The sequence below is a fragment of the Streptomyces sp. NPDC047061 genome, assembly GCF_040643955.1.
In the GTDB taxonomy this organism is placed as follows: domain Bacteria; phylum Actinomycetota; class Actinomycetes; order Streptomycetales; family Streptomycetaceae; genus Streptomyces.
In genome coordinates, this window is the sequence record NZ_JBEYVI010000016.1 from 113,685 (window position 1) to 209,323 (window position 95,639).

Below are 95,639 nucleotides of genomic sequence, written 5' to 3' on the forward strand. Positions count from 1 at the left end.
GGCCCGCACCGGGCCGCGCTGTACCGGACGGCCGACGCGCTGGCACCCGGGCCGTGGCACACGGGCGGCGCCCGGTGAGGACCCGGCCAAAGGGCCGGGGAGTCGTAGCTCAGTCGTAGGTGAGGACCATCCGGAAGCGCGCGGCCCCGGTGAGCATCTTCTGGTAGGCCTCGTCCGCCTGCTCCAGGGGTACGGTCTCGATCGTCGGGCGGATCCCGTGCAGGGCGCTGAACTCCATGGTGTCCTGCACGTCCTGCGCGGTGCCGGACGGGTGGCCGCGGACCACGCGCGCGGTCCCGACCAGCTGGAACGGGCTGATCCCGAGCGGCTCGGGGTCGATGCCGATCACCACCAGCTCGCCGCGGGGGCCCAGCCCGTCCATGGCGGCCGAGATCGCCTGGGAGTTGCCCGCGGTGGCGAGCACGGCCTTGGCCCCGCCGAGCGACTGGAGGGCCTCCGCGACCGGGGTCGCGGACGTGGAGTCGACGTAGTGGTGGGCGCCGAGCTGCTTGGCGAAGTCGGCCTTCTCGGCGCCGCGGGCGACGGCCACCGTCTCGAAGCCCATGGCCACCGCGTACTTCACCCCGAGGTGGCCGAGACCGCCGAGACCGACGACGGCGACCAGGTCGCCGGGCTCGGCCGGGCTGCGCCGCAGGCCGTTGAAGGTGGTCACGCCCGCGCAGCCCATCGGGGCCGCGTCGGCCGAGGTCAGCCCGTCGGGGATGCGGGCCAGGGCGTCGACCGGTGCGATCACCTGCTCGCCGAAGCCGCCGTCGTAGCGCCAGCCGGGCGTCTTCATGTTCTCGCAGACGATGAAGTCGCCCTGGCGGCAGGGCTTGCAGTGGCCGCAGCTGCCGCCGAACCAGCCGACCGCCACCCGGTCGCCGATCTGCCAGCCCCAGTCCTCGATGCCCTCGCCGAGCTCCTCGATCCGTCCGGCGATCTCGTGGCCGGGTACCACCGGGAACGTGATGCCCGGCAGGGCGGCGGTGACGAAGAACGTGTCGCTGTGGCAGATGCCGCAGGCCTCCACGGCGATCCGCACCTGGCGCGGGCCGGGCCTCGGCACCTCCCGCTCGACGATCTCGAACGGCCCGCCCAGGGCGGACACCTGCGCGACTCGGTAGCTACTCATGCGTCTCTCCCGTAACGGGTACGACGGGTACGGTCCGAAGCCCCCACGTCCAGCACACCAGCTCCGGGCCGATCGCGCGCGTCGAGCCCCCGGCGGCACCGGGTCGCTGCGGTCATGTGGTGTGCCCCGCTGTCAGGCGCCCGGGACGCGGTCCAGGTCGATGTCGGTGGCGGTGACCCAGTCGGGTTCCGCCACCAGCAGGGCCAGTTCCTCCTGCCCGAGGTCGACGTCCACGGTGTACCGGTAACCGGCCGACCCGGCGGCCGTGATCCCGCCCCGGTCGGCGACGGGTACCGCGAGGACGACCCGACGGCAGTGCGGATCGGCGTCCCGGACCGCCGCCGTGAGACTCCGCAGCAGCGCCGGGAGGAGATGGTCCGGGCATCCGGCGGCCACCCGCAGCTCCAGGTCGTGGACGCCGGCGGGATACGCGTCCCGCAGCCGTCCCGCGGCACACCGTTCCAGGCGTACGTCCACCGTCACCCCGTCCCGGCGCAGGCGGAAGCCGGCCGCTGTGCGGCTGCCGGCGATCGGCTCGGTCTGCCAGGCGGGGTCCGGGGCGAGGTCCACCGGGACCGCGGGCACCGTGATCATGTCAGCCCTCCTCGGCCGCGGTCGCCAGCCGCCGGATGACGGCCTTGTCCAGCTTCCCGGAGGCGTTCCTCGGCACCGCCGGCACGAGGGTGAGCCGCCGCGGGAGTTTGTAGCGGGCCAGCCGGCCGGCCGCGTACGCGCGGATGTCCGCCAGGTCGATGCCGGTGCCGTCGGTGACGGTGACCACCGCCGCGACGGCCTCGCCCCACTGTTCGTCGGCCACCCCGACCACGGCGACGTCCACCACGCCCGGCATGGCCGCCAGGACCCGCTCCACCTCGGCCGGGTAGACGTTCTCCCCGCCACTGATGATCATGTCCTTGAGGCGGTCGACGATGAAGAGGCAGCCGTCCTCGTCGAGATAGCCGATGTCCCCGGAGTGGAACCAGCCCTCCGCGTCGAACGCGGCGGCCGTGGCCCGCGGGTTGTTCCAGTAGCCCGCGGTGACGTTGGGGCCGCGCACCACGACCTCACCGGGCTCCCCCGCCTTCACCGGCTCGTTGCTGACGGCGTCCACGACCCGGACCTCCGTGTAGGGCATGGCGATCCCCGCCGACCCCAGCTTCTCCAGGGTGCGCTCGGCGGGCAGGTGGGTGGCGAACGGCGCGGTCTCGGTCAGGCCCCACGCCTGCTGCAGCAGCACCTCGCGCCCCGCGTAGAGCTCCACCAGGGACGGCGGCACCGGTGCGCCCGCGACCACCACCGCGCGCAGAGCGCCCAGATCCTGCTGGAAGAAGCCCGGGACGCGGGCCAGCGCGGCGAACATCTGCGGGACGCCGAACATGGAGTTGACCCGGTGGGCGACCAGGTCGTCGAGGCACGTCTGCGGGTCGAAGGAACGGCGTACGACGACCGTGCCGCCGCGTACGAGGGTGCGCAGGGCGAAGCTGTTGAGGGCGCCGATGTGGAAGAGCGGGGCGGCCGCGTAGGTGACGTCACCGCGGCGCGTGTCCAGGCGCAGGTCGACGTTGACGGAGTTCCACCAGGCGTTGCCGTGGGTGAGCACGACTCCCTTGGGCGTGCCGGTGGTGCCGGAGGTGAACATGAGGATCGCCGGGTCGTCGGCGTACTTCGGGGTGAGGACGGTCGTCGGCGGCGCTGCCGCGATCAGCGGTGACCACGGCTCCCAGCCGACGGCGCGGTCGGCGGCCGGCATCTCGGGGTCGTCGTCCACCAGCAGGAGGCGCCGCAGCGCGGTGGCCGCGCGCACGGCTTCGACCGGAAGGCGATGGCCCTCCTCGCAGACGATCACCTCGGCGCCGCTGTCCGCCAGGATCCGCTCCAGCTCGGGCTCGGCGAGCCGGAAGTTGACCGGGACGAACACGGCACCCAGCCGGAACGCGGCGAGCATGGTGACGAGGAACGCCGGGCTGTTCAGGCCGAGATAGGCGACACGGGTGCCGTCGACGACACCGCCGCCCGCCAGGACGCTTGCCAACCGGGCCGCCCTGGCGTCGAGTTCGGCGTAGGTGAGGTCGCCGCCCGGGTAGCGGACGACCACCTCGTCGGCCTGGTGGCGGGCGTGGCGGGCCACCGCCGCGGCCGGGTTGAGGTCGACCCGGAGTCCGGAGTTGCGGGGGTGGGGGCTGGGCACAGTCAGCACTCCTCGTCGAGTGGTCATGGAAGGCCGGGGGCGGGGTCGTCGGGGTCGTCGAGGGCGTCGGAGCCATCGAGGGCGTCGGAGCCATCGAGGGCGTCGGGGCCGTCGAGGGCGTCGGGGTGATCAGGGTCGTCAGAGGTGGTCGCCGCCGGCCGCGTGCGCGAAGCCGCGGACGCCGATGCCGCCGTCGGCGGAGATCGCGTGCCCGGTGATCGGGCCGCTCTGCTCCCGGGCGGCGAGCAGCACGTACGGTCCGGTGAAGTCGCGCGGGTCTGTACTGGAGTCGTGCAGCGGCACGAGCGCCGGGGCGTCCGGGTTCTTCTTCGCGAAGGACGCGGAGATCGAGCGGTCGCCGAGCGCCAGCGCCTCGGGGCCGCGCAGGTCGGTGTTCATGCCGCCGCAGGCGACGCCGTTGACACGGACCTTGGGCGCGAGCTCGTAGGCGAGTTCGCGCATGAGGCCCAGGCAGGCGTGTTTGCTGGCGGTGTAGAGGGGGCCGCCGCCGTTGACGTGGAAGGAGGCGTTGGAGAGGGTCATGACGATGCTGCCGCGGCTCTTCACCAGCTCCCGCCAGGCCGCCTCGGCCGCCAGCAGACAGCCCTTGACGTTGACGGCGAAGATCTCGTCGAAGCCGGCGTCGAGTTCGGCGGCGTCGAGCCGGGTGAGCTGCCGCTGGTAGTCCCAGACACCGGCGTTGGCGACGAGGGTGTCGAGCTTGCCGAAGCGTTCGACGGTCTCGGCGACGGCGGTGTGCAGCCGCCCGGAGTCACGGACGTCGCCGGGGACGGCGTGGATCCGGTCGGGGGCGACGGCGACGGCCTCGTCCAACTGGCCCTGGTCCCGCCCGAAGACGGTGACCGAGGCGCCCTCGGCCACGAACCGCTCGGTGACCGCGCGGCCGATGCCCGCTCCCCCGCCGGTGACGAGCGCGACGTACCCGTCCAGCCAGCCCATCACCGCTCCCCGAGGAAGCCGACGACCAACTCCTCGAACTCCGGCCGGCGTTCGAGCTGCACCCAGTGCCCGCACCGGCCGAACACGTGCAGCTGCACGTCCTGGATCTGGCGGAGCATCAGCTGCGCGCCGTCCAGGGTGATCGTGCGGTCGTCGCGGCCCCAGAGCAGCAGCGTGGGCGCCTTGATCCGGTGCAGGTCGCGCCAGAGCGGGTCCATTCCGCCGCGCCGGGCGAAGGCCGCGTTGTAGCGGTGGTAGAAGGCGATGTGGCTGTCGTCGAGGGAGGCCTCGTAGCGGGCCTTCACCACGTCCGCGCCGAACTGCTTGTGGTCGTAGACCATGGTGCGGATGAACGCGGCCATCTTCTTCTCGCTGGGCCCGCCGCCGTTGTAGTAGCGGAACATCTCCTTCTGTCCCTCGGTGGGCGTCGGCCCGGAGGGCAGCCAGCCGCCGCCGGGTGCCATCAGCACCAACCGGGCGACCCGCTCGGGGCGTTGCTGGGCCATGGCGATCGCGGCCGCTCCGCCGAGGCTGTTGCCGAGGAGGTGGAAGCCGTCGACGCCGAGGGAGTCGAGGGCCTGGAAGAGGGCGTCGACGGTGATCTCGGTGATCGACCGTTCGGCGAGGTCCTCGTCCGTCGGGCGGTAACTGCCGCCGAAACCGGGCTGGTCGGGCAGGACGACCCGGAAGTGCCGGGCCAACGAGGCGAGGTTCTGGTGGTAGTTGCCGACGCCGGAGGCGCCGGGGCCGCCGCCGTGCAGCATCACCAGGACCGGTCCCTCGCCGGTCTCGGCGACGGCGATCTCGCCGAGCGAGGTGGGGACTCGATGGTGCTTGAGTTCGGTCAAGGCAGTTCCCTCGGAAGTCAGAAGAAGGTCGAGATGTTCTTCGCCAGCAGGACGTTGTGGTCGAGGAGGACGGTCCGCCGGGCCACCCGCAGGCCGCCGTCCCCGCCTCTGCGCAGCACGTCCGCGCGGCTGCCGGCGAACACGTTCTCCTCGCGTTCCAGGCGGTTGCGGTAGACCAGGAACGCGGAGCGCACCTGCAGGTCGTCGGCCGTGAACTCCGGGTTCTCGGCGGGGTCGTGGTGCCGCACCATCACGTTGGTCACCAGGTGGCGGGTGCGGGACGGCGGGTCCTCGGCCCAGGCCATGCCCGAGTCGAACCGGCGGATGCGCCAGGCCAGGCTCTCCTTGGTCTCGTCGAAGAACGCGGCCTCGCCCCGCGCGGCCACCGCCAGCGTCTGCTGCCGGCGCAGCCGGTTGGTGCGGGTGGGCACCCAGTAGTCGAGGTCGTCGGCGAGCAGGTCCAGCCAGTCGGTGTAGCGGCCGTCGTCGAGGAGGGCGGCCTCCTCGTAGTAGAACTGCTCGACCTCGAAGTGCGTGTCGCGGTCGGCGCGTCGGGCGAGGGAGGTCACGGGGTCACCTTTCCGGGCGCAGCAGGGCGCGCAGGCTCACGTCGGGGTCCGCCAGCCGTCCGGCGTCGGCCGGTGTCCGGCGGTCGATCATCCGGCGGGCGGCGCGTACGGCGGCGGAGTCGTCGACGGCGGCAGCGGCCACCAGCCGCCCGTCGCGCAGGCCGAAGACGGCAAAGGACGCCTCGGCGAAGGAGCCGCGTACGACGGTCTCGGCGGCGGAGCCCAGGTGTCCGACCGCCTCGATGTGGCGGCCGTGCCGGTCCGTCCAGAACCAGGGTGCCGTCGGGGCGGGGGCCGGGGTGCCGAGGAGGGTGGCGGCGGCCCGGGCGGCATCCTGCCGGGCGGCCTCCCAGTGCTCGGCACGGGCCTGCCCGCGCGGCCGGGCCGGGTCGCCGACCGCGAGCACGGCCGGGTTCGAGGTCACCTGACCGGCGTCGACCAGGATGCCCCGGTCCACGTCGAGGCCCGCCTGCTCGGCGAGCCCGGTGTGCGGGACCATGCCGACGCCGACGACGACGGCGTCGTACGACCGCGATCCGGTCTTGCCGGTCAGCCGGACCTCGATGTGGTCGCCGCGATCCGTGAACGACTCCACGGCCGCCTGGACGGTGGTGATGCCGTGCCAGGTGTGCAGGTCGTGCAGCCAGGTGGCGAGTTCCGGGCCGAGCACGGCGGACAGCGGGATGGCCAACGGGTCGACCAGGCCCACCTCGCAGCCCAGGCGTACGGCGGTCGAGGCGGTCTCGGCGCCGATCAGACCGGCGCCGACGACGAGGATGCGGGCGCCGGGCGTGAGGGCCGGACGCAGCCGGTCGGCGTCCTCGGCGGTGCGCAGGACGTGCACGCGCTCGCCGTCGATGCCGGGGATCGGCGGGCGGGCCGCGCTGCCTCCGGTGGCGAGGACGACCCGGTCGGCGGGCAGCAGGGTGCCGTCGGAGAGTTCGAGCTTGCCCTCGGCCGGGCGCAGCACGGTGACCGTGGTGCGGTTGACCAGCCGGACGCGCTGGTCGTCGTACCAGGACGGCTGCTGGAGGGCGAGCTGCGGAGCGGTCCTGTTCCCGGCGAGGTAGTCCTTCGACAACGGCGGCCGGTCGTAGGGGAATTCACCGGCGTCGACGAGGGTGAGCCCGCCGTCGAAGCCCTGGGAGCGCAGGGCGGCGGCGGTGCTGACGCCGGCGATGCCGCCGCCGACGACGACCACGTTCACGGCGCCTCCCCGGGGAAGAGCCAGACCTCGCCGTCGCGGACCTCGACCCGGTGCGGGCAGGCGTTCCTGGTCGCGGGCAGCCCCTGGACCTCGCCGTTCTTCAGGCAGAACCTGCTGGCGTGCAGGGGGCATTCGACGTGGCCGTCCTCGACCCAGCCGTCGGCCAGGGAGGCGTCCTCGTGGGTGCAGGTGTCGTCCAGGGCGTACACGGTGTCGTCGGTGTCGCGCAGCAGGGCGATGTCGTCGGCCGTGCCGGTGACGGACTTGTCGATGGCGATGCCCTCGCCCTCGGGGATGTCCGCCAGGGCTGCTACTCGAATGCCGCTGCCGTTGCTCATGCCTTGCTCTCCTCGTGCCATGCGGGGGTGTTCATCAGCTCGCGCCAGCGGCCGTAGAAGGCCCGTCCGGCGGCGTCGCTGTACAGTTCGCTGGTCCGGCCGGGGTGGCGGCCGTCCTCGCGTTCCGAGCCGATCCCCATCTGGTAGTTGAGGGCGACGCCGTTGGTGATGAAGCCGTGCGAGATGGCCTGCACCTCGCTCCAGTTCTCGCCGTCGTCCTGCTCGAAGATGCCGCTGGGGCCGAAGGTGCGCAGGTTGTAGAGGCGTTGGGCCTCGCGGACCTCCTCCGGCATGGACTTGTCGACGATCGTCCAGGCCCAGACCTCCATCCGGTCCGGGCCCTTGGGGTGCCAGACGCGGACGGAGCCGTTGACGGGCAGGTAGGAGAAGTTGGGGAAGACCGTGGCGTGCCCGTTCGTGAGCGGGCCCTCGACGCGGGCCTCGCCGAGGCGTTCGCGCAGGGCGTCGTAGTCCGTCCACTGGTGCACGGTCTGCGCGTCGAACCGGTTCCTGGGGTGGACCGGGAACCCGGCGCCGTGGCCGTTCGGGCCGGCGTACTGGCGGCCGGTGCGGTGCACGACCTCGTCCTTGGGCTTGCGGCCGGCCGGTGCAAGCAGCATGAGCGCGGAGGCGTGGCTCATGTTCACGTGGTACCAGTCGGTGGCGAACTGCTCGGCCGCCAGCTTCCAGTTGCCCTCCAGGACCCACTTGTGGACCCCGCCGACGACGACCGTGCCCTCGTCGTCGTGGTCGAGCATGGCGTCCATGTACCAGGCCATGTCCCCGAGCGACTCGCGCAGCGGGACCGGGTCCGGGTTCCAGGTGCCGAAGACCAGCCCGCGGTACGTCTCCACGTGCGGGACCTCGACCAGGCCCCAGTCGCGTTGCTCGAACCCGCCTGGATAGCCGTTCTTGTTGGGGACGCTGACCAACGAGCCGTCCAGGTTGTAGGACCAGCCGTGGTACGTGCAGGTGAAGTTGCGGGTGGTGCCGGAGTCGGCGCGGCAGACGCGGGCGCCCCGGTGGCGGCAGGAGTTGAGGTGGGCGCGGATCCGGCGGTCGCGGTCCAGGGTGACGATGACCGGGTCCTCGCCCATGTACGTGGTGAAGAAGTCGCCGGGCCGGTGGAACTGGTCGGTGTGCGCGAGGAACAGCCAGCTCGGCGCGTAGACCCTGCGCAACTCCTGCCGGTACAGCTCCTCGTCGGTGAAGACCACGCGGTCCAGGAGTCCGCCCTCGGTGTCGACGAGCCCGGAGACGTCGATGTTCCGTGCCAGGTCCGCGGGGCGCCTGAGCGCTCCGCGCGGTGCCGCCGTGGCAGCGCCCTTGGGTTCGTTCGTCGAGGTCATGGCCTCAGCGAACAGCAGCGGCCCGGACGGGTGCCATCGGCCGTTCCGTACGGCGGCACGCGGGCTGTCGGCGCCCCGGGGCGGCGGGAGAGCGTGCTCCCATGCTTGCCGCAACCGCCGTCTCCCAGAGCGCGACCGACCCGTTGGCCGGACTCGTCGTCGGAGACGTTCCCGAGCCCGGGCCGCGCCCCGGCTGGTCGACCGTCCGTGTGGTGTCGTCGTCGCTGAACATGCACGACCTGTGGACCCTGCGCGGGGTGGGCCATCCGCCCGAACGGCTGCCGGTCGTCCTCGGCTGTGACGCGGCGGGGTACGACGCGGACGGCAACGAGGTCCTCGTCCACCCGGTGATCGCCGACGCGGACGCCGGTCTGGGCGACGAGACACTGGACCCGGGGCGGGCGCTGCTGTCGGAGCGGCACGACGGCGCCTTCGCCGAGTACCTGTCCGTGCCCGCCCGCAATCTGATCCCCAAGCCGGAGTGGCTCACCTTCGACGAGGCCGCCTGTCTGCCGGTCGCCTGGGGCACCGCGTACCGGATGCTCTTCACGCAGGCCGGGATCCGGGCGGGCGACCGGGTGCTGGTGCAGGGCGCCGGGGGCGGGGTGGCCTCGGCCGCGATCAAGCTCGCGGTGGCCGCCGGGGCGGTCGTCTACGCCACCAGCCGCAGCGCGGAGAAGCGGGCGCGGGCCGAGTCCTGGGGCGCGCGCCGGGCCGTGGCGACCGGGGAACGGCTGCCCGAGCGGGTGGACGTGGTGGTCGAGACGGTCGGCGAGGCGACCTGGTCGCACTCGCTGAAGTCGCTGCGCCCCGGCGGCACGGTCGTGATCGCCGGGGCGACCAGCGGCACCAACCCGCCCGCCGACCTCGGCCGGGTCTTCTACCTCCAGCAGCGCATCCTCGGCTCGACCGGCTGCACCCGGTCCGAACTGGTCGCCCTGCTGAAGCTGATGGACGCCACCGGTCTGCGTCCGGTCATCGACCGCACCCTGCCCCTGGCCGAGATCCACCAGGGGTTCCAGCTCATGATCGACGGGCGGCTGACCGGCAAGCTCGTCGTCCGCCCCCAGGGAGGCCTCGCATGAACACCGCCGTAGGGCTTTCCCACTCCCCCTTGATCGGCAGGAACGACCCCGGGCCCGAGGTTCTGGCCGCCGTGGCGGAAGCGGTCGGACACGCGAGGTCCTTCGTTCGCGCCTTCGACCCCGAACTCGTCGTCCTCTACGCTCCCGACCACTACAACGGCTTCTTCTACAAGGAGATGCCGCCCTTCTGTCTGGCCACCGCCGCCCACGCGGTCGGTGACTTCGGTTCGGCGGCGGGTCCGCTGTCGGTCGACACGGAGGCGGCCGGATCGATCGCGCGCGGCGTCCTCGACCGTGGCATCGACCTGACCGTGTCGGCGCGGATGACGGTCGACCACGGCTTCGTCCAGCCGCTGGAGGTGCTGTTCGGCGGGATCGACCAGGTGCCGGTCGTACCGGTCTTCGTCAACGGGGTCGCGACCCCACTCGGCCCGGTGAGCCGGATCCGGGCCCTGGGTACGGCCGTGGGGCAGGCCTGTGCCCTGCTGGACCGCCGGGTGCTGTTCCTCGGCTCCGGCGGGCTCTCCCACGACCCGCCCGTCCCGGTCCTGGACGGCGCCCCGCCCCGGGTGGCCGATGCCCTGATCGAGGGTCACCCGCCGACGCCCGAGCAGCGGGCGCGGGGTGAGGAACGGGTGGTACAGGCGGGGCGGGACTACGCGGCCGGCTCGACGCGGATGATCCCCATCAACCCCGCCTGGGACAACCAGGTCCTGGACGTGTTCGAAAGCGGACGGCTGGCGGACGTCGACTCCTGGACGGTGGAGTGGATGGGCGCCGAGGGCGGCGGCTCGGCCCACGAGGTCCGCACCTGGATCGCCGCCTTCGCGTCCCTCGCCGCCACCACCGGCGACTACCGGATGACCTCACGGTTCTATGCGCCGATCCCGGAGTGGATCGCGGGCTTCGCGGTGGCCACGGCACAGAGCGTGTGAGTCGCGGGCGCGGCAGGCGCCGAGGTCACGGCGGCGGCAGGCGCCGAAGTCATGGCCGTGGCAACCGGCCCGTCCGCTGCTGTGCCAGGGAGGCCGCCGCCGCGACCCGGCGTACGTCCGCGCCGAGCCGCCGGGTGTCGATCCGGTCGCGCCGTCCGGCGATGGACAGCGCGGCCACCGCCCGCCCCGAGCGGCCCAGGACAGGCGCGGCGACGCAGCTCAGCCCGGGCTGGCTCTCCTCGTCGTCGTAGGCGAGGCCGGTACGGCGGATGCGGTCCAGTTCCTCGGCGAGTGCCGCCGGGTCGGCGATGGTCCGGGCCGTGAAGCGGTGCAGCGGCCCGGCGATCGCCTGGGCGGCGGCCTCCGCGTCGTAGGCGAGCATGACCTTGCCGACGGCGGTGGCGTGTGCGGGCAGCCGGCCGCCGATGCGGGACGGGACCGGCGCCGGGCGGTGGCCGTGGAGCTTGCCGAGGTAGACCACGTCGGTGCCGTGCAGGACGGCGAGGTGGGCGGTGTGCCGGGTGAGCTCGTACAGGTCGGTCAGGTACGGGAGGAGCAGGTCGCGCAGGTTCTCGTGGCCGGCCGCGTAGACGGAGCGGCCCAGCTGGTGGAGTCGCTCGCCGAGCCGGTAGTCCGTGCCGACCCGTTCCACCACGCCGTTGCGCTCCAGCATGCCCAGCACCCGGTGCGCGGTCGACTTGCTCAGCCGGGCCCGCCGGGCCAGCTCGCTGACGCCGACCCCGCTGCTCGCCCTGTCACCGAAGGCGACCAGCAGGCTGATGGCCTTGTCGACGGCGGCCCGGTCGTCACGGGCCGGGTAGTCCAGGGAGGCGGTGGTCATGGCGGTTCACCTCAGCTTCGAGGGGGTCCGGTGTCATTTTCAGTAGACCGTCCGGAAACTTTTACGTGACAAGCATGGCCAGACCGCCTACCGTCCGTCAACAATGACGGGATGCACATTAAAAGTGACGACCTGGCCCATGAGAACGAGCTGGTGGCCCGCAACGTCCGCCGGTTCCGGCTCGAACGCGCCATGTCACTGGGCGAGCTGGCCCGCCGTTCCGGTCTCTCGAAGCAGACGCTGTCGAAGATCGAGCAGGGCGCCGGCAACCCGACCGTGGAGACGCTCTCGCTGCTCGGCGCGGCCCTGGACGTACCGGCCCGCCGGCTGCTCACCGAATGGGGCACGCCGGTCTACGTGCAGCGCCACGACGAGGGCGAGTGGTCGGAGGCGGGCAACTGGTCGGAGCGGCTGCTCGACGAGGTGTACGGCTCGGGGTACGTCCGGACCCTGGTGCTGCGTCTCGAACGCAGCGGCAGGCAGCCCGAGCCCGTCGCCCCGCACGCGGCCGGCACGCTCCACCACATCTACGTGATCACCGGCAAGCTGCGCACCGGCCCGCTCACCGAACCGGTCGACCTGGCGGCGGGGGACTTCGCCCGGTTCCCCGGGGACATCCCCCACCGCCATGTCTGCCTCAGCGAACGCGTGGTCGCCCACATGGTCACCACGCTGCCTCAGGTACGGCAGATCAGCCCCACGGTGCTGCAGGGCGGGCCCGGCGCCTGATCAGGAGGTGATGCCGTTGTACTGGTCCCAGGTGTAGGCGAGGTCCGGCGAGGAGGGCTTGCCGGACCAGTTGAAGTAGTCCCAGACGAGTTCGGCGGGGTTGGTGGCGAGGTAGCCCCGGCCGGGCAGGTCGTTCGAGTCGTCCCAGGCCCAGGGCGGGTTGGCCGCGTCGGTGTCGCACGCCCCGTTGGCCGGGCCGAGGACCCCGCCCGCCCCGCACTTGGCGCCGTAGGGGTTGGAACTGTCGTCACCGGCGAAGTTGTTGGTGGTCGCGAACAGCGAGGTGAGGGTGCGGTTCGCCCACATGCCGTTCGAGGCGAAGACGTCGGTCAGGGTGTACTGCACGTCCCGGTCGTTGGAGCCGGACGGCACCTCGGCGGTGGAGCCGGGGTAGTAGACGATGCCGTCGCCGCTCGCGTACTGGCTGCGCTCCTGGGACAGGTAGCCCTCGGCCCATGCGGCATGGGTGTTGGGCTGCTGGGTCGTGAACGGGCGTCCGTGACCGTCGTCGTGCGGGTCGCCCTGCAGTTTCAGCGTGCCGTCGACGGTCTCCTGCCCGCTGGTGAAGTCGCTGCCGGAGGGCACCCAGGAGTAGAAGTTGCTGTGCGCGACCGTGATGGCGGCCTTCAACTGCCCGTGCGCGGAACCGTCGTTGGCGACGACGATCAGGACGCCCTCGGCGTCGTTCTCGTGCTCGGTGAGGTCCTCCTGGTAGTTGTCGAGGACTCCGTCCGACCAGTCGCGCGGGTGGAAGTACGTGTACAGCAGGTACGAGAAGGACGGGGTCTGGACGACCGAGTAGTAGACGTGCGCCGCGAGCGGGAACTGGCTGGTGTTCTCCCAGTTGTTGCGGCCGTTGAGGTCGCCGTCGTAGTCGTACGACGTGATGTAGTCGGACTTGCCGCCGAGGGCGGTCTCGCCGGTGGAGTCGACGTCCTGGAAGTTGACCGGGGCCCACCACTGGGCGAGGGCGGCGCGGTCGGCGGCGGCGTCCGCGCGGGCCGGGGTCGGCTGGGTGAGGCCGGCACCGCAGACGGCGGCGAGGGCGGCCGTCACGGCGAGGGATCTGCGTCTGGGCAGGGACATACGGAAACGGTGGGTGCGGGGGGTTGCCACGGTTCCTCCGGGGGACGGCGAAAGGAACCGGCACGTCGGTGAAGTCGACGTGCCGGTAAGGGAGTTGGCGGGCGTTCCGGGTGGTGCGGGTGATGCCGCGCGTACGATACAGCGCGGCACCGGCGGCCCGGCAGGCCTCAGCAGGTGATGGTGCCCCTGCGCAGCGCGTGGCCGCTGTCGTTGCTGTCGTCGGACCACCACACGGGCTTGCTGCCGCCGCTGCACGCGTCGGAGCCGGAGACGGCGAAGCCCTCGTTGTTCAGGTTGTCCATGCCGGTCGGGCGGTTGTGGATCGCGGTGGTGGCGAAGACGCCGGAGGAGTTGATCTGCAGGGTGCGGTGCTGGCCGGAGCAGGTGTCGTCGCAGACCACCCACAGGCGGGACGCCTGCGGTTCCCACTGGAGTTCCATGACGCCGGCCATGCCGCTGCTGACGGCCGCGACCCGGGTGAAGGTGCCGCCGTCCTTGAGGACGTAGCCGTAGATCATGCCGGTGCCCTCGACGCCGACGAAGAACACGCCGCCGGTGTGCGAGCCGTAGTTCGCCGGGTTGTAGGCGGCACCGGTCGAGGCGTCCTTGAACCCGGCGGCGGTCAGGGTGGCGTCGGGGACCCAGGTGATGCCCTCCAGGCCGAGGTTGGAGCCCACCGACGGCAGGTCGGAGGTCAGGTTCCACTCGGTGGCGGCGGTGACGGTGGTGGCGGTGCCGCTGACGTCGTACTTGAGGACGGAGAGCCGGCTGGTGCCGGACGAGTCCGCGTTGCGCTCACTCGACACGTACACACCGCCGCCGGCGCCGGAGCCGGTGAGCGTGACGCCCTCGTCGTCGGGCGTGCCCGATCCGCCGGGGAACTTGAGCGTCTTGCCGGACGTCCAGCCGTTGGTGGTGTCGGCCTTCCAGGCGGTGGAGCCGTTGGGCACCAGCCGCCACAGCTTGCCGCTGTTCTGCGCCGCCCACAGCACGCTCCCCTCCTGGTAGAGGCCGCTCATGTCGGAGCCGAAGGCGTTCTTGGTATCGGCGGTGGCGACCGAGCTGCCGCCCGGCCACGCGGTCGCCGAAACACCGCCGGAGCCGCACTCGTTGGCGGCGCCGAGGGTCAGCGCGGCCGAGCCGAAGGCACCGGTGCCGTCCGGGCAGCGCGACCACGAGGGGGCGGAGTGCTGGGTCCAGCTGAAGCTGTCGACCAGGGTGGTGCCGTCGGCGAGGTAGAGGCGTGCCTCGTCGTCGGAGCCCAGGCCGAAGGAGTTGTGCACGTCGAAGGCCGCGTAGCCGCCGGGCGCAAGGGTGGTCCCGGAGGCTATCGCGTACTTGGAGCTGTCGTTGTCGTCCCGGAGGATCCAGCCGGAGAGATCCACCGTGGCGGTGCCCTTGTTGTAGAGCTCCACGGAGTCGTTGACGTCCCCGGTGGTCACCACCTCGTTGATCCGGATGTCGTCGGCCGCCGCCGCGTGGGCGGGGGACGCCGTCAGCGCGCCGACGGCGAGCGTCGGTCCGGCGACGGCGACGAGCAGGACACGGAGGCTGCGGCGCCACCGGCGAACGCGTGATTCGGTCACCAAGTCCGTCCTGGGGTTTCGTTGTGACAGGCCGCCAGGACCTTTCCTGCGTGGCTCGAACGGGCGTCTTCGCGCAGGTGAGGACGTTATGAACGGTGAGCGAACCGCCAAGATCGCCGGGGGTTGCCGCGCCCGTGCGGGGCGAGTGTCCAGAACGTGGCGAGCACCGCGCCGGTGACCAGGACGAGGAGCAGGCCGAAGACACCGGCGACCACGGCCTCACGTCCCGGGAAAAGCGGTCGAATTGCATGGACGGCGCCGACGAGAATACTGAAGGCGATGAATTCCGCGACCGGTCGGGCCGGTATGTCGAGGCGGACCAAGGCGCTCGCGGCGAGGGCGACGGAATGCCCGACGGTGAATGCCAGTGTGGTGCGGCCGATGTGGCCGACGGCGTTTCTGGTGCTCACCAGTCCGCGCCAGCGGTTTCCGGCGGGCGGCGCCGCCGGCAGCGGCGCCGCCGGCAGCGGCGCCGCCGGGACCGCCGTCGCGATCCCGGCCGGCATGCGCGGCGCATGCCACAGCGAGATCGGTGGGCGGTCCATCAGTCCGTCAGAACGAGAACTCTCCCCCGTAGTCGGTGTCGTGGTCACGGTAGACGGTGTGGTAGTGGACCTGGTTCTGGTAGACCAGCCCGTTCTGGCAGATGAACTCGATCCAGACGCCCGGGCCGTCGATGCGCACGTAGTCGCCCGTGGTGTCCAGGTCGGTGCTGCCGGAGTACGAGATGTAGGTCTCGTCGAGGTCCGACTCGTAGTCGCTCAGCACGGAGGCGGCGGTCGTGTCGTCCGCCACGTCGACCCAGGGCTCGATGGCGTCGAGGACCAGTTCCTGCTGGTCGTCGGTGAGTTCGCTGACCGCGAGGCCTTCCTTGGTCTCCGGGAAGTCGCCGTCCTCGCCCGGACCGAGCAGCACGTCGCTGAACGACTCGGAGAGCTTCGCCTCCGACAGTTCGCTGCTGCTGAGACTGCCGATCATGTCCAGCATCCCGTCGCGCATACCTGACAGGGGTGCGTACGTGGTGCCGTCGTCACCGGTCCAGCTGGTCGGTTCCACCCCGATGAAGAACGGGGTGGTGCCCTCGACCTCGCCGTCCTTGTAGGTGAGGTTCACCGCGAGGTGGTGGCCACCGAAGTGCAGCTGCCAGGTGCCATCGGTGCTCGGAGTACCGAGGAACGCCAGGTAGTAGTTGCCGCTGCCGTAGCCGCTGGCGGTCTCGCCGAGGTTGTCGTCGGCCGCCAGGATCTGGGTGATCTGGTCGTATCCGGTGCCGCTGCCGGTACCGGTGGCCGTCTCGATCACCGCCTTGGCGGCGGTCAGCTGTTCGTCGCTGAGGGTGCTGAACTCGATGCCGACCCGGCAGGTCGAGCCGCACGGGAGGTTCGACCAGGCGGTGGCGTTCGCCTCGGTGAAGTCGAGGAGCACGTCGGACTGCTGGTCGCCGTCCAGGGTGTCCAGGAACGCGTCGGCGGCGTCGACCACGTCAGAGACGGACGACGAGGCGTCGGTGGCGGCCGTGGTCCCGGCGGCCGAGGAGTCGCCGGCCGAGGAGTCGACCGGGGTGGTCGCGGCGTCGGCGTTGACGTAGATCCCCCCGAGGAGCAGGGCCGTCCCCGCGACGAAGGCCACGCCCGCGCGCTTCCACTTGCTCTTTAACCTGCGGTGGGTTTTGGTTTCTGGCATCTTGCCGGTCCCTTCGGAAGATGATGTGCAGGAATTCCGGAAACGGTTCCCGTAAACGCAGCGGCCAGATCTCCCTGCCCGATGTGTGAAGGAGATAAATTCCACCAGTCGCCGCTATGGATGCCATCGAGCGGTACTCGGATTTACCTGTGTCTTACTGTGGGACATGGCCAAGATTTTCAGTTTCCGCGCCGGACGCGATCGGTCCCCTTCATGTCTGATATGGCGTCATGTCCCCGCAGTCCGAATCAAGTTCACAAGGCGATGGCTCGTATCCCGGTCGTCGATGACCAGGGCGAGGATTCACAGGCACCGGCTGCTTCTCCTGCTCCCGCCCTCGCTGCTTCACTCCTCACCCGTCCCCCGTAGTCCGAGTGTTCCCGCACCACTCGAAGACCCTGGAGCCCCCGTGCAGCCACCTCCCTGGAAACGCATCCGCCTGCGACGTGTCGCCGTGGTCCTGGCCGCCGTGCCGGCGCTGACGATCGGCACCGTCGGCGCGCTGACCGGAAGTTCGGCGCAGGCCGACAGCACGAGCACCGCCGCGACCACCGCCACGGCCACCGCCTCCGCCACGGCTCCCGCCATCGACTGCTCCGCCGTCGCGGCGCTCGATCTGAGCGGCATCTCCGGCGCCCCCACCCAGATCGCCTCGGCGACCGTGCTGGCCGCCGGCGGCAACACCCTCGGCAACTGGGCGGCCTGCGAGGTGAAGGGCCTGATCGCCCCGCAGATCCAGTTCGACCTGCGGCTGCCGATGACGACCTGGCAGGGCAGCTATCTCCAGGTCGGCTGCGGCGGCAACTGCGGTGTGGTGAGCAGCGGCAGCGCCCCGGCCGCGACCGGCTGCGTGCCGCTGACCGACGGCGCGTTCGCCGTGGCCTCGGACAACCAGGGCCACTACGGCACCAGCATGAGCTCCGGGCTCTTCGGCACCGACCCCACCCTCAAGGCCGACTTCGGCTACAGGTCCGAGCACCAGCTCGCCGTCGTGGCCAAGGACGTCATCAGGCGCTTCTACGGCACCTCCGTCACCGGGGCCTACTACGACGGCTGCTCGCAGGGCGGCCACGAGGCCCTCACCGAGGCCCAGCGCTACCCGACCGACTTCAACGGCATCGTCGCCGGGGCCCCCGCCAACAACTGGACCGCGCACACCTTCCAGCACGCCTGGAACGCCCAGGCCGTGTTCTCCGGGACGGACGGCACGGCCACCCTGACCACGGCCGACCTCACCCCGCTGCACAACGCGGTCCTCAAGGGGTGCGGCGAGAGCGGCGACGGGATCATCGAGGACCCGCTGAGCTGTACCTGGGACCCGGGCAGCATCGCCTGCGCGAGCGGGCAGACCTCGACCTCCGACGACTTCTGCCTGACCGCCGCCCAGGTCACCACCGTACGCAAGCTGTACTCGGGCCCGGTCGACAAGGCCGGCAAACTCCTCTATCCGGGCTGGCAGTTGCGCGGCAACGAGCTGAACTGGGCCGGAGTCATCGTCCCGACCACCGCCACCGGCTCCACGACCAACCAGACCAACGTCAACGAACGCGTCCGCTACCTCCTCTACCCCGAGGCGCACCCCGAACTGTCCTGGAAGGACGTCGAATTCACGGATGCCGGTTACCGGAAGCTGATGAAGCTCAACGAGGGGACGATGGACGCGACCGACCCCGACCTGTCCGCGTTCAAGGCGGCCGGCGGCAAGCTGATCATCTGGCAGGGGCTGGCCGACCCGAACATCTCCTCCGTCGCCGGCATGGCCTACTACAAGGCGGTGGAGAAGACGAAGGGCGGCGAGCGTGCCACCAGGGACTTCGCCCGGCTGTTCCTGCTGCCCGGCGTGGCGCACTGCGGCGGCGGTCAGGGCCCGGACAGCATCGACGCGCTCACCGCGGTCGTCGACTGGGTCACCGCGGACCGGGCACCCGACAGCCTGCTCAGCCAGAAGATCAACAGCAGCGGCACCGTGACGGCCGCCCGCCCCGTGTACGCGTTCCCCTACATCGCGGTCGACACCACCGGCGGATCCGCCGACGACCCCGCCGGTTACACGGCGCGGCTGTCCACCGCCGAGAAGAACCTGAAGGTGGACTACCTGGGCTCGTTCCGCTCCGGATACGAGACGGTCAGCAGCTGGGTCGACGGCAAGTGGGTGACCCGCCCCGGGAAGAGCTGAACCCCGGCCGGTGATCGGGCACCGTGCGGCAGCCGGTGCCCGATCAGGACGGTCCGCTCCTCAGAACTGCGCCTCGTACTGGGCGGGGTCGATGCGGGCCTCGACGAGCAGGGGGCCGGTGCGGGTCGCGAGGCCGGTGATGGCCTTCTCCAGTTCGGCCACCGAGGTCACGCGCACGCCGTCGCAGCCCATGGCACCCGCGAGCGCGACCATGTCCATGTCGTCCAGCCGGGTCGCCGTGCCGCCGTAGCCGAGGGCCCGCTGTTTGAGCTCGATGCGGTTGAGGCTGCCGTCGCAGAAGACCACCACCGTCAGCCGCAGCCGGCGGGCGACGGCCGTCCGCAGTTCGGTCGCCGTCATGGCGAAGCCGCCGTCGCCGATCAGCGCGACGACCGGAACCTCGCCCAGGGTCAGCTGGGCGGCGATCGCCGCGGGGAGCCCGAAGCCCATCGAGGACAGGCCGTTGCTCATGAGGACACCCCGCGGTGCGCGGGTCTGCCAGCCCTGGCCGACGAGGAGTTTGTGCGAGCCGACGTCACAGGTGACGACGGTGTCGGGCGGGGTGTGGGCGCGGACGACGTCGATGACGTCGGTGGGGTTGAGACGTCCTTCGACCCGGCCCGCATAGTAGGCAGCGCGGAGCCGGGCGCGGTGGACGGCGACGTCCGCCTCGGTCCAGCGGGGCTCGCCCTGCCGGCCGTCGGCGAGCCAGTCCAGGCTCGCGGCGACGTCTCCGACCAGTTCGCAGCCGCTGGGGTAGACCTGGTCGACGTTGGGTGTGGTGTCGACATGCAGGACGGGCGTGTGCAGGGACCACGGCCTGAGGAGCTCGACGGGGTCGAAGCCGGCGGCGACGACCAGGTCACTGCCGGCCAGGAAGTCCCACACCACCCGATGGCAGGCCATGTCGAGGACCCCGGCGAAGAGCGGATGGTCCTCCGGGAAGACGCCCTTGGCCATCGGTGACACCACCACCGGGGCGCCTGCCGTCTCCGCCAGCCGGACCAGGGCTGCGGAGGCTGCGCACCGGGTCGCGGCGGTGCCGGCCAGCACCACCGGGCGCCGGGCCGACCGCAACAGCACCGCGGGGTCCGGGCCGCCGGGGGCCCGCTGCACCCGGACCCCGCCGGCGGCGCCGTCCAGGGGCGGCGGCGCGACGGCGGCGCGGGGTGCGGGAGCGGCGAACGCCTCGGCGGAGCCGGTGAGATGGACGGCGCCGGGCCGCTCGGCGACGGCCAGCCGCAGCGCCTTGCGCAGCACCGCGTCGGCCGACCGGGGGTCGATCCGGCCGGCCCACTTGGCCACGGGTGAGAAGAGCAGCTTGTGGTCCACCACCTGGTGGGTGACCAGGTCCTCGCGGCCGGGGTCGATCTGGCCCGAGATCGCCAGCAGCGGAACCCGGTCCCAGGTGGCGGCGGCCACCCCGTTGACGATCGACGTCGAACCGGGCCCCAGCGTCGACAGGCAGACACCGGGCCGCCCGGTCACCATGGCCTGCGCCTCGGCCATGAACACCGCCGTGCCCTCACGGGTACCGGCCACGACCTCGACGCCGGCGGCCCGGAACGCTTCCATCAGTTCGATGATCGGGTCACCGGGGTAGGCGAACACGCACCGCGTCCCCGTGGCCCGGACGTACTCGGCGACCACTGCGGCCGTCCTGCCCGTACCGCTCCCTCCCGTCGCTCCCGCACGGAGTTCCCCGGGTCCGCCGGCCGCCGTCACGTCGCGCGCAGGTTCGCCGGTACGAGCTGGTCGTAGTCGGGGTCCTCGGTGATGAGGCCGGCGGACCGGTGGAAGGCGACCGCGGTGTCGAAGGAGGACCGTCTGAAGGCGTTCGTCGTCGGGATCTCGCTCTTCAGCAGCGGGATCAGGGCGTCGAGGGTGGTGTCGGGGAGGCCGCTGCGGTACTCGGCGAGCAGCTTCTTCACGCCCGCGGTGTCGTTGCCGTGGATGTCCTTCTTCGCCCGGACCAGCGCCCGCTGGAAGGCCGCGATCTCCTTGGCCTTGTCCTTGAGGATGCCCTGGGTGGTGAAGATGACGCCGTGGGACACGTCGACCAGCCCGGGGATGTCGCCGCGGGACGGGGAGATGTACAGGGTTCCGACGCCGGTTCCCTCCGCCTGCTGGCCGAGCGGCTGGGCGAAGGACAGGGCGTCGACCTGGCCGCCCTTGAGCGCGCCGAGCGCCGCGCTGGGCTCGCTGCCGAGGTTGACCAGCTGGGCGTCCTTCTTGGAGTCCAGGCCCACCTTGTCGAAGAGGTAGATGACGAGCGCCTCGGTGCCGCTGCCGGGTCCGGTGATGCCGATCTTCTGCCCTCGCAGGGACTTGATGCGTTCGTCGAGGGTGGCGTCGGTCGCGGCGCCCTTGAAGTCCTTCCCGGTGATGATGTCGATGTAGTAGCGGTCCACCAGGTCGGCGACCAGACGGATGTCGCTCTGGATCGCGGAGAGTTTGAGGACGTCGGTCATGACGGAGCCGCCGAGTTCGATGCTGCCGGACTTCAGCGCGGCGGCGACCTTGGCGCCGGTGCCGAGGATCGGCGGGTCTCCGAAGGTGACGCCCTCGTCCTTGAAGTAGCCCTTCTCGGTGGCGATGAACAGCGGCAAGAAGGCGATGGACTGGCTGACCTGCCCGACCGAGATCTTCCCGGTCCCGGTGGAGGCGCCGGACTTGGCGCAGCCCGCGCCGGCGAGGGTGACGGCTCCGGTGGCGAGCAGGCCCTTCACGAGGTGCCGTCGGTCCATACGCGGCTGAGCTCTCATTTCCGGCCCTCCAGTGGCTTCCAGCGGTTGGCCCTGCGGTCGATGAGGCTGACGATCAGGTTGAGGACGGTGGCGATGGCCGAGAGGACGACGAGCGTCGCGAAGACCCCGGCCGTGTCGAAGTTGGCGGCGGCGTCGCTGATCAGATAGCCCAGCCCCCGGTTGGAGGCGACGAGTTCCCCGATCACGGCGCCGATCAGCGAGTACGGGACGGCGACCTTGAGGCCGGTGAGCAGGCCGGTCATGGACGCGGGCAGGACGACCTTGAGGACGATGTCCCGGCGGCGGCCGCCCATCAGCCGTACCGCGTCGATCAGTCCCCGGTCGACCTCCCGTACGCCGACGGCGGTGTTGAGGAAGACCAGGAAGAACACGGTGACGGCGGCGAGCAGCACCTTCATCTGCATGCCGATGCCGAACCAGACGATGAACAGCGGGGCGAGGGCGACCTTGGGCAGCGAGTACAGGGCGACGATGAACGGGTCGACCATGCGGTAGAAGGTCGGCAGCGAGGCGAGGACGAACCCGGTGACCGCGCCGGAGGCGGCGCCGAGCAGGAAGCCCAGGACGACCTCCTTGAGGGTGACCCAGGTGTTGGACCAGAGCAGGCCCTGGCGCTGCCAGTCGGCCAGCCGGTGCACGACGTCGAGGGGCCTGCTGGTGAAGGTGAGGTCGAAGACCCGCCCGGCGCACAGCTGCCAGGCCACCAGCAGGACGGCGGCGAGGACCAGCCGGCCGCCCCAGATGACGACGGTGCCGCCGTGCCGCTCCCACCAGTTGCGGTGCAGGGGAACGGTGACCGACTGCCCGATCGTCGTCTCGGTCTCCGGGTCCGCCGGGGTCTTCGCGTCGACCGTGTTCACCGTGCCTCCCGCAGCGCCGCCGACATCTCCTTGTGCAGGGCGACGAAGTGCGGGTCCACGCGCAGTCCGTCGGCGTCGCGCGGTCTGGGCAGGTCGATCTGCTTGTCCAGGACGACCCGGCCGATCCGGCCGAGCACCACGACCCGGTCGCCGAGCAGCAGGGCCTCCTCGATGTCGTGGGTCACGAAGACGACGGTCTGGCCGCTGCCCTGCCACAGCCGGAGCAGTTCGGCCTGGAGCACGGAGCGGAGCTGGGCGTCGAGGGCGCCGAACGGCTCGTCGAGCAGCAGCACTTCGGGGTCGCCGGCGAGCATCCGGGCGAGGCCGGCGCGGCGCCGCATGCCGCCGGAGAGTTCGCGCGGGTAGTGCCGTTCAAAGCCGGTGAGTCCGACCCGCTCGATGAGGTCCGCCGCCCGGTCCCGGCGTTCCCCGGCGGCAACCCCCTTGATCTCCATGGGCATTTCGATGTTGCGGCGGACGTCGCGCCAGGGCATGAGGGTGTCGGACTGGGTGAGGTAGCCGACCTCGGTGCGCGGCCCGGACACCCGCATGTCCCGGTACGTCACCCGGCCCGAGGTCGGGGACATCAGTCCCGACATCATGTTCAGCATGGTCGACTTGCCGCAGCCGCTGCGGCCGAGGACGCTGACGAAGCAGCCCTCCTCGATGCCGAGGCTCAGGTCGCGCAGTGCCACGATCCCGGTGTCGTCCTTCACGAACTGCGCGCTCAGTCCGCGGAGTTCCAGGACGGCGGTCATCGGTCGTCCGCCGCTCCGGCCAGCCGGCGGCTGTTGTCCACGGCCATGACCCGGACCTCGTCCCGGGTGAAGCCGGCGGCGAGCAGCCGTTCGGCGAGCAGCGGGAGTCCGTCCTCCACCGGCGGGTTGAAGGGCTGGCCGAGGTCGCTGGAGAGCACGGAGTGCTCCGGGCCGACGGCCCTGATGTTCTCCAGCCACAGCTCCCAGGAGACCTTGCCGGTGTACGGGGTGGTGAAGCACCGCTCCAGCAGGGCGCCCTTGGCGGCGAGTTCGCGTTGCCGTTCGACGCCCACCCGTTGCGAGGTGAACTCCGGGTGGGTGACGACGATCCGGCGGACGCCCTCCTCGACCGCCGCGTCCACCACGGCGGTGATCTCCTCGGTGCCGAGGTGGCCGGTGGCGAGGGTCATGTCGTGGGCCGCGATCACCCGGAGCACCTGGCGGGTGATCTCCAGGACCTTGCCGTCCGGTCCGACCACGTCCACCGGGTCGGCCGTCATGCCGGCGTCGCGGAGTTCGTTCTGCAACTGCATCCACATGGGCGGTGTGGCGCCCTCGGGACCGCTCGCCGTACAGGCCCGTTCGTTGGCGCTGTCCACGGTGGGCAGCCAGACGACCTGGGCGCCGCCGCGGCCGGCGATCTCCACTGCGATCGGGTTCATTCCGCCCACCGAGCCGTTCAGGGTGATCGCCCCGACCGCTCCGAAGCCGGGGACCGCCCTGCGGACCACCGCGGCCCGTTCCGCCGTGGGCACGTAGTGCGACTTGAGGACGAAGCCGGATAATCCGACCTCGGCGAAGCGGGACGCCAGGGTGAGGTCGTCGACGCGGCGCTTCATCAGGTCGGGTGCGATGTGCAGATGGATGTCGTAGGCCCCCGCGACGAGTTCGCGGGCCTCGTCCGAGGGGATGGGGATGGGGTGCGTGCCTGGTCGGTCGGTCATACCGCCTCCCTGTCACCAATTTGGTGACCCAGATTGTTAACAATCAGTGGGAAGGCGTCAATGGGTTGCGCAGAAAGCGATACCGACCGTCGCCCGCGCCCGCCGCGAGCCGACCTTCACGAGCCGACGACAGCCCTAACTCGCCTTCGAAGACGACGAGTTGGCGGATTTCCGCAGTGCGTGGATGACACTGCCGAGGTGCCCCCGGGCGGCCTGCTCGGCGGCGACGGGGTCACGGCCGCAGACGGCATCGATGATCGCGAGGTGTTCGGGGAGCGAGACGGCCGGCCGCCCCGGCTGCAGGGCGAGCCGGAACTGGTGACGCACGGACTGGCCGCGCAGCCGCTCCAGCACACCCTCGGCCGTGGCCTGACCGCTCAGCTCCATGAGGCGGCGGTGCAGCCGGTTGTTCAACCGGGAGTAGACCATGACCTCCCCGGCCTCGACCGCTCCGATCATCCCCGCGCGGATCTCGCGCAGTTCGGCGATCTCCGCGTCGGTCACCCGCTGCGCGGCCTTGGCGGCGCACAGGCCCTCGACCACCATCCGGACCTCGGTGATCTCGATCGCCTCGGCCAGCGGCACCGCGCGCACCCGGGCCCCCCGGTTGGGGATGCGCTCCACCAGCCCCTCGTTGCCCAGCTGGAACAGGGCCGAGCGCACGGCGCCGCGGCTGGCCGAGAACCGCTCCGCCAGGTCGACCTCCACGAGCCGCTGGTCCGGTACGTAGTCGCCGCGCACGATCGCCGCGCGGATGACCTCGACGACCGGGTCGGACCCGGACGGGATGTTGGGTGCTGCCGACACGTGGTTCCCCTTTCCGCGACAGAACGATCAGAATGGCAACGATATTGTCGCCAATCCTGCCCTGCCGTGACGGCCTCCGGCCAGGGACGATGAACACGAACTGGGAGACACCTGTGAACTCCACCGCCGTGACGGGCCTTCGTGTCGCCGTACTGGGGCTGGGCGAGGCGGGCGGCGCGATCGCGGGTGACCTGGTCGCCGCGGGCGCGCTGGTGCGCGGGTACGACCCGAAGGCCGCGGCGCCGCCGGGTGTCGTGGGCACCGACGGCGAGGCGGAGGCGGCCGCCGGCAGCGATCTGGTCCTGAGCGTCAACAGCGCCTCGGCCGCCCCGGACGCGCTGCGCGCGGGGCTCGCCGGCACCGCGCGCGGCTGCCTGTGGGCCGACCTCAACACCGCGTCGCCCGCGGCGAAACGGCACCTCGGCGAGGCCGCGGCGGACGCGGGCATCGACCTCGTCGACGTGGCCCTGATGGCCACCGTGCCCGGCCGGGGCCTGCGCACGCCGATGCTCGTCTCCGGGGCGGCCGGCGGGCGCTACGCCGGCCTCCTCCGTCCGCTCGGCGCGCGGGTGGACGTCCTCGACGGCCCGGCCGGGCTGGCCGCCGAGCGCAAGCTGCTGCGCAGCGTCTTCTACAAGGGGTGGGCGGCGGCCGTCATCGAGGCACTGGAGGCGGCGCGCGCGGCCGGCTGCGAGGAGTGGCTGCGGGAGCACATCACCGAGGAGCTGACGCACGCGGACGCGGCGACGCTGGACCGGCTGGTCGACGGCAGCCACCGGCACGCGGTACGCCGCACGGCGGAGATGCAGGCCGCCGCCGACATGCTCGCCGACCTCGGCGTACCCCCGCTGATCACCTCGGCGAGCCGGGATCTGCTGCACCGGCTGTCCTCGCGGTAGGCGCACCGATCACCCATCCACCTCACCCGACCACTTCACCCATCCATGCTCACCCATCCATGTCGTTCACGTACTTGAACTTTGCGCACATGTGTATACGCGCGCTTCCCTGCATGCGAGACTCCTTCAACTCCCGCACGAATCACCTCAGTTGGAGAGGAAGGCACCCATGCACATGTCCCGCAGGGCCGTGCTGGCCACCGCAGGCGGCGCCGCGGTGGCGTACGCCGCCGTACCTCAGTCCGCGCAGGCGCTCGCCGACCGGCCGCTCGCCGGCCAGGTGCCGGCGGCCACGGAGGCGGTGCTGCGTGACGCGGCCGACTACGCGGTGGCGAAGGTGCGTGCCGTCGCGCCCGGGGTGAGCGCCTTCCCCGTCGGGACGAAGTTCGAGAAGTGGGTCTACTCCCAGAACGGCGACTGGGTCGGCGGATTCTGGCCGGGCGTCCTCTGGATGAGCTGGCTCCACAGCGGCGACGACGACCTGCGCGACCTCGCTCTCGCGTCGGCCGCGAGACTCGCCCCCCGCCGGTACGACACCGGCACCCACGACCTGGGCTTCCTGTTCACCCCGTCCTGGGTCACCGCCTGGCGGCTGACCGGCGACACGTCCTGGCGGGACGGCGCCGTACAGGCCGCACGCTCACTGCTCCAGCGCTACAACCCCCGCGGCCGCTACCTGCGGGCCTGGGGCGCGCTCAACACCTCCGACAACGCCGGCCGCGTGATCATCGACACGATGATGAACCTCGACCTGCTCGTCTTCGCCGCCCGGCAGACCGGCGAGGACGCCTTCATGGACGCGGCCGTGGGACACGCGCGGACCGCGGGCCGCCTCTTCCCGCGACCGGACGGGTCCACCCCGCACGTCTACGACGTCGACCCCGCCACCGGCACCCCCGTCGGCCCCAACACCGTCCAGGGCTACAGCCCGACCTCCTGCTGGGCCCGCGGCCAGGCCTGGGGCATCTACGGCTTCACCACCATGTACCGCCGCACCGGCGACCGCGAGTTCCTCGACACCGCCCGCACCCTCGCCGACTTCGCCGTCCAGGCCCTCGGCCCGGACCACATACCCGTCTGGGACTACCGCGCACCGCAGCAGCCGTACGACATCAAGGACGCCTCCGCCGGGACCGTCATGGCCTGCGGGCTGCTCGACCTGGCCGCCGCCACGGGCAGCAGGACGTACCGCACCACCGCCCTGCGCATCCTCGACGCGCTCTGCCGGACCTGCCTCACCGCCCACTCCACCCGCGCCGAGGCCGTGGTCGCCCGCTGCACCCGCAACCGCCCCGCCGAGGACGGCATCGAGATCTCCCTCCCCTACGCCGACTACTACCTCCTCGAGGCGATCCTGCGCGTCCTGCGGCCGCACGACCTGGACCGGGCGATCGATCTGTCGACGGTCTGACGCCACCCGGCCCCTACGGGGTGGAGTCCTACGGCGCGGAGTCCGTCGTCGCGGGCACGTCCGTCGCCGGTGCGGTGAGGGGGGACGACGGCGGCGGGGACGCCTCCCCCGAGTCGGCCTGGACGACGAGGACGACCGCGATGACCGCCGTGGTCAGGGCAGCCATGGTGACCAGCCACCAGACCCCGATCGCTCTCGCGTGAGCGGCCATGGCACCCTCCTTCGCTGCGGAGCGTACGCCGTTGCCCGAGGACGGAACTCTCTTTTCACAGCACTCGACGACCGGCGCCCCACATCACCACCGGCCTCACCGCCACATTCTGGCCGTCTTTCACGGCTGTCGCGCCGAATTGGGGAATCTGCGAGGCAATCGACCCGGTGGGCCCTTCCCGGCCTATGCCCGGGGCGTGCCGTCCCAGCGCCAGGTGGTGAGACGAGGGTGTCCGGGAAGTTCGGCGCGTCCCGTGGCCCACAGGAGGGTGGGCCACGGGTCAGTGGCCGACGGGGCGTCCGGAAACAGCCGGACGAGCACGCGAGAGCACAGATCGGCAGGCGGATCCCATGCGAGACCGAGCCCGTCCGCCAGGTCGTACGTGTGCACCAGGGTCTCCACGATTCCCATCGCGGCGAATCCCTCGGGGTCCGAGGCGCCGAAGACATGGTGGGCGCGGGTCCCCGGAGGCGTCGTGCGCACCATGGCGACGAGCAGCGCGCCGCTCGCCTCCAGGACCTGCAGCAGGCCGGCGGGCCCCGCCGTGCGGTCCGCGTGAATGGCGTTCGCCGGACCGCCGGGCCGCCGCCGCTCCCACGCGAAGGGCACCTCCCTGTCCAAGGGCGGTGTCTTCGGGCCCAGTTGGGCGGCGTAGGCGAAGAGGTCGTCGCTGAGGTGCTCGACGGTCTCCCAGCAGTCCCATTCCAGCGAACCCGCCTTGCCTTCCCAGGCGGCCGGCGGCGCCTCGCGCAGGACGGCCACCGAGAGCTGCACGGCAAGGTCGAGGTCGTCGGCGGTGACAGAGGGCTGGGAGCGGTCACCAATGGTTGATCCAGACATGGCAGGACCGTACCCGTGCCCCGCAGGAACCGCCCCTCCCTTTTCGATCACCGGCCCGGCGGCCGGTGGTGGGCCCCGTCAGAGCATCGCCAGCCCGGGATCGTGCAGGACGGCCGCGATGTCGGCCAGCAGCTCGGAGCCCTGTTGGCCGTCGATGAGCCGGTGGTCGAAGGACAGGGCCAGCTGGGTGACCCAGCGGGGCTCGATCGCCTCCGCTCCCGACGCGTCCGTCACGACCCAGGGCATGCGCCGGATGGCACCCACGGCGAGGATGACCGCCTCCCCCGGATTCAGGATCGGTGTCCCGGTGTCCACACCGAACACGCCGACGTTGGTGATGGTGACGGTCCCGCCGGTCATCGACTGCGGCGTCGTCCTCCCGGCCCGGGCCGTGCCGGTGAGTTCGGCGAGCGCCTCGGCGAGCTCCCGCAGCGACATCCGGTCGGCGTGCCTGATGTTGGGGACGATGAGCCCGCGTCCGGTCGCGGCGGCGATGCCGAGGTGGACGTAGTGCTTGGGCCCACCTCCTCCTCGACCTGACCGCCGACGGCGCCCTCGCCGATCGCGCGCAGGAGCGGATCACCGTGCACGGCGGGTCGCCGGACCGGGCCCACGACGGCTGGGACGACGGGCGCGCCGCCCTGATCCGGCCCGACGGGCATGTCGCCCGCGCCTGGACGGAGCAGGACGACGCCAAGCTCGGCGCGGCCGTGGACGACGGCATCACCGCCGCTCTGGGGCACTGAGGGGACACGGACCATGGATCTCGAACTCAAGGACAGGGTGTACGTCCTCACCGGTGCCACCCGTGGGCTGGGCTTCGCCGTCGCCCGCGAACTGGTCGCCGACGGGGCCCGGGTGGTCGTCGCCGGCCGCGACGGGAAGCGTGCGGCCGAGGCGGCGGCGGAGCTCGGTCCGAACGCGGCCGGCGTCGGCGTCGACAACGCGGACCCGCGGGCACCGGAATAGCTGATCGCCACCGCACGGGAGCGGTTCGGCGGCTTCGACGGCATCCTCGTCAGCGTCGGCGGCCCGCCCGCCGGCCGCATCGCGGACCACACCGACGCACAGCGGCAGGCGGCCTTCGAGTCGGTGTTCCTGGGTACGGTGCGGCTCGCTCGCACGGCCGCCGCGGAGCTGCCGGCCGGGGGCTCCATCGGGTTCGTCCTGTCGATCACGGCGTACGAGCCGGCCCCCGGGATGGTCCTCTCCAACGGGCTGCGGCCCGGCCTCACCGGCCTGGCCAAGTCGCTCGCGGACGAACTGGGGCCGCGCGGCATCCGCGTCTTCGGACTGCTGCCGGGACGGATCGGCACCGATCGCATGCGTGAGCTGGACGGGCTGTCCACCGACCCCGAGGCCACGCGGGCCGCCAACGAGTCCCGGATCCCGCTGCGGCGGTACGGCACACCGGAGGAGTTCGGACGCGCGGGCGCGTTCATGCTGTCTCCGGCGGCCTCGTACCTGACGGGGCTCATGCTCCAGGTGGACGGCGGCGCGCGGCACGGCTTCTGACGGTGCGCGGCGGCGCGGGTGTGAACGTCCACAGGAACCGCCCAGGATTCGGGATCATGCCTGTAGCTTTCACTCTTGAGAACCCAGGTTCTCCCTGTCAACTCCCCTTTCCGCCGCAGCACTTCGCCGAGAGGCCCGTATGTCCAACCCCCCATCCCCCGCCCCGACGACCGCTCGTCACCGCAAGGCGAAGACCCTGCACCCCGCACTGCGCAGGGTCGCCGTCGTCGCGGTGACCGTCCCCGTCGCCGGGACGATCCTCTTCGGTACGACCGCCTTCGCCGCCGGCAACACCGTCTCCACGGCCACGGCACTCGACCCCGCCGAGCAGAAGATCGCGGACGATCTCGGCACCCGCGTCCAGGACACCCGTCTCGGCACCACCCTCAGCGGAGTCGTCATCGACGCCGAGTCCCAGAAGGTCGTCTGGGGCCACGACGCGGCCACCGCGCTGATGCCCGCGTCCAACACCAAACTCGGCACCGCCACCGCCGCGTTGACGGTGCTCGGCCCCGACCACCGGTTCACCACCAGGGCCGTCTACGGCAACGGCACGCTCACCCTCGTCGGCGGCGGCGACCGCACCCTGACCAGCGCCGACCTCACCGCGATGGCGAAGAGTGCCGTCGCGGGCCTCAAGAGCGCGGGTCTCACCTCGGTCGCGGTGAAGGTGGACGACAGCCTCTTCCCCGCGCCCACGCTCGCGACCGGCTGGAACGACGGCTACTACCCGGACTCGGTCGCACCGGTACGGGCGTTGGTGGTCGACGGTCACCACGTCACGGACACGTCCCTCGACGCGGGCCAGACCTTCGCCAGGCTCCTCGCCGCGCAGGGCGTCACCGTCACGGGCACCGTCGCCCACGGGACCGCCGGCACGGGTGACGTGCCGGTCGCCCAGCACCAGTCCGACGCGCTGTCCACCATCGTGAAGCACATGCTCAAGGTGAGTGACAACGATATCGCCGAGACGCTGCTGCGGATGACCGCGATCGGCGCCGACCGCCCACCCACCTTCGAGGACGGCGCGGCCGTCGTACGCGAGGTGCTCGCCCGGTACGGCGTCTCGCTCGACAACTACGAGATCCACGACGGCAGCGGCCTGTCCCGCGCCAACCGCATCCCGGCACAGACCATCGCCGACATCCTCGACGTGGCCGACGCCCCCGGCAACGCGCAGGTCCTCGGCTCCATCATCGATGGCCTGCCCGTGTCGGGAGAGGCCGGCTCCACCCTGGGTCCCGAATGGGGCCGGTTCGACACCGCGGACTCGCAGTGTGCCGTCGGCAAGGTCATGGCGAAGACGGGCACCCTCACCGGTGCGATCGCGCTGAGCGGGCTGACCAAGGCCGGGGACGGCCGCTGGAAGATCTTCTCCTTCATCGAGAACAACTCCACCGCCGACCCGGCCGCCACCAAGGACGCCCTGGACGGGCTGGCGGCCACGGTCAACGGCTGCTGGGCGTAACCGATCCCCAGGAAATGATCTCCGCGGTGGTCGACGCCGAGCCGCGGGCGGCGACGGGGCCGCTGCCGCCCGGGCCCGAGCGTCGGCCACCGTCCGGTCAGAGGGAACCGCCGCTCCGGCCAGGTTCGTGTCCAGGTACAGAAGGAAGGCGAACCAGACGAAGTCCGCGGGGGAATCATGCAGATCATCGAGGTGACCGGATACTCCGTCAGATCTGCCGCCATCACGATGAGGCGGAAGGGGATGCCACTGGAATTCGTGATCTTCCCGATGCTGCACGTGGCCTCGCCCACGTTCTACTCCCAGGTCCGCCTCCGGCTCAAGGAATGCGATCTCATCGTGCTCGAGGGAATCCGGGGGAAGTCGGCCGGAGTGAGCGCCCTCACGCTGGCCTACCGGTTCGCTCCCCGCCGAAGGCGCAACGGCCTTCAGGAACAGCGCGAAGACACCCTCCTTCCCAAGGACGTGCCGGTCATCAACCCGGACGTGACCGCGGCGGAGGCGATCGAGGACCTCAAGACACTGCCGCGGTGGATGTACCTGCTGCTCATGATCGCGGCCCCGGTGATGGGCCTGGTGTTCGCGCTGCGCGGTCCGAGCGCCTTCCTCGACGAGGACCTGGCGGTCGAGGACCTGCCGTCGACACTGCGGGCGGAGATGCTGGCCGACAATCCCGTGGAGCAGGCGATGACCGGCCGGCGGGACCAGCGGTTGCTCGACGCGCTCGGCCGGATCCACACGGAGCGCGGCAACGAGGCGATCCGGGTGGCCGTCGTCTACGGGGCAGGCCACGTTCCGGCGATCGTGTCGGGACTGTGGGACCGCTATGGGTACCGGCCCCGGGAAGCCGAGTGGATCACCGTCTTCATCCAGCGGTGAACCCTCCGGACCGGCACCACGGCGTCCCGGGTCGCCTCACGGGGCGCTGTCTCCGCCGGTGTCCGTGAGGAACGCCGCGCGGAGTTGCAGCGGCGCCATGCCGTGCCAGCGGTGCACCGCTCGGCGGAGCGCACGTTCGTCGGAGAAGCCTGCCTGGCGGGCCACCTCGCGAAGGGTGAGGTGGGGGCGGTGCAGGAGGTGTTCGACGCGTTCACGCCGTACCCCCTCGACGATCGCCTCGTAGGAGGTGCCGCAGCCGGCAAGGCGGCGGCGCAGCGTGCGTTCGCTCGACGCGTGTCTGCGGGCCTGTTCGGCGAAGGACGGAACCTCCGGAAGGCTCTGCGCGACGGAGATCTCCAGTACCTCCAGGAGGTCCTGCTGGCGGCGACGTGAGGCCATCTGCGCTTCGAGGAGTTCGAGGGTCGCGGCGTAGGTGACCGGATCACGGCCCGGCATGGGTCGGTTGATCCATGTCTGGGGTACCACCAGGCGGTTGCGGGACGCGCCGAAGTGCAGGGGGCAGCGGAAGAGGTCGCGGAACGGCTGGACATCCTGCGGCGCGGGGAAGGCGAAGTGGATGTCCTGCGGTGTGAGGCCGGCGCCGGCGGCGAGGCGGCCCAGCGTGACGACGCTGGAGAACGCCTCCTCGACGAGGAAGACGGCGACGAGCGGGTCGACCTCCGGATCCGGCAGGTCGGCCCGCACCACGTAGTCGGGGCCTTCCGGGCCCGCCGACCAGACCGTCATGGCCCCGGACACGTTCTGGAAGCGCACGCCCGCGTCGATGGCCGCCCGGAGGGTGTCACTGGCGAGCATGGCGAAGCCCAGCAGCCCCCAGGCGGTGAGGTGCTGCGCCGCTCCCACTCGCAGGCCCAGGTTCTCGTCCCCGGTGAGTTCGATGGCGCGCCGGATGACGGCACTGCCCTGGCGGTAGGAGACCCGCAGGGCCGCCGATCCCAGCAGGGCCTCGGTGAGGCCCACCTGGGTCAGCTCCGGGCGCAGGTCGACGCCGTACTCCCCGGTGATCTGGCCGAGATAGCGCAGGATGTTCGGCGAGATCGTCGCCGACGTGCTGCGCGTGGTGCCGTTCTCCGGACGGGGTGGCTCGGGCATGGCTTCTCTCCAGGGCCGTACTGGCGACCACTTTAGGCAGTCGCGTCCGCTTTCCGCCTTGTCAGCGCGTGCGGATCCACACCGTCTTCTCCCTGGTCCACTGGTCGAAGGCGTTGGTGGACCGCTCCGCCCCGCCGAATCCGGACTGCTTCCAGCCGCCGAAGGGGGAGGTGATGTCGCCCTCGCTGTAGGCGTTGACGGAGACCACTCCGGCCTGGATGCCGCGGGCGAGACGGACGGCGGTGTCGAGGTCGCGGGTCCACACGGAGGCGGCGAGGCCGTAGTCGGTCGCGTTCGCCGTCCGGATCGCCTCCTGCTCGGAGGTGAAGCTCTGGACGGTGACCACGGGGCCGAACAGTTCCTCGGTGAGGACCCTGCTCCGGGCGGGGGCGCCGACCACGACGGTGGGCGGGTGGTAGGCCCCGCGCGGGTGGAGGCCTTCCGGCAGCCGGGGTGCGTGCGCCACGGCTCCGGCGGCGACCGCCTCGGCCACGGCGCCGGCGACCCGGTCCCGCGCCGCAGCGCTGATGAGCGGTCCCATGCGGGTGTCCGGGTCGGCGGGGTCGCCGACGGCCAGCGCCCCGGCGGCGGCCGTGAACCGGGCGACGACCTCGGCGGCGATGTCCTCGTGGACCAGGACACGGGAGCCGGCCGTGCAGTTCTGGCCCGCCGTCAGGAACGCGGCCTCGATCATGTCGTCGACGAGTTCGGCACCGAGGTCGAGCGCGTCCGGCATCAGGACCTGGGGGCTCTTGCCGCCCATCTCCAGGGAGACCCGTTTGAAGTTGGTCTCCGCGGCATCCGCCAGGATCCGCCGTCCGGTCGCCGTCGAGCCGGTGAAGGACAGGGCGTCCACCCCGGGATGGCGGGCGAGCGCCCGGCCGGCCTCCGCCCCGTGGCCGGGCAGGACGGTGAGCGTCCCGTCCGGCAGACCCGCTTCGGCGGCCAGCCGGGCCAGGTGGAGGGCCGAGCGAGGGGTCGCCTCGGCCGGCTTGAGCAGCAGGCTGTTGCCCGCGGCGAGGGCGGGGCCGACCTTCCAGGCGGCCATGGCAAGGGGGTAGTTCCACGGGAGGATCGCGGCGGCCACGCCGACGGGTTCCCGGCTCATCAGGCCGAGGTGGTCGTGGCCGGTGGGCGCGACGCGCCCGAAGACCTTGTCGGCGGCCTCCGCGAACCAGCGGATCGACTCGATCGCGCCGGGCACGTCGCCCGTACGGCAGTCCGTGATCGGTTTGCCCGCGTCCTCGCAGTCCAGGCGGGCCAGGATCTCGGCGTCGCGTTCCATCAGGTCCGCGAGGCGCAGGAGTACGGTGGCCCGCTCCCGGGGCGGTCGGCCCGACCAGACCCCGCTGTCGAAGACACGGTGGGCCCGCTGCACGGCTGCGTCCACCTCGCCCGGGGTGGCGGCGGGCAGGGTGTCCAGGGTCTCTCCGGTCGCCGGGTTGACGATCCTGAGCAGACGGACGTTCGTTTCGGTGATCACGGTCATGCCTCTTTCACCAGTTCCCAGTGGCCGTCGACCTGACGGGCCAGCCCCCTGCGCCGCAGGTCCTCCAGGTAGCGGGCCAGGCCGCGTTCGCCGCGCCTGCGGAAGAGCGGGAGCAGCCGGGGGAGGAGGTTCGGGGCAAGCATGGAGAAGCGGACCAGGAGCGATTCGCCGACGCGTGGATACGCCTCGAAGCGCGGCCGGTCGAGCAGGCTGACCACGGCGGCGACGACGTCGGACGGCTGCTGCGGCGGGTCCTGGAACTGGAGGGAGTTGCCGCCGTCGACGGCCTCCCGGCGCAGCATCGGGGTGTCGGTGGCCGACGGCAGGACCGAGCCGACGCGGATGCCTTTGGCACCCAGGTCGAGGGCGATGGACAGCATCGCGCCGCGCAGCCCGAACTTCGACGCCGCGTAGATGGGGGTCTCCCCCTGGGGGAAGATCCCGGCGAGTGACACGGTGGTGATGACGCGCGGGTCGGCGGAGGCCCTGAGCAGGGGAATGGCGAGCCGGGTCGCCACCAGCGGCGAGATCATGTTGAGGTCGATCTCCCGCTCGATGCTCTCCACCGCGCGCACGTCGAAGCGCTCGGTGCTGGTCATGCCGACGTTGTTGACCAGTACGTCGAGGCGGCCGAAGGCGGAGGCGACGTGCTCGAAGAGGGCCGCCACCCCGGCCCGGTCCAGCAGGTCGCAGCCGAGGCCCAGGTGTCCGGCGCCGGGCAGGGCGTCCGCGACCCGCCGCGCGCGCTCACCGTCGATGTCGACGACGACGCACACGGCGCCGCCGGTCGCGAACCGCCGGCACAGCGCGCTGCCGATGCCGCCCGCGCCGCCGGTCACCAGCATCACCTTGCCGGTGCAGTCGTAGCCGCTCATGCCACCGTCTCCCTGCTGCGGAGGGCCGGCACGGCCGGAGGGCGCCCCTCGGTGGGCCAGCCCATGGCGGCTGCGACCTTCCTGAGGTATCTGGTGTACGCGGCGCTGTCGACATAGCCGGTGTGGCGCGGGGAGTCCACGAACCGCAGGCCGCCGGTCAGGTCGGGGCGGTCGTCCCGGATCATGCGGGCGAACCGCTCGGCGTTCGGCAGGCCCCGGCGGGAGTCCTGGACGAAGCCCGCGATCAACTGCGCTTGTGTGTCGAACAGTTGGTAGGCGCCGGAGTTGGTCTCGATGAAGCCGACGCCGAACAGCCCTTCGTGCTCGCGGGAGAACGAGGACAGGTACAGGTCGGGGTGCTGCTCGTCGCCGAAGTAGCGCTGTGCGACGGGCACTTTGTGGACGTAGCCGGTGGCCAGCAGGATCAGGTCGAAGTCGTTGCTGGTGCCGTCGGTGAAGTGGACGGTGCGGCCCTCGGCCCGTGCGATGCCCGGTCGTGCGGTGATGTCGCCGTGCTGCAGGTGGTGGAGCAGCATCGAGTTGACCGTCGGATGGGTCTCGAAGAGCTTGTGGTCCGGTTTCTGCAGGCCGAGGCGGCGCGGATCGCCGTTGATGATCCGCAGGAGTGCGCCGAACAGCTTCTGCTCCAGCCACTTCGGCATCCGGGGACCGACGCCTTCGAGGGTGTCCACGGGCCTGCCGAACACGTGCTTGGGGATGAACCAGTAGCCGCGGCGCATGCTGATCTCCGCGTGGTCGGCGGCCCGGGCCGCGTCGCAGGCGATGTCGCAGCCGGAGTTGCCGGCGCCCACCACCAGGACCCGCTTGCCGCGCAGTTCGTCGCTGCTGCGGTAGCCGACCGTGTGCCGGATCTCGCCGCTGAAGTCACCCGGGATCTCGGGGATGTTGGGGTGCCACTGCGCGCCGGTGCAGACCACGACCTGCCCGTGCCGACTGGTCCGTCCGTCGGACCGGGTGACCGTCCAGGTGCCGTCCGGGTTCTTGACCACGTCACGGACCTCGGTGCCGAACTCGATCCGCTCGGTCAGCCCGTACGCGTCGGAGAAGGACGTCAGGTACGACAGGATCTGCCGCCGCGAGGGGTAGTCGGCGAAGTGGTCGGGCATCGGCCGGCCGCCGAAGCCCGAGAGGGTCCTGCTGGAGATGAAATGCGCCGACTCGTACATCGGGCTGCCCGGGTTGTCGATGTCCCACAGACCTCCCGGACCCGTGTGACGCTCGATGTGCGTGTAGGGAAGCCGTCGCTCACCGAGCGCCCGTGCCACTGCCAGCCCCGCGGGACCCGCACCGATGACACATATGTCGAATTCGGACTCCGTCACGAGTCCACCTCCTCTCGTCGCCACGTTTCGGCGTGGGAGGAACTTAGGCAGCGGGCGGGCACCGGCGGACTGGCCCGTGCGGCCACATAGGGGGCCGCAGCGGCCAGCCCGCTGACCTCCTGGGGCACGCCCGGCCGACCGCTGCTGGCCGCCAGGGTCCCCGGTGTGGCCGTCGGTGTCCTCCGCGGGGTCGGTCCGCATTCCTACCGTTGCTCCAACTCGCGCGCCCCGGCCCGCCCACGGTCCGTGACAGGAAGAGGCCCCATGACCCAGTCCCTCGGAGCGACGGCTCCGCCTCTGTCCGTGAGAAGCGGCCCGCTCGCGGGGGCCCGCCGGGTCACGGCCACCGTGTTCGCCGCCCAGGGCGTGGCGGTGGCCGCGGTGTCCACCACCGTGCCCGCCGTGCAGAGCCATCTGCGGCTGTCGTCCCTGGCGATGACCGCGCTCACGGTCGCCCTGACGCTGGCCGCGGGTGCCGGCAGTTTCGCGGGCCTGGCCGCCGTACGCCGCTCGGGCACCGTGGCCGTCATGCGCGCGGCGGTGCTGACCGCGGCCGTGGCCCTGCTGTCCGTGGCCTGGGCGCCGGGCCTGCCGGTCGCTTCGGCGGCCTATGTCGTCTTCGGGCTGGCGCTGGGTGCGATCGACGTGTCCGTCAACACCCGCGCGGCCACCGTCGAACGTCACTACGGGCGCAGCATCCTCTCCTCCTTCTACGCCGCCTGGAGCGCCGCGGGGGTGGCGGCCGCGCTGCTGACGGCGGGCGTCTCCCGGCTGGGCTGGCCGGTCGAGTACGTCCTCACGGTGCACGCCGCGCTCGTGGCCGTCCTGGCCCTGACCGTCCGGCCCCATGTCCTCCCGCCCGCGCCGTCACCGTCGCCGTCCGACGACAGGCCGACGCCGGCCGAGGAGGTCCTGGGGCGGCGCGTGTGGGCACGGCTCGTCCCCTTCGGTGTCGTTCTCCTCGTCGCCTACGTCGTCGACTCCGCGGTCTCCGCCTGGTCGACCGCCTACCTCCACCAGACCCTCGCCGCGTCCCTGGCGGCCGCGCCGCTCGCGTACGCGGCCTACCAGGCGGGCACCGTGACCGGCCGGGCGGGCGCCGACCTCATGGTCCGCCGGGTCGGGCCGGTGGCGGTGGTCCGCGCCGCCGCCCTGCTCGCGGCCGTCGCCCTGGCCGCCCTGGCAACGGCCCCGAGCTGGCCGTACGCGGTGGTCGCGGCCGGGTGCACGGGCCTCGGGGTCGCCGCCCTCACCCCGCTGTGCGTCGCGGCGGCCGGCCGGCTGCGGCCTAGTGCCCCCGAGACGGTGCTGGCCCGGCTGAACGTCTTCAACTACGTCGGCGTTCTCGTCGGGGCCGGTGCGAGCGGCGGCCTGGGGGCGACGGGCCACTTCCGCATCGCCTACGCGATACCCGCCGCGCTCGCCCTGGTCCTGGTGACCATGGCACGCTTCTTCCGGACCGGCGGCACCCGGGCCGCCGCGTCGACCGCCCCGTAGCGAGCGCAGCCCCGCTTCAGACGCACTCCAGGGACTGTTCCGCCCAGATCGTCTTCCCGTTCTGACCGTAGCGACAGCCCCACCGTGTGGTGAGCTGGGCGCCCGCCACCAGCGCGGCCATCGCGACGACCACGCTGGAGTGCCCGAGGGCGAACCAGAACCCCACCGACACCGGCCGCCTGCCGTCCGCCATCAGCTTGCGGGTGGTGTTGTCGATCGCGGCCATGTGGTCGGCGTCGAAGGCGTGCCGCATGCCGAGCGTGTAGGCGGTGACGCCGAGCCCGATGCCGAACGCCTTGGAGCCGATCTCGTAGTGCCCGGGGACGACGAGCAGGAAGAGGATGCCGAAGGCGACGACGTGCAGGGCGACGATCAGGATCGCGCCTTCGCCGGCCCGCCGACCGTCAGCAGGACGAGGGCCAGCACCTGAACCGTGACGACCACCGCGATCAGCGCCGGGATCGACACCCCGTAGAGGGCGCCGATCAGCGCGCCGCCCACCAGGCTCGCCGCACCGACCACCCCCGCGAAGACGCCGTAGGCCGTCGCGCGGCGCCCCGGCGGCACCAGGTCGGCGACCGTCGCCCGCAGCGTGGACTCCTGAATGCCCATGGCCGCGCCCCACACCAGGGAGCCGAGCACGGCCACCGTCACGGTGTCCGCGAACGCCAGCATCGGGACGGCGGCGGCCAGCACCGGCAGGGCCACCAGCACCCGCGCCCCGACCCGGTCGTACAGCCAGCCGGTCGCCAGCGCGGCGAGGGCGTCGACGGCCATCGCGGCGGCGTACAGCACGGGTACCCAGGCCGCCGTCATCAGGTGGTGCTGGACGAGGTGGTAGGAGAGCACGCCGAAGGTGGCGAAGCCTGCGGTGGTGGCGGCGGTGAACGCCGCGTACGTCCAGAACGCGCGGGGCAGGCGGCCCCCCGGCGCGGGCTCGTCCGCAAAGACGGCGGCCTCCCGCTCGTACGCCGCCGGGTCGGGCACGCGGGCCCGCAGCCACACCAGCACACCCAGCACCGCGACTCCCGGGACGGCGAGCACGCCGAGCGCCGGCCCGTAGTCGTCGCCGGTGAGCGCGAGCATCCCGGCCACGACGAGCGGGCCGATCAGTGCGCCGACCTGGTCCATCGCCTCGTGGACGGCGAAGCCGCGCCCGCGCCCGGTGGCGGCGGTCGCGTGCGACAGCAGGGTGTCCTTGGCGGGTGAGCGCACCGCCTTGCCCACCCTCTCGGCGATCACCAGCGCGCAGGCGGCCCAGAGCACCCCGACCGCGCCCAGCAGCGGTACGGAGATCACCGTCAGCGCGTACCCGGCGATCGTCAGCCCCCAGAAGCGGTGCGTGCGGTCCGCCAACGGCCCCGAGACCAGCCGCAGTCCGAGCGCCGCCGCCTCGCCCGCGCCCGTCACCACACCCACCACCAGTGCCGACGCCCCCAGTGAGGCCAGCAGCGGTCCGGTGATCGAGCGGGCGCCCTCGTACACGAAGTCCGCGAGCAGACTGACCGTGCCGAACCACACCACGAACCGCCAGGGCCGCATCCGGGCCGGTACTGCCGGGTGGGCCGCCCGGGGCCTCGAGACTGTCATGGACGTACGTCTCCTCGTCGCGGACGCCACCGGTTCCGGTACGTCCGTGCCGCCCATCATCCTCCGGCCTGTTTCCCGGCGGCGGCCGGCCCGCATGCATCCACCCCACCCGAAATGACAGGTTCCAGTCAAGGCCTGCCCAAGTTCCGGACACGCCCTCCCGCCCGTGATCGGGTCCCACCGACGGCCGTACGAAAGCCCGTTTGGGAGGATCCGGTGTCAGCACCAACCCGAAGAAGACGATGGCTCACGACCTGTGCCATCACCGCAACCGCCGCACTCGTCGCGCTCCCCGCAGGCGCCGCATCCGGCCGGAACAACACCCCGTTCGGCGCCCGCGCGCTCACCCGGCTCGCCGCCGAACGCACCCAGTCGGTGGGGTCCGCCGCCCCCAAGGTGACGGCCGAGGACGATGACGACGGCAACGAGGCCGACGAGATAGCCGAAGGCGCGGACCAGTACGCCGAGGCCCGCACCTCGCCCGGCATCGTCGCCCCCGGCGCCTACGGCGCCGCCTGGACGGATCTGAGCAACCTGCCCAGTACCGGCGGCAGTTGGCGGAACATCACCGACCTGCCGTACAACTCCGACGACGCCCGCTACCGCGACATCGACTCCAACTCCAGCGGGGGCTCGGGCAATGTCACGGGCCGGATGGCGGCCATGGCCGCGGACGACCACGGATACGTCTACGCGGGCAGCGCGGGCGGCGGCGTATGGCGGTCCCGGTCCGGCGGCGGGCACTGGCAGCCGATCAGCGACCGGCTCTCCTCCCAGTCCACCGGCGCGCTCGCGCTGGACGGAGCCGGCCGGCTGTGGCTGGGCACCGGCGAGGCCACCACCAACGCGGACGCCTACCTCGGCAGCGGCGTCTACGTCCTGTCCGACCCGCACCACGGCACCTTCTCCGCCCACAGCCGGGTCGGCGGCGACGAGCTGGAGTCCACGACCATCCACGAGCTGCGCTTCGGCGGCGGCAAGGTATGGGCGGCGACCAGCGAGGGCGTGTGGAGCCACTCCACGAAGACGCTGAAGGGCGCCTGGAAGCTGGAGTTCGCGCCCAACCCCGAGTATCTGCCGGGCGGTTCACTCGCAAGCGACCCATCGGCCGCGTACAAGAACATCGCCAACGACATCGCGATCGACCCGAAGGACCCGGGCAGGGTGGTCCTCGCGGTCGGCTGGCGCAGCGGTGACGACTACAACGGCTTCTACGCCAAGGACTCCAGCGGCACCTGGACGCGTATCACCAGCGGACTGGGCGACCTGCCGGCCGACCCGGACGACGTCGGCAACGTCACCTTCGCCCGCTCCGCCGACGGCTCGCGCTACTACGCCGTCGACCAGTCGCCGGAGCAGCTGAACACCAACCCGGACAGCGGCCTGGAAGGCATCTACGTCTCCAAGTCCGGTTCGCCCACCGGGCCCTGGACGAAGATCGCCGACTACCAGGGGCTGGCCGCCGACGGCTCGGCACTGACGACCAGCGGCTACATGCCTGGCGTACAGGCCTGGTACAACCAGTTCCTCGCCGTCGACCCAGCGAACGCCGAGCACATCTACGCGGGTCTGGAGGAGGTGTACGAGAGCAAGGACGGCGGCGGCACCTGGTCCACCGTAGGGCCGTACTGGAACTTCTCCTTCCCCTGCTGGTCCATCGACCCGGCGAAGCAGACCGGCGACTGCAGCCAGACCACCCACTCCGACCAGCACGGCGTGGCGATCGGCAGCTACCACGGCAGGAGCTTCGTCTACGTCGGCAACGACGGCGGCGTCTACAAGCGCCCGGTCGACGGATCCCAGGACGCCTCGGGACACGCCACCGACTGGACCTCGCTGAACGACGGCACGATCGACACGCTGCAGTACTACTCGGTGGGCGTCGGCAAGGACCTGACCTACGGCGGTGTCTCGGTCACCGGCGGCCTCCAGGACAACGGCCAGTCGGTCCTGCGCAGCAACGACACCGTGATGGGCTCCGACTTCGGCGGCGACGGCGGCGACACCCTCACCGACCCGGCCAACGGCTGCAACCTCGCGGAGGAGTACGTCTACCTCGCGATCCAGGTGACCCAGAACTGCGCGGTCAACGACGGCAGTTGGATCACCGATCCCACCAAGGCCACCTCTTACAACGTCGCCCCCGCCGACAACGCCACCGGCGAGGCCCGCTTCATCGCCCCGCTCGCGGCCGACGCGAAGAACCCCGCGACCTGGGTCGCCGGCGGCCGGCACATCTGGGTGCAGACCCATGGCTATGCCATCCGCAGCGGTGACGAGTGGAAGAGCGTGTACGACCTCGGTGCCGGCCGCACCGCCACCGCCGTCGCGGCCTCGGGCGGCAAGGTCTACGCGGCCTGGTGCGGCCCCTGCAACAACCAGGGCTTCGCCCGCGGCATCTCCGTCGGCAACGCGGACGGGACCGGGTGGCACGACATCACCCTCCCCGTGGACGGGACGGTACCGAACCGCTACCTGAGCGGCTTCGCGATCGACCCGAAGAACGCCGACCACGTCTACCTCGCGGTCAACGGTTTCTCCCGGCACTGGACGGAGGGCCCGGGCGCTGGCGTCGGCCATGTCTTCGAGTCCACCGACGGCGGCACCACCTGGAAGGACATCTCCGGGAACCTCCCCGACGTACCGGCGAACTCCGCGGTCGTCACTCCCAGCGGCGGCCTCGCCGTGGCCACCGACCTCGGCGTCGTCTACCGCGCGCCTGGGCGCACGCAGTGGGAGCGCGTCGGTTCGCTCCCCGCGGTCGCCGTGCTCCAGCTGAAGCCGGGCCCCGACGGCAGCACCCTGTACGCCGCCACCCACGGCCGCGGCATCTACACGATCAAGATGCGCGGCCGCGGCTGACGCAGCGGCACGACGGGGGTGACCCGGACTTCTCCGGGTCACCCCCGCTCCGGGTACGGCACCACGTTCACGTCGAGTGTGAAGGCGACCCGCGCCGCGCCCGCCACGTCCGGCGCCTTCGCCGTCACGGTGACCACGGTCCTGCCGCCCCGGGTGCCGGCGCAGCGCAGCGAGGCATGGGCGGTGCCGTCCGCGTCCAGCCGCCACCCGGAGGCCACGGCGAAGGCGGGCGCCGAACTCCGCACACCCGTCCAGCGCTTGTCGTCGACACGGGGCTCCAGGAGGAGCGACACCACGGTTCCGGGCCGTACGCACAGCTCCCGCCGGGGCGCGTCCCCCGGCGCCACGGCGACCTCCGCGTGCCCGGCGCCGCAGTTCCCCGCCGACGGCACGGTCCCCGAGTCGGACGCGCTCGCGGAGACCCTTCCGGACGGGCTTCCCGCCGCTCCGCCGCACGCCACCAGCAGCACCGTCCCGGCGAGCGTCCCCACCCCGGCCCACCAGCGCATAGCGCCACCTCCCGATGCACTCGTACACCTACCAGCATGCCCTCCGCCTCGCGTTCCCCGACGGGGTCCGGCCGCGCGCGGGCGGGCGGGCGAGGTGCTCCGTACGGATGGTCGCGGTGGGGGTCTTGGTGAATTCAGCGTGTCCCGGTCGGGCGCTCACGGGGTGAGCGGTAACGCGGTGTCACAGTCATCTGGCCCGATGAGCAGATCTTCAGGGTGTTTGTACCCCGGCCGGACCAGAAGGAGAGGGATGAGCAGGACCAGAGAGGGGGACCCATGTTGAACAGACAGGTTCGACGGCGCGTCCTCACCGTTGTCGGCAGCACTCTTCTGATGCTGCAGTCACTCGTGGTCATGGGGCCCGCCGCTTCACCCGCATGGGCGGGCGACGACCGGAGTCTCGCCACCAACGGCAACGAGCCGCACAACGCCACCGTCAATCCCCGCAGGCCGAGCCAGGTCGCCGTCATGCAGGGATGCACCGTCCGGATCGACAACAACTTCGGCAAGGACGGCTTCCCGATCACGCGGACGTCGACCCTCCCCTGCTCGGGGGACCCGTCCCTCGCCTTCGACTCGCGGGGTCGTCTGTTCGTCGCCCATCTCTCGACCAGTTTCAACACCGCCCCCAGCTTCGGGGTGGGCGTCGCCCGGATCAACGACCTGACGACGCCGGGGACCCAGACGTACACGGCGACCCAGGTGAGCGCGAACAGTGCCGTCAACGACGACAAGCCCTGGCTGGTGGCCGACACCAACCCCGCCAGCCCGTACCGGGACAACCTCTACATCGTCTGGTCGCACCTCGGCACCCCGTGGCAGATCCAGTTCTCCCGCCTCGTGAGCGGGAGCACGACATGGTCGGCGCCGAGGGTTCTCTCCGCGGTCGGCGAGGGGAACGTGTGGCCCTCCCACGCGGCGGTCGGCCCGAACGGCGACCTCTACGTCGCCTACCACGCCAACGGCTGCAACGAGGGAGCCGACGGACTGCCCGGCCTGGGCACCACCCAGCTCCTCCGCGACGGCTCCGGCGGCGCCGATTTCGCCGCCGGCACGGTCGAGCAGAAGACAACGGCGTTCGGGGCGGGCCAGGCCACCATCACCTGCAACGTGGTGAACTCCCCGGGCGGTGACATCCCGGGAACCGACTTCTGGCTCCAGGGCAGCATGCAGCCGTGGATCCTGCCCGACCCGGCACGGCCGGGGAGCGTCTACGTCGTCGCCAACGACGACCCGAACAACGTCTTCGGGAACGGCGACGACGCCGACGTCGTCATCGCCCGCTCCACGGACAACGGGCAGACGTTCACCCGGGGCAGGGTCGACCACGGGCCGGGCCACACCTTCGCCGTGATGCCCACCGCCCACATCGACCAGGACGGCAACGCGGTCGTCACCTGGTACGACAACCGCAGCGGCCGGCGCAACTTCGGCACCGGGCCGAACGGCACCAACAACTTCCTGCTGGAGCTCTACGGCACGACGAGCCGCGACGGCGGGCAGACCTGGGCGCAGGACTTCCGGGTCAGCGACTCCCCCTTCGACCCCGACCGCAACGCCCCCTGCCGTTTCGCCTGCGGCGCCGGCTCCACCCAGCAGACCCTGCGCATCGGGGAGTACAACGGACTGTGGTCGGCCGACGGGATCGGTTACGCGACCTGGACCGGCAACACCACCCCGCCGACGGCCACCGCGTCGGCCCAGGGCAGTCAGACCACCTACTTCGACGTGTTCTCGATGCTCGGCGCCTTCCCGGACGCCTTCGAACCGAACGAGTCGATCGACACCGCCGTCGCCACCGCGCTCGGCACGAGGAACAGGGTCACCAGGCCGCGCCTCACCCTGCACAGCGCGACCGACGTCGACTTCTTCAGGGTCGAGCCCCGCCGCACCGGGCACCTGCGGGCCGAGATCGCCTTCAACGAGGTGATCTCCCGGCTCCAGGTCCGCGCGTACGACAAGTTCGGCAACCAGGTGGCCACCGGAACCACCGCCACGACCAGGCCGGGCAGTTCGACCAGCAGACTCGCCATCCCGGTCGTCGCGGACGAGCCGTACTTCGTCGCGGTGAGCGACGCCGGCATCGCCGACCCGACCAGACCGGGTGACGCCTCGCCGACCGACCCGCCGCAGGCCACCTACGACCTCACCGTCCTCAACCGGGCGGCCCCCGAGCCCTACGGCCTCGACCTCGCGCACAGGTCGGACTCGGGCCGGTACGACAACGACGACGTCACCAGGATCCGCGGTCCGCAGCTCTTCCTGCGGGTCGACGACTCGGAACTGCGATCCGCGGGCATCCCACTGTCGCCGCAGAACTCCACGGCCACCCTCACGGACGACTCCCCCGGCTACAAGGTGGCCGTGGAACGCGACGGACGGCGCGTCGGCTTCGCCCAGCCGGTGGACCCGGTCGCCAGACCGGGGCTGTACCGGATCCGTCTGAACCCCGTCCTGGTGGAGGGCGAGAACCAGATCACCGCGGAGGTGGTGATCGTCGACCGGTCCGACGACCCGGGCATCCCCGGGGTGTCCCACGTCGTCGGTTCGGGCAGGGAGAGCGCGCACCGGCTGTTGATCACACTCGACACCACCGCACCGAGGCGTCCGGCCGCCCCGGACCTGCTGCCGTCGAGCGACACCGACAACCGCAGGGACGACATCACGTCGATCACCAAACCCGCCTTCCAGGGCCGGTCCGTCGAGTCCAACGCGCTGGTGCGGCTGACCGCCGATCCGAAGGGACCCGTCGGCCCGGCCGTGGCCGGCAAGGACACCGTCACCTCGGGCGGCTCCTACGAAGTCGTCAGCGCCCCGCTCGACCTGGGGAAGTACGGCTTCGCGGTACGCCTCGAAGACCTCGCGGGCAATGTGAGCCCGGCATCACCGGTCCTCAAGGTGGAGATCGCCAAGTCCCCGGCTCATGGCGACGCGCACCGCCCGAAACCCGCTCACCACTGTCGCTCGGGTGGCTGTCACCGTCTGCTCCCGCATCCCCTGTAGGCGCCGGGTGAAGTGAGCCCTCCGCCAGCGGTGTTCGGCCCGGCCCCGGTCCATCCCGGGGACCGGGCCGAGCACTTGAGGGAGGTCGGCCGGCCGTGTCGCACTGATCAGTGCCGTCGTTGATCCGCGTGATGCGCCCGGCACCGGCAAGCGTGGGAGACGACATGCAGACGAACCGCACCTGGGGCAAGGCCGTTGTCATCGGCGGGAGTTACGCGGGGCTGGTGACCGCGCGGGTGCTCGCCGACTTCTTCGCGGAAGTCGTCCTCGTGGAGCGGGACGCCGTGGACGAGGACACCGGTGCTCACCAGGGTGCGCCGCAGGGCTATCACGCGCACGCGATGCTGGCCAAGGGCGGCGAGATCCTGGAGCGGCTGTTTCCCGGGCTCCGGGACGAGCTGCGGGAAGCCGGTGCGCCGGTGTTCGACTACGGGCAGGGAATCGACTTCCTGCTGCCGACCGGACTCGCACCCCGGGCCCGGACGGGGGTGCAGATCCAGACGTTCACCCGCGACGAGCTGGAGCGCCGGCTGCGGCGCAAGGTGCTCGCCCGCTCCGAGGTCACCCTGCTGGCCGGCACACAGTGCTCGGGGCTGACCCGGGACGCCTCGGGTCGGGTGACCGGACCGCCACGATCGACAGCGACATCCCGCACAAGGTCATGCTGGCCAACCCGATGCACTACCTGGAGAAGCACAACCCCCGGCGGGCCAGGCACTGGTGGCTGCGGATCGGCACCAGTGACACCACGCACTCCCTGACCGCGATCACCAACCTCGCCCTCAGGACACAGAACCTCGGCGACGACGTCAACCTCAAGATGTACTGGGACGGCGGCCACGGCGCCAACGAGGACCCGGGCGACCTGATCAAGTGGATGGGCGAGATCACCGGCTACGGCATCGGGTAGCACCGACGCCTCGGCTCCGGGACTCCGAGGGCCCGGCGAGCGTACTGCTGCTCGCCGGGCCCTTTCGCCGACGGGCGAGAGCTCAGGGGCGTGCCGTGAAGTGGACCAGGATCCGGCCCGTGTTGACCGTGTCGATCTCCACGCGGTCGTACAGCTTCCTGATGTGCTTCTGGCCGAGGAACGCGAGGACGCGCCCCTTGAGCTGCCCGGTGCCCTTTCCGTGAATGATCTGCACGACGGGCTCCCCCGTGCTTTTCGCCTGGAAGACGACCTGCCGCAGCGCGAGTTCGATGTCGCGGTTGTTCCGGAAGACCGGGTGCAAGTCCAATGTCAGCAAGGTGCTACCTCCCGTCGCCGCCATCTGTGACGACCCGGACCGAGTGTGTCATGCGGGCCCCTGCCGGGACCCCGGCCCGTACCGGAGGACGGCTCAGTGCGGGAATGCCCGCGGCGGACGCTGACGGGGCAGCGTGGTGCGGAACTCCTCGATCACGGAACTCACCTGCCGCATCAGCGAAGTCCGTTCCAGCAGACCGAGGTAGAGGTTGCGGCGGGCCAGTCCGGGCAGGTCCACACAGAAGTACAGTGCCATCAGCGGGTTGACGAACAACTCGCCGCCCTTGGTCCGTTCCGTGAACCGGACGTCGCCGAAGTCACCGCGCACTGCGGCGGCGACGGATCCGTGCACGATGCTCGGGTGGCTCGCGGTGTGGCGCTGGGCGTGCGCCACCGCGTCGAGATACAGCGCGCCCTCCCGCGCAGCCCCCAGCAGCGAGAACGCCCCGAGATAGGCGCCGTCCCGGTCCAGGGCGGCCAGGTTCTCCAGTACGAGCGAGTGGTTCACGCCGTGGTACGCGTCCACCCCGAAGCCGAGGCAGGCCACCAGCCGGTGCGGGACCTCGTCGAGCCCGCTCACGGCGGCCAGGCTCGCCATGTCCTCCTCCGGGGTGCCGAGACCGTGTTCGTCGCCGCGCATCAGGATGTCGGTCCCGCCGTCCACCAGCACGACCGCGTCGACACCGCCGAGATGCGTGATCAGCGTCCGGTAGGCCGCCCGCAGCGGAGCGACCCCGATGCTCGGGAACGCGTACACGGTCGACGGCAGATCCTGCGTCGCGAGCCACTGGGCGAGCGTCCGTTCGGGGAAGTAGTCGCCGCGCAGGGGGGTGTCGGGCCCGACGGCCGCGACGTCCTGGTCCACCCACACATCGAGGTCCAGGCCGTACAGGTCGGCGAAGGACAGGTTGGCGAGGTGCACCTCCTTGCCGGCCGACCGCAACGCGAGTGCGAGCGGCAGCCCGGCGTACACGTCGAAGCCGCCGCCCGCACCGGCGACGAGCACCCGTCGCGCGTCGCGCAGGCGGGTGAAGAACGCAGGTTCCCCCAGAGAGATCACCGCAGGACGCTAGCAGGAAGGCGAGCCGGCACGGGTCGACCGATGCCGCCTGACCGAACGCCGCTACGCGCCGCCCACCGGCATCCCGCCCACTGGCATCCCTCGCATGACAAGGCGGGGGTGGCGACCGGGTGTCGTGGCGGTGCTGGCGGCGGTCTGCGTCTCCGCCTCCGACCGTCCGGACGTCGTCCGCACCGCGTCCGACCTCGGCCCCCTGCCGGCCGACCGCGCCCGCACCTCACCGGGCAACGGGACCTCGCAAACCTCCTGAGATCTATGCTCGGACACGTGATCGAGACTGAGCGGCTGCTCCTGCGACCTCTGCGGGTGTCCGACGTCGACGTTTTCGTTGAGCTGCACGCCGACCCGCGGGTCAACCGGTTCGTCGGGTCCTACTCGCGTCAACAAGCACTGGAACGCCTCACGGCGATCGAGCGGCAGTGGGCTGAGCGAGGCCATGGCCTGTGCGCGATCGAGCTGAAGTCGAGCGGGGAATTCATCGGTCGAAGCGGTCTGCAGTACTGGGAACAGTTCGACGAGGTGGAACTGGGCTGGACCCTTCGAGCGGATCACTGGGGGCACGGCTATGCGACCGAGGCTGCTCAAGCGTGTCTGGCATGGGGGTTTGCCACCCTTGACGACGACTACTTCACGGCTCTCATTCGGCCGGGCAACGAGGCTTCCGTGAGGGTGGCCGAGCGCCTGGGCTTCGCGCCGCGTCGAGAGGACCGTCTGCAGGGACGCCCTGTCACGGTCCATGCCGTGGGCCGTCCGGCCGATCTGCCCGCCTGCTGATGTTCCGCGTGCGTCACGGCAGCAGGACTCTCTTCGTCAACAGCGCGAGAGGGCCGACCGGGCCTTGTCGGGGTCGTACCGCGCTGCGAACATTCGTTCAGCGCAGGCTTGTTGCTCGCGAGGGGTCTCGGAAGGGGAACACGGGATGGCGTTATGGCGGCGCAGAAGCCAGCACGACGGCGCATCGGGCACCGCGCGACCGCACTTACCGGGGACGCCGTTCCCCGGGTCCTCTGCCCCGCAGTCCGGCTCCACCTACGACCCGCTCGAAGGGCAGCCCGGCACCGAACCACTCGCCACTCTGCGGAGCGGGGCCCTGCTCAGCGCGGTGGACCAGGCCAATGACGCGGTGGACGCCGCGTACGACGACTGGTACGCCCTCGCCAGGAGCGCCGCCGTCCTCGGCCGGACCCAGGAGAAGAGCGGCGACGCCGAACTCGCCGTCGCCGCCTACGACCAGGCGGTCCGTCTGTACAACGACAACTCCCGCAACATGGGCCACGGCGCCGATGCCGTCACGGGGCTCGCCACCCTGGTGGACTGCGCGGGGCGGGCCATGCTCCTCCACCACCGCCAGGGCCGCGGCACACTGGCGGACGCCGCCTTCGACGTGGGACGCCTCTTCGCCGAGTTCCTCGCCCACAACAGACTGACCTCCTCCGCCTCCCAGCTCCTCGGCCGCCGGGTCGCGGTCCTGCAGCGCACCGGACAGCCCACCGACGATGTGCTGGACCCCGGGGTCCTTTCCCTGCTGCCCCCGCAGGACACCCTGCGCGAAGCCACCTGGGCCGTGGCGGAGTACCTGGAGCCCCCGGGCCCGCACACCCTGGCCGAGGCCCTGCGCGCCACCGGTGCCGAGAAGCAGGGGTGGGCGATCCATCTCGCCGACGCGCTGACCGTGGACGGCGGCAGCAAGGTGGAGGACTGGTCGCCCACCCTGCGCGGTAGCCGTCTCGCCTTCCTGCCCGGTGCCGCCGAGGCCGTCACCCGCGCCCTCGGCGATGCCACGGGCACGGCCGCGGACGGCTGGCGCCTGACCGGCCGCGAGATCCACATGTGCTACTCGGTGGCCTCCGGCCGCGGCGAGCTGCGCTACATCCTCGGCGACCACGCCGAATACTGGGGCGGCCTCCTGCTCGCCCTGGGCAAGGACGCCCTCCGCGCCGACGACACCCCGCTCGCCGCCGACTGCGGCAACTGGCTGCGCGGCGTGCTCACCCAGGCCAACCCCCACACCTTCATCGCCCCCTGGGGGGAGGCACTGCGGGCCGGGGTCGAGCAACTGCCCAGCTGAGGCCGCCTGCTCGGCCGGCGGGATCCGCCCGCGCGGCCATGCCCGCCCTCCACCTCTTTCTCCTCCCCCGAGAACTCCTCCTGCGGGAGCCGAGGCCACACAGGAGTCAGGAGCGGGGAACCATGACGTCCCAGTGCTCGACGCACTTGCCGCCGGCGACCCGGAACAGGTCGTGGAACACGAACGGCGTCCCGGCGAACGAACCCTCCGAGCGCAGGTAGGCGAAGTCGCCCTCGACGACGACCTGGCGGATCCCGTCGTACGACATGGTGACGCCCTGCTCGGCCAGCGCCGTGAGCGCCGCGACCAACCCGCTGACTCCGTCGGCGAAACGGGGGTTGTGCTGGACGTAGTCCTCCCCGGCGAGGTAGTCACCCAGCGCGGCCGTCCTGCCCTCGACCAGGATGTTCTGGACCGTCTCGGTGGCGATGCGCCGCGTCTCCTCGGGGTCTGCGGAGTGGTCGACGGCCGTGCCGCCGTCGATCTGCGAGTGCCCGTTGACCGGCGCCGGCACCCAGGCCTCCTCGTCGGACCAGTGTTCGACCGTTCCACCCTCGGAGTTTCGCCACAGGTCGAAGCGGACCGCGGCCGGTCCGGAGGCACCGACGACGATCGAATGGTTGACGACGAAGTCGCCCTCTGCCAGCACTCGGCGCACGATGCGGTGGGGGGTCTCAGTGGACATGGATGCCTCCGTCAGTCTAGTTGGTATGAAATCTGGACCGACTCCTGCGAGTACCCTAGCCACGTGAGTCCAAAAGTCAAACCAACCCCCCGCGAGTGCTCGGTCACCGACGCCCTCGCCGTCGTCGGTGACCGCTACACCCTTGAGCTGGTCCGCGAGCTCTTCTACGGAAACCACCGGTTCGTCGACCTGGCGGCACAGCTCGGCGCGCCCCGCAGCGTGCTCTCCGCCCGGCTCACCAGACTCGTCGACGCCGGCGTCGTGTCACGACGCCGGTACAGCGAGCGCCCGCCGCGCGAGGAGTACCTCCTCACCCCCGCGGGGCGCGACCTCGCCCCCGTGCTGCTCGCACTCAAGCAGTGGGGCGACCGCTGGAGTCGCGACGGCGCACAGACCGCCGAGTTCACCCACGTGTGCGGCTCCCTCCTGCACGTCGACAGCACCTGCGCCTCCTGCGGCGAGATCGTCCGGTTCGAAGACCTCACCGTCACGGGCGGAACCCATCCACCCGTCATCGCCGGAGTCACCGAAGCTGCCGAATAGGGGGCACCCGTCCGCCGCCGTCGCCCTCGCCACCCTCCGTCACGACAGAGGCATGACCCTGCGGTAGGTGAACACCGCGATCACCGCGACGATCACGTGCATCAGGAGCAGGGCGAGGACACCCGTGGCTCCGCCGTCCCCGAAGAGCAGGAAATCCGGCACGAAGGAGACCACCACGACCGCCGGCACCAGTCGGCGCACCAGCGCCCCGGGGTCCTTCGCCGCCTTGCGTACGACGGCCCATCCGGCCGAGCCGAGCACGACCCCGACCGCCGTCAGGAAGACGTACGAGGACGCCTTCAACGGCTGGAAGTCGTCGGGCGCCCCGACGGCATGGGCGATGAGCGCGATCAACGTGTTCGCGACGGAGGAGACGACGATCGCGCCGAGCACTCCTCCCGCCACGACGAGCGGACCACGGCGGACAGCGACTGCGGGTGAGGTGACGGACACGGCTGCTCCCAGGGACGTCAGAGATCAGTTTGAAATATCAAACGCAAGTGTCCCCTTCTCTGCTTGAGGTTTCAAGCGTCATTCCTCGCCGCTCAGGGAAAGTCGACCGGAGCGTCGGTGAGGATGGATACGGCGGCGGCACCGGCGCAGTCGGCCGTGAAGGTGTCCACCGCGGCGATCTTCGTGCCCCAGCGGTCGATCATCTCGGACATCACGGACTGCGCGATCCGGTCGATCCAGACCTTCTGGGCCGCCCATCCGTTCAGGGGCTCGGCCAGGCCCGCCTGGATCTCCGGCAGCGAGATGTTCCCCAGGGTCTTCTGTGTCGTGGTCCAGAAGTCCAGGAAGAACTCACGTGACTGCCTGACCTCCGCGCGGGTGCCGGTGCGGTAGATGTGGCCGCCGACATAGGTGGTGAAGTCGGTGCCGAGAATCGCGTCGTGCCCGGCGAGAATGCCGGGCAGGTAGTCGGCGTTGCCCCAGGCCCGGTACGGCGCCCAGCCCGGCATGACGACGTCGGACATCGCCGTCAGCCCCTGCGCGGGGAAGTGCACGAGGATGTTCCCGGACTCGTGATTGGCTCCCGGGTAGACCACGTGGATCTCCTCGCCGCCGATGTACAGCACCTTGTGGTCCTCGTTGATCACGACGTGCGGCTTCGGCCGGGACGGATCGTTGTGCAGGGTCAGCAGTGTCGCGGTGTCACGGTGCGCGATCCGGGTCGCCCTGGGGTAGTTGGTGACGCCGGCGACATGGTCGGCGTGGCTGTGGGTGTAGAAGAAGTGCGTGACCGGCTTGTTGGTCACGGACGCTATGGCGGCCCGGAGAACCTTACTGGTCAGAGGCGGTGCGTCGACGAGTACGACCCCCGTACGGGTCACCACGAACACGGACTGGACGTACTGGTAGATCAGGACGTACCCGTTGCGGCCCACCCGTTCCAGGCGGTAGCCGTCCGCGTTGACCGGCAGGGGCTTCACGCTCTCGGGCAGCGGCAGGAAGGCCGGCGGCGAGGGTTGTCCGGCGGCACTCGCAGGGGAGATGCCGGCGAGGCCGAGGGCGGCGGCACCGGCAGCGATACCGCTGCCGCGCAGGACATGACGACGGTTGATCACGGTGGCTCCTGTGTTTGCTGACCATGGGTCACGTGGACGGCGCCACTCCGCGAGGCACTCGGGTGACACCGCGGAAGCGCTCCCCTCACATGTTGTCCAGGACCACCCGGGCGCGGTATGGACGCACCTCTCCGATGTATGGACGTTCCCCATCGACCAGTTCAGGGGTTCGGGGGTTCTCGGGTGACGACCGTGCGAGATGCCACCTAGGGTGTTCCTGTCACGGTTCTTGTCACGGTTCTTGTCACGTATGTGTGCTGCCGAGCGAAGAGAGTCCATGTCCGACACCCGGCCGGTGACCTTCCCGACGGTCCCGGGCCCACGCATCGGCGATCTGGCCGTCGTACGTCTCCCGGAGGCCCGGTCCGCGGTCTTCGTCCACCTCTACGAGCACGAGACGTTCGGCGACCCGCAGTGCCCCGTGAGCGGCCCGCACCGGCACGAGTTCTACGAGCTGGTCTGGGCGCGCGAGGGCGACTGCTCGCATCTGATCGACGACGAGCGCCGGCTGCAGAGCGCGAACACACTGCTGTTGATCGGCCGTCGCGGCGTCCACCAGCTGGAGCGGGGACAGGAGCTGTCCGGAGCGGTCGTCCGATTCGGTGACGAGCTGCTGCACGACGAGCCGGCGGCACGCTCGGTCGTCGGCACGCTGCTCGCCGGTACCGGCGTGATGTCGGCCGAGGTGCCGTACGGCGACACGGCCCGGGTCGACGCCGTCGTGAGGACGCTCGCCGCGGAGGCGGGAAGGTCTCCCGAGGTCCACAGCGTCGACATCCAACGTCATCTGCTCATGACACTGCTGTCCTGGACAGCGCGCTGGCACGACCGTGACACGCCGCACGGGCCGGAACAGACCGATCTCCAGTTGTCGAGACGCTTCGGTGAACTGCTCGAACGCGACTTCGCACGCCATCGCGACGTGAGCCACTACGCGCGGCAGCTCAACGTGTCACCGGCCACGTTGTGGCGGGCGTTGTCGCGTGCGACCGGCCGCTCCACCCGCGCCCTCATCACCGAACGGGTCATGACCGAGGCAGCGCGGCTGCTGCGCTTCACCGACCTCACGGTCGGCGAGATCGCCACCCGTGTCGGCATCGACGACCGCCTCTACCTCTCCCGCGCGTTCAAGCGGCAGTACGGCGAGCCTCCCCTCGACTACCGGCAGCACACGCGCGAGAGCCCGACCCTGCTCAAGGACCCTCAGGCGTCCGACACGGCCCTGTGACTGCTCGATGTGCTCGTCACCGGCTGGGCCGGCGTGACCACGACCACCTTGCCCGGCGGCCGCTCGGTCACGGCCTCTCCCGGAGGCGACGGCGAGCGGCGCCGACCGGGACGGGGGCGGGACCGGCCACCACGGTGTTGGAGACGGTACCGATGCCCTCGACGGTGAGGGCGACCGTGTCGCCGGGCTTGAGCGGCGCCGGGTCCTGCCTGCCTCGCAGGCCCCACAGCTCGGCCAGGCAACCGCCGTTGCCGCAGGTTCCGGAGCCGAGGACGTCGCCGGGACGGACGACGGTACCGCGCGAGGCGTAGGCGACCATCTCCTCGAAGGTCCAGCTCATGTTGGACAGCAGGTCCCTGCCGACCACCTCGCCGTTGATCTCGGCGGTCAGTGCCAGGCGCAGGAAGCCGTCCGGGTCACGGTACTTGTCCAGTTCATCGGCGGTGACCAGGTACGGGCCCAGGGTGGTGGCGGTGTCCTTGCCCTTGCACGGACCGAGGCCCACCCTCATCTCGGCGGACTGCAGATCGCGGGCGGACCAGTCGTTGAGGACGGTGTAGCCGACGATGTGGTCACGGGCCTGCCGCACGGTGAGGTCACGGCCCTCCTTCCCGATCACGGCGGCCACCTCCAGCTCGAAGTCGAGCAGTCCCGACCCCGGCGGCACCGGGACGTCGTCGTAAGGGCCGTACACCGCGTAGGGGTTGGTGAAGTAGAACGTCGGAGCCGCATACCACTGCTCCGGCACGCCGGAAGCACCGTCCACGGACCGCCGTACGCCCTCGACATGCTCCTCGAAGGTGACGAAGTCCCGCACGGTGGGCGGCTGGAGGGGCGGCAGCAGCCGTACGTCCAGGACGTGGGGGCCGGCCGGGACGTCGAGGGTGACGGAGCCCGCGTCGAGCAGGCCGGGCAGACCGCCGCCCTCGGCGAGCAGGCCGGTCAGCGAGCTGACGCCGGGCAGGGGGTAGAGCGTGCCGTCCTCTTCGACGACGGCCACCTGGCGTCGATCGCGGTGTTCGTACGTGGCGAAACGCATGCAAGGGGTCCTGTCGGGGTTCGGGTTCAGACCGGCGGGGCGACGAAGCAGCCGCGGTCCACGTCGTTGAAGGACTCCTTGGTGACCAGCTCGTTCATGGGGTTGGCGGTGCCCCACTGGTCGGTGACCTCGGGCCGGGAGAAGTCGTGGACATGAGGGTGCCAGGTGTCCTCGTCGAGGACTTCCAGTTCGGTCGTGTACTCGACGGTGTTGCCGTGCGGGTCCAGGAAGTAGCTGAAGGTGTTGTCGCCCGCCATGTGCCGGCCCGGACCCCAGACCTTCTTGAAGCCGGCCCGTATGACACGGCCGGAGCCGCGCATGTACTCGTCGATGCCCCGCATCTCGAAGGAGACATGGTGCAGGGAGGTGTGCGGGCCCTTCGCGATGGCCATGGAGTGGTGCTGGCTGCTGATCCGCATGAAGTGCATGACGTCGCCGATGTGCGGGTGGCCGAGCGTGTCGGACAGCCGGAAGCCGAGGTGGCGTTCGTACCACGCGCGGGTCCTGTCGAGGTCCGGTGAGTTGAGGACGACGTGCGACAGCTTGACCGGGATCGACTCCTTCTCCTCGATCCTGCGGTGCCGGCGGACCTCGACGTCGGCCGAGACCTCGACGGTGCGGCCGTCGATGTCGAAGAAGCGGAAGCCGTAGCCGCCGCCGGGGGTGTCGACCTTGCCCGGCTGGGAGATCAACTGAACGCCACCGGAGGACAGTTGCCCGGCGAGGGTGTCGACATCGGCGGCCGAGGCGGCACCGTACGAGACCAGGTCGAGGCGCTTCTCGTCGGCCTGCCGCAGCCGTACGACGTACTGCTCGGGGCTGCCCTCGGCGGCGAGGAACGAGATCCCGGTGTCCTCGGCGACCTTGGTCAGGCCCCAGACACCGGAGTAGAAGTCGAGCTGCCTGTCGTAGTCGGGCACGGCGAGGTCGACGTGGCGCAGGTGGGTGAGCAGACGGTCGCTCATCGTGGGGGTTCCTTCTCAGTCGAGGTCGAGCAGGGCGGCCGCGTTGCCGCCCCGCACCGCGTGGAAGTCGTCGTCGGGCAGGTCCGCCGCGCGCAGCGCGGACAGCGGGTCCTCGGTGCCCATGTCGAAGGGGAAGTCGGAGCCGAGCAGGACCCGCCGCGCACCCGCGGCGCGCAGCAACTCCCTCAGTACGAACGGGTCGTGGACGAGGGAGTCGAAGTACAGCTGCTTCAGGTAGCTGCTCGGCTCCCGTGCACAGCTCCGCGCGTCCGGACGGACCCGCCAGGCGTGGTCGGAGCGGCCGAGGTGGGTGGGCAGGTAGCCGCCGCCGTGTGCCGCGATCAGCTTCAGGTCCGGGTGGCGGTCCAGGACACCGGAGAAGACGAGGTGGGAGAGGGCGACGGCGTTCTCGACGGGCTGGCCGACGGTGTTGGACAGGTACCACTGGTCCAGACGCTCGTCGAGGGTGCAGCCGAACGGGTGCAGGAAGACCAGGGCGCGCGTTTCCTCGGCACGGGTCCAGAAGGGTTCGTACGCGGGATCCGAGAGCTCGCGGCCGGGGGCGTGCGAGGAGATCTCCACGCCCTTGAGGCCCTGGTCCAGTGCGTGGTCGAGCAACTCCACGGTGAGGTCGGGGAATTGGAGAGGGACCAAGCCGAGCCCGTGCAGCCGGTCGGGAGCCTTCGCACAGTGCGCGGCGGTGCCCTCGTTGGCCAACCGGCAGACGTTCTCGGCCAGTCGGGACCCGGCCCAGTAGTGGTAGTGCGACGGGGACGGGCTGACCAGCTGGACGTCCACGCCCTGCGCGTCCATGGCCGCCAGGCGTACGGCGCCGTCCGTCAGCCTCGGCACGCGCGCCCCGACCATCGGACCGTTGACGGTGAGGGCCGCCGGGCCGGTGCGGCGGGCGTCGAGTTCGCGGGCCTCGGCGAGGCCGGGCCGGCCGGCGACGGCCTCCTCGACCTCCGGCAGCAGGAGATGGGCGTGGACGTCGATCGTCGGCGCGTCGGACGCCGTGGACGCGGTGACGGTCACGGGAGTTCCTTGAGGAGGTTCATGGTGCGGCCGACCAGCCCGGCCATGTCGGCGTCGCGCACGCCGTCCAGCTGCCACCGGCCGATCTGCACGGAAGCCTCGACGACGGTGCGCACCCGGGGGATGCGGCGGTCGTGGTAGCCCTGCAGCAGTTCGTCGTCCCAGTCCCGTCCGCCGGTGAGCAGTTCGGCGAGGACGAGGGCGTCCTCCAGGGACATCGCCGCGCCCTGGGCCAGGGTCGGCGGACAGCAGTGGGCGGCGTCGCCGACGAGCACGACCCGGCCGCGGTGCCAGGAACCTTCGACCAGCAGGCGGTCGAACCAGGTGTAGTTGACCCTCTCCGGGTCGGTGATGTGCTCGGTGATCTCCGGCCAGGCGCCGCCGTAACCCTGCGCCAGGCGGCGCATCTCGTCGGCGTGGGCGGCAGGGTCGATGGCCGCGCGGTCCCGGCACGCCTCGACGACATAGGCGTAGAGGGTGTTCTCGCTGGTGGGGCAGTAGCCCGCGATGTAGGCGGGGCCGCCGTACGTCAGGTCGGTACGTGTCACGCTCGCGGGCCGTGGGGCGGCGATGCGCCAGATGGCCATGCCGGTGGGCTCCGGCTTGTCCGTGATCCCGATCGCGGCGCGGGTGGCCGAGTTCAGGCCGTCGGCGGCGATCACCAGGTCGTAGCGGCCGGTGGTGCCGTCGCTGAAGCGCACCGAGACACCGTCGGCGTCCTGGTCGAGGGTCTCGGTGGTGGTGCCCAGGCGTACGCCGGCACCGGAGGCCCGGACGGCGTCGATGAGGATCTGCTGCAGCCGGGGGCGCTGCATGCCGAGGGTGGCGGGCAGGTCTTCGCCGCCGGTCCGGAGGTCCTCGGCGACGAACAGGACGGTGCCGTCCGGGGCGGTCACGCCGAGCGAGCCGAAGGCGTATCCGGAGTCCGCCACCTGGTCCCACACGCCCAGTTCGCGCAGGACCCGCAGGGCGTTGCCCTGGAGGGTGATGCCGGAGCCGGTGCCGGTGTTCCAGTCGGGACGGGCCTCGACCAGGTCGACGGCGATCCCGGCGCGGCGCAGCAGGACGGTGACGGCGTTGCCCGAGGCACCTCCGCCGATGACCAGGACGGCGGGGGTCCTTCGGGTCGGCGGCTGGGCAGGAGTGCGGCTGTCGGCCATGTCGGGGATACCTCCCGGGGTCGGGCCGCGCGGCTTCGGGCGGCTGGGGTGCGGCTGGCTCGCCCGCTGCGAACGCGGGCCAGGAGTGGGGACGGGGGTGCGGGCCGGAGGTGCGGGCCGGAGGTGCCGTCGCTGTCCGGATACCGCGCGTCCGGCGACCGAACCGGCGTCCTGGGCGGGCTACTTGACGGCGATCGGGTTGACGGGTGAGCCGACGGCTCCGGTGATGGGCAGCGGTGCCGCGGTGAGCCAGAACTCGTACCCGCCGTCGGCCGCGCAGTCGGCGGCGAGGGCGTCGAGGTCCCACATCTCGCCGATGAGCAGGCCCAGATGCGGGATGGCGACCTGGTGCAGCGGCTGGAAGGCGTGCTCGAACTCGTTGGGCCGCACCTCGAAGCCCCAGGTGTCGGTGGCGATCGCGGCGATCTCGGTGCGGTGCAGCCAGCCGGCCGTGGTGAAGGACAGCCCGGGCGAGTCGCCGCCGGCGTAGTCGCCCCAGCCGTCGCGGCGGGCCCGGGTGAGCCGTCCGGTGCGTACGGCGACGATGTCACCGCGTCCGACGCTCACGCCGTGGGCCTCGGCGGTCGCGGTCAGGTGCTCCTCGGTGATGGCGAAGCCGTCCGGCAACTCGCCGTCCGCACCGATGACATGGCCGACGTCGAGGAGCACCCCGCGTCCGGCGACGTACGGCGCCATGTGCTCGATGCCGGTGACCAGGTCGCCGTCGGAGGTCACCGTGGTCGCGGCGTCCCGGCCGTTCCACGCCTTGCCGTGGTCGAAGATGTGCCCGAGCCCGTCCCACTGGGTGGAGCACTGCAGGGGCATCGCGATCACGTCGTCGGCGCCGCCGATGCCGTGCGGGAAGCCCTGGTTGCCGAGGGCGGCGTCGGTGCCGGTGTCCAGCATGGTGTGCACGGGGTTGGTCCGGCGCCGCCAGCCCTTCTGCGGCCCCTCCATGTCGAACCGCTGTGACAGCGAGAAGCTCACCCCGCGCCGGACGAGCGCGGCGCCCTCGCGCCGCTTGGCCTCGTCCAGGAAGTTGAGGGTGCCGAGCACGTCGTCCGCGCCCCAACGCCCCCAGTTGGAGTACGCCTTGGCGGCCTCGGCGACGGCGCCCTCGGGATCGTGACGGTCCAGGCTCATGCCGGCGTCTCCGCCACACAGCGGGTGCGCTGCATGCCCAGACCGGTGATGGCCCCTTCCATGACATCGCCCTCCCGCAGCAGCCGCCCCCAGTGGATGCCGTTGCCCGCGGGACTGCCCGTCAGCACCAGGTCGCCCGGCAGGAGCCGGGCCGTCTGCGAGATGTACGACACCAACCGGGCCACGCCGAAGAGCATGTCCTTGGTGGACTCGTCCTGCATGGTCTCGCCGTTGAGCTTCAGGGTGACCCGCAGGTCACCCGGGTCGGCGACCGACCCGGCCGGGACGAGCCACGGGCCGAGCGGGGTGAAACCGGGCGCGTTCTTGCAGCGCAGCCAGTCGGTGCCGATCGCCTTCATGTCCCGCCGGAAGACGGTGGCCCGGTCGGTGAGGTCGTTGGCGATCGTGTACCCGGCCACGTGGTCCAGGGCTTCCTCGGCCGACACCCGATGGGCCGTCCTGCCGATGACAGCCGCCAACTCCAGCTCCCAGTCCGGCTGTTCGGCCCAGGACGGAAGTTCGACGTCGTCGTAGGGCCCGGCGACCGTGCTCGGCAGACCGATGAACACGTACGGCAGGTCCTCCGCCGCCCGCCGGTCCATCACCGCGGCGATCTCCGCCCGTGCCTCCTCGACCGTGCGCGGGTCGTCACAGGCGCGGTGGGCGACCTCCAGGTCGATGACGTGCTGCCGGTAGTTGGCACCCGACTGGAAGATCTGTAGCGGCTGCAGCGGGGCGTGCACCCGGAGGCTCTCCAGAGGCTGCCAGTCGAGGCCGTCCTCGTCCGCCAGGACGTGCAGGACGGGGAGGGATTCCTCCCAGCGCTCCACCACGTCCCGCACCTCGGACGGTGCCCAGGCGAGCGCTCGGCCGAGATCGAGTACGCGGCCCTTCGCCAGGATGCCGGGGAACGGCCGTCCGTCCGGAGCAGAGAACGTGCCGAGCCCGAACGGGCCGGCAGGTTGCACGAGTGTTGCCATCAGATGTCCTCCCGCTGGGATGGGGTCTACTCTGACCTCGATCCGTCAATCACGGAAATCAATCCTGTGGATGCGCCTCATCCATGGCGTGGATGGCGTTCCCTTGCCTTGGATGGTGCTCGGTGAACCTGTCCCGACTCGATCTCAATCTGGTCCTCGCCCTGCGCGCACTGCTGGAGGAGCGCAACGTGACCCGGGCCGGCGAGCGCGTCGGACTGAGCCAGCCCGCGATGAGCGCGGCGCTGTCCCGGCTGCGCCGCCATTTCGACGACGAGCTGCTCGCCCGCACCGGCAACACCTACGAACTGACCCCGCTCGGCGTCGCCCTGCGCGACCGCAGCGCCACCGCCTGCGACCTGCTGGAGCGCGTCTTCGCCAGCCAGGCCGACTTCGATCCGGCCGCCGAGATCCGCGAGTTCACCCTGCTCGCGTCGGACTACGGCGCGGCCGTCTTCGGTGCCGCCCTCGCCCGTGCCCTGCACCACGAGGCGCCCGGCATCCGGCTCACCTTCCAGCACCCGGCACCCTCTGTACAGGAGAACACCGCGGCGCTCCTGAGCACCGTCGACGGCCTCCTGATGCCGCACGGCGTCATCGACGGCTTCCCCGCCGTCGACCTCTACACGGACCGCTGGCTGTGCATGGTCGCCGACGACCACCCGGAGGTGGGTGACGCACTCACCCTCGACCAGCTGGCCGGCCTGCCCTGGGTCGTCTACCAGCGCCCCTACGACGCCCCGGTCGCCCGTCAGCTGAGCATGATCGGCATCAGTCCCCGGGTGGAGGTCTCGGTGCAGACCTTCCAGCTGCTGCCGCACATGGTCGAGGGCACCCGCCGGGTCGCGATGATCCAGGAGCGGCTGGCCCGCAGGGCGGTTCTGGCCGCCGGGGTACGCGTCCTGCCCTGCCCGTTCGAGGCCGTACCGGTCCGGGAGGCGATGTGGTGGCACCCCGTGCACACCCAGGACGCGGCCCACATCTGGCTGCGGCGCAAGGCCGCCGAGGTGGGCGCGACCCTGACGGGCAACGGCCCGGACGCACCCGCGTCCGCCACCGCGCCGGGCGAGGGGCCGGGTGTCCCGCCGTCCCGGCCCCGCGCACCCCACGCCGGCCGATGACCGGCAGGACACCGCACACGGCACGCGGTGTCCGCCTCGTGCCGGTGGTGCCGCCGTCCGACACGACGGCATCCCCGCCGGACGGGCCGGGACGCCTCGTGCTCCCGGCCCGTGGACTTCAGCGGCCTCGGACCAGTTGCTCCGGCAGCGGCCGCGGATCCACGGCGCCCACCCGGCGGCGGGCCGTCCACAGCACTGCCGCGGCGGCCGCGGCAGCCAGCCCCAGCGCGCCCACCGCACCCGCGAGCGTGCCGACCGCCGACTCCCCGGCGAGCAGCACGAGCGGGCAGACGAACTCACCGCCGAAGAAGGCCGCCATCCACAGTCCCGTGCCACGGCCGCGGTCCGCGAACGCCAGCCGGGACATGGCGCTCGTGAGCAGGGCGGGCAGCAGCATGCCGGTGCCCAGGCAGTTCACGACCGCGCCGACGACCAGCAGCGGAGCGTTCCCGGCAAGGAAGATCACTCCGAAACCGATCGCGCCGAGCCCGAGCGCGACGGGCAGCAACGGGTCCGGGGAGCGCTTGAGACGGGCGAAGGTGACCGCCCCGCCCACGGTGGCGGCACTGGCGACCGCGGCGGCCAGGCCGATCACTGCGGAGTTCTTCACCCCGAGGTCGTCGAGCAGGTACGACATCTCGACCGGCACGGTGTAGAAGACCACCGCCCCGAAGAAAGTAAGACCGCAGATACCGCCCATCTGCCGCCAGGGAAAGGGACGTCTCACCTCGGCGACCGACGTCCCGCCGACCGACGTCCCGGCGGCCGCCGCGCCCGTCGCCGGGTCGGCCAGGAAAGCGGCCATCAGGGGGGCGAGCACCTGGCTCACGGCATAGATCCAGAAGGGCCCCCGCCAGCCCGCCGATCCCGCGGCGCCGCCGACCACGAAGAAGACGGTGGCGGACGCGGACGCGCACATCGTCTGCAGGGCGAGGTACCTCACCCGCCGAGCACCGCTGTAGTAGTCGCCGATCAACGTGGTGCAGCATGTCATGATCACGGCTTCGGTGACCCCGACCAGGGCCCGGCCGGCGATGACGGCCACCAGTGAATCCAGCCAGAGCGGCGCGGTGCCGAACACGGCGTACAACAGGGTCGCCGCTGTCAGCAGGCGTTTGCGTCCCAGCCGGTCCACGAGCGCGCCCGCGAACGGGGCCAGCAGCGCCAGCGAGAGGGCCGGAACGGTCAGCGCGAGGGGCACCAGCGCCTTGGCCCCGGGCACCGACGCGAAGTGGTCCTGCATCTTCGGCAGCACCGGGGCGATCAGCACGGCCCCCAGGATCGGCAGACAGCTGCCCGCCATCAGCAGGGTCACACGCAGCATGTGCGCGGGGCCCGAGACGGCCACGGACGACTGGAGGGTGTCGTCGATCGCAGACGACGAGGGCGAGGGAACGGAACCAGGCATGGCGACTCCAGGGGACGGTGCGAGGGAGCGGGCATACCGTTCACGGGCGCCTGTGGCGCACAGCATGCCGCGGACGACCGCACGTCGGCGACTGGTCCGGACAGCGGCGTGCGGGTAGGGACGACTATGGGCGGCCGGGAGGCCCGCTCGCCATCCTCCACGCGATCCGAATCACGTATCCGGCTCATCCACGGCATGGATGAGCCGCCGACCCGATCCCCGACCGGCAGCAGGTACTCGGTCAACCCGGTACCGGTCATCCTGGCCGATCGGCCACCTGCGGCACCGGGGCAGCGGGCCCGGCAGGCAGCCCGCCGCATCGCCGGGGAACAGCCACCCGCCGGCGACTTCTTCGGCGGGCCGGGTCGTCAAGCCCGTCCTGGTCCCCTAGGGCGAACAGCAGCCTGAATTCTCCGGACCGCCGCAGGATCCGCGTCCGTGGACGCCGATGCGGTGGCGGGCTCGCCGGGGCCTGACCCGCGGCTTCGCCGGGAGTTCGCGCGGTGGCCGAGGGCGGACAGCAGCGGACTGGTCATCAGCGTCGTGATGACGGCCATCAGCACCAGAACGGTGAACAGGCGCTTGTGGATGATGCCCGAGGCCAGGCCGAGGTTGAGGGCGATGAGTTCGGTCAGGCCGCGCGTGTTGAGCAGGACGGCGACGGTCGCGCTCGCCTGCCTGGGCAGGCCGCCGACGCGGGCACCGAGGTATCCGCCGCCGAGCTTGCCCGCACAGGCGACGGCGCAGAGCACCACGAGGAGCACGAAGTCGTCCAGGCGCAGTGATCCGACGTCGAGGGCGAGGCCGGTGGTGACGAAGAACAGGGGGAGGAAGAGGTGTTCGACCGCGTGGATGGCGGCGGTCAGGAAGGGGACGGGGGCGCGACCGGAGCTCGGAACCGAGTCCGGCTCGGGGCCTTCGTGCAGGTGGGGCATGGCGGCACCGGCGAGCAGGCCGCCGAAGACGGCGTGCAGCCCGAGGGCCGTGGTGGCCGCTGCCGCCCCCGCGGCGAGGGCGAACGCGACGGGCAGGTGATACGGCACCGTGACGGAACTGCGCATCCAACGGCGCAGCAGGGGCCGGACGACGCCGAGCAGCGCAGCGGCGAGCGCGAGCAGCAGGACGATCCGCAGGCCCATCTCCTTCGCGCCCGAGTGCCGGCCGGCCGTGGTTCCGGCGCCGAGCGTGATCGCCGCGAGGGCGAACCAGGCCACCGCGTCCATCAGGCCCGACGAGGCCAGCGCCACGGTGCCCGCGCGCGTGCCGTCGAGACCGCGGTCCCGGACGATCGCGGCGAGCACCGGAAGGGCGGTGACGGCGACGGCCAGCGCCATGAAGAGGACGAACGTGCCACTGCCGGCGGCCGTTTCCCCGGCGGAGCCGAACCCGGTGCGCCCCAGCACGGCCGTGGCGGCGCCGAGGCCCATCGGCACCGCCAGGGCGCCGACCGTGACCGTGGCCACGGCGCGGCCGGCCGCCTGGCGGCGATGCGCGGTCAGTTCGTGTCCGACGGAGAACATGAAGACCGTCACCGCGACCTGCCCGAGCATGGCGAGGAACGGCAGGACGTGCGCCGGGAACAGGCTCGCGGCCGGATCACCGGGCAGCCGGCCCAGCAGGCTCGGGCCGAGCGCGATCCCGGCCAGGATCTGTCCGATCACCGGGGGCTGCCGCAGTGCACGTGCCGCCGCGCCGAACAGCGCGCACGTGAACACCGCCACGGCGATCGCGGCGAGAACCGCTGCAGTCGTCGAGTCGTCGGGCATCCTCGTCCTGCCTCCTTCGGTGGGTACCGCGCATGGCGCCGCCGGGCCGGCCCGGCCGCCGGAACCGGTGGGGTCAGTCCGTCATGACGGTGTGGTGGCGGTGGGCGGGAGTGCCTCGGCGGACACCTCGGCCGCGCCGCCGTCGGGGTCCGGGACCGGGACCGGGCGGCGGCCCGAGAAACGATGGCGGACCTTGCGCAGCGCCGTGTCCGCCGCGTCCAGTGCGTATCCGTACGCGAGGATGCCGATGACCCCGTGCGTACGCAGGTTGAGCACCCACTTGAGGCGGGTGTTGACGCTCATCGGGATCCGGTGCACGAGGGGGCGCCGGGCCGAGGGTCGCCGCAGCGCCGCGGGCGCGATCTGGTCGAGCGGGGAGACGTCCACGACGCCTTTCGCACCAGCCGTGAAAACGCGCCACAGCCGCGGCAGCGGACGCGCGATCGAGATCTGGCAGTGGAAGCCGGGTACCTCGCTGCCGTGCTCCAGCCGCCACCGCGCCCGCTCGGCGATCTTCCGTTGCAGGTGTGACTGGACGCGTTGCACCGTCTCCGGCGGCAGCCAGGCCCACGGCTGGGACCTGCTGTAGAAGAGGCGCTTGCTCAGCCGCTGGCGCAACCGCCGTTCGCGCGGGCCCTCGCGCTTCGTCTCGCCGTCGGTGCGCACGAGCCAGGTGGCGAAGTCCGAGCGCGCGGTTCCGGTCGACCAGAGCACGACCAGGTCCATCAGATGCGTGAGCAGGAAGTAGCGCGGGTCCTGGATGGCCGGCGTGAACTTCTCGCGCAGCATGTTGCGGATCATCAGCCAGTCCTGCCGCGCGTTGCGGTTGATCCGGTCGATGTACGCGTGATCGAGTGTGCCGTCGTGCACGTCCGCCTCGATGACGTTCGTGAGGTGCCACAGCTGCTGGCAGGACAGGCCGATGCCCTGGCTGTAGTAGGCGTCGATGATCGAGGAGGAGTCCCCCACCATGCCGTAGCCGTGCGGGTGGACGAACGTGTCGGTCAGGTACTGGGTGTTGCGGTACATCCGGAACTCCAGCAGCCGCTCCTCGGTGAGCACCTCGCGCAGCACCGGGTAGCGGTCGATCAGGCCGAAGAACTTCTCGCGGGGCGTGCCGCCCGGCAGCGGGGTGCGCTGGTCGAAGATGACGCCGACGCTGATGCGGTCCTTGGACAGGCGGATGACCCAGATCCAGTAGCCCTCGCCCCAGAGGTGGACGGTGTACTTGTCACGCGGGGTCGATCCGCCGTTCGGGTCCCGGTACTCCCAGACCGGTGCGAACTGCTCGTCGGTGATGTCGTTGAACTGGCCCCAGATCGAGGTGGTCTGGAATCCGTCCGCGGCGATGATCTCCTTCTCGACGGCGTGGCCGAACTTGCGGGCGAGCATCCGGTTGCGTCCCGAGCAGTCCACGATCCAGTCGGCGACGACTTCCCCGGTGTTCGAGGCGTCGTGGTCGGCCCAGGACACGGTGTTCGGGGCGTCGGCCTCGACGTGTACGTCCACGACGCGCGCGCTGTCGAGGAAGCGGATGTGCGGGTGCGCACGTACCGAGGCGCGGATCTCGTCCTCGGCCTCGGGCCGCACGATCTGCTGGTCCACGGCCAGGCAGCGGAACCACAGCTTGTCCTCGGCGCTCTGGAAGAGGTAGTGGTCCCGGTGGTCCTCCGACTGCCGGGTGAGGGTGTGCTCGCTGAGGGGTGCGATGCTCCATTCGCTGCGCGGGGCGAAGGTCTCGGCGCCTTCCATGCCCTCGGTGAACCAGACGCCGAGTTTGACGAAGCACTCCTCGTCGAGGAAGGTGTCGAGCCGGCCGATGGTGCGCGGCAGCGCCGTGGACACGAGGAACGACTCGCCGACCTTGAAGCTGCGCTTCTGGTGGACGATGTCGTCGATCAGCACGACGTCGATGCCGCGCTGGGCCAGTGACAGGGCGGTGAACATGCCGATCAGCCCGGCCCCGACGACCACGGCCTCCGCCCGCTCGGGCGCCTGCGGCGCGCTCACAGCAGACCGCCCAGGAGGTCGAGGGCACGGCGGGTGTCCCCGTCGAAGGCGTCACGGACCGGCAACCAGCGCTCCAGCGCGCGCACCGCGGCGTCGGCGAGGTCGCCCGGGAGGCCTTCCTCGCGCAGGGCGTCGGCACACTGCGTGAGCTCGGGCCCCCACCGCCAGGCGCGGGACGCGACGCTGGGCAGCATTCCGTCTTCGAGTACTTCGGTCAGAGGTGAACGGGTTATCAACGATGCCTCCCCGACAAGGGGTTCGATGACGCCGTGGGCGTCTGCGTATGCGAATGCGATACCTGCCAGCACGTATGCGACTTTCTGATACGTGGCATAGGACGTCTTGAGGGCCGAGGCGGCACCGAGCGAGCCGCCGGTGTCCAGCACTCGAATCCCGGTTCCGTCGAAAAGCGAGATGATCCGCGTGACATCGTCCCTTTCGCCGGCGAGGTGCAGCCGGGCGCCCGGAGCGTCCTGGGGGCAGGGTCCGATGACGCATCCGTCCACGACGCGGATGTCCGCCGCCGAGAGTTTTCCGGCCAGTTCGAGCAGCACCGTGCGGGTCGTGCCGTTGGCGTCGAGGAACAGTCCCCGGAATCCGGACTCGGCGACCGCCGCGGCGACCTGCTGCGCACCGTGCGGCGGGCAGATCGAGACGATCACGTCACTCCGGGCCGTGAGCTGCGCGAGGTCGTCCACCGCTGCCAGGCCGAACTCCTCGGCCCGCCGCACCGTGGCGGCACTGCGGCCCGCTCGGCACCAGAGCACCTGGTGGCCCGCTTCGGCCAACGCGCCACCGAACCCGCCGCCCATCCGGCCGGGGTGCAGCAGGCCGACCGTCGTGGCTTCGGCATGGCTCATCCGTGACCTCCTTTGGGGCCGAAATCCCTTGCAGCCAGCAGTACATGACGTGAATGCAGAATTCGAGGAACTGCAACTTTCGGATACCCGAAAGCGCGCGCGGACCGGAAATTCGGCCACAGATTCGGGGGATCCCTGGCCGGGCCGGACGCCGCCGCTAGCCTCGAATCGCATCAGCTGCCCACGAACGTGACAGCAGCCCGAGTTACTCCAGGATTCAGAAGGGGAGAACATGTCGAACGACTTCGGATCCACCCTCACCCGCGGCGCGTCACGGGCCCGCCGGTACCTCGTCGAAAACGGCCTGCCGTACAGCGACGAGATCGAACTCAAAGCGTCCGGAGTGGAGTTCGCGGACGGCGGGCACTACGGCGTCGAGATCCCCGTCGTCAACAGTTTCAAGGTGCTCGACGCGACGCTCCGCATGCTGCAGGCCGAGGAGTTGCCGGTCACCCGGTTCAACGAGACGCTCGGCGCGATGCTGCTGTCCGACTCCGAGGTCAAGGACATGCTCGACCTGTGCCGGGAGAACGGCGTCGGGATGCTGTTCGCGCTCGGCCCGCGCCCGGAGTACGACCGCAAGGCGGCCTTCTACCGCGGCGGATTCGGTGCCTCCCAGGGCCGGCGGATCAACAACAACGACGCGATCGCGCAGAGCGTCGAGGAGGCGTACCGGCTGACCGAGCTGGGCTGCCGCGGCCTGATCGCGTACGACCTCGGGGTCATCAGGCTGCTGTCCGACATGCGCGCCGCCGGTGAACTGCCCGCCGACCTCATGCTCAAGGCGTCCTCGCACTGCATCGTGTCGAACCCCATGACCTCGCGGATATACGCGGAGAACGGCGCGGACAGCGTCACCACCACCCACGACCTCGGGCTCGGGGTGCTCCAGGAGATCCGGCAGGGTTCCCCGCAGCTGACCATCGACCTGCCGACGGACGTCTACGGCAGCAAGGGCGGCTTCATCCGCTTCTACGAGGTGCCCGAACTGGTGCAGATCTGCTCGCCGATGATGCTGAAGATCGGGGCGAGCGCCCAGTCGCACCCGCACGACCCGGTCAACGAGAACACCGTCCGCCAGCGCGTCCAGCGCGTCGCGCTGTGCCTGGAGTACCTGGCCAAGTCGGGGATCGAGGCGAAGTACATCAGCGACCTGTCACCGCAGCGCTGCGTGCCCGCACCGGTATGAGGCTGGTCGACGCGCAGGTCCACGTCTGGGGCGCCGACACACCGACCCGGCCGTGGCCGGCCGGTGGTGCGGCGGCCGCCCACCGCGCCGCTCCGGTCACGGTGGGCGAGACCCTCGCGGTGCTGGACGCCGCCGGGGTCCACCGTGCGGTTCTCGTGCCGCCGTCCTGGGAAGGCGACCGCAACGATCTGGCCTGGGCGGCCGCGGAGCGGCATCCCGACCGGCTGGCGGTGATGGGCCGGATCCCACTGACCGGCCCCGGGAACGCGGCGGCGCTGGCCCGCTGGCGGGACCGCCCGGGCAGTCTGGGCATCCGCCTCACGCTGCACCGCGAGCCGTGGCGGACCCGCTTCCGGGCCGGCGACCTGGACTGGTTCTGGACCGCCGCGAACGCCGCCGCGCTGCCGGTCATGGTCTACGCGCCCGGCATGAGCACCGCGCTGGGCGAGGTCGCCCGGCGCTTCCCGGACCTGCGCCTGATCGTCGACCATCTGGCCGTACCGGTGGACGCCGCAGCCCCCGAGGCGTTCGCACACCTGGCGGACCTGATCGCGCTCGCGCGGCATCCGCGGGTCGCGGTCAAGGCCACGGCGGTGCCCTGCCATTCCCGGCTGCCGTTCCCGTTCGGCGACCTCCACGCACCCTTGGAGCGGGTGTTCGACGCGTTCGGCCCGCGCCGGGTGTTCTGGGGCAGCGACTGGACCCGCCTGCCGTGCCCCTACCGCGAGAACATCGAGCTGTTCACCGACGCCCTGCCGTTCCTGAGCACGGCCGACCTCCGATGGGTCATGGGAGACGCGGTCCTGGAATGGCTGGACTGGCCGGCCGGTCCACTCGGGAGTGCGCCGCCCGCGCCGGAGGACCGGGCTTGATGGGGAGGGAGCCGCGTGGCTCATGGCTCATGGGCGGACCGGGTCGGCCGCGAGGCCCTGGGTGAGTCCGGCGTCCTGGGCGATGAGGGCGGCACGCACCCGGTTCCCGCAGTCGAGCTTGGTCAGCAGACGGCTGATGTGAGCCTTCACGCCCCCTTCGCTCAGGTGCAGCGCGCGTCCGATCTCACTGTTCGCCATCCCCTGGGCCACCAGCGCCAGGACCTCGCACTCCCGGTGGGTGAGGCCACGGATGAGTTCACGCGCCCGCTCGACCCGCTCGGTGTCGATCCGGGCGACGCTGTCGAGGACGCGCTTGGCGGCCTCCGGGTACAGGACCGCTCCGCCCGTCGCCGCCACCCGTACCGCTGCGACCAGGTCCTGCGGGTTGCCGCTCTTGAGCAGGCAGCCTGCGACTCCGGCCCGCAGGATGCGGTCGAGGTGGCTGCCGCCCGGCGAGGACGCGAGCACCACCACGGCCGTCGAAGGGGAGAGCCGGCGCACGGCGCGCGTGACCCGGGCCCCGTGCGTGCCCGCCATGCCGCTGTCGATGAGCAGCACGCCGAGCTGGTGGCGCAGTGTCATCTCGAGCACGGCGCCCGCCTCACCCGTGTCCGCGACGACGTTGATGCCGTGCGCCCGTTCGAGCGCCGCCCGGATGCCGCCGCGTACCAGGACCTCGTGGTCGGCTATACCGACCACGACGGCGGCTTCGGCGCCCGGGACGGTGCCGTCGGCCGGTACCGCGTGGGACGGCGCCGCTCGCCGCGCGGCGGGGGCGGTGGTCCGGACGTCCCGGACGGTGGCCGGTCTCGTGACGTTGACCGGGCTGAACGGCCACTCGGTCCGGGGCAGAGGTTGTGCCATGTCGACTCCTCACGAACGCATGGTGCGCCGGACAGCGCTCCCGGCGGCGCTGCCGGTCTCTGCCCGCTCGAACGGGACGTACCTCGATGCGTGGGTCACGGACATCGTCATCACCGGGGCACCGCCCGATGCGGGTCCCGCTGTCGACACGGCCGGAACACGAGATCGGTTCGGTCGGGAAGGGCACGATTTCCGCCCCCGGTCCGTGTAGTGGGCGTTCGGGGCCGGCGTCAGTCTGCCGTCGGCGATCCTTCTCCCGGTCACGGCTCAGACCCGGACGCGCAGTTCACGCATGCCACGCAGGCCCGTGCGCCGACGCCAGCGGAGCTCGGCGGCGAGTTCGGGGCACGGGTCGTCCTGGACGGCGGGGCCGCTCGGGTCGTGGTGGAGCACGGCGGCCGTCCGCTGTCCCGTGCTCATCCGGCCCGCCCCAGACCGGTCCGGGTGGCCTCGGCGACGGCCGCCAGGTGCGGGCGCATGAAGAGGGTGAAGTGGTTGCCGGTGACCGGGATGACGCTCAGGTCGCCGAGTTCGACGGTGTCCCAGCCGTTCGGCGCCTCGAAGTGCATCGGGACGCGGTGGTCCTCGCGGGCCAGCGGGGCGAATCCGGCCTCCGGTTTGACCAGGACCACCGAGAGGTCCGAGGGCCCGGGCTCGTACAGGGCGAAGGCGCGCAGGCCCGCCTGGTAGGTGGCGAGCAGGTTGACGAGGTGCGACTCGTACGTCTCCGGGTCGCGGGCGCCGAGTGCGCGGGCGATCCGCGCGCCCTGGTCGCCGAGCGGCCGGGACCGGTCGACGCCGCATCCGCAGGTGTCCAGGGCGAGGCAGACCATGTGGCGCAGGGCGAGGAGTTCCTCGACGGCCCGCAGGTCGTCGTCGGCGGGGGCGCCCCGGCCGGGCAGCGGGACGTAGGTGTCGTAGAGGACGACCCGGTGGACCGGCTCGCCGCGTTCGCGCAGCAGCCGGGCCGCTTCGTAGGCGACCATCCCGCCGAAGGAGTGCCCGCCGAGGAGGTACGGGCCGTGCGGCTGGACGCGCTGGATCTCGTCGGCGAAGAGGGCCGCGAGTTCCTCCATGTCGTCCAGGGGCTCCTCCTTGCCGTCCAGGCCCGGGATCTCGAAGGCGTGGCAGGCACGGCCGTCGCCGAGCGCGCGGGCCAGCGAGGTCAGGTAGAGCGCGGAGCCGCCGAGTCCGCCGGCGCAGAAGAAGGGCCGGGGGGTGTTGAGGGGGACGAGGTGGGTGGCGGGCGGGATGTCGTCCGCCGGGTGGGGTTCGGGTTCCGCGAGGAACCGGGCCGCGGCGTCGATGGTGGGCACCTCCAGGAAGAGGGTGTGCGGGATGCGGTAGCCCAGCCAGTCGGAGAGCCGGGCCTGCAGGGCCGCCACGGACAGCGATGCCAGGGCGTACTCCTCCAGCGGCCGACTGGTGTCCAACTCGGCTGCGCTCACTTGGAGTTCGGTTGCGATGTGGGTGACCAGCCAGTCGCGTACGGCGGTCACGGACGGCCCGGCGGCGGACTCGGCGGCGGTCGCGGCGCTGTCGGGGGCGGTGCGGGTGCGGGCCGGGGCCGCGAAGTGCCGGCGGGCCAGCTCCTGGGCCTGGGCGACGACGCACTCGACCAGTTCGAAGGAGGGCAGGCCGCCCGCGTAGTAGGTGTGGTGGCGGCCCTGCAGCGCCTCCAGGCGGTCCAGGGCGCCGTCTCGCAGGTCGTCGGTGCCGAAGTACGGCATGAACGCCCACGCACGCCGCAGGTGCACCTCCTCCAGGCGGCCGCCCAGGGCCGCGACGTCCTCGGACAGCAGTGCGGCGACGTCGTCGGGGCGGCCGTAGGAGTAGAAGGTGCGGATGTCGCTGTCCTCGTAGCGGTGGTGGTAGGCGACGCAGTGGCCGGTGGCGGCCCGGCTGTCGTTGTGCTGCTTCAGGAAGTGGAAGGCAGCGTCGGGCAGGCCGGAGGCGGTGGCGACGGTGGTGTGGTACGCGCGGTCCCGGATCCGGGCGGCGAGCGCACGCTCCTCGTCGGTGGCGTCCAGGAACGGCAGGGCCCGGTCCAGGGAGACGGTGAGCACCAGGTCGTCCGCCTCGATCGACTCCGTTGCCGTGCGCACCCGTACACCGCCCGGGTGCCGTTGGACGGACTCGACGCGCGCCCCGAGCCGCAGGTCCCGCAGTTCCTCGGCGGCCCGCCGCCACAGGGTGGCGAATCCGCCCTTGACGGTGAACGCGCCCGGGTGGCCGAGGAGTTCGGGCTTGTTGCCGAGCAGCCCGGTCATCTCGGCGTACTTGACGAAGTAGAGGGCGGGCAGGTCGTCGTCGAGGTAGCCGTAGCCCGCCGCCGTGCAGCCGGTGCCGAAGGACGCGGCCATGGCTTCCAGACCGTGTTCGGCGAGCCACTCCCGCACGGGGGCGGCGAGGGCCTTCGCGGAGTGCGCGAGGCCGGGTTCGCCGATGTGCGGGAACTCTTGGGCGCGCAGCGCCTGGTAGCGGCGGAAGGTGTCGCTGCGGAAGAAGGAGGTGTCCTGCGGGGTGGTCGTGCCGCTGGGGACGTCGAGGATCCGGTAGGGCGTGGTCGGTTCGGTGGCCACGCCCAGTTCGGTGACGAGTTCGGCGACCCGCTCGTACTGGTTGGTGCAGATGTGGCCGCCGAGGTCGTAGGCGTGGCCGTCGATCTCCACGCTCTCGCACTTTCCGGCCACCGCGTCGGCGGCCTCCAGGACGGTGACCCGGTGGCCGGCCCGCTCCAGTTCGCGGGCGACGGTCAGGCCGCTCGGTCCGGCGCCCACCACCACGACCCGGCGGGGGCCCGTGGGGTTCGGCCGGACAGGCCTCAACAGCGCTGCCAGCTCAGGTGGTTGGGGTTCGCCGCGGCGGGCGTGGGAGGCGGCCCGGTAGACCAGCGCGCGCAGGTGGTTCAGGGAGGCGGTGGTGTGCGGGGAGCGGGCGAGGGCGATGCCCAGGTCGGGCGGGGCCAGGGCGGGGTCGAAGGCGGTCCGGTCGACGTCCTCGGCGTCGGCGGGGGCGTCCAGCCGCAGGTCGGCGAGGTCGAACCAGGGGCAGCGGTCCTCGGGCCAGGCGCGGGCCGGGTCGAGGGCGGTCTCCGTGGTGCCGGGGTCGCCGTCCAGGGGGTGGAGCTGGGCCTGGACGACGTTGCGGACGCCGGTGGTGCGCAGGCGGGTCTGCAACTCGTCGCGCAGGAGAGCGGGTTCACGGGTGTCGCCGGCCGGGCGGGGGATCTCGTTCGGGGCGTCCGGCGGCCACCACAGGTCGCCGTGGTCGAAGTCACCCCGCACCAGGGGCTCCTGGACGGGGTACACCCGGAAGCGGATGAGCCACTGACGGCCGTCCGCGGCGACGAAGCCCTGCGGCACCTGGGAGTAGAAGTCGTATGTGACATAGCACTGAGCCGTGCGGATGTTGTTCCAGATGACCGAGCGGACCGCGGGCCGCTCGCCGATGACAGCGGCGCGTTCCTCGGGGGTGCCGAAGGTGCGGCGGAAGATCTCGGCGGTGGAGGCGAAGAAGGTGGGGCCGGTGTTGAAGGTGAGGTCGAGGAGTCCGGTGTGGCCGGTGCCGTCCTCCAGGAGGCGGAGGGTGAGGCCCCGGACGGTCGGCTTGACGTCGTCGGTGCCGACGGAGTTGCTGTAGCGGGCGAGTACCGGGAAGCGGCGGCCGGGACGGAGGAAGCCGTGGGCGGGCAGCCGGGGGGCGTCGAGCACGGTGAGGGTGCCGCGGGCCGCGGTCGACGTGGCGTGGAAGAAGCGGTCGCGGCGGCCGGCGGAGGCCACGGTGAGCGCGGACAGGTCGATCAGGACGCGCCGGAAGTCGTCGTCTACGTCGTACAGGCGCGGGTCGTGGGGGCCCGTCGCAAGGATCAGGCCGTGCTCGGGGTTCATGAGGATTCCTCGGTGGGCCGGCCGGCGGTGCCGGCCTCCTGTACCGACACCAGGAGGGTGCCGGTCTCGCGGTCGATCTCGCCGCCCAGCAGGGCCGCCTTGCACACCCGGCGGCGTACCTTGCCGCTGGTGGTCTTGCGGACCAGGCCGGGGCGGCCCAGCACGACGGTGTGGCAGTCGAGTTGGTGGTCGGCGTACACGAACTTGCGGACGGTGGCGCAGATCTCGGCGGCGAGGCCGGCGTCGATCCGCTTGCGGCCGGTCTCGGCGAACACGACGAGGCGTTCGGTGACGCCGTCGCCGGGGACGTCCCCGGGGAAGGTCTCGTCCGGGGCGAGGGCGAAGGCCACGACGCCGCCGGGCCGCACGTCCGGATGGCACTCCCGGACGCTGTCCTCGATGTCGGAGGGGTAGACGTTGCGGCCCCGGATGATGACGAGGTCCTTGATCCGGCCGGTCATGAACAGCTGGCCTTCGTGCAGGAAGCCGAGGTCGCCGGTGCGCAGGTACCCGGTCGGGTCGTCGTCGCCGGTGACGGTGGCGTGGAAGGTCTCGCGGGTCGCCTCGGGCCGGTTCCAGTAACCGGCGGCGGTGGTCGAGGACCGCACCCAGATCTCGCCGACCCGCGCGGGCGGGCAGGGGGCGCCGGTCTCCGGGTCGACGATCCGGATGCGGTCCCCCGGCTTGCTGGAGAAGCCGCAGCCGTAGTACTCGACGGACCGCCCGGGGGCGTACGGATTCTCCGCGGCGGGCACCACGTCGCCCTCGACCGGGGCCATATCGGTCTCGACCGGGACCGCCTCGCCCCGGGCGAGGGCCTGTTTGTCGAGCCGCAGCACGCCCTGGCCGCGGTTGGTGACGCTCGCCGTGTTCTCGGCCAGGCCGTAGGCGCCATAGAAGACGTCGGGCCGGATCCCGGTGACGGCGAAGGCGTCGAGGAAGCCGCGGACGGTGCGGGTGCGGATCGGCTCGGCCGCGGTGACGGCCATCTCCAGAGTGGAGAGGTCCCAGCCGGCGCGCATCTCGGGAGTGGTCTTGCGGACCGCCAGTTCGTAGGCGAAGTTCGGCGCCGAGGTGATCGTGGCGCGGACCCGGGACATGACGTCGAGCCAGATCCAGGGCCGCTGGAGGAAGGTGAGCGGCGACAGGATGTGGGTCGCCGAGTTGCCGACGGCGGTGCTGAGGATGACGTTGATCAGGCCCATGTCGTGGTACTGGGGGAGCCAGAACACGCCCCTCGTGTCGTCGTTCAGGCGCAGGTCGGTGACGTTGGCGGCGATCTCGTGGACGAGGTTGCCGTGGGTGACCATCACGCCCTTGGGGGTGCCGGTGGAACCGGAGGTGTACTGGAGGAAGGCGGTCTCGCCCGGGTCGGCGGGCCGGTACCAGGCGTCGGGGTCGCAGGCGGCGCGGTTCCGGCGGGCGGGGCGGCGGTCGGTGCGGTACCAGGGGATGCGGGGCCAGGCCTGCTCGGAGCGGCCGAGCAGGCGGCCGACCGAGGCGGTCCGGCGGGTGCGGTCGAAGAGGCCGTTGGTGAGGGCGGCCCTGGCACCGGAGCTCTCGGCGATCGCGGTGAAGCCGGCCAGGTCCCGGCTGAGCCGGAAGGGGTTCGGGGGGTAGACGGGCACGGGCAGCACGCCGGCCGCCAGGCAGCCCATGAAGGCCTTCACGAAGTCGAGCGAGGGCGGATAGACCAGCACCGCCCGGTCTCCGGGGACCAGTCCCCATAAGGACAGGGAGCGGGCGATGTCGTCGACCGCTTCGGCGAGTTCCGAGGCCCGGAGGGTCTCGGCGTCCTCGCCATGGTCGTCGACAAAGGTGAAGAGAAGCCGGTCCTGATCTTTTTCGTAGAGATCCCGAAGACCGGAAAGCAGTGAATTTCGCTGTGCGATGACGAACGTCATTGGGCCGTCCTGCAATGGGGGAACAGGGGTACACCAAAAGACCGATCACGCCGGCGAATGACCAGCCAGGCGTTGTTGCACACTCAAGAACTTACGGGTGGTCCAGTCCATTGTCAACGTCGACCGGAACCATCACGTCCACCACTTTGACCTGGCCTTTTATTGGCATTTCGGACATTGGGTGCACGCTCTGCGAGCATTCGACGCAATCTTTCCTGTGCGTTTCCCAAGAAATGAGAGAAGCCCTCCGGGGTGCATCCGGGCGAGCCCCGACAGCTTTCCGGGCATACGCCCGTCAATTTTCAGGACTTATCTTTCGTCGTTAAATTTGACACGCGTAAACAGGGGGTGACGATTACCCGACAGAGGTTTGCGAGGACCCCTGCGCGCCATGCACGGATCTGGTTCCCGCCGGTCGCTGTGGTTTGTCCCACCACGGAAGAGCCGAACCGCACCCGGCCGCCCGTCGTGTTGTGGCCACGCTCCCGTGACGGGGGAATCCACGGAAGGTGACCACACCATGAAGGCTCTGCGTATCGTCCTGACGACCCACGGCACCCGCGGCGACGTCCAGCCACTGGTGGCCCTCGGCCGGGAGCTCGTCCGGCGCGGGCACACGCCCGTGCTGGCGGTCCCGGCCGGGTTCAGCGGCATGGTACGGGCCGCCGGCCTGCAGCTGGTGGAACTGCCGGTGGACTGGCGGGAGTTCCTGACCTCCCCGGCACCGGACCGGAGCTGGGCCACCTCCGGCGACAGCGCGGAGTTCCTCGCCGGGCTGCGCACGGTGATGGCGGCCCACACCGCCGACATCGCCCGCACCCTGTACCGGACCTGCGAAGGCGCCGACCTCGTCGTCTCCGGCTCGCTGACCGAGGACGTCGCGGTGCTGATCGCCGAGGCCCGCCGGATCCCGCTGACCCTGCTGCACCTGTTCCCCGTGCGGGCCAACGACGCGGTACCGAACCCGTTCGTGACCAGCCGGGCGAGCGCCGAACCCGGCGCCGACCGGAAGACGCACCTCGACTACGAGCGCGCCGCCTGGCAGTCGCGCCGGGACGGCGTCAACAGGCTCCGCGAGGCCTTCGGACTGGCTCCCACGGATCTCTCCTCCCCGCTGCGCGCCCGGATGCTGGGCGCGCTGGAGATCCAGGGCTACAGCGGGCTGCTGGTGCCGGGCATCGAGTGGCCCGCGTACCGCCCGTTCGCAGGGTGGCTGGAACTGACCGGCGAGGACCGGGCGGCGGCGGCCGAGCACGGCCTGGACGCCGGGCTGGAGAGCTGGCTGGACGCCGGGGAGGCCCCGGTCTACTTCGGCTTCGGGAGCACCCCGCCGGCCGATCCCGCGGCCGTTCTCGCCACCGTCGAGCGGGCCACCGGGGAGCTGGGGCTGCGCGCGGTGGTGACCGCCGGCTGGGCCGTACTGCCCGCCGACGCAGTCGGTGACCCGACGCGGGTCCGGGTACTGGAGGGCGCGGACCTCACCGCGCTGCTCCCCCGCTGCCGGCTCGCCGTGCACCACGGCGGCGCCGGGACCACCGGGTCCGTGGTCCGGGCCGGGGTGCCCTCGCTCGTGGTGTCCGGGACGCTCGACCAGCCGATGTGGGGCGAGCTGGTGCGGCGGCGGGGGGTGGGGCTGCATCTGCCGCGGCACAGCCTGGACGCGGCCGAAGTGCGGGCCGCGCTGCAGCGGTTGGGGGAACGCCGGGTGGTGGAGGCGGCGCGGGATCTCGGGCGGGCGGTGCGGGCGGAGGGCGACGGGGTGGGGCGGGCGGCCGACCTCGCGCTGGGGTTCGCGGTACGGGGGCGCAAGCGGAGGGTGTTGGCGCCGACGGGTCGCTTTCAGGTGTGAGTCGGGTGGCGTCGGGGGCGGGCTGGGGTTGTCACTCGGCGGGCAGGCCGGTGGGGGTGGACCGCGCCGTTCCCCGCGCCCCTGACAGGGCGCGTCCGAGCCTCTCCGGCCCGCGAAGGCGTGAAGCCGGTAGAGGTCAGGACATGCAAAGACCGGCGGTACGGCCGCGCGGGGTGAGTGCGCGGCCGTACCGCCGGGTGCTGAGGTGGTGCCGGGGAGGAGACGGCGTGTCAGATCTTCAGGGACACGTATTCCTTGCCCTCGGTGTTCTCGACCACGATCTTGGCCACGTCGTCGATCGGGACGTCCGCCGAGCCGTCGAGGTTGGCGCCCTTGTCCTCGTCGGCGACGACCCAGCTGCCCGCGATCTCCCGGCGGCCGTCCTTGCGCTCGACGATGAGGCGGCAGTGCTCGCCCACCGGGATGCCGGCCACCGAGGCGTTCACCCGGACCCAGGAGGTGGCCGGGGTCACCCGGACCGTCATCCGGCTGCCGGTCGCGGTGTTGGTGCCCGAGGCCGTCCTGGTGCCGGCCGGGGGCAGGGTGGCAGGTGCCGAGATCGAGGACTGCGGGGGGTCCGCGACCTCGCCGGTGGTCCCGCCCATGCTCTTTCCGATCAGCACCCCGCCGCCGAGGACGGCCGCCGCCGCGACCGCGGCCACCGCGGCCAGGACGGTGCCACGCCGGCGGACCTCGCCGTCACGTTCGTTGCGCACCTGCCGCAGCGTGCGCTGGAGCAGCAGATCGCCGCCCTCCGGCGGACCGTCGAGGAACGCCTCGGGTGGCACTTCGCCGAGTGCCGACTCCATCTCCCGCAATCCGTCCAGTTCTTCGCGGCATCTGTCGCACGAGGCGACGTGTTCGTCGACGGCGCGCACCTCCTGCTCGTCGAGCGTGCCGAGGACGTAGGCGCCGAGCAGTGCGCTGTCGTGTTCCTTGATGCTCATGCCGCCACCTCCTTCAGCGCGACGAGCTTCGCTGTCGTGGGTCTGTCCCTGTACAGGTCCCTCAGTTGTCTCAGGGCATAGTGTGATCGGGATTTGACGGTACCGGGAGGTATTCCGAGAGACTCGGCGGCCTCGGCGACGCTGCGGCCCTGGAAGTAGATCTCGTTGAGCACGTCCCGGTGGTCCGGGGAGAGCCGGTCGAGGGCCTCCATCACGAGCATCGAGTCCACCACGCCGTCCGCGTGGTCCTTCTCCACCGGGGTGGTGGCCACCGACTCGGCGACCTCGGTCGGCCGCACGGCCTTGGCGCGGTAGCGGTCGGTGATGATGTTCCGGGCCACCGTCAGCAGCCAGCCACGCACCGATCCCTTGCCGTTGAGCAGTGACTCCTGGTTCTTCCAGGCGCGGATCAGGGTCTCCTGGACCACGTCCTCAGCCGCGGCGTGGTCGTTCGTGAGCCGCTGGGCATAGGCGAGAAGGGCTCTGCCGTGCTCCTCGTACAAGGACCGGATGAGCACTTCGTCGCTCGTTCTCTGCTTGTCCCGCGCGCGGGACCACAGCGCCGCCATCCACTTTCTCCCGTCCTCTCCTGGGCTGACGCGTCACACACGGATGGCAGCCGGAGCCGGTTCGATCTGGTTCGGACTTTTTCCACGCTCCCGTCGGCCCGGGTCAGGCCGCTCGGCAGTGCCTGCCCTCGTTGAGGCAGTTGACCAGCGTGGCCGTCTGACGGTCGGTCATGACGTCGATGAACATGCCGTGGTCGGTGCTCGGGTCGCGCTTCTCCTCCGGGAAGGAGTCCACGGCGTAGCGGACGCCGGCCGGCACCGCGTAGGTGAGCGTGATGCGCAACTGCGGGATGGCGAAGGTGGCGTGCGGACAGAGGCCGTCGGCCGTCGGGAACACGGCGTGGGTACGGTGGTCGGGGCTGTCGGTGGACAGGCCGTCCCAGCAGCTGGGGAAGTCCAGGGTGCGGGTCGGTCCGCTGCCCTCGGGACACACCGCGTACTTGGTGGTGAAGCGGTCCTGGTAGCCCGAACAGCCCCACTGCGCATGGACGTTGGCGCCACCCGTGTAGAGCGCCACCGGGTCGCCGGTGACCAGGCGCAGGAACCGGGGCATGGCGACGACCTTGCTCACCGGGTTGCCGCGGTACTCGATCACGACCGAGGACGGCGTCAGGATCTGGCCCATGTTGTCGTCCAGACCGCCGCCGACCGCGTGCATGTCGGTGCCCATGCGGTCCAGCCGGCGCAGCACGGGCCAGTAGTACGTGGAACGGTCGCCGCCGACGCAGGTGGTGCGGGCCGCGGCCAGTTCGGTGTTGCTGGACATGGCGTTGGTCGACACGTTGCCCACGTAGTCGTGGATGTGGTGGGCCGAGCCCGTGACCCCCGGCGAGACCACGAGGTTGTCGGCGTTGCGGTGGGCGTCGAGATTGCGGCCGCAGTTCTCCGTGTAGGTGCCGGTGGCGGCGTCCGGTCCGATGGCAGGCAGTACGGCCCGCGGGACCGAGGCGATGTCCACGTAGCGGTCGGCGGCGGGTGCGCCCAGGGCCACGGCGGGCCGGCCGGCGGCGATGACGCCGGCCCCGATGACGGCTGAGACGCCGACCGCTGCGGGGACGAGGATTCGGAGTAGACGGGCTCTCAGGCGGAAGAGTCGGATCCACACGCGAGCAGAGTGACAGTGTTGTCCAGACCAATTCAAGTTCAGGCTTGGACTATGACGAAATCTCTACCCAGCTTCGCCGAACCATGGCCGGTTGTTGAACGGCGGGTCAGTTGCGCGCCCGACTCGGCTGAACCACGGGTCAGTTGAAGAGCTGGCCGCGGACCGCTCCGTCGGGGAACTCGCTGGTGTGCAGGTTGGAGTAGAAGCCCGTCGGGTTCTTCTTGATCTGCGCGAGCACCGAGGGGTCCTGGACGCCGACCGTGCCGGAGATGGCGAAGACGTGCTGCGGGACCGGGGTGACGAACAGCGGGATCTTCACGTCGCCGTTGTGGCCGAGCGTCCCCTGGTGGATGTGGCCGGCCAGCGGGGCGCCGATGTTCACCCAGGCCAGCGAGTAGCCGACCTGTCCCCGGGCGCCCGGGTACAGGAAGGTGACGGCGTGGCCGTCCGGGTCACCGACCCGCCTGGGGTCCGCGGTCGGCACCTCCTGGCTGCCGTCGGCGAGCGCGCGCAGCTTCCCGCCCCGGATGATGCTCAGCGGGTTGACGGACTTGGCGAGCGGCCGCAGCTGGCCGCGCACGGCGCCGCCGGGGAACTCCTCGGTGTGCAGGTTCACATAGAAGTCGCCCGGGTCGGTGCGCAGTTGACGGGCGAGCCCGGCGTCGGTCACCGAGGTCTGGCCGGCCGCGGACTGCACGGTGGACGGCATCTGGGTGGTGAACAGGCCGACCTTCACGTCGCCGTTGGTGCCGGCGGCGCCCTGGTGGATGTGGCCCAGGGTCGGACGGTCGATGCCGTTCCAGGACAGGGCGAAGGTGATCCGGTCGCCCTTGACCTTGACCAGGGCCACCGCCCTGCCGTCCGGATCGCCCACCGCGGGACCGCCCTTGACCGGGATCTCCTGGTCCCCCGAGAGCTGGGCTATGAGGGAGACGGCGGGCTCGGTCGCCGGGACGGCGGTGGCCGGCGCGGCCGAGGCGGTGCCGTGGCCGCCGTGGGCGAGCGCCGGGGAGGTGGCGCCCAGACCGGTGGCGAGCACGGCGACCGCCACCGTGAGAGACAGCTTGCGCATTTCCTTTTCTCCGTCCGTCCGGGAATTCGGTCCGATGTGATGCCCGAATCACGGGTGGGCGCCGAGGGCGGTTCAATTCGGAACCGCAGTCGGAGATGTACTCGGAACCGTGGTCACAACCGTGGGAGAAAACTGAACCGGAAACCCGCTCGGCACGTGTGGGACGCGGGGACGCGACCCCTTCCGATTCACTGCTGAGAGAGGTCACCACCATGCGCGCACGGACGGCTCTGATCGCGATACCGCTGGCTCTGGCGCTCGCCGCCTGCAGTGGCGGCAAGGACACCGACGGCACCGCGAAGGGGGCCGGGAAGAGCGAGGCCATCGCCGTCGAGGACTCCGGCCTGGGGTCCATCCTCGTCGACGGCGAGGGCCGCACCCTGTACGCCTTCACCGAGGACAAGGACGGCGCGAGCAACTGCGACGCCAAGTGCATCGCCGTGTGGCCCGCGCTGACCGGCGACGCCAGGGCGACCGCAGGCAAGGGCGTCCGGGCCTCGCTGATCCGGGAGGCCAGGAAGTCGGGCGGGGCCGTGCAGACGACGTACGGCGGCTGGCCGCTCTACTACTACGTCGGCGACGCGGCACCCGGGGACGTCAACGGGCAGGGCCTGGACGGGCAGTGGTTCGCGGTCGGGGCGGACGGCAAGCTCGTACGCAACGGCGCCTGAGGCTCGCGCCTCTGCCGCGCGCTCGCGTTGAACCGCCCCGGCCATCGGGGCGTTCCTGGAGCGAGGCACGACACGCCCGCCCGACACCGCCCCCGGAGAGGAGCCCCATGGCCGAGATCGACATGCCCGGAGACGAGGTGGAGCGCCTCGGCACACTGCTGCGCCGGGTGACCGAGCTCATCGAGACCAGGTCCACGGGCTTCGACGCCGACGCCGTGGGCCGGCCCCTGGTGGACGCCGGCTCCCACTTCGACAAGAAGTGGGGTGACGGGCGCACCCAGTTGAAGCGGAACAGCAAGGACCTCCAGGACGCCTGCGAGGCCATCGTGAAGGCGTTCGCGGACGCCGACGAACAGATGGGCTCGCAGCTCCAGAACACCGACGGAAAACAGTCCTGAGACGGCGACGGCCGGACGACCCAAGGAGCACGGTCCCATGACCAACGGTTCGCAGACCTTCGGGATCTCCATTCCGGAGAACTGGACGGAGTACGACCTCGGCGGCGACACGCTGGCCGAGCGCCGTGCCGAGATGCTGCGGCAGACCCCGGACAAGCCGACCCGGGACGCCGTCAACCAGGCCTTCCGCAACGCGCGGCGGATCATGGAGGGGGCCCGCCGGCGCGGCGCCGTCTACGCCGCGGGCACCACGACGATGTACGAGGACGGCCTGCTGATGGCCGGCCTGATGGTGTTCAACCTGACGCCGCCGCCCGGCGAGGACTTCTCCGCGCAGGGCCTGGCCAGGCAGTTCTCCGCCTCCGGCGACCGCAAGGCCGAGGGTACGACCCGCACCTTCACCACGGAGACGCTCCCGGGGATCGGGCCGGTCGGGCGGCTCGTCGGTATCGAGGAGAGCGAGATCGGCGGCGGGGTGTCGTACAAGGTGGTGGTGATGCACACCGTGGTGCCGGTGCCCGGCAGCGCGAAGGTGCTGATCATCACCTGCTTCAGCCCCAACCTCCCGGTGGCCGACCAGCTGTACGACCTGTTCGACGCCATCACGGGCACCTTCGCCTTCGGCGAGCAGGCACCGGTACCCGCCACCGCGGGCTGACCGCGCGCGAGAAGGGGCCCGGCCGTCACCAGGACGGCCGGGCCCTTTCGCGTGTGCGCGTACGGGTACCCGTACGTCTGCCGCGTCGTCGTGGCTGGTCGCGCAGTTCCCCGCGCCCCTTCGGGGCGCTGCCGGAACAGGGCTCGGCCCCCGGTCGAAGGGACCGGGGGCCGGTTGTCGTACGGGGGGGGCGGTCAGTCGATCGTGGTCTTCGGTACCCGGACCGTCAGGAAGCGGCCGTCGCCGACCTGGAGGTGGGCCCGGCCCGGTTCGTTGTCCTGACCGATGAGGCCGCGCGGCAGGCGGGCGCCGACGAGCTCGCCGTCACTGGCCGAGCGTGGCGAGAGCAGGGCTCCGCAGCGGTTGCGGCGCACGATGGACTGCCAGCCGGACAGGCCGCCGAGCAGCACCTCGTTGTTGCCGGCCACGATCAGGCCCCAGCCGTCACCGGCACTTCCCCGGGCGAGCGAGGCGAGGTCGTTGTCCAGCTCCGAGTTGATCATCAGTTCGGCGTCGTCGACCAGGATCGCGCCGGCCGGTGAGTCCACCTTGCCGAGCGCGGCGCGGAAGTCGGCGACCTCGACGTCGGCGTCCGTGAACAGCCCGACCACGCCGGGGTGTCCGGCGAGCCCCCGCAGCGGCGAGGTGCGCGGGGTGACCACCAGGATCTTCGTGCCCAGGTCGAGCAGCGAGCGGGCCATGGTGAGCAGCACGGTGCTGCGGCCGGAGCGCGGCGGCCCGCCGATGACGAAGGACGGGACCTGGGAGAGGTCGGTGCCCTGGGCGGAGAGTTCGTCGCCGCCGACGCCGACCATCGCCCACAGCGGGGAGACGTGCTTCGGCCTGCGCGAGAGCGCCTCCTCGAAGCCGAGCCGGTCGGGCAGGACGTCCACCCGGAACGGCCGCCGTTCCGCCGGGACCCCGGCGTCCCGTTGCGTGCTGCGCTCGGCCAGTGCGGCCAGGGCGCGGGTCTGGGCGGCGCCGCTCGGGTCCGTGCCGTCGACCAGCGCGATCTGGGCGCTCGTCGAGTCCTTGGGCTGGAGGGCGCGGCCTGCGGGCAGGTCCTCCGGGACGTTGCGCACGGTCAGCCCGACCGTCGAGTAGTCGTTGCGCTCGTTGAGGCGCAGCACCAGCTTGTCCTCGGTGGTGGCGGAGAACCGGCTCTGGCCGAGCACCCGGTCGCCGGAGATCACCAGATGCACGCCGACGCCGGCCCCTTCGCGCATCAGCAGGACCATGGCGTCCAGCACACTGCCCTGGTCGAAGGCCGAGTACTCCCGTTCGAAGGCCTCGAACCGGTCGAGCAGGAGCACGATGTGCGCGGGTCGCTCCTCCTCCGGCAGGTTCCGGCGCAGTTCGGTCAGGTCGGCGACGCCGTGCCGGCCGAGCAGCGCGCGCCGCCGGGCCACCTCGGTGGTGAGCCGGTTCGTCAGCCGTACGACCCGCTCGGCCTCGCCGCGGTCCACCACCGCACCGCAGTGCGGCAGTCCGGTGAGGGCCTGCAGGGCGCCGTTGCCGCAGTCCAGTCCGTAGAGGTGGAGGTCGGCGGTGCCGTGCGCCCGGACCAGGGCGGCGGCCAGGGTGCGCAGGGTCTGCGAACGGCCGCTGCGCGGCGAGCCGATGACGTGCAGGTGGCCCATCCGGTCGAGGTCGAAGACGAGTTCGCGCTGCGCCTGCTCGGCCGGGACGTCCACCAGGCCGTACGGCACCGCGGGCAGGTGCCCCGGTGCGGCGAAGGCCGTGGACAGGCCGGCCAGGTCGAGGGAGTCGGGCAGCGGCGGCAGCCAGGGCCGGCGCGGGGGCTCCACCGCGAGCTGCTCTACCGCCCCGCGCACGGCCTCGACCAGCACGGACAGGTCGGTGACGGGCTGCACGGCCTGCTCGGTCTCGGCCGCGCGGGGCAGCGGGTCGCCGAGCTCCTCCCAGTGGAGTTCGGTGAGGACGGGCGCGGGGCGCTTGTCGTCGGCGGCCCCCGGGTCGAGGCGGCGGCCGCCGATCCTGCCGGTCTGGAAGGGCAGCAGGGCCGCGTGGCCGAGCCGGGCGTAGGCGCGGCCGGGGGTGCGGGGCGAGAGCTGGCCGGAGTCGGGGGCGTCGATGATGTCCCGGCTCTCGGAGGTGTCGGTGGTGCGCAGGGCGATACGGAGGTTGGTGTTGGCCCGGATGTCGGCGGTGACCGCGCCGGAGGGCCGCTGGGTGGCGAGCATCAGGTGGATGCCGAGGGAGCGGCCCCGCTGGGCGATGTTGACCAGCCCGCTGACGAAGTCCGGCAGTTCGCGGACCATGGAGGCGAACTCGTCGATGACCAGGACCAGTCGGGGCAGCGGTCCGAGTTCCGGCCGCCGGGTGCGCTTGTCGGTGTAGTCGTCCAGGTCCTTGGCGGCGGCCGCGGCCAGGATGTGCTCGCGGCGCCTGAGTTCGGCGCCGAGGGAGACCAGGGCGCGTTCCACGAGGTGGGTGTCGAGGTCGGTGACCATGCCGACGGTGTGCGGCAGGTCCTCGCACTCGGCGAAGGCGCTGCCGCCCTTGTAGTCGATGAGCACGAAGTTCAGCTCGTCGGGGCGGTTGGCGACGGCGAGGCCGGCCACCAGGGTCTGCAGCAGTTCGGACTTGCCGGAGCCGGTGGTGCCGGCGATCAGTCCGTGCGGTCCGTCGGCGGCGAGGTCGACGGAGAACGGCCCGTCGACGCCGGCGCCCAGGACCGCCCTGGTGCTGCGGCCACGCACGACCCAGCCGGCGGCTATCCCGTCCGGGACCGGGGGTTCCAGGCCGAGGACGTCGAGCAGCCGGACGGAGCCGGGCAGCAGGCTCTCCTCGGCCTCGTCGCCGACGTCCCGCAGGGGGGCGAGGGCACGGGCGACGCCGATGGACCAGGCGCGGCCCGGGGCGTCGGTCAGGACGTCGTCCACCGGGTCGGCGCCGGTCCGCTCGACCCGCAGCCGGCCGTCGGTGCCGACCACGGCGACGGCCTGGCACTCCTCGGGCAGCAGCCGGGCCTCGTCGTCCACGCACACCGCGTACACGCCGACGGCCGGGCCCTCGCGCAGGATCTGGATGACGCCGGGCAGGGCACGGAGCCGGCGGGCGCCGTCGAGGACGACCAGGACGTCGGGCTCACCGGCCGCGCCGCCGCGCGGTGCCTTCTCCCCCGCCGTCTGCCGGGCGGCGATGACGGCGCAGATCTCGGCGATCCGGCGGCCGGTGGACTCGGCGGTGGCGCCGACCATGCTGCGGGTGTCCTCGCCGAGCGGGGCGGTGTGCGGCAGCCAGTGCACCCAGGACCAGCGGTCCTCGCCGCCGCTGCCCGCGAGGACGCAGATCCGCAGGTCGGTGGGGCTGTGCAGGGTGGCCGCCTGGGCGGTCAGCCAGCGCACCAGCGGATCGGCCGTGTCCCGGCCGGCCACTCCCAGGACCCCGGCCGCGCGCAGCGGCACGGTGACGGGGACGGCCCGGGTGGTGCGGGTGAGGCGGCGGCGGTGCTCGGCCTGGGCCGGGTCCTCCAGTTCCACGAAGGCCGGGCGGTCGGCCACGCCGAGGCGCAGCAGCAGGAAGTCGTCGTCGCGCCAGCGGCGCTCCCACAGCCGCAGGCGGGGCCCGGCGGCGATGAGCAGGGCGCTGGCCGGATCGGGGCTCGCGGCGCGGCGGGCCCGCTGCTCGGCGAGGACCGCCGCGGTCACCTCCTCCTCCAGCTCGGCCTTCTTCCGCTCGTACTCGGCGACCTGCTGCTGGTGGTTCTCCTTGCCGCGCTTCTTGCCGTAGAGCTGGTTGACCAGGGCGAGGACCGGGGACAGCAGGCCGAAGACCAGGAACCGGGTGTTGTGCAGCAGCAGTACGGAGACCAGGGACATCACCAACGGCGCGAAGATCAGCGGCAGTTGGATCTTACTGCGGGGCGGCTTGCCGGGCGGCACCGGCAGCTTGAACCGGTTCTGCACGGGCGGCGGCAGCAGCCTCGGCGGGCGGTTGTAGTCGAGGCCGACCCCGTCCTCGGAGGGGACGAGGGCGGCATCGGGCAGGGTGGGCTCGGTCAGCTCCAGCAGGGTGGGGCCGACCTTGAGGACACCGCCGGCCGGCCAGTCGGCCCAGTCCGGTACGGCGGTGTCGTCGAGCAGGGCCTGCTCGCCCGGCGCGGAGCGGACGGTCGCGGTACCGACGGCGGAGACCTTGAGGAGGGCGGCCGTCCCGGCAAGGCCGTCGGCGGTCAGCCGGATCCGGCAGGCGTGGGCGGCGCCGATCTCGTAGTCGCCGGGCGGCAGCCGGAACACGGCGCCGGCGCCGGCGCCGCCGACGGCGCGCACCTCGACGACGCCGTCCGGCTCCCGGCCGGGAACGGCGACGGGCCGGTCCAGGGACAGCAGGCTGCCGGCCCGCAGGCCGGTGGCGCCCACCGGCTGGTCGTACGGCAGCTCGGTGCCGCTGTGGAAGAGGGCGGGGGGCGCGTCGGGGTCACCGCCGCGCAGCCGCCGGCCGAGTTCCTCGGCGAGCTCGCCGACCGGAACCGACGGGTCGGCCTCGATCATGATGTCCGCGGTCTGGCCCTGCTGCGGGTCGACGGCGGTCACGGTCACACGCATGGTCGGTGCTCCTCGGTGCACGCGGGAGGGATGGTGTCGACGGCGGCCGGGCCGGGCCGGGCCCGCGGGGACGGACCCGGCCCGGCCGGTGTGCCCGGACCTACTGGCTGAGGCTGCTGCCCATGCTGTCGTCGAGCTGGTTGAAGCCCTTGCCGACGCCGTCGACGTACTTGGAGATGCCCGTCAGGCCGTCGACGACCTGCTGGTAGTGCTGCTTGAACTCGTCCACGAAGGGGAGGAAGTACTTCTTGGCACCGGGGGTGTTGTAGCCGTCCTCCGTCAGGGCGTGGAGGTCCCGCGCGATCTTCTCCAGCTGGGCCACTGCGGTGTCGTACTCGTTCATGGTGCTGGCGGCGGAGGCGGCGGTCTTCTCGTCGTTGACGATGTAGTCGGCCATTGGAATTTCTCCCGTTTCTCTTCTGTCTTTTCTGCCTTTTCGGTTCGGCGCCCTACACACGCGCGGGTAGCCGAAGTGGTTCAGAGGGTGATGGGCTTTTCGTCGTTGGAATGTGCGAGGTCGACGTCGGCGTTGTTGTTCAGGCCGCCGAGGACCTTCGTGGGGATGCTGGAGATGGCCGTCTCGGGGCCCTTGGTCTTGAAGATGTGGGTGTTTTCCAGCTTCGTGCTCGCGAGCCCGCTGCCGATGCCGTTGCCGAGGCGGATGCCGGCGTTCTCCAGGGTGGTGAGCGGGTCGGCGTGCTGGTCGTTGATGGCGTAGGCGGCGCTGATGCCCGAGCTGAAGACGCCCTTGAGGACGCCGGTGACGGCCTGGTAGCCGTACTCGCGCAGGTCGGTGACCGAGGTGGGGCCGCTGGTGTACGAGTAGTACTCGTGGACCGGTGAGTGCTGTTCGTTGACGGAGCCGGCCGCGTCCACGTCGGCGACGGTCCTGCCGTTGCCGTCCTTGACCTTGGCGGCGCCGCTGGTGCCCACGTCGACCTTGAAGGTGCTGCCGTCGGGCTTGGTGACCGTGCCGTCCACGCCGCCGTTCTTGACGTGGACGGTGGTGGTGTCGCCGCCCGCGGTGCTGGTGAAGGTGGCCTTGCCGCCCGGGTGCTGGGTGATCGTCACCCCGTTCGCCGGGTCGTGGGTGGTCGCGGTGCCGTGGTCGAAGGTGCCGGTGGCGCCGCCGTGCGGGCTGGTGACGGTGGTGCCGCCGGGGCCCTGGGTGATGGTGGTGCCGTTGCTGAGCTTGGCGTGCGGGGGTCCGGCCGGGCCCTGCTGGCCGGGCGGCGGGCCGTCGGCGGTCACCCCCGGGCCGGACAGGGTGCCGTCCTTGCCGACGGTGACGGTGCTGCCCGGGCCGTGGCCGCCTCCGCCGCCGGGGAGGGAGACCTCGAAGGCGCCGTTGCCGGCCGGTTTCACGTCGAAGTGGCCGCCGTGGACGGTGGGTTTGCCGCTGCCGACCGGTACCTCCACGCTGGGCCCGCCGTTGTTGCCGCCCACGGTGAAGGTCTCGGGTCCGTGCGGGGGTGTCTGGGTCTGCGGGTTGTGCGGTCCGTCGAGGATTCCGGCCTTCTGGCCCGCGGTGCCCGCGTTCTCCTTGTCGCCGGGGGTCTTGGTGACGGTGACGTTCCCGGTGTCGACGGTGGTCTTGCCGCCGAGGAAGCCCTCGTGGTGCACGGTGGGGCCGCCGCCGGGCGCGTTCACGGTGATGCCGCTGTGGCCGTTGCCGTCGATGGTGCTGATCGGGGTCTGGCCGGGGCCGTTGCCGATCGGGCGGCCCGCGGTGTCGACGGGCTGATGGGTGACCGGGTCCACGTGGGTCCCGGAGGGGCCGAGGCTGTGGACGCCGCCGGGGCCGAAGGTGCCCTGGGCCGGACCGTAGGTGGTGGTGAACTCGCCCTCGTGGCCGTCGGCGGTGTGGTGCACGACCGTGCTGCCGGGCTCGGCGATCGGGTCGGCGCCGTGGGTGGTGATGGTGGGCCCGTTCGGGCCGTTGGACAGGGTGTTCTCACCGCCCGTCGTCTTGGGCCTGCCGAACAGGCCCCAGCCCTCCTGTGCCGGAGTGTGGACGGTGACCTGGGTGTTGCTGCCGCCGATGTCGGCGCCGGACGGGGAGTTGTGGACGGTGGCCTGGCCGTTGCCGTCGATGCTGTGGCCGACGCCGGACTTGTCGTGGACGGTGCTGGTGGTCGGGCCGCCCGGGCCGTGGGTGATCGTGGTGGTGAAGCCGCCGTCAGAGTGGGTGACGGTCTGCCCGTTCGAGGTGATCACGTTGCCGTCCGCGCCGATGACGGTCGTGCTGGTCGCGGGGGCCGGGGCCCCGCCGCCCTCGGCGGGGTCGTGGGGGGCGCGCGGGCCGCGGCCGGCGATCGAGCCGTCGGGGCCCTGGGCGGAGAGGGAGCCGTCCTTGCCGATCGTGGCGGTGCTGGGCGACTGCGCGCCGTTCGGCTGGTGGGTGAGGACGACGTCTCCGTCGCCGTTCACCGTGGTGCTGACGCCCTGGGTGTCGATCCCGTTCGGGCTCAGGGTCGCCTGGGCGCCGCCGTCAGCGGGGTTGGCGATGGTGGCGTGGCCGTCGGCGTCCGGGTGGACGGTGAGGGTGCCGTCGGTGACGGTGCCGTTGTTGTCGACGGCGAAGCCGCTGCCGTTGTCGGTGGCGACGGTGCCGTTCGGGCCGTGGTCGACGGTGGTGTGGGCGCCGGCCGGGGCCGAGGTGGTGACGGCGCCGTTCGGGCCGACGGTGGCGTTCGCGGCGTTGTTGCCGCCCACGTCGGTGTGGGCGCCGTTCCCGGTCAGGGTGGAGGTGCTGCCGTCGGCGGTGGTGACCTGCACCGGGTTCCCGCCCTTCGGCGGGGTGACGGTGACCGCGGGCGGGGTGACGGCGCCGTGCGGGCCGACGGTGGTCGGGGCGTTCGGGGCGGTGCTGACCGTGGTGCCGCCGTGGCTGACGGTGGAGGTGCCGTCGGGCCCGTGGCTGATCTGGACGGGGTGGGCCCCGCCCGTGGTGCCGGTGATGCCGTTCGGGCCGTGACTGACCTGGACGGGGCCTTGGTCGAGGGTGGTCGTGCCGTTGTTCACCGAGACGGTGGTGCCGTTCTTGCCGGTGAGCGTGACGGTGTGGGAGCCGCTGCCGTCCACGCTGATGGTGGCGTTGCCCAGGGTGACGGGGTGGCCGGGGGTGGGCTGCGGGACGCCTTCGGTGGTCGGGACGCCCCCGGTGGCAGGGACGCCTTCCTTGCCCGGGGTGCCGTCGGCGCTCGGGGCGCTCTTCGGCGGGGTCACGGTGATCTGGCCGTCGGGGCCGACATCGAACTTCTGGCCGTCGTGCGCGATGGCCGCGGAGCCGTCCTTGTGCAGCGTGGTCGAACCGGCCGTGACGACCCCGCCCGGGGTGTGGTGAATGCCGTCGACGTCGAAGCGTCCGCCCGGGCTGATGCCGAATCCGTGGCCGTCCGCGCCCTTGAAGGTGACGCCGTGCGGCGAGAAGTCCACCGTGTGGGTGCCGTTGGTGGCGCTGCCGCCGCCGGTGTGGTCGGTCCTGATCCCGCCGACGGAGACGTCGCCGTTCGGATGCACGGTCACCGCCGGGTGCCCGCCGGCCGGGGTCACGTCGAGCGTGCCGTTGCCGTTGCCGCCGTGGAACTGCACGGTGTCCGGGTTGGCGCCCCCGGTGTGCACGGTGAAGCCGGTGTTGTCGAGGGTGGTGGTGGGCCCGCCGGGTGTGGTGACGGTCGCGCCGCCGCCCCGCGGCAGGGTGGTCGTGGTGGCGCCGTCGGTGACGGTGACCGGCTGGGTGGAGTGCGCGGGCGGCACGGTGACGCCCTGTCCGCCCGGACCGCCGTTGTTCACGTGGACGGTGCCGGCGTTGTCGACCGAGGCGTGCGAGCCGCTCGGGAAGGACACCCCGTTGTCGAGGTGACCGGCGTCCGCGGTGATCGTGGTGTCGTGGCCGAGGTTGACGCCGATGCTGTTGTCGGCCGGATCGTGGGTGATGACCGGAGGGGTGCCGCCGTCCGGGTGCGGGGTGGTGAAGACCGAGTGGACGCCGTTCTGGTGGTCGACCGAGATACCGGGGGCGTGCACCGAGCCGAAGTCCGGGCGGTCGGTGGCGCCGACGCCGCCGGGCGTGCTGATCTCGTGGCCGTTCAGCGTGAACTGGGGCGTCGGGCCGTTGCCGTCCGCGCCGGGCGTGCTGATGGTGGTGACGCCGTTCTGGTGGTCGACCTCGCCGAAGGAGGCGGAGGTCTTGAAGCCGTTCGGCGACAGTTCGGTGCCGATCGTGGGCGCCTTCGCGCCGAGCCCGCCGAAGGAGTCCTTGATGGTCCCCGCGAACTCCCCGGCGCCGACGTCGAGGGCCTTCTCCCCGAACTCCGGGCCGCGCAGCAGGGTCTCGATCTTGGTCGTCGTGCCGTCCGAGGTGACCTTGTCCCCGACCGGCGACGTGATGGTGTTCGCGCCGTTCTTGGTCTCCGAGGTGAAGCCGTCGGGGGTGGTGGTCTTGGTCTTGGTGTCCGCGTCGGGCGGCGCGAAGGGAAGGTCGTCGCCGCGCGGCCCGTCGACGTCCTTCGGGCCGGGCGGCACGACCTTGGCCTCGGTCTTGGTGCCGTCCGGCGTGGTCACCTTGGTCTTCAGTTCGCCGGTGGACGCGTCCGTGGCGGTCGAGCCGTTGATGCCGTGGAAGCCGGTCTTCTGGGGCAGTCCCTTGCCGTCCACGTGGAAGATGCCGCTGGGCTTGAACTTGCCGTTGGTGACGCCGAGGCTCTCCAGCGAGAACGCCTTGTCGATGTTGCTCTTGAACTTGCCCTCGGTGGTGAAGGCGTCCTTGAACCTGTTGGCGAACTTGGTCCCGCCGAACAGCGAGAGCGCACCGCCGGAGGCGGCGCCGATCAGCGAGCCGATCGCGGCGGGCCCGAGGTCGAACTTCTTGCCGTCGGCCAGCGCCGTGATGCCCGACGCCGCGAACCCGAGGGTGAACTCGGTGCCCACGTCGACCGCGACCTTGCCGAAGGCGGCGAGCGCCGGGTTCTCGCCGAGCCCCACCAGGCCCTTGCCCAGCGGGGCGATGACCTTGCGGAACGCGGTGGAGCCCTGAATGATCTTCGTCAGGGTGGCGGAGATGGTGCCGGCCCCCTTGCCCAGCTTGGCCAGGAACGGGGCGATCTTCGCCAGCTTCGCCACCGTGCCGCCGGCCTTGCCGAGCGCGCCGAGCAGCACACCGCCGGGCACCAGCGTCAGGATGCCGATGACGATGTCTCCCACGTCGAACTTGCCCTGGGAGGCCATCCGGATCAGGGAGAGGCCCAGCAGGGCCGCCCCGAGGAGCACGCCCACGAAAGGGAAGAAGACGGCGACGATCCCGACGATGATGCCCGCGATGATCTCGATGAACGGGTTGTCGGCGAGGAAGTCGCCGAGCTTCTTGAAGAAACCGCGCTCCGGGATCGCCTCGTTCGCCGCCTCGTCCAGGATGACCGAGGCCCGCCGCGACCCGTCCTGCCGCAGCTGCTCCGCCTGCCGCCCCAGCCCCTCGGCGGCCGACAGCCGGCTCTTCGCCTCGTCGACCTGACCCTGCTGGGTGTTGTGCGCCTCGACCTGGTCCGGGGTGGCGTCCGCGGCCAGTGCCGGTACGTCCGACTTCGCGGTCGCGGCCACCTCCTGGCCCTCGTCGATCGCCCGGTCCAGCATGTCCTGGGCGTTCGTCAGGGTGTCGGCGTACGTCGTGTACGCCTCGGCCGCGTCCCGGAAGGAGTCCCGGGTCTTGGCCAGCATCCCCGGCAGATCCTTGTTGATCTTCTCCCGCAGGGCGTCCATCGCCTTGCCCTTGCCCTGCCGGATCGCCCCGTCGGAGCTCAGCAGGTCGAAGGCCTCACCGGCCCCGTCACCGAGTTCCTGGTACGTGCCGGCCAGCGTCCGGATGGCCTCCGGATCGCCGGGGGTGGGGTCGTTGGTGAACCCCAGGACCTCCCAGCCCGTGGTGTGCCGTCGTGCCATCTCGGCGCCTCCCCGCTTCTCGTTCTTCGGCGCCCTGTGCACGGCTCAGGTCCGGGAACGGTTCAGCGAGTTTGAACCGACCGGGCGATCCACCCGTGTGACGGCCGACGCGCTCCCAGTCGCGCGTCGACGGCCCTGACGGAGGAGGACGAGAAAGATGCGAGACGCACCGGCGACGACGGTCCGGGTCCGGCGGACGGACGTGCAGCGCAGGACCGCACAGGCGATGGCGGTGTGCTCCCTGGCACTCGTCACCTGGATGGCGCTGCCCGCGCCCGCCCACGCGGCGGTCCCGGCCCGGCCCGGCCACGTGCTGCTGGCCGAGGACGTGACGAAGTTCTACGTCGTCAGGTCGCCGCAGGAGAACGGCGGCAAGCCGGACACGCTCTTCGACATCGCCCAGCGCACCCTCGGCGACGGCAACCGGTTCGAGGAGATCCTGGTGCTCAACAGCGGGCGCCTGCTGCCGGACGGCTCGGTGTTCGTCAGCCCCGACCAGCTGCAGCCCGGCTTCGCGCTGATCCTCCCGGAGGACGCGGCCGGCTCCGGTGTCCAGGTCGGCGTCCTGCCGCAGTCGAAGTCCACCGGTTCCGCCGGGTCCGCCGGCTCCGGGCAGAACTCGTCGACGGCCGCGGCGAGTACGGCGCCCGCGAAGGCCGCGAAGGCCGCGAAGGCGAGCGGACCGCTCGCCGCGGTGAGCGGAAAGGTCCCGCTCCCGTTGCTCGCGGGCGGGATCGCCGGGGTCACCACGCTGACCGTGACGATCGTCGCCCGCCGCCCGCTCGGCCTTCTTTCCACAGCCGTTGGGGCCGGTCACCAGGGTGGTGGTGCCCGGCTCGGCCTCGAAGGCCACCGCCGTCCCGTCGGCCGGCGGACCGGGCACG

80 protein-coding genes and 4 pseudogenes (1 of these 84 only partly in view) are annotated in these 95,639 nt (G+C 71.6%); 28 read left to right on the top strand and 56 right to left on the bottom strand.

Annotated elements, in window-relative coordinates; genetic code table 11:
- Positions 1-78, top strand: the 3' portion of a protein-coding gene (locus ABZ887_RS23540) for a polyprenyl synthetase family protein (protein ID WP_361292504.1). The gene continues 867 nt to the left of window position 1, outside the view; the window shows 78 of its 945 coding nt (coding positions 868-945); its start codon lies off the left edge, out of view; the stop codon is at positions 76-78.
- Between the two features lie 31 nt (positions 79-109).
- Here the strand turns inward: ABZ887_RS23540 and ABZ887_RS23545 are convergent, their stop codons facing one another.
- The 9 genes from ABZ887_RS23545 to ABZ887_RS23585 form a co-directional block, all read right to left on the bottom strand.
- Positions 110-1,135, bottom strand: a complete 1,026-nt coding sequence (locus ABZ887_RS23545) for an alcohol dehydrogenase (RefSeq protein WP_361292506.1) — start codon at positions 1,133-1,135, stop codon at positions 110-112.
- Between the two features lie 132 nt (positions 1,136-1,267).
- Entirely contained in the window at positions 1,268-1,729 is a 462-nt protein-coding gene (locus ABZ887_RS23550) for a hypothetical protein (RefSeq protein ID WP_361292508.1), read from the bottom strand.
- 1 nt (position 1,730) lies between these two features.
- Positions 1,731-3,323, bottom strand: coding sequence for a long-chain-fatty-acid--CoA ligase (locus tag ABZ887_RS23555; RefSeq protein ID WP_361292510.1), 1,593 nt, complete (start codon positions 3,321-3,323; stop codon positions 1,731-1,733).
- 138 nt (positions 3,324-3,461) lie between these two features.
- Complete coding sequence (hcaB, locus tag ABZ887_RS23560) at positions 3,462-4,283, bottom strand: 3-(cis-5,6-dihydroxycyclohexa-1,3-dien-1-yl)propanoate dehydrogenase (RefSeq protein ID WP_361292512.1); 822 nt, start codon at positions 4,281-4,283, stop codon at positions 3,462-3,464.
- Positions 4,283-5,131, bottom strand: coding sequence for an alpha/beta fold hydrolase (locus ABZ887_RS23565; RefSeq protein ID WP_361292514.1), 849 nt, complete (start codon positions 5,129-5,131; stop codon positions 4,283-4,285). Before ABZ887_RS23565 ends, hcaB begins: the two co-directional genes overlap by 1 nt.
- A gap of 17 nt (positions 5,132-5,148) precedes the next feature.
- Entirely contained in the window at positions 5,149-5,700 is a 552-nt protein-coding gene (locus ABZ887_RS23570; protein WP_361292516.1) for a 3-phenylpropionate/cinnamic acid dioxygenase subunit beta, read from the bottom strand.
- Between the two features lie 4 nt (positions 5,701-5,704).
- Positions 5,705-6,907 (bottom strand): FAD-dependent oxidoreductase, encoded by a 1,203-nt coding sequence (locus ABZ887_RS23575; protein ID WP_361292518.1) that lies wholly within the window; start codon positions 6,905-6,907, stop codon positions 5,705-5,707.
- Positions 6,904-7,245, bottom strand: coding sequence for a non-heme iron oxygenase ferredoxin subunit (locus ABZ887_RS23580; RefSeq protein WP_361292520.1), 342 nt, complete (start codon positions 7,243-7,245; stop codon positions 6,904-6,906). Before ABZ887_RS23580 ends, ABZ887_RS23575 begins: the two co-directional genes overlap by 4 nt.
- Entirely contained in the window at positions 7,242-8,594 is a 1,353-nt protein-coding gene (locus tag ABZ887_RS23585; RefSeq protein WP_361292522.1) for an aromatic ring-hydroxylating dioxygenase subunit alpha, read from the bottom strand. Before ABZ887_RS23585 ends, ABZ887_RS23580 begins: the two co-directional genes overlap by 4 nt.
- A gap of 101 nt (positions 8,595-8,695) precedes the next feature.
- Here ABZ887_RS23585 and ABZ887_RS23590 point away from each other — a divergent pair, with 101 nt between their 5' ends.
- Together ABZ887_RS23590 and ABZ887_RS23595 are read left to right on the top strand one after the other, a co-directional pair.
- The gene (locus ABZ887_RS23590) at positions 8,696-9,679 is read left to right on the top strand and encodes a zinc-binding dehydrogenase (protein ID WP_361292524.1); all 984 of its coding nucleotides are present in this window, start codon (positions 8,696-8,698) and stop codon (positions 9,677-9,679) included.
- Entirely contained in the window at positions 9,676-10,614 is a 939-nt protein-coding gene (locus ABZ887_RS23595) for a 3-carboxyethylcatechol 2,3-dioxygenase (RefSeq protein ID WP_361292526.1), read from the top strand. The genes ABZ887_RS23590 and ABZ887_RS23595 overlap by 4 nt, the downstream gene beginning before the upstream one ends.
- Before the next feature lie 49 nt (positions 10,615-10,663).
- On the opposite strand, the gene ABZ887_RS23600 is transcribed toward ABZ887_RS23595, so the two are convergent.
- The gene (locus ABZ887_RS23600; RefSeq protein WP_361292528.1) at positions 10,664-11,455 is read right to left on the bottom strand and encodes an IclR family transcriptional regulator; all 792 of its coding nucleotides are present in this window, start codon (positions 11,453-11,455) and stop codon (positions 10,664-10,666) included.
- A gap of 111 nt (positions 11,456-11,566) precedes the next feature.
- Between ABZ887_RS23600 and ABZ887_RS23605 the strand changes: the two genes are divergently transcribed.
- Positions 11,567-12,184 carry an XRE family transcriptional regulator gene (locus tag ABZ887_RS23605; RefSeq protein WP_361292530.1) on the top strand — a complete coding sequence of 206 codons (618 nt, stop codon included), beginning with the start codon at positions 11,567-11,569 and terminating at the stop codon, positions 12,182-12,184.
- On the opposite strand, the gene ABZ887_RS23610 is transcribed toward ABZ887_RS23605, so the two are convergent.
- The 4 genes from ABZ887_RS23610 to ABZ887_RS23625 form a co-directional block, all read right to left on the bottom strand.
- The gene (locus ABZ887_RS23610) at positions 12,185-13,270 is read right to left on the bottom strand and encodes a hypothetical protein (RefSeq protein ID WP_361292532.1); all 1,086 of its coding nucleotides are present in this window, start codon (positions 13,268-13,270) and stop codon (positions 12,185-12,187) included.
- A 167-nt stretch (positions 13,271-13,437) separates the two neighbouring features.
- A complete protein-coding gene (locus ABZ887_RS23615; RefSeq protein WP_361292534.1) occupies positions 13,438-14,856 on the bottom strand; it encodes a lamin tail domain-containing protein in 1,419 nt (472 codons plus the stop codon).
- A gap of 86 nt (positions 14,857-14,942) precedes the next feature.
- A complete protein-coding gene (locus ABZ887_RS23620) occupies positions 14,943-15,449 on the bottom strand; it encodes a HupE/UreJ family protein (RefSeq protein ID WP_361292536.1) in 507 nt (168 codons plus the stop codon).
- A complete protein-coding gene (locus ABZ887_RS23625) occupies positions 15,409-16,539 on the bottom strand; it encodes a DUF3500 domain-containing protein (RefSeq protein ID WP_361292538.1) in 1,131 nt (376 codons plus the stop codon). Before ABZ887_RS23625 ends, ABZ887_RS23620 begins: the two co-directional genes overlap by 41 nt.
- A 409-nt stretch (positions 16,540-16,948) precedes the next feature.
- Here ABZ887_RS23625 and ABZ887_RS23630 point away from each other — a divergent pair, with 409 nt between their 5' ends.
- On the top strand, positions 16,949-18,715 hold the full coding sequence (locus tag ABZ887_RS23630) for a tannase/feruloyl esterase family alpha/beta hydrolase (RefSeq protein ID WP_361292540.1): 1,767 nt from the start codon (positions 16,949-16,951) through the stop codon (positions 18,713-18,715).
- Positions 18,716-18,775: 60 nt separating this feature from the next.
- On the opposite strand, the gene ABZ887_RS23635 is transcribed toward ABZ887_RS23630, so the two are convergent.
- From ABZ887_RS23635 to ABZ887_RS23660, 6 genes are all read right to left on the bottom strand, one after another.
- A complete protein-coding gene (locus ABZ887_RS23635) occupies positions 18,776-20,365 on the bottom strand; it encodes a thiamine pyrophosphate-binding protein (RefSeq protein WP_361292542.1) in 1,590 nt (529 codons plus the stop codon).
- Positions 20,366-20,436: 71 nt separating this feature from the next.
- A complete protein-coding gene (locus tag ABZ887_RS23640) occupies positions 20,437-21,462 on the bottom strand; it encodes an ABC transporter substrate-binding protein (protein WP_361292544.1) in 1,026 nt (341 codons plus the stop codon).
- A gap of 14 nt (positions 21,463-21,476) precedes the next feature.
- Entirely contained in the window at positions 21,477-22,343 is an 867-nt protein-coding gene (locus ABZ887_RS23645) for an ABC transporter permease (RefSeq protein WP_361292546.1), read from the bottom strand.
- Positions 22,340-23,101, bottom strand: coding sequence for an ABC transporter ATP-binding protein (locus ABZ887_RS23650; RefSeq protein ID WP_361292548.1), 762 nt, complete (start codon positions 23,099-23,101; stop codon positions 22,340-22,342). The genes ABZ887_RS23645 and ABZ887_RS23650 overlap by 4 nt, the downstream gene beginning before the upstream one ends.
- A complete protein-coding gene (locus tag ABZ887_RS23655; RefSeq protein WP_361292550.1) occupies positions 23,098-24,045 on the bottom strand; it encodes a DUF6282 family protein in 948 nt (315 codons plus the stop codon). Before ABZ887_RS23655 ends, ABZ887_RS23650 begins: the two co-directional genes overlap by 4 nt.
- Before the next feature lie 135 nt (positions 24,046-24,180).
- Positions 24,181-24,852: a GntR family transcriptional regulator gene (locus tag ABZ887_RS23660; protein WP_361292552.1), complete on the bottom strand. Its 672-nt coding sequence runs from the start codon at positions 24,850-24,852 to the stop codon at positions 24,181-24,183.
- Positions 24,853-24,965: 113 nt separating this feature from the next.
- Here ABZ887_RS23660 and ABZ887_RS23665 point away from each other — a divergent pair, with 113 nt between their 5' ends.
- Together ABZ887_RS23665 and ABZ887_RS23670 are read left to right on the top strand one after the other, a co-directional pair.
- On the top strand, positions 24,966-25,751 hold the full coding sequence (locus ABZ887_RS23665; protein WP_361292554.1) for a DUF1932 domain-containing protein: 786 nt from the start codon (positions 24,966-24,968) through the stop codon (positions 25,749-25,751).
- 169 nt (positions 25,752-25,920) lie between these two features.
- Positions 25,921-27,162, top strand: coding sequence for a glucuronyl hydrolase (locus ABZ887_RS23670; protein ID WP_361292556.1), 1,242 nt, complete (start codon positions 25,921-25,923; stop codon positions 27,160-27,162).
- Between the two features lie 28 nt (positions 27,163-27,190).
- Here the strand turns inward: ABZ887_RS23670 and ABZ887_RS23675 are convergent, their stop codons facing one another.
- The 3 genes and pseudogenes from ABZ887_RS23675 to ABZ887_RS23685 form a co-directional block, all read right to left on the bottom strand.
- Complete coding sequence (locus tag ABZ887_RS23675) at positions 27,191-27,373, bottom strand: hypothetical protein (protein ID WP_361292558.1); 183 nt, start codon at positions 27,371-27,373, stop codon at positions 27,191-27,193.
- Positions 27,374-27,556: 183 nt separating this feature from the next.
- Entirely contained in the window at positions 27,557-28,213 is a 657-nt protein-coding gene (locus tag ABZ887_RS23680; protein ID WP_361292560.1) for a maleylpyruvate isomerase N-terminal domain-containing protein, read from the bottom strand.
- A gap of 78 nt (positions 28,214-28,291) precedes the next feature.
- Positions 28,292-28,729: pseudogene (locus ABZ887_RS23685) on the bottom strand (2-oxo acid dehydrogenase subunit E2); the annotation flags it as partial.
- Positions 28,730-28,791: 62 nt separating this feature from the next.
- Between ABZ887_RS23685 and ABZ887_RS23690 the strand changes: the two are divergent.
- From ABZ887_RS23690 to ABZ887_RS23705, 4 genes and pseudogenes are all read left to right on the top strand, one after another.
- Positions 28,792-28,959 (top strand): hypothetical protein, encoded by a 168-nt coding sequence (locus tag ABZ887_RS23690; protein WP_361292672.1) that lies wholly within the window; start codon positions 28,792-28,794, stop codon positions 28,957-28,959.
- 13 nt (positions 28,960-28,972) lie between these two features.
- Positions 28,973-29,728, top strand: a pseudogene (locus ABZ887_RS23695) (SDR family oxidoreductase).
- Between the two features lie 139 nt (positions 29,729-29,867).
- Entirely contained in the window at positions 29,868-31,196 is a 1,329-nt protein-coding gene (gene dacB, locus ABZ887_RS23700) for a D-alanyl-D-alanine carboxypeptidase/D-alanyl-D-alanine-endopeptidase (protein WP_361292562.1), read from the top strand.
- A gap of 243 nt (positions 31,197-31,439) precedes the next feature.
- Positions 31,440-32,075, top strand: a complete 636-nt coding sequence (locus ABZ887_RS23705) for a hypothetical protein (protein ID WP_361292564.1) — start codon at positions 31,440-31,442, stop codon at positions 32,073-32,075.
- Positions 32,076-32,111: 36 nt separating this feature from the next.
- On the opposite strand, the gene ABZ887_RS23710 is transcribed toward ABZ887_RS23705, so the two are convergent.
- From ABZ887_RS23710 to ABZ887_RS23725, 4 genes are all read right to left on the bottom strand, one after another.
- The gene (locus ABZ887_RS23710; protein WP_361292566.1) at positions 32,112-33,188 is read right to left on the bottom strand and encodes an AraC family transcriptional regulator; all 1,077 of its coding nucleotides are present in this window, start codon (positions 33,186-33,188) and stop codon (positions 32,112-32,114) included.
- Positions 33,189-33,249: 61 nt separating this feature from the next.
- Positions 33,250-34,677, bottom strand: coding sequence for an aldehyde dehydrogenase family protein (locus ABZ887_RS23715; RefSeq protein ID WP_361292568.1), 1,428 nt, complete (start codon positions 34,675-34,677; stop codon positions 33,250-33,252).
- Positions 34,674-35,552 (bottom strand): SDR family oxidoreductase, encoded by an 879-nt coding sequence (locus ABZ887_RS23720; RefSeq protein WP_361292570.1) that lies wholly within the window; start codon positions 35,550-35,552, stop codon positions 34,674-34,676. The genes ABZ887_RS23715 and ABZ887_RS23720 overlap by 4 nt, the downstream gene beginning before the upstream one ends.
- Complete coding sequence (locus ABZ887_RS23725) at positions 35,549-36,895, bottom strand: NAD(P)-binding domain-containing protein (protein ID WP_361292572.1); 1,347 nt, start codon at positions 36,893-36,895, stop codon at positions 35,549-35,551. Before ABZ887_RS23725 ends, ABZ887_RS23720 begins: the two co-directional genes overlap by 4 nt.
- 264 nt (positions 36,896-37,159) lie before the next feature.
- Between ABZ887_RS23725 and ABZ887_RS23730 the strand changes: the two genes are divergently transcribed.
- On the top strand, positions 37,160-38,392 hold the full coding sequence (locus ABZ887_RS23730; protein ID WP_361292574.1) for an MFS transporter: 1,233 nt from the start codon (positions 37,160-37,162) through the stop codon (positions 38,390-38,392).
- 16 nt (positions 38,393-38,408) lie between these two features.
- On the opposite strand, the pseudogene ABZ887_RS23735 reads toward ABZ887_RS23730, so the two are convergent.
- Together ABZ887_RS23735 and ABZ887_RS23740 are read right to left on the bottom strand one after the other, a co-directional pair.
- Positions 38,409-38,768 (bottom strand): annotated as a pseudogene (locus ABZ887_RS23735) (hypothetical protein); the annotation flags it as partial.
- Entirely contained in the window at positions 38,765-39,982 is a 1,218-nt protein-coding gene (locus tag ABZ887_RS23740; protein ID WP_361292576.1) for an MFS transporter, read from the bottom strand. The gene ABZ887_RS23740 and the pseudogene ABZ887_RS23735, both read right to left, overlap by 4 nt.
- A gap of 216 nt (positions 39,983-40,198) precedes the next feature.
- On the opposite strand from ABZ887_RS23740, the gene ABZ887_RS23745 reads away from it, so the two are divergent.
- Positions 40,199-42,844, top strand: a complete 2,646-nt coding sequence (locus ABZ887_RS23745; protein WP_361292578.1) for a glycosyl hydrolase — start codon at positions 40,199-40,201, stop codon at positions 42,842-42,844.
- A gap of 38 nt (positions 42,845-42,882) precedes the next feature.
- Here the strand turns inward: ABZ887_RS23745 and ABZ887_RS23750 are convergent, their stop codons facing one another.
- Positions 42,883-43,353 carry a hypothetical protein gene (locus ABZ887_RS23750; protein WP_361292580.1) on the bottom strand — a complete coding sequence of 157 codons (471 nt, stop codon included), beginning with the start codon at positions 43,351-43,353 and terminating at the stop codon, positions 42,883-42,885.
- 333 nt (positions 43,354-43,686) lie between these two features.
- On the opposite strand from ABZ887_RS23750, the gene ABZ887_RS23755 reads away from it, so the two are divergent.
- Both ABZ887_RS23755 and ABZ887_RS23760 read left to right on the top strand, forming a co-directional pair.
- The gene (locus ABZ887_RS23755) at positions 43,687-46,356 is read left to right on the top strand and encodes an Ig-like domain-containing protein (protein WP_361292582.1); all 2,670 of its coding nucleotides are present in this window, start codon (positions 43,687-43,689) and stop codon (positions 46,354-46,356) included.
- Between the two features lie 583 nt (positions 46,357-46,939).
- Positions 46,940-47,266: a hypothetical protein gene (locus ABZ887_RS23760; protein WP_361292584.1), complete on the top strand. Its 327-nt coding sequence runs from the start codon at positions 46,940-46,942 to the stop codon at positions 47,264-47,266.
- 82 nt (positions 47,267-47,348) lie between these two features.
- Here ABZ887_RS23760 and ABZ887_RS23765 read toward each other — a convergent pair whose 3' ends face one another.
- Entirely contained in the window at positions 47,349-47,603 is a 255-nt protein-coding gene (locus ABZ887_RS23765) for a Smr/MutS family protein (RefSeq protein ID WP_361292586.1), read from the bottom strand.
- Positions 47,604-47,696: 93 nt separating this feature from the next.
- Positions 47,697-48,662, bottom strand: coding sequence for a DUF1152 domain-containing protein (locus ABZ887_RS23770; protein ID WP_361292588.1), 966 nt, complete (start codon positions 48,660-48,662; stop codon positions 47,697-47,699).
- A gap of 106 nt (positions 48,663-48,768) precedes the next feature.
- On the opposite strand from ABZ887_RS23770, the gene ABZ887_RS23775 reads away from it, so the two are divergent.
- The 3 genes from ABZ887_RS23775 (at position 48,769) to ABZ887_RS23785 (ending at position 50,751) form a co-directional block, all read left to right on the top strand.
- A complete protein-coding gene (locus tag ABZ887_RS23775; RefSeq protein WP_361292590.1) occupies positions 48,769-48,933 on the top strand; it encodes a hypothetical protein in 165 nt (54 codons plus the stop codon).
- A gap of 17 nt (positions 48,934-48,950) precedes the next feature.
- The gene (locus ABZ887_RS23780) at positions 48,951-49,457 is read left to right on the top strand and encodes a GNAT family N-acetyltransferase (protein ID WP_361292592.1); all 507 of its coding nucleotides are present in this window, start codon (positions 48,951-48,953) and stop codon (positions 49,455-49,457) included.
- Positions 49,458-49,602: 145 nt separating this feature from the next.
- Positions 49,603-50,751, top strand: a complete 1,149-nt coding sequence (locus ABZ887_RS23785; RefSeq protein ID WP_361292594.1) for a hypothetical protein — start codon at positions 49,603-49,605, stop codon at positions 50,749-50,751.
- 106 nt (positions 50,752-50,857) lie between these two features.
- Here ABZ887_RS23785 and ABZ887_RS23790 read toward each other — a convergent pair whose 3' ends face one another.
- Positions 50,858-51,436, bottom strand: a complete 579-nt coding sequence (locus tag ABZ887_RS23790; protein WP_361292596.1) for a nuclear transport factor 2 family protein — start codon at positions 51,434-51,436, stop codon at positions 50,858-50,860.
- A 63-nt stretch (positions 51,437-51,499) separates the two neighbouring features.
- On the opposite strand from ABZ887_RS23790, the gene ABZ887_RS23795 reads away from it, so the two are divergent.
- A complete protein-coding gene (locus tag ABZ887_RS23795; protein WP_361292598.1) occupies positions 51,500-51,979 on the top strand; it encodes a helix-turn-helix domain-containing protein in 480 nt (159 codons plus the stop codon).
- A 39-nt stretch (positions 51,980-52,018) separates the two neighbouring features.
- On the opposite strand, the gene ABZ887_RS23800 is transcribed toward ABZ887_RS23795, so the two are convergent.
- Both ABZ887_RS23800 and ABZ887_RS23805 read right to left on the bottom strand, forming a co-directional pair.
- Entirely contained in the window at positions 52,019-52,432 is a 414-nt protein-coding gene (locus ABZ887_RS23800) for a DUF6069 family protein (protein WP_361292600.1), read from the bottom strand.
- A 92-nt stretch (positions 52,433-52,524) separates the two neighbouring features.
- A complete protein-coding gene (locus ABZ887_RS23805) occupies positions 52,525-53,547 on the bottom strand; it encodes an MBL fold metallo-hydrolase (protein ID WP_361292602.1) in 1,023 nt (340 codons plus the stop codon).
- A 277-nt stretch (positions 53,548-53,824) separates the two neighbouring features.
- On the opposite strand from ABZ887_RS23805, the gene ABZ887_RS23810 reads away from it, so the two are divergent.
- On the top strand, positions 53,825-54,775 hold the full coding sequence (locus ABZ887_RS23810; protein ID WP_361292604.1) for a helix-turn-helix transcriptional regulator: 951 nt from the start codon (positions 53,825-53,827) through the stop codon (positions 54,773-54,775).
- Between the two features lie 67 nt (positions 54,776-54,842).
- Here the strand turns inward: ABZ887_RS23810 and ABZ887_RS23815 are convergent, their stop codons facing one another.
- The 6 genes from ABZ887_RS23815 to ABZ887_RS23840 form a co-directional block, all read right to left on the bottom strand.
- The gene (locus tag ABZ887_RS23815; RefSeq protein ID WP_361292606.1) at positions 54,843-55,814 is read right to left on the bottom strand and encodes a fumarylacetoacetate hydrolase family protein; all 972 of its coding nucleotides are present in this window, start codon (positions 55,812-55,814) and stop codon (positions 54,843-54,845) included.
- 26 nt (positions 55,815-55,840) lie between these two features.
- The gene (locus ABZ887_RS23820; RefSeq protein WP_361292608.1) at positions 55,841-56,779 is read right to left on the bottom strand and encodes a VOC family protein; all 939 of its coding nucleotides are present in this window, start codon (positions 56,777-56,779) and stop codon (positions 55,841-55,843) included.
- Between the two features lie 15 nt (positions 56,780-56,794).
- A complete protein-coding gene (locus tag ABZ887_RS23825) occupies positions 56,795-57,814 on the bottom strand; it encodes an amidohydrolase family protein (RefSeq protein ID WP_361292610.1) in 1,020 nt (339 codons plus the stop codon).
- On the bottom strand, positions 57,811-58,974 hold the full coding sequence (locus tag ABZ887_RS23830; RefSeq protein ID WP_361292612.1) for an FAD-dependent oxidoreductase: 1,164 nt from the start codon (positions 58,972-58,974) through the stop codon (positions 57,811-57,813). The genes ABZ887_RS23825 and ABZ887_RS23830 overlap by 4 nt, the downstream gene beginning before the upstream one ends.
- Before the next feature lie 180 nt (positions 58,975-59,154).
- Entirely contained in the window at positions 59,155-60,117 is a 963-nt protein-coding gene (locus ABZ887_RS23835; RefSeq protein WP_361292614.1) for a cyclase family protein, read from the bottom strand.
- The gene (locus ABZ887_RS23840; protein WP_361292616.1) at positions 60,114-61,097 is read right to left on the bottom strand and encodes a fumarylacetoacetate hydrolase family protein; all 984 of its coding nucleotides are present in this window, start codon (positions 61,095-61,097) and stop codon (positions 60,114-60,116) included. The genes ABZ887_RS23835 and ABZ887_RS23840 overlap by 4 nt, the downstream gene beginning before the upstream one ends.
- Before the next feature lie 122 nt (positions 61,098-61,219).
- Here ABZ887_RS23840 and ABZ887_RS23845 point away from each other — a divergent pair, with 122 nt between their 5' ends.
- Complete coding sequence (locus tag ABZ887_RS23845) at positions 61,220-62,215, top strand: LysR family transcriptional regulator (RefSeq protein ID WP_361292618.1); 996 nt, start codon at positions 61,220-61,222, stop codon at positions 62,213-62,215.
- Positions 62,216-62,333: 118 nt separating this feature from the next.
- Here ABZ887_RS23845 and ABZ887_RS23850 read toward each other — a convergent pair whose 3' ends face one another.
- The 4 genes from ABZ887_RS23850 to ABZ887_RS23865 all read right to left on the bottom strand — a co-directional run bounded on the left by ABZ887_RS23850 (position 62,334) and on the right by ABZ887_RS23865 (position 68,259).
- Positions 62,334-63,623, bottom strand: coding sequence for an MFS transporter (locus ABZ887_RS23850; protein WP_361292620.1), 1,290 nt, complete (start codon positions 63,621-63,623; stop codon positions 62,334-62,336).
- A 368-nt stretch (positions 63,624-63,991) separates the two neighbouring features.
- A complete protein-coding gene (locus tag ABZ887_RS23855) occupies positions 63,992-65,389 on the bottom strand; it encodes a cation:proton antiporter (RefSeq protein ID WP_361292622.1) in 1,398 nt (465 codons plus the stop codon).
- Between the two features lie 81 nt (positions 65,390-65,470).
- A complete protein-coding gene (locus ABZ887_RS23860; RefSeq protein WP_361292624.1) occupies positions 65,471-67,399 on the bottom strand; it encodes a tryptophan 7-halogenase in 1,929 nt (642 codons plus the stop codon).
- The gene (locus ABZ887_RS23865) at positions 67,396-68,259 is read right to left on the bottom strand and encodes a DUF1932 domain-containing protein (protein ID WP_361292626.1); all 864 of its coding nucleotides are present in this window, start codon (positions 68,257-68,259) and stop codon (positions 67,396-67,398) included. Before ABZ887_RS23865 ends, ABZ887_RS23860 begins: the two co-directional genes overlap by 4 nt.
- A 232-nt stretch (positions 68,260-68,491) precedes the next feature.
- On the opposite strand from ABZ887_RS23865, the gene ABZ887_RS23870 reads away from it, so the two are divergent.
- On the top strand, positions 68,492-69,448 hold the full coding sequence (locus ABZ887_RS23870) for a hypothetical protein (protein WP_361292628.1): 957 nt from the start codon (positions 68,492-68,494) through the stop codon (positions 69,446-69,448).
- On the top strand, positions 69,445-70,320 hold the full coding sequence (locus tag ABZ887_RS23875; RefSeq protein ID WP_361292630.1) for an amidohydrolase family protein: 876 nt from the start codon (positions 69,445-69,447) through the stop codon (positions 70,318-70,320). Before ABZ887_RS23870 ends, ABZ887_RS23875 begins: the two co-directional genes overlap by 4 nt.
- A gap of 27 nt (positions 70,321-70,347) precedes the next feature.
- On the opposite strand, the gene ABZ887_RS23880 is transcribed toward ABZ887_RS23875, so the two are convergent.
- The 4 genes from ABZ887_RS23880 to ABZ887_RS23895 all read right to left on the bottom strand — a co-directional run bounded on the left by ABZ887_RS23880 (position 70,348) and on the right by ABZ887_RS23895 (position 76,978).
- Positions 70,348-71,184 carry a response regulator transcription factor gene (locus ABZ887_RS23880; protein ID WP_361292632.1) on the bottom strand — a complete coding sequence of 279 codons (837 nt, stop codon included), beginning with the start codon at positions 71,182-71,184 and terminating at the stop codon, positions 70,348-70,350.
- A 267-nt stretch (positions 71,185-71,451) separates the two neighbouring features.
- Positions 71,452-71,604 (bottom strand): hypothetical protein, encoded by a 153-nt coding sequence (locus ABZ887_RS23885; RefSeq protein WP_361292634.1) that lies wholly within the window; start codon positions 71,602-71,604, stop codon positions 71,452-71,454.
- Positions 71,601-75,074, bottom strand: coding sequence for an alpha/beta fold hydrolase (locus tag ABZ887_RS23890; protein ID WP_361292636.1), 3,474 nt, complete (start codon positions 75,072-75,074; stop codon positions 71,601-71,603). The genes ABZ887_RS23885 and ABZ887_RS23890 overlap by 4 nt, the downstream gene beginning before the upstream one ends.
- Positions 75,071-76,978, bottom strand: coding sequence for a fatty acyl-AMP ligase (locus ABZ887_RS23895; RefSeq protein ID WP_361292638.1), 1,908 nt, complete (start codon positions 76,976-76,978; stop codon positions 75,071-75,073). Before ABZ887_RS23895 ends, ABZ887_RS23890 begins: the two co-directional genes overlap by 4 nt.
- 520 nt (positions 76,979-77,498) lie before the next feature.
- Here ABZ887_RS23895 and ABZ887_RS23900 point away from each other — a divergent pair.
- A complete protein-coding gene (locus tag ABZ887_RS23900; RefSeq protein WP_361292640.1) occupies positions 77,499-78,827 on the top strand; it encodes a glycosyltransferase in 1,329 nt (442 codons plus the stop codon).
- Between the two features lie 230 nt (positions 78,828-79,057).
- Here the strand turns inward: ABZ887_RS23900 and ABZ887_RS23905 are convergent, their stop codons facing one another.
- The 4 genes from ABZ887_RS23905 to ABZ887_RS23920 all read right to left on the bottom strand — a co-directional run bounded on the left by ABZ887_RS23905 (position 79,058) and on the right by ABZ887_RS23920 (position 82,520).
- The gene (locus tag ABZ887_RS23905) at positions 79,058-79,774 is read right to left on the bottom strand and encodes a zf-HC2 domain-containing protein (RefSeq protein WP_361292642.1); all 717 of its coding nucleotides are present in this window, start codon (positions 79,772-79,774) and stop codon (positions 79,058-79,060) included.
- Positions 79,771-80,343, bottom strand: a complete 573-nt coding sequence (locus ABZ887_RS23910; protein ID WP_361292644.1) for a sigma-70 family RNA polymerase sigma factor — start codon at positions 80,341-80,343, stop codon at positions 79,771-79,773. The genes ABZ887_RS23905 and ABZ887_RS23910 overlap by 4 nt, the downstream gene beginning before the upstream one ends.
- A 103-nt stretch (positions 80,344-80,446) precedes the next feature.
- Entirely contained in the window at positions 80,447-81,448 is a 1,002-nt protein-coding gene (locus tag ABZ887_RS23915) for a DUF1996 domain-containing protein (RefSeq protein ID WP_361292646.1), read from the bottom strand.
- A gap of 139 nt (positions 81,449-81,587) precedes the next feature.
- Positions 81,588-82,520 carry a CHRD domain-containing protein gene (locus ABZ887_RS23920; protein ID WP_361292648.1) on the bottom strand — a complete coding sequence of 311 codons (933 nt, stop codon included), beginning with the start codon at positions 82,518-82,520 and terminating at the stop codon, positions 81,588-81,590.
- Between the two features lie 212 nt (positions 82,521-82,732).
- On the opposite strand from ABZ887_RS23920, the gene ABZ887_RS23925 reads away from it, so the two are divergent.
- The 3 genes from ABZ887_RS23925 to ABZ887_RS23935 all read left to right on the top strand — a co-directional run bounded on the left by ABZ887_RS23925 (position 82,733) and on the right by ABZ887_RS23935 (position 84,247).
- Complete coding sequence (locus ABZ887_RS23925; RefSeq protein WP_361292650.1) at positions 82,733-83,191, top strand: hypothetical protein; 459 nt, start codon at positions 82,733-82,735, stop codon at positions 83,189-83,191.
- A gap of 107 nt (positions 83,192-83,298) precedes the next feature.
- A complete protein-coding gene (locus tag ABZ887_RS23930; RefSeq protein WP_361292652.1) occupies positions 83,299-83,589 on the top strand; it encodes a hypothetical protein in 291 nt (96 codons plus the stop codon).
- Between the two features lie 37 nt (positions 83,590-83,626).
- On the top strand, positions 83,627-84,247 hold the full coding sequence (locus ABZ887_RS23935) for a hypothetical protein (protein ID WP_361292654.1): 621 nt from the start codon (positions 83,627-83,629) through the stop codon (positions 84,245-84,247).
- 194 nt (positions 84,248-84,441) lie between these two features.
- On the opposite strand, the gene ABZ887_RS23940 is transcribed toward ABZ887_RS23935, so the two are convergent.
- The 3 genes from ABZ887_RS23940 to ABZ887_RS23950 form a co-directional block, all read right to left on the bottom strand.
- Positions 84,442-88,818: an FtsK/SpoIIIE domain-containing protein gene (locus ABZ887_RS23940; protein ID WP_361292656.1), complete on the bottom strand. Its 4,377-nt coding sequence runs from the start codon at positions 88,816-88,818 to the stop codon at positions 84,442-84,444.
- Between the two features lie 100 nt (positions 88,819-88,918).
- Complete coding sequence (locus tag ABZ887_RS23945) at positions 88,919-89,215, bottom strand: WXG100 family type VII secretion target (RefSeq protein ID WP_361292658.1); 297 nt, start codon at positions 89,213-89,215, stop codon at positions 88,919-88,921.
- 80 nt (positions 89,216-89,295) lie between these two features.
- Positions 89,296-94,755, bottom strand: coding sequence for a hypothetical protein (locus ABZ887_RS23950; RefSeq protein ID WP_361292660.1), 5,460 nt, complete (start codon positions 94,753-94,755; stop codon positions 89,296-89,298).
- Between the two features lie 157 nt (positions 94,756-94,912).
- On the opposite strand from ABZ887_RS23950, the pseudogene ABZ887_RS23955 reads away from it, so the two are divergent.
- Positions 94,913-95,639: pseudogene (locus ABZ887_RS23955) on the top strand (hypothetical protein); the annotation flags it as partial.

What these genes read in the sequence shown, in the direction of transcription:
- ABZ887_RS23545 (WP_361292506.1), bottom strand. Translation starts at nt 1,135, where the DNA reads ATGAGTAGCTACCGAGTCGCGCAGGTGTCCGCCCTGGGCGGGCCGTTC.
- ABZ887_RS23550 (WP_361292508.1), bottom strand. Translation starts at nt 1,729, where the DNA reads ATGATCACGGTGCCCGCGGTCCCGGTGGACCTCGCCCCGGACCCCGCC.
- hcaB (WP_361292512.1), bottom strand. Translation starts at nt 4,283, where the DNA reads ATGGGCTGGCTGGACGGGTACGTCGCGCTCGTCACCGGCGGGGGAGCG.
- ABZ887_RS23580 (WP_361292520.1), bottom strand. Translation starts at nt 7,245, where the DNA reads ATGAGCAACGGCAGCGGCATTCGAGTAGCAGCCCTGGCGGACATCCCC.
- ABZ887_RS23585 (WP_361292522.1), bottom strand. Translation starts at nt 8,594, where the DNA reads ATGACCTCGACGAACGAACCCAAGGGCGCTGCCACGGCGGCACCGCGC.
- ABZ887_RS23590 (WP_361292524.1), top strand. Translation starts at nt 8,696, where the DNA reads ATGCTTGCCGCAACCGCCGTCTCCCAGAGCGCGACCGACCCGTTGGCC.
- ABZ887_RS23595 (WP_361292526.1), top strand. Translation starts at nt 9,676, where the DNA reads ATGAACACCGCCGTAGGGCTTTCCCACTCCCCCTTGATCGGCAGGAAC.
- ABZ887_RS23600 (WP_361292528.1), bottom strand. Translation starts at nt 11,455, where the DNA reads ATGACCACCGCCTCCCTGGACTACCCGGCCCGTGACGACCGGGCCGCC.
- ABZ887_RS23605 (WP_361292530.1), top strand. Translation starts at nt 11,567, where the DNA reads ATGCACATTAAAAGTGACGACCTGGCCCATGAGAACGAGCTGGTGGCC.
- ABZ887_RS23610 (WP_361292532.1), bottom strand. Translation starts at nt 13,270, where the DNA reads ATGTCCCTGCCCAGACGCAGATCCCTCGCCGTGACGGCCGCCCTCGCC.
- ABZ887_RS23625 (WP_361292538.1), bottom strand. Translation starts at nt 16,539, where the DNA reads ATGCCAGAAACCAAAACCCACCGCAGGTTAAAGAGCAAGTGGAAGCGC.
- ABZ887_RS23640 (WP_361292544.1), bottom strand. Translation starts at nt 21,462, where the DNA reads ATGGACCGACGGCACCTCGTGAAGGGCCTGCTCGCCACCGGAGCCGTC.
- ABZ887_RS23650 (WP_361292548.1), bottom strand. Translation starts at nt 23,101, where the DNA reads ATGACCGCCGTCCTGGAACTCCGCGGACTGAGCGCGCAGTTCGTGAAG.
- ABZ887_RS23655 (WP_361292550.1), bottom strand. Translation starts at nt 24,045, where the DNA reads ATGACCGACCGACCAGGCACGCACCCCATCCCCATCCCCTCGGACGAG.
- ABZ887_RS23670 (WP_361292556.1), top strand. Translation starts at nt 25,921, where the DNA reads ATGCACATGTCCCGCAGGGCCGTGCTGGCCACCGCAGGCGGCGCCGCG.
- ABZ887_RS23675 (WP_361292558.1), bottom strand. Translation starts at nt 27,373, where the DNA reads ATGGCCGCTCACGCGAGAGCGATCGGGGTCTGGTGGCTGGTCACCATG.
- ABZ887_RS23680 (WP_361292560.1), bottom strand. Translation starts at nt 28,213, where the DNA reads ATGTCTGGATCAACCATTGGTGACCGCTCCCAGCCCTCTGTCACCGCC.
- dacB (WP_361292562.1), top strand. Translation starts at nt 29,868, where the DNA reads ATGTCCAACCCCCCATCCCCCGCCCCGACGACCGCTCGTCACCGCAAG.
- ABZ887_RS23705 (WP_361292564.1), top strand. Translation starts at nt 31,440, where the DNA reads ATGCCACTGGAATTCGTGATCTTCCCGATGCTGCACGTGGCCTCGCCC.
- ABZ887_RS23710 (WP_361292566.1), bottom strand. Translation starts at nt 33,188, where the DNA reads ATGCCCGAGCCACCCCGTCCGGAGAACGGCACCACGCGCAGCACGTCG.
- ABZ887_RS23715 (WP_361292568.1), bottom strand. Translation starts at nt 34,677, where the DNA reads ATGACCGTGATCACCGAAACGAACGTCCGTCTGCTCAGGATCGTCAAC.
- ABZ887_RS23720 (WP_361292570.1), bottom strand. Translation starts at nt 35,552, where the DNA reads ATGAGCGGCTACGACTGCACCGGCAAGGTGATGCTGGTGACCGGCGGC.
- ABZ887_RS23730 (WP_361292574.1), top strand. Translation starts at nt 37,160, where the DNA reads ATGACCCAGTCCCTCGGAGCGACGGCTCCGCCTCTGTCCGTGAGAAGC.
- ABZ887_RS23740 (WP_361292576.1), bottom strand. Translation starts at nt 39,982, where the DNA reads ATGACAGTCTCGAGGCCCCGGGCGGCCCACCCGGCAGTACCGGCCCGG.
- ABZ887_RS23750 (WP_361292580.1), bottom strand. Translation starts at nt 43,353, where the DNA reads ATGCGCTGGTGGGCCGGGGTGGGGACGCTCGCCGGGACGGTGCTGCTG.
- ABZ887_RS23755 (WP_361292582.1), top strand. Translation starts at nt 43,687, where the DNA reads ATGCTGCAGTCACTCGTGGTCATGGGGCCCGCCGCTTCACCCGCATGG.
- ABZ887_RS23775 (WP_361292590.1), top strand. Translation starts at nt 48,769, where the DNA reads ATGACAAGGCGGGGGTGGCGACCGGGTGTCGTGGCGGTGCTGGCGGCG.
- ABZ887_RS23785 (WP_361292594.1), top strand. Translation starts at nt 49,603, where the DNA reads ATGGCGTTATGGCGGCGCAGAAGCCAGCACGACGGCGCATCGGGCACC.
- ABZ887_RS23790 (WP_361292596.1), bottom strand. Translation starts at nt 51,436, where the DNA reads ATGTCCACTGAGACCCCCCACCGCATCGTGCGCCGAGTGCTGGCAGAG.
- ABZ887_RS23810 (WP_361292604.1), top strand. Translation starts at nt 53,825, where the DNA reads ATGTCCGACACCCGGCCGGTGACCTTCCCGACGGTCCCGGGCCCACGC.
- ABZ887_RS23815 (WP_361292606.1), bottom strand. Translation starts at nt 55,814, where the DNA reads ATGCGTTTCGCCACGTACGAACACCGCGATCGACGCCAGGTGGCCGTC.
- ABZ887_RS23820 (WP_361292608.1), bottom strand. Translation starts at nt 56,779, where the DNA reads ATGAGCGACCGTCTGCTCACCCACCTGCGCCACGTCGACCTCGCCGTG.
- ABZ887_RS23830 (WP_361292612.1), bottom strand. Translation starts at nt 58,974, where the DNA reads ATGGCCGACAGCCGCACTCCTGCCCAGCCGCCGACCCGAAGGACCCCC.
- ABZ887_RS23835 (WP_361292614.1), bottom strand. Translation starts at nt 60,117, where the DNA reads ATGAGCCTGGACCGTCACGATCCCGAGGGCGCCGTCGCCGAGGCCGCC.
- ABZ887_RS23840 (WP_361292616.1), bottom strand. Translation starts at nt 61,097, where the DNA reads ATGGCAACACTCGTGCAACCTGCCGGCCCGTTCGGGCTCGGCACGTTC.
- ABZ887_RS23850 (WP_361292620.1), bottom strand. Translation starts at nt 63,623, where the DNA reads ATGCCTGGTTCCGTTCCCTCGCCCTCGTCGTCTGCGATCGACGACACC.
- ABZ887_RS23855 (WP_361292622.1), bottom strand. Translation starts at nt 65,389, where the DNA reads ATGCCCGACGACTCGACGACTGCAGCGGTTCTCGCCGCGATCGCCGTG.
- ABZ887_RS23865 (WP_361292626.1), bottom strand. Translation starts at nt 68,259, where the DNA reads ATGAGCCATGCCGAAGCCACGACGGTCGGCCTGCTGCACCCCGGCCGG.
- ABZ887_RS23870 (WP_361292628.1), top strand. Translation starts at nt 68,492, where the DNA reads ATGTCGAACGACTTCGGATCCACCCTCACCCGCGGCGCGTCACGGGCC.
- ABZ887_RS23875 (WP_361292630.1), top strand. Translation starts at nt 69,445, where the DNA reads ATGAGGCTGGTCGACGCGCAGGTCCACGTCTGGGGCGCCGACACACCG.
- ABZ887_RS23880 (WP_361292632.1), bottom strand. Translation starts at nt 71,184, where the DNA reads ATGGCACAACCTCTGCCCCGGACCGAGTGGCCGTTCAGCCCGGTCAAC.
- ABZ887_RS23885 (WP_361292634.1), bottom strand. Translation starts at nt 71,604, where the DNA reads ATGAGCACGGGACAGCGGACGGCCGCCGTGCTCCACCACGACCCGAGC.
- ABZ887_RS23890 (WP_361292636.1), bottom strand. Translation starts at nt 75,074, where the DNA reads ATGAACCCCGAGCACGGCCTGATCCTTGCGACGGGCCCCCACGACCCG.
- ABZ887_RS23895 (WP_361292638.1), bottom strand. Translation starts at nt 76,978, where the DNA reads ATGACGTTCGTCATCGCACAGCGAAATTCACTGCTTTCCGGTCTTCGG.
- ABZ887_RS23900 (WP_361292640.1), top strand. Translation starts at nt 77,499, where the DNA reads ATGAAGGCTCTGCGTATCGTCCTGACGACCCACGGCACCCGCGGCGAC.
- ABZ887_RS23905 (WP_361292642.1), bottom strand. Translation starts at nt 79,774, where the DNA reads ATGAGCATCAAGGAACACGACAGCGCACTGCTCGGCGCCTACGTCCTC.
- ABZ887_RS23910 (WP_361292644.1), bottom strand. Translation starts at nt 80,343, where the DNA reads ATGGCGGCGCTGTGGTCCCGCGCGCGGGACAAGCAGAGAACGAGCGAC.
- ABZ887_RS23920 (WP_361292648.1), bottom strand. Translation starts at nt 82,520, where the DNA reads ATGCGCAAGCTGTCTCTCACGGTGGCGGTCGCCGTGCTCGCCACCGGT.
- ABZ887_RS23925 (WP_361292650.1), top strand. Translation starts at nt 82,733, where the DNA reads ATGCGCGCACGGACGGCTCTGATCGCGATACCGCTGGCTCTGGCGCTC.
- ABZ887_RS23930 (WP_361292652.1), top strand. Translation starts at nt 83,299, where the DNA reads ATGGCCGAGATCGACATGCCCGGAGACGAGGTGGAGCGCCTCGGCACA.
- ABZ887_RS23935 (WP_361292654.1), top strand. Translation starts at nt 83,627, where the DNA reads ATGACCAACGGTTCGCAGACCTTCGGGATCTCCATTCCGGAGAACTGG.
- ABZ887_RS23940 (WP_361292656.1), bottom strand. Translation starts at nt 88,818, where the DNA reads ATGCGTGTGACCGTGACCGCCGTCGACCCGCAGCAGGGCCAGACCGCG.
- ABZ887_RS23945 (WP_361292658.1), bottom strand. Translation starts at nt 89,215, where the DNA reads ATGGCCGACTACATCGTCAACGACGAGAAGACCGCCGCCTCCGCCGCC.
- ABZ887_RS23950 (WP_361292660.1), bottom strand. Translation starts at nt 94,755, where the DNA reads ATGGCACGACGGCACACCACGGGCTGGGAGGTCCTGGGGTTCACCAAC.